The 113148-nt window shown below is 72.9% G+C and carries 112 protein-coding genes, 3 tRNA genes and 1 other RNA gene (2 of these 116 only partly in view); 82 read left to right on the forward strand and 34 right to left on the reverse strand.

Going from position 1 to position 113148, the window contains the following annotated elements; genetic code table 11:
• Window positions 1-98, reverse strand: the beginning of a protein-coding gene (locus FJQ57_RS02770) for a hypothetical protein (RefSeq protein WP_139977700.1). It extends 856 nt beyond the left edge of the window; 98 of the gene's 954 nt are visible here — the first part of the coding sequence; it begins with the start codon at window positions 96-98; its stop codon lies beyond the left edge, outside the window.
• A gap of 150 nt (window positions 99-248) precedes the next feature.
• Between FJQ57_RS02770 and FJQ57_RS02775 the strand changes: the two genes are divergently transcribed.
• The 9 genes from FJQ57_RS02775 to FJQ57_RS02815 all read left to right on the forward strand — a co-directional run bounded on the left by FJQ57_RS02775 (window position 249) and on the right by FJQ57_RS02815 (window position 5024).
• Window positions 249-845: a DNA-3-methyladenine glycosylase I gene (locus FJQ57_RS02775; RefSeq protein ID WP_139977701.1), complete on the forward strand. Its 597-nt coding sequence runs from the start codon at window positions 249-251 to the stop codon at window positions 843-845.
• A complete protein-coding gene (locus FJQ57_RS02780) occupies window positions 842-2269 on the forward strand; it encodes an amidase (protein ID WP_139977702.1) in 1428 nt (475 codons plus the stop codon). Before FJQ57_RS02775 ends, FJQ57_RS02780 begins: the two co-directional genes overlap by 4 nt.
• A gap of 104 nt (window positions 2270-2373) precedes the next feature.
• Window positions 2374-2449, forward strand: a tRNA-Thr gene (locus FJQ57_RS02785).
• 11 nt (window positions 2450-2460) lie between these two features.
• Window positions 2461-2537: transfer RNA gene (locus FJQ57_RS02790), tRNA-Met, on the forward strand.
• 55 nt (window positions 2538-2592) lie between these two features.
• The gene (rpmG, locus tag FJQ57_RS02795; protein WP_139977703.1) at window positions 2593-2763 is read left to right on the forward strand and encodes a 50S ribosomal protein L33; all 171 of its coding nucleotides are present in this window, start codon (window positions 2593-2595) and stop codon (window positions 2761-2763) included.
• A gap of 88 nt (window positions 2764-2851) precedes the next feature.
• Window positions 2852-3250 (forward strand): FAS1-like dehydratase domain-containing protein, encoded by a 399-nt coding sequence (locus tag FJQ57_RS02800; RefSeq protein WP_139977704.1) that lies wholly within the window; start codon window positions 2852-2854, stop codon window positions 3248-3250.
• On the forward strand, window positions 3250-3621 hold the full coding sequence (locus FJQ57_RS02805; protein WP_139977705.1) for a MaoC/PaaZ C-terminal domain-containing protein: 372 nt from the start codon (window positions 3250-3252) through the stop codon (window positions 3619-3621). The genes FJQ57_RS02800 and FJQ57_RS02805 overlap by 1 nt, the downstream gene beginning before the upstream one ends.
• A complete protein-coding gene (locus FJQ57_RS02810) occupies window positions 3614-3955 on the forward strand; it encodes an SMI1/KNR4 family protein (protein WP_139977706.1) in 342 nt (113 codons plus the stop codon). Before FJQ57_RS02805 ends, FJQ57_RS02810 begins: the two co-directional genes overlap by 8 nt.
• Before the next feature lie 10 nt (window positions 3956-3965).
• A complete protein-coding gene (locus tag FJQ57_RS02815) occupies window positions 3966-5024 on the forward strand; it encodes a UDP-N-acetylmuramate dehydrogenase (RefSeq protein ID WP_139977707.1) in 1059 nt (352 codons plus the stop codon).
• Between the two features lies 1 nt (window position 5025).
• Here the strand turns inward: FJQ57_RS02815 and FJQ57_RS02820 are convergent, their stop codons facing one another.
• From FJQ57_RS02820 to FJQ57_RS02830, 3 genes are read right to left on the reverse strand one after another with little or no spacing between them, the layout of a single operon-like run.
• Complete coding sequence (locus tag FJQ57_RS02820) at window positions 5026-5619, reverse strand: DUF4190 domain-containing protein (RefSeq protein WP_139977708.1); 594 nt, start codon at window positions 5617-5619, stop codon at window positions 5026-5028.
• 12 nt (window positions 5620-5631) lie between these two features.
• Window positions 5632-6696 carry an adenosine deaminase gene (locus FJQ57_RS02825; protein WP_281284218.1) on the reverse strand — a complete coding sequence of 355 codons (1065 nt, stop codon included), beginning with the start codon at window positions 6694-6696 and terminating at the stop codon, window positions 5632-5634.
• Window positions 6689-7897: a pyridoxal phosphate-dependent aminotransferase gene (locus FJQ57_RS02830; protein WP_211348727.1), complete on the reverse strand. Its 1209-nt coding sequence runs from the start codon at window positions 7895-7897 to the stop codon at window positions 6689-6691. The genes FJQ57_RS02825 and FJQ57_RS02830 overlap by 8 nt, the downstream gene beginning before the upstream one ends.
• A gap of 122 nt (window positions 7898-8019) precedes the next feature.
• Here FJQ57_RS02830 and FJQ57_RS02835 point away from each other — a divergent pair, with 122 nt between their 5' ends.
• From FJQ57_RS02835 to FJQ57_RS02955, 25 genes are all read left to right on the forward strand, one after another.
• On the forward strand, window positions 8020-9450 hold the full coding sequence (locus tag FJQ57_RS02835; protein ID WP_139977710.1) for an APC family permease: 1431 nt from the start codon (window positions 8020-8022) through the stop codon (window positions 9448-9450).
• A gap of 147 nt (window positions 9451-9597) precedes the next feature.
• Window positions 9598-9670: transfer RNA gene (locus FJQ57_RS02840), tRNA-Trp, on the forward strand.
• Between the two features lie 69 nt (window positions 9671-9739).
• Entirely contained in the window at window positions 9740-9997 is a 258-nt protein-coding gene (gene secE, locus FJQ57_RS02845; protein WP_139977711.1) for a preprotein translocase subunit SecE, read from the forward strand.
• Window positions 9998-10056: 59 nt separating this feature from the next.
• Window positions 10057-11115 (forward strand): transcription termination/antitermination protein NusG, encoded by a 1059-nt coding sequence (gene nusG / locus FJQ57_RS02850; RefSeq protein ID WP_342775357.1) that lies wholly within the window; start codon window positions 10057-10059, stop codon window positions 11113-11115.
• Between the two features lie 121 nt (window positions 11116-11236).
• Window positions 11237-11668: a 50S ribosomal protein L11 gene (rplK, locus tag FJQ57_RS02855; protein ID WP_139977712.1), complete on the forward strand. Its 432-nt coding sequence runs from the start codon at window positions 11237-11239 to the stop codon at window positions 11666-11668.
• An 88-nt stretch (window positions 11669-11756) separates the two neighbouring features.
• Window positions 11757-12479, forward strand: a complete 723-nt coding sequence (rplA, locus tag FJQ57_RS02860; protein WP_139977713.1) for a 50S ribosomal protein L1 — start codon at window positions 11757-11759, stop codon at window positions 12477-12479.
• Window positions 12480-12770: 291 nt separating this feature from the next.
• Window positions 12771-13430, forward strand: coding sequence for a 50S ribosomal protein L10 (gene rplJ / locus FJQ57_RS02865; protein ID WP_139977714.1), 660 nt, complete (start codon window positions 12771-12773; stop codon window positions 13428-13430).
• 74 nt (window positions 13431-13504) lie between these two features.
• Window positions 13505-13897: a 50S ribosomal protein L7/L12 gene (gene rplL / locus FJQ57_RS02870; RefSeq protein WP_139977715.1), complete on the forward strand. Its 393-nt coding sequence runs from the start codon at window positions 13505-13507 to the stop codon at window positions 13895-13897.
• Between the two features lie 306 nt (window positions 13898-14203).
• A complete protein-coding gene (locus tag FJQ57_RS02875; RefSeq protein ID WP_139977716.1) occupies window positions 14204-15160 on the forward strand; it encodes an ABC transporter ATP-binding protein in 957 nt (318 codons plus the stop codon).
• Between the two features lie 7 nt (window positions 15161-15167).
• Complete coding sequence (locus FJQ57_RS02880) at window positions 15168-15953, forward strand: MlaE family ABC transporter permease (RefSeq protein WP_139977717.1); 786 nt, start codon at window positions 15168-15170, stop codon at window positions 15951-15953.
• Between the two features lie 8 nt (window positions 15954-15961).
• Window positions 15962-16789 (forward strand): MlaE family ABC transporter permease, encoded by an 828-nt coding sequence (locus FJQ57_RS02885; protein ID WP_139977718.1) that lies wholly within the window; start codon window positions 15962-15964, stop codon window positions 16787-16789.
• 3 nt (window positions 16790-16792) lie between these two features.
• Window positions 16793-18082, forward strand: coding sequence for an MCE family protein (locus FJQ57_RS02890; RefSeq protein WP_139977719.1), 1290 nt, complete (start codon window positions 16793-16795; stop codon window positions 18080-18082).
• Window positions 18079-19134, forward strand: a complete 1056-nt coding sequence (locus FJQ57_RS02895) for an MCE family protein (RefSeq protein ID WP_139977720.1) — start codon at window positions 18079-18081, stop codon at window positions 19132-19134. The genes FJQ57_RS02890 and FJQ57_RS02895 overlap by 4 nt, the downstream gene beginning before the upstream one ends.
• Window positions 19131-20135 carry an MCE family protein gene (locus FJQ57_RS02900; protein ID WP_139977721.1) on the forward strand — a complete coding sequence of 335 codons (1005 nt, stop codon included), beginning with the start codon at window positions 19131-19133 and terminating at the stop codon, window positions 20133-20135. Before FJQ57_RS02895 ends, FJQ57_RS02900 begins: the two co-directional genes overlap by 4 nt.
• Complete coding sequence (locus tag FJQ57_RS02905; protein WP_139977722.1) at window positions 20135-21295, forward strand: MCE family protein; 1161 nt, start codon at window positions 20135-20137, stop codon at window positions 21293-21295. The genes FJQ57_RS02900 and FJQ57_RS02905 overlap by 1 nt, the downstream gene beginning before the upstream one ends.
• Window positions 21292-22725 carry an MCE family protein gene (locus tag FJQ57_RS02910; protein WP_170219245.1) on the forward strand — a complete coding sequence of 478 codons (1434 nt, stop codon included), beginning with the start codon at window positions 21292-21294 and terminating at the stop codon, window positions 22723-22725. Before FJQ57_RS02905 ends, FJQ57_RS02910 begins: the two co-directional genes overlap by 4 nt.
• Window positions 22722-24035 (forward strand): MCE family protein, encoded by a 1314-nt coding sequence (locus FJQ57_RS02915; protein ID WP_139977724.1) that lies wholly within the window; start codon window positions 22722-22724, stop codon window positions 24033-24035. The genes FJQ57_RS02910 and FJQ57_RS02915 overlap by 4 nt, the downstream gene beginning before the upstream one ends.
• Window positions 24002-25105, forward strand: a complete 1104-nt coding sequence (locus FJQ57_RS02920) for a hypothetical protein (protein ID WP_139977725.1) — start codon at window positions 24002-24004, stop codon at window positions 25103-25105. The genes FJQ57_RS02915 and FJQ57_RS02920 overlap by 34 nt, the downstream gene beginning before the upstream one ends.
• The gene (locus tag FJQ57_RS22210) at window positions 25102-26382 is read left to right on the forward strand and encodes a J domain-containing protein (protein WP_170219246.1); all 1281 of its coding nucleotides are present in this window, start codon (window positions 25102-25104) and stop codon (window positions 26380-26382) included. Before FJQ57_RS02920 ends, FJQ57_RS22210 begins: the two co-directional genes overlap by 4 nt.
• Window positions 26383-26661: 279 nt before the next feature.
• Window positions 26662-30177 carry a DNA-directed RNA polymerase subunit beta gene (gene rpoB / locus FJQ57_RS02930; RefSeq protein WP_139977726.1) on the forward strand — a complete coding sequence of 1172 codons (3516 nt, stop codon included), beginning with the start codon at window positions 26662-26664 and terminating at the stop codon, window positions 30175-30177.
• Between the two features lie 139 nt (window positions 30178-30316).
• Window positions 30317-34201 carry a DNA-directed RNA polymerase subunit beta' gene (locus tag FJQ57_RS02935; RefSeq protein ID WP_139977727.1) on the forward strand — a complete coding sequence of 1295 codons (3885 nt, stop codon included), beginning with the start codon at window positions 30317-30319 and terminating at the stop codon, window positions 34199-34201.
• 167 nt (window positions 34202-34368) lie between these two features.
• Window positions 34369-34899: a DUF4232 domain-containing protein gene (locus FJQ57_RS02940; RefSeq protein ID WP_139977728.1), complete on the forward strand. Its 531-nt coding sequence runs from the start codon at window positions 34369-34371 to the stop codon at window positions 34897-34899.
• A gap of 52 nt (window positions 34900-34951) precedes the next feature.
• A complete protein-coding gene (locus FJQ57_RS02945; RefSeq protein ID WP_139977729.1) occupies window positions 34952-36205 on the forward strand; it encodes a geranylgeranyl reductase family protein in 1254 nt (417 codons plus the stop codon).
• 19 nt (window positions 36206-36224) lie between these two features.
• Window positions 36225-37037 carry a lysophospholipid acyltransferase family protein gene (locus FJQ57_RS02950; RefSeq protein ID WP_139977730.1) on the forward strand — a complete coding sequence of 271 codons (813 nt, stop codon included), beginning with the start codon at window positions 36225-36227 and terminating at the stop codon, window positions 37035-37037.
• Window positions 37037-37921, forward strand: coding sequence for an NUDIX domain-containing protein (locus FJQ57_RS02955; protein WP_139977731.1), 885 nt, complete (start codon window positions 37037-37039; stop codon window positions 37919-37921). The genes FJQ57_RS02950 and FJQ57_RS02955 overlap by 1 nt, the downstream gene beginning before the upstream one ends.
• Before the next feature lie 28 nt (window positions 37922-37949).
• Here the strand turns inward: FJQ57_RS02955 and glpK are convergent, their stop codons facing one another.
• Complete coding sequence (gene glpK / locus FJQ57_RS02960; RefSeq protein ID WP_139977732.1) at window positions 37950-39467, reverse strand: glycerol kinase GlpK; 1518 nt, start codon at window positions 39465-39467, stop codon at window positions 37950-37952.
• Between the two features lie 49 nt (window positions 39468-39516).
• Window positions 39517-40233, reverse strand: a complete 717-nt coding sequence (locus FJQ57_RS02965) for an MIP/aquaporin family protein (RefSeq protein ID WP_139977733.1) — start codon at window positions 40231-40233, stop codon at window positions 39517-39519.
• Between the two features lie 173 nt (window positions 40234-40406).
• Here FJQ57_RS02965 and FJQ57_RS02970 point away from each other — a divergent pair, with 173 nt between their 5' ends.
• The 6 genes from FJQ57_RS02970 to FJQ57_RS02995 all read left to right on the forward strand — a co-directional run bounded on the left by FJQ57_RS02970 (window position 40407) and on the right by FJQ57_RS02995 (window position 47481).
• Window positions 40407-42125 (forward strand): glycerol-3-phosphate dehydrogenase/oxidase, encoded by a 1719-nt coding sequence (locus tag FJQ57_RS02970; protein ID WP_139977734.1) that lies wholly within the window; start codon window positions 40407-40409, stop codon window positions 42123-42125.
• A 37-nt stretch (window positions 42126-42162) separates the two neighbouring features.
• Window positions 42163-43443, forward strand: coding sequence for a hydroxyacid-oxoacid transhydrogenase (locus FJQ57_RS02975; protein WP_139977735.1), 1281 nt, complete (start codon window positions 42163-42165; stop codon window positions 43441-43443).
• 234 nt (window positions 43444-43677) lie between these two features.
• The gene (locus FJQ57_RS02980; protein WP_246081555.1) at window positions 43678-44889 is read left to right on the forward strand and encodes a class I SAM-dependent methyltransferase; all 1212 of its coding nucleotides are present in this window, start codon (window positions 43678-43680) and stop codon (window positions 44887-44889) included.
• Window positions 44886-45911 carry a WD40 repeat domain-containing protein gene (locus FJQ57_RS02985; protein WP_139977737.1) on the forward strand — a complete coding sequence of 342 codons (1026 nt, stop codon included), beginning with the start codon at window positions 44886-44888 and terminating at the stop codon, window positions 45909-45911. Before FJQ57_RS02980 ends, FJQ57_RS02985 begins: the two co-directional genes overlap by 4 nt.
• Before the next feature lie 35 nt (window positions 45912-45946).
• Window positions 45947-46966, forward strand: a complete 1020-nt coding sequence (locus FJQ57_RS02990) for a DNA topoisomerase IB (RefSeq protein WP_139977738.1) — start codon at window positions 45947-45949, stop codon at window positions 46964-46966.
• Complete coding sequence (locus tag FJQ57_RS02995) at window positions 46963-47481, forward strand: O-acetyl-ADP-ribose deacetylase (protein ID WP_139977739.1); 519 nt, start codon at window positions 46963-46965, stop codon at window positions 47479-47481. The genes FJQ57_RS02990 and FJQ57_RS02995 overlap by 4 nt, the downstream gene beginning before the upstream one ends.
• Window positions 47482-47564: 83 nt before the next feature.
• Here the strand turns inward: FJQ57_RS02995 and serC are convergent, their stop codons facing one another.
• Window positions 47565-48677 (reverse strand): phosphoserine transaminase, encoded by a 1113-nt coding sequence (gene serC / locus FJQ57_RS03000; protein WP_139977740.1) that lies wholly within the window; start codon window positions 48675-48677, stop codon window positions 47565-47567.
• A gap of 20 nt (window positions 48678-48697) precedes the next feature.
• Between serC and FJQ57_RS03005 the strand changes: the two genes are divergently transcribed.
• On the forward strand, window positions 48698-49216 hold the full coding sequence (locus FJQ57_RS03005) for a GNAT family N-acetyltransferase (RefSeq protein ID WP_139977741.1): 519 nt from the start codon (window positions 48698-48700) through the stop codon (window positions 49214-49216).
• A gap of 58 nt (window positions 49217-49274) precedes the next feature.
• Here the strand turns inward: FJQ57_RS03005 and FJQ57_RS03010 are convergent, their stop codons facing one another.
• The gene (locus FJQ57_RS03010) at window positions 49275-49481 is read right to left on the reverse strand and encodes a hypothetical protein (protein ID WP_139977742.1); all 207 of its coding nucleotides are present in this window, start codon (window positions 49479-49481) and stop codon (window positions 49275-49277) included.
• Window positions 49482-49679: 198 nt separating this feature from the next.
• Between FJQ57_RS03010 and FJQ57_RS03015 the strand changes: the two genes are divergently transcribed.
• Window positions 49680-50291, forward strand: a complete 612-nt coding sequence (locus tag FJQ57_RS03015; protein ID WP_139977743.1) for a VldE C-terminal domain-containing protein — start codon at window positions 49680-49682, stop codon at window positions 50289-50291.
• On the opposite strand, the gene FJQ57_RS03020 is transcribed toward FJQ57_RS03015, so the two are convergent.
• A complete protein-coding gene (locus FJQ57_RS03020) occupies window positions 50255-50830 on the reverse strand; it encodes a GNAT family N-acetyltransferase (protein WP_246081556.1) in 576 nt (191 codons plus the stop codon). The two genes, FJQ57_RS03015 and FJQ57_RS03020, sit on opposite strands and share 37 nt — an antisense overlap.
• Window positions 50818-51921, reverse strand: coding sequence for a citrate synthase 2 (locus FJQ57_RS03025; protein WP_139977744.1), 1104 nt, complete (start codon window positions 51919-51921; stop codon window positions 50818-50820). Before FJQ57_RS03025 ends, FJQ57_RS03020 begins: the two co-directional genes overlap by 13 nt.
• 82 nt (window positions 51922-52003) lie before the next feature.
• Here FJQ57_RS03025 and pdxH point away from each other — a divergent pair, with 82 nt between their 5' ends.
• The 5 genes from pdxH (at window position 52004) to FJQ57_RS03050 (ending at window position 58300) form a co-directional block, all read left to right on the forward strand.
• The gene (gene pdxH, locus FJQ57_RS03030; RefSeq protein WP_139977745.1) at window positions 52004-52657 is read left to right on the forward strand and encodes a pyridoxamine 5'-phosphate oxidase; all 654 of its coding nucleotides are present in this window, start codon (window positions 52004-52006) and stop codon (window positions 52655-52657) included.
• Window positions 52658-52815: 158 nt separating this feature from the next.
• Window positions 52816-54201 (forward strand): glycoside hydrolase family 6 protein, encoded by a 1386-nt coding sequence (locus tag FJQ57_RS03035; protein ID WP_139977746.1) that lies wholly within the window; start codon window positions 52816-52818, stop codon window positions 54199-54201.
• Window positions 54202-54228: 27 nt separating this feature from the next.
• On the forward strand, window positions 54229-54693 hold the full coding sequence (locus FJQ57_RS03040) for a CAP domain-containing protein (RefSeq protein WP_170219247.1): 465 nt from the start codon (window positions 54229-54231) through the stop codon (window positions 54691-54693).
• A gap of 55 nt (window positions 54694-54748) precedes the next feature.
• Window positions 54749-55867 (forward strand): peptide chain release factor 2, encoded by a 1119-nt coding sequence (gene prfB, locus FJQ57_RS03045; RefSeq protein ID WP_139977748.1) that lies wholly within the window; start codon window positions 54749-54751, stop codon window positions 55865-55867.
• A gap of 771 nt (window positions 55868-56638) precedes the next feature.
• The gene (locus FJQ57_RS03050) at window positions 56639-58300 is read left to right on the forward strand and encodes an alpha-amylase family glycosyl hydrolase (RefSeq protein ID WP_425465416.1); all 1662 of its coding nucleotides are present in this window, start codon (window positions 56639-56641) and stop codon (window positions 58298-58300) included.
• A 226-nt stretch (window positions 58301-58526) separates the two neighbouring features.
• On the opposite strand, the gene FJQ57_RS03055 is transcribed toward FJQ57_RS03050, so the two are convergent.
• On the reverse strand, window positions 58527-59171 hold the full coding sequence (locus FJQ57_RS03055; RefSeq protein WP_139977749.1) for a hypothetical protein: 645 nt from the start codon (window positions 59169-59171) through the stop codon (window positions 58527-58529).
• Window positions 59172-59250: 79 nt separating this feature from the next.
• On the opposite strand from FJQ57_RS03055, the gene ftsE reads away from it, so the two are divergent.
• From ftsE to FJQ57_RS03080, 5 genes are all read left to right on the forward strand, one after another.
• The gene (ftsE, locus tag FJQ57_RS03060; protein ID WP_139977750.1) at window positions 59251-59940 is read left to right on the forward strand and encodes a cell division ATP-binding protein FtsE; all 690 of its coding nucleotides are present in this window, start codon (window positions 59251-59253) and stop codon (window positions 59938-59940) included.
• 99 nt (window positions 59941-60039) lie between these two features.
• The gene (gene ftsX / locus FJQ57_RS03065; protein ID WP_139977751.1) at window positions 60040-60960 is read left to right on the forward strand and encodes a permease-like cell division protein FtsX; all 921 of its coding nucleotides are present in this window, start codon (window positions 60040-60042) and stop codon (window positions 60958-60960) included.
• Window positions 60961-61026: 66 nt separating this feature from the next.
• Window positions 61027-62304: a M23 family metallopeptidase gene (locus FJQ57_RS22215; RefSeq protein ID WP_170219248.1), complete on the forward strand. Its 1278-nt coding sequence runs from the start codon at window positions 61027-61029 to the stop codon at window positions 62302-62304.
• Window positions 62305-62360: 56 nt separating this feature from the next.
• The gene (gene smpB / locus FJQ57_RS03075) at window positions 62361-62840 is read left to right on the forward strand and encodes an SsrA-binding protein SmpB (protein ID WP_139977752.1); all 480 of its coding nucleotides are present in this window, start codon (window positions 62361-62363) and stop codon (window positions 62838-62840) included.
• Between the two features lie 4 nt (window positions 62841-62844).
• Window positions 62845-63741 (forward strand): amidohydrolase family protein, encoded by an 897-nt coding sequence (locus FJQ57_RS03080; RefSeq protein WP_246081557.1) that lies wholly within the window; start codon window positions 62845-62847, stop codon window positions 63739-63741.
• 78 nt (window positions 63742-63819) lie between these two features.
• Here FJQ57_RS03080 and FJQ57_RS03085 read toward each other — a convergent pair whose 3' ends face one another.
• Window positions 63820-64884 (reverse strand): hypothetical protein, encoded by a 1065-nt coding sequence (locus FJQ57_RS03085; protein WP_139977753.1) that lies wholly within the window; start codon window positions 64882-64884, stop codon window positions 63820-63822.
• A gap of 191 nt (window positions 64885-65075) precedes the next feature.
• On the opposite strand from FJQ57_RS03085, the gene FJQ57_RS03090 reads away from it, so the two are divergent.
• The 3 genes from FJQ57_RS03090 to ssrA all read left to right on the forward strand — a co-directional run bounded on the left by FJQ57_RS03090 (window position 65076) and on the right by ssrA (window position 67486).
• A complete protein-coding gene (locus tag FJQ57_RS03090; protein WP_139977754.1) occupies window positions 65076-66206 on the forward strand; it encodes a serine hydrolase domain-containing protein in 1131 nt (376 codons plus the stop codon).
• Window positions 66207-66426: 220 nt separating this feature from the next.
• Window positions 66427-67074, forward strand: coding sequence for a maleylpyruvate isomerase family mycothiol-dependent enzyme (locus FJQ57_RS03095; protein WP_170219249.1), 648 nt, complete (start codon window positions 66427-66429; stop codon window positions 67072-67074).
• Window positions 67075-67114: 40 nt separating this feature from the next.
• Window positions 67115-67486, forward strand: a transfer-messenger RNA (tmRNA) gene (gene ssrA, locus FJQ57_RS03100).
• Between the two features lie 358 nt (window positions 67487-67844).
• On the opposite strand, the gene FJQ57_RS03105 is transcribed toward ssrA, so the two are convergent.
• A complete protein-coding gene (locus FJQ57_RS03105) occupies window positions 67845-68222 on the reverse strand; it encodes a hypothetical protein (protein ID WP_139977756.1) in 378 nt (125 codons plus the stop codon).
• Window positions 68223-68338: 116 nt separating this feature from the next.
• Complete coding sequence (locus tag FJQ57_RS03110) at window positions 68339-69637, reverse strand: AAA family ATPase (protein WP_139977757.1); 1299 nt, start codon at window positions 69635-69637, stop codon at window positions 68339-68341.
• A gap of 376 nt (window positions 69638-70013) precedes the next feature.
• Here FJQ57_RS03110 and FJQ57_RS03115 point away from each other — a divergent pair, with 376 nt between their 5' ends.
• Both FJQ57_RS03115 and FJQ57_RS03120 read left to right on the forward strand, forming a co-directional pair.
• Window positions 70014-71423 carry a M15 family metallopeptidase gene (locus tag FJQ57_RS03115; protein WP_139977758.1) on the forward strand — a complete coding sequence of 470 codons (1410 nt, stop codon included), beginning with the start codon at window positions 70014-70016 and terminating at the stop codon, window positions 71421-71423.
• Between the two features lie 119 nt (window positions 71424-71542).
• The gene (locus tag FJQ57_RS03120; RefSeq protein WP_139977759.1) at window positions 71543-72682 is read left to right on the forward strand and encodes a glycerophosphodiester phosphodiesterase; all 1140 of its coding nucleotides are present in this window, start codon (window positions 71543-71545) and stop codon (window positions 72680-72682) included.
• Between the two features lie 18 nt (window positions 72683-72700).
• Here FJQ57_RS03120 and FJQ57_RS03125 read toward each other — a convergent pair whose 3' ends face one another.
• Window positions 72701-73477: a hypothetical protein gene (locus FJQ57_RS03125; RefSeq protein WP_139977760.1), complete on the reverse strand. Its 777-nt coding sequence runs from the start codon at window positions 73475-73477 to the stop codon at window positions 72701-72703.
• A gap of 46 nt (window positions 73478-73523) precedes the next feature.
• Window positions 73524-73937 (reverse strand): HIT family protein, encoded by a 414-nt coding sequence (locus FJQ57_RS03130; RefSeq protein WP_139977761.1) that lies wholly within the window; start codon window positions 73935-73937, stop codon window positions 73524-73526.
• Between the two features lie 120 nt (window positions 73938-74057).
• Here FJQ57_RS03130 and FJQ57_RS03135 point away from each other — a divergent pair, with 120 nt between their 5' ends.
• The 3 genes from FJQ57_RS03135 to FJQ57_RS03145 all read left to right on the forward strand — a co-directional run bounded on the left by FJQ57_RS03135 (window position 74058) and on the right by FJQ57_RS03145 (window position 76655).
• Window positions 74058-74825, forward strand: a complete 768-nt coding sequence (locus FJQ57_RS03135) for an SDR family NAD(P)-dependent oxidoreductase (protein WP_139977762.1) — start codon at window positions 74058-74060, stop codon at window positions 74823-74825.
• A gap of 142 nt (window positions 74826-74967) precedes the next feature.
• Window positions 74968-76005 (forward strand): DUF3048 domain-containing protein, encoded by a 1038-nt coding sequence (locus FJQ57_RS03140; RefSeq protein ID WP_139977763.1) that lies wholly within the window; start codon window positions 74968-74970, stop codon window positions 76003-76005.
• 14 nt (window positions 76006-76019) lie between these two features.
• On the forward strand, window positions 76020-76655 hold the full coding sequence (locus tag FJQ57_RS03145) for a class I SAM-dependent methyltransferase (RefSeq protein ID WP_139977764.1): 636 nt from the start codon (window positions 76020-76022) through the stop codon (window positions 76653-76655).
• Here the strand turns inward: FJQ57_RS03145 and FJQ57_RS03150 are convergent.
• Window positions 76652-77359, reverse strand: coding sequence for a TetR/AcrR family transcriptional regulator (locus FJQ57_RS03150; protein WP_246081558.1), 708 nt, complete (start codon window positions 77357-77359; stop codon window positions 76652-76654). The two genes, FJQ57_RS03145 and FJQ57_RS03150, sit on opposite strands and share 4 nt — an antisense overlap.
• Before the next feature lie 247 nt (window positions 77360-77606).
• Between FJQ57_RS03150 and FJQ57_RS03155 the strand changes: the two genes are divergently transcribed.
• From FJQ57_RS03155 to FJQ57_RS03170, 4 genes are all read left to right on the forward strand, one after another.
• A complete protein-coding gene (locus FJQ57_RS03155; protein WP_139977766.1) occupies window positions 77607-78137 on the forward strand; it encodes a hypothetical protein in 531 nt (176 codons plus the stop codon).
• Between the two features lie 128 nt (window positions 78138-78265).
• On the forward strand, window positions 78266-78820 hold the full coding sequence (locus tag FJQ57_RS03160; RefSeq protein WP_170219250.1) for a YqgE/AlgH family protein: 555 nt from the start codon (window positions 78266-78268) through the stop codon (window positions 78818-78820).
• 25 nt (window positions 78821-78845) lie between these two features.
• The gene (locus tag FJQ57_RS03165; protein ID WP_139977767.1) at window positions 78846-79121 is read left to right on the forward strand and encodes a DUF3039 domain-containing protein; all 276 of its coding nucleotides are present in this window, start codon (window positions 78846-78848) and stop codon (window positions 79119-79121) included.
• Between the two features lie 113 nt (window positions 79122-79234).
• The gene (locus FJQ57_RS03170) at window positions 79235-80923 is read left to right on the forward strand and encodes a DEAD/DEAH box helicase (RefSeq protein WP_246081671.1); all 1689 of its coding nucleotides are present in this window, start codon (window positions 79235-79237) and stop codon (window positions 80921-80923) included.
• Window positions 80924-80944: 21 nt separating this feature from the next.
• On the opposite strand, the gene FJQ57_RS03175 is transcribed toward FJQ57_RS03170, so the two are convergent.
• Window positions 80945-81427 (reverse strand): winged helix-turn-helix transcriptional regulator, encoded by a 483-nt coding sequence (locus FJQ57_RS03175; RefSeq protein WP_139977769.1) that lies wholly within the window; start codon window positions 81425-81427, stop codon window positions 80945-80947.
• 54 nt (window positions 81428-81481) lie between these two features.
• Here FJQ57_RS03175 and FJQ57_RS03180 point away from each other — a divergent pair, with 54 nt between their 5' ends.
• Complete coding sequence (locus tag FJQ57_RS03180) at window positions 81482-81952, forward strand: PaaI family thioesterase (protein ID WP_139977770.1); 471 nt, start codon at window positions 81482-81484, stop codon at window positions 81950-81952.
• A gap of 55 nt (window positions 81953-82007) precedes the next feature.
• A complete protein-coding gene (locus FJQ57_RS03185; protein ID WP_139977771.1) occupies window positions 82008-82919 on the forward strand; it encodes an NAD-dependent epimerase/dehydratase family protein in 912 nt (303 codons plus the stop codon).
• A gap of 25 nt (window positions 82920-82944) precedes the next feature.
• Here the strand turns inward: FJQ57_RS03185 and FJQ57_RS03190 are convergent, their stop codons facing one another.
• Both FJQ57_RS03190 and FJQ57_RS03195 read right to left on the reverse strand, forming a co-directional pair.
• Window positions 82945-83658 (reverse strand): M50 family metallopeptidase, encoded by a 714-nt coding sequence (locus tag FJQ57_RS03190; protein WP_139977772.1) that lies wholly within the window; start codon window positions 83656-83658, stop codon window positions 82945-82947.
• The gene (locus tag FJQ57_RS03195) at window positions 83655-84113 is read right to left on the reverse strand and encodes an Lrp/AsnC family transcriptional regulator (RefSeq protein WP_139977773.1); all 459 of its coding nucleotides are present in this window, start codon (window positions 84111-84113) and stop codon (window positions 83655-83657) included. The genes FJQ57_RS03190 and FJQ57_RS03195 overlap by 4 nt, the downstream gene beginning before the upstream one ends.
• Before the next feature lie 82 nt (window positions 84114-84195).
• Here FJQ57_RS03195 and hppD point away from each other — a divergent pair, with 82 nt between their 5' ends.
• The gene (gene hppD / locus FJQ57_RS03200) at window positions 84196-85389 is read left to right on the forward strand and encodes a 4-hydroxyphenylpyruvate dioxygenase (protein WP_139977774.1); all 1194 of its coding nucleotides are present in this window, start codon (window positions 84196-84198) and stop codon (window positions 85387-85389) included.
• A gap of 224 nt (window positions 85390-85613) precedes the next feature.
• Window positions 85614-86012, forward strand: coding sequence for a PPOX class F420-dependent oxidoreductase (locus tag FJQ57_RS03205; RefSeq protein ID WP_139977775.1), 399 nt, complete (start codon window positions 85614-85616; stop codon window positions 86010-86012).
• 84 nt (window positions 86013-86096) lie between these two features.
• On the opposite strand, the gene FJQ57_RS03210 is transcribed toward FJQ57_RS03205, so the two are convergent.
• The 3 genes from FJQ57_RS03210 to FJQ57_RS03220 form a co-directional block, all read right to left on the reverse strand.
• Window positions 86097-86747, reverse strand: coding sequence for a slipin family protein (locus FJQ57_RS03210; protein ID WP_139977776.1), 651 nt, complete (start codon window positions 86745-86747; stop codon window positions 86097-86099).
• Window positions 86748-87134: 387 nt separating this feature from the next.
• The gene (locus FJQ57_RS03215) at window positions 87135-88430 is read right to left on the reverse strand and encodes an MFS transporter (protein ID WP_139977777.1); all 1296 of its coding nucleotides are present in this window, start codon (window positions 88428-88430) and stop codon (window positions 87135-87137) included.
• Window positions 88427-88885 carry a MarR family winged helix-turn-helix transcriptional regulator gene (locus tag FJQ57_RS03220; protein WP_139977778.1) on the reverse strand — a complete coding sequence of 153 codons (459 nt, stop codon included), beginning with the start codon at window positions 88883-88885 and terminating at the stop codon, window positions 88427-88429. The genes FJQ57_RS03215 and FJQ57_RS03220 overlap by 4 nt, the downstream gene beginning before the upstream one ends.
• Window positions 88886-88960: 75 nt before the next feature.
• Here FJQ57_RS03220 and FJQ57_RS03225 point away from each other — a divergent pair, with 75 nt between their 5' ends.
• On the forward strand, window positions 88961-89494 hold the full coding sequence (locus FJQ57_RS03225; protein WP_139977779.1) for a DUF1697 domain-containing protein: 534 nt from the start codon (window positions 88961-88963) through the stop codon (window positions 89492-89494).
• Window positions 89495-89546: 52 nt separating this feature from the next.
• On the opposite strand, the gene FJQ57_RS03230 is transcribed toward FJQ57_RS03225, so the two are convergent.
• The 4 genes from FJQ57_RS03230 to FJQ57_RS03245 all read right to left on the reverse strand — a co-directional run bounded on the left by FJQ57_RS03230 (window position 89547) and on the right by FJQ57_RS03245 (window position 96636).
• Window positions 89547-93695: an alpha/beta hydrolase gene (locus tag FJQ57_RS03230; protein ID WP_139977780.1), complete on the reverse strand. Its 4149-nt coding sequence runs from the start codon at window positions 93693-93695 to the stop codon at window positions 89547-89549.
• Between the two features lie 149 nt (window positions 93696-93844).
• Entirely contained in the window at window positions 93845-95098 is a 1254-nt protein-coding gene (locus FJQ57_RS03235) for an MFS transporter (protein ID WP_139977781.1), read from the reverse strand.
• Window positions 95095-95655 carry an ArsR/SmtB family transcription factor gene (locus FJQ57_RS03240; protein WP_139977782.1) on the reverse strand — a complete coding sequence of 187 codons (561 nt, stop codon included), beginning with the start codon at window positions 95653-95655 and terminating at the stop codon, window positions 95095-95097. The genes FJQ57_RS03235 and FJQ57_RS03240 overlap by 4 nt, the downstream gene beginning before the upstream one ends.
• 162 nt (window positions 95656-95817) lie before the next feature.
• Window positions 95818-96636 (reverse strand): enoyl-CoA hydratase-related protein, encoded by an 819-nt coding sequence (locus tag FJQ57_RS03245; RefSeq protein WP_246081559.1) that lies wholly within the window; start codon window positions 96634-96636, stop codon window positions 95818-95820.
• Between the two features lie 26 nt (window positions 96637-96662).
• Here FJQ57_RS03245 and clpS point away from each other — a divergent pair, with 26 nt between their 5' ends.
• A complete protein-coding gene (gene clpS, locus FJQ57_RS03250) occupies window positions 96663-96971 on the forward strand; it encodes an ATP-dependent Clp protease adapter ClpS (RefSeq protein WP_139977783.1) in 309 nt (102 codons plus the stop codon).
• A 7-nt stretch (window positions 96972-96978) separates the two neighbouring features.
• Complete coding sequence (locus FJQ57_RS03255) at window positions 96979-97563, forward strand: DUF2017 domain-containing protein (protein ID WP_139977784.1); 585 nt, start codon at window positions 96979-96981, stop codon at window positions 97561-97563.
• Here FJQ57_RS03255 and FJQ57_RS03260 read toward each other — a convergent pair.
• Genes FJQ57_RS03260 through FJQ57_RS03270 form a run of 3 tightly spaced genes read right to left on the reverse strand, consistent with a single transcriptional unit; the run spans window position 97509 to window position 99797 of the window.
• On the reverse strand, window positions 97509-97727 hold the full coding sequence (locus tag FJQ57_RS03260) for a hypothetical protein (RefSeq protein WP_139977785.1): 219 nt from the start codon (window positions 97725-97727) through the stop codon (window positions 97509-97511). The two genes, FJQ57_RS03255 and FJQ57_RS03260, sit on opposite strands and share 55 nt — an antisense overlap.
• Before the next feature lie 20 nt (window positions 97728-97747).
• Entirely contained in the window at window positions 97748-98827 is a 1080-nt protein-coding gene (locus FJQ57_RS03265; protein ID WP_139977786.1) for a putative manganese transporter, read from the reverse strand.
• A gap of 37 nt (window positions 98828-98864) precedes the next feature.
• Window positions 98865-99797 (reverse strand): manganese catalase, encoded by a 933-nt coding sequence (locus tag FJQ57_RS03270; RefSeq protein ID WP_139977787.1) that lies wholly within the window; start codon window positions 99795-99797, stop codon window positions 98865-98867.
• 272 nt (window positions 99798-100069) lie between these two features.
• On the opposite strand from FJQ57_RS03270, the gene FJQ57_RS03275 reads away from it, so the two are divergent.
• From FJQ57_RS03275 to FJQ57_RS03300, 6 genes are all read left to right on the forward strand, one after another.
• A complete protein-coding gene (locus FJQ57_RS03275) occupies window positions 100070-100801 on the forward strand; it encodes an AfsR/SARP family transcriptional regulator (RefSeq protein WP_139977788.1) in 732 nt (243 codons plus the stop codon).
• 23 nt (window positions 100802-100824) lie between these two features.
• Entirely contained in the window at window positions 100825-101259 is a 435-nt protein-coding gene (locus tag FJQ57_RS03280; protein ID WP_139977789.1) for a M67 family metallopeptidase, read from the forward strand.
• Window positions 101260-101272: 13 nt separating this feature from the next.
• Entirely contained in the window at window positions 101273-101563 is a 291-nt protein-coding gene (locus tag FJQ57_RS03285; RefSeq protein ID WP_139977790.1) for a MoaD/ThiS family protein, read from the forward strand.
• A 47-nt stretch (window positions 101564-101610) separates the two neighbouring features.
• Window positions 101611-102165, forward strand: coding sequence for an NYN domain-containing protein (locus FJQ57_RS03290; RefSeq protein ID WP_139977791.1), 555 nt, complete (start codon window positions 101611-101613; stop codon window positions 102163-102165).
• Window positions 102165-102911 (forward strand): GTPase domain-containing protein, encoded by a 747-nt coding sequence (locus tag FJQ57_RS03295; RefSeq protein ID WP_139977792.1) that lies wholly within the window; start codon window positions 102165-102167, stop codon window positions 102909-102911. The genes FJQ57_RS03290 and FJQ57_RS03295 overlap by 1 nt, the downstream gene beginning before the upstream one ends.
• A gap of 527 nt (window positions 102912-103438) precedes the next feature.
• A complete protein-coding gene (locus FJQ57_RS03300; protein WP_139977793.1) occupies window positions 103439-104386 on the forward strand; it encodes a PLP-dependent cysteine synthase family protein in 948 nt (315 codons plus the stop codon).
• Between the two features lie 6 nt (window positions 104387-104392).
• Here the strand turns inward: FJQ57_RS03300 and FJQ57_RS03305 are convergent, their stop codons facing one another.
• On the reverse strand, window positions 104393-105127 hold the full coding sequence (locus FJQ57_RS03305; RefSeq protein WP_139977794.1) for a DUF6882 domain-containing protein: 735 nt from the start codon (window positions 105125-105127) through the stop codon (window positions 104393-104395).
• 18 nt (window positions 105128-105145) lie between these two features.
• Between FJQ57_RS03305 and FJQ57_RS23535 the strand changes: the two genes are divergently transcribed.
• Window positions 105146-106279, forward strand: a complete 1134-nt coding sequence (locus FJQ57_RS23535) for a DUF3152 domain-containing protein (protein ID WP_139977795.1) — start codon at window positions 105146-105148, stop codon at window positions 106277-106279.
• 270 nt (window positions 106280-106549) lie between these two features.
• On the opposite strand, the gene FJQ57_RS03315 is transcribed toward FJQ57_RS23535, so the two are convergent.
• Window positions 106550-107614 (reverse strand): alkaline phosphatase family protein, encoded by a 1065-nt coding sequence (locus FJQ57_RS03315; protein ID WP_170219251.1) that lies wholly within the window; start codon window positions 107612-107614, stop codon window positions 106550-106552.
• An 89-nt stretch (window positions 107615-107703) separates the two neighbouring features.
• Between FJQ57_RS03315 and murI the strand changes: the two genes are divergently transcribed.
• Genes murI through FJQ57_RS03335 form a run of 4 tightly spaced genes read left to right on the forward strand, consistent with a single transcriptional unit; the run spans window position 107704 to window position 111202 of the window.
• Window positions 107704-108558 carry a glutamate racemase gene (gene murI, locus FJQ57_RS03320; RefSeq protein ID WP_246081560.1) on the forward strand — a complete coding sequence of 285 codons (855 nt, stop codon included), beginning with the start codon at window positions 107704-107706 and terminating at the stop codon, window positions 108556-108558.
• Window positions 108555-109325, forward strand: coding sequence for an MBL fold metallo-hydrolase (locus tag FJQ57_RS03325; RefSeq protein WP_139977797.1), 771 nt, complete (start codon window positions 108555-108557; stop codon window positions 109323-109325). Before murI ends, FJQ57_RS03325 begins: the two co-directional genes overlap by 4 nt.
• A gap of 27 nt (window positions 109326-109352) precedes the next feature.
• Window positions 109353-110348, forward strand: coding sequence for an ABC transporter ATP-binding protein (locus FJQ57_RS03330; RefSeq protein WP_211348729.1), 996 nt, complete (start codon window positions 109353-109355; stop codon window positions 110346-110348).
• Window positions 110345-111202 (forward strand): ABC transporter permease, encoded by an 858-nt coding sequence (locus tag FJQ57_RS03335; protein ID WP_246081561.1) that lies wholly within the window; start codon window positions 110345-110347, stop codon window positions 111200-111202. The genes FJQ57_RS03330 and FJQ57_RS03335 overlap by 4 nt, the downstream gene beginning before the upstream one ends.
• Window positions 111203-111406: 204 nt before the next feature.
• On the opposite strand, the gene FJQ57_RS03340 is transcribed toward FJQ57_RS03335, so the two are convergent.
• Window positions 111407-112108: a response regulator transcription factor gene (locus FJQ57_RS03340; protein WP_211348730.1), complete on the reverse strand. Its 702-nt coding sequence runs from the start codon at window positions 112106-112108 to the stop codon at window positions 111407-111409.
• Window positions 112105-113148, reverse strand: the 3' portion of a protein-coding gene (locus FJQ57_RS03345; RefSeq protein ID WP_246081562.1) for a sensor histidine kinase. The gene runs 114 nt beyond the window's last position; only the last 1044 of its 1158 coding nucleotides appear in the window; its start codon lies beyond the right edge, outside the window — the gene reads right to left on this strand; its stop codon occupies window positions 112105-112107. The genes FJQ57_RS03340 and FJQ57_RS03345 overlap by 4 nt, the downstream gene beginning before the upstream one ends.

Raw genomic sequence — 113148 nt, forward strand, 5'->3', positions numbered from 1 at the left:
CCGGAGCACCCGGTCACCAGCAGCGCCAGCAGCGCCAGCACGGCCGGCAGCACCAGCACGGCCGGCGGGACGGCCGGCACGCGGGAGCGGGGGAGCACGCGCGCAGCATAGACAGCGGGGCCGACCCCCGGCCGTCGACGACCCCGGGCAGGGACCACCGCCCCCCGGGGCTGGGGCTTGGTGACCGCCGGGTGGTGCGCGCGGTCGGCGGGGGAGGGCTGTCGGTGGTCTCGGGCACGATGAGCGGCATGGGACCCCTGGTCGGTGACGACGGCGTGGCCCGCTGCCCCTGGGCGGGCGCGGCCCCGAGCACGATGCGCGACTACCACGACCACGAGTGGGGCCGACGCGTCCACGGCGAGTCGGCCCACCTCGAGCGGCTCACGCTCGAGGCCTTCCAGTCGGGGTTGTCGTGGTCGACGATCCTCGCCAAGCGGCCGGCGTTCCGCGAGGTCTTCTGCGGGTTCGACGCCGACCGCGTGGCCGCCTTCGACGACGACGACCACGCCCGGCTCATGGCCGACGCCCGCATCGTCCGCAACCGCCTCAAGGTGTCCGCGGCCATCACCAACGCCCGCGCCACCGTGGCCCTGCGGGCCGACGGGGGGCTGGAGGCGTTCGTGCACGGCTTCGCCCCCGCCGAGCCGCCCGCCTGGCACGACACCGACGAGATGGCCACGACGTCCGCGGAGTCCACGGCCCTGTCCAAGGGCCTCAAGGCCCGGGGCTTCGTCTTCGTCGGCCCGACCACCATGTACGCCCTCATGGAGGCCATCGCCGTCTTCGACCCCCACCTGGTCGGCTGCCACGCCCGCGGATCCGCGGCGCTAGCGTCCAACGCATGAACCACCCCGACCCGACCCCGCCCCGCCGCACCAGCGCCGTGGCCGACGACGCCCTCGGCACCCACGACACCGTCGGGCTGGTCGAGGCCATCCAGGCGCGCGAGGTCGGCGTGGTCGAGGTCGTCGAGGCCGCGATCACCCGCGTGCAGGCGGTCGCCTCCCGGCTGGGCGCGATGGCCTACACCGCTTACGACCGGGCCCGGGTCGAGGCCCGCGACCCCCGGGGCGGGTTCTTCGCCGGCGTGCCCACCGTGGTCAAGGACAACGTCGACGTGGCCGGCATGCCGACCCGCGACGGCACCGACGCGTGGACGCCGCGCCCGGCCCGCGCCGACGGCGACTTCGCCCGGATGTACCTCGCCACCGGGCTCGTCCCCCTGGGCAAGAGCCAGCTGTCCGAGCACGGCTTCTCCGCCACCGCCGAGCACCCGCGCCTCGGGCCGGTGCGCTCGCCGTGGTCCTTCGACCACGTCGCCGGCGCCTCCTCGGCGGGCGCAGCCGCCCTGGTCGCCAGCGGAGCGCTCCCCATCGCCCACGCCAACGACGGCGGCGGCTCGATCCGCATCCCCGCCGCGGTCAACGGCTTGGTCGGGCTCAAGCCGACCCGCGGCCGGCTGGCCCAGGACAAGCAGCTGCGCGAGATGCCCGTCCGCATCGTCTCCGACGGAGTGCTGACCCGCTCGGTGCGCGACACCGCGGCCTTCCTGCGCGAGGCCGAGATGGTCTACCGGCCGCTGTCGATGCCACCCATCGGCGACGTGACCCGGCCGGGCCCCAAGCGGCTGCGGGTCGCCCTCAACACCAGCGGCGTCGAGCACGGCGCCTCGCCCGAGGTCGCCGAGCTCACCCTGGCCACCGCGGCCCTGCTCGAGTCGCTCGGCCACCAGGTCGAGGAGGTCGACCCGCCGGTGCCGCCGGGCTTCCGCGACGACTTCCTGCAGTACTGGGCCACCCTGGCCTTCTTCCTCGTCCGCACCGGCCGCCGCGCCCACGGGCCGTCCTACGACCCGAGCCGGCTCGACGACCTCACCCACGGCCTCGCCCGGCACGCCGGTCGCCGCCTGCACCGCCTGCCCGGCGTCGTACGCCGCCTGCGCCGGGCAGCGGCGCTCTCGGAGGACTTCCACCGCCGCTACGACGTCACCTTGACCCCCACGCTCGGCGCGGTCACGCCCCGCGTCGGGCACCTCGACCCGACCCAGCCCTACGAGACGGTCATCGACCGGCTCGAGCGGTGGGTCTGCTTCACCCCGCTGCACAACGTCACCGGCGCCCCGGCGGTCTCGTTGCCGCTGGCCACCTCCGCCGAGGGGCTCCCCGTCGGCATGATGCTGGGCGCCGGCGCAGGCCACGAGGCGCTGCTCCTGGGCCTGGCCCTCGAGCTCGAGGAGGCCCGGCCGTTCCCGGTGCTGACGGTGCCGTGACGGTGCCGCCACAGTGCGCTGACCTGCGACGACGCGCGTCACACCGTCCGAGGGGCAACCGATTTCACGGATCGTCGGACCCGTGTGTAGTGTTCTCGCTCGTTGCCCCTTTAGCTCAGTCGGCAGAGCGTCTCCATGGTAAGGAGAAGGTCTACGGTTCGATTCCGTAAAGGGGCTCCACAAACCTTCGCGGCGGGGTAGCTCAGGTGGTTAGAGCACACGGCTCATAATCGTGGTGTCGCGGGTTCGAGTCCCGCCCCCGCTACCACGTACGACCCCGCGCCCTGCGGGCGCTCACCCAGACCGACGACCGAGGAATCACCGTGGCCAGCAAGAGCTCCGACGTTCGCCCCAAGATCACGCTCGCGTGCACCGAGTGCAAGGAGCGCAACTACATCACCAAGAAGAACCGGCGCAACGACCCCGACCGGATCGAGCTCGCCAAGTTCTGCCCGCGCTGCCGCAAGCACACCGCGCACCGCGAGACGCGCTGACCCTGCCGGCTCCCCGGCCCGCCGAGCCCGCCCCCGTCCCCGGGAGGCGGGCTCCGCTGCGTCCGCGGCCTGCGTTAGCGTCGGAGCCGTGGATGACTCCATCGTCGGTCGCACCTACCCGCCCGGCCCGCCCCACGAGGTCACCGAGGCCTCGGTGCGGGCGTTCGTCGAGGCCACCGGGGCGTCGTACGCCGGCGGGCCGGCCCCCGCGACCTACCCGATCGTCCCCGCCTTCGACGCCATGATGACCTTCCTCGACGCCGAGCAGGTCGACCTCTCGCGCATCGTCCACGGCGCCCAGGAGTTCCGCCACGAGCGGCCCGTCGTGCCCGGCGACGTGCTCACCGTCGCCCTCACCGTGGCCAGCCTCCGGGTGATCGGCGGCAACGCGATCGTCGGCACCCGCAGCGAGGTCACCGACGCCGACGGCGCGCTCGTGTGCACCGGCACCGCCACCCTCGTCCACCGCGCGGGGGAGGAGGCCTGATGGCCGAGCAGCTCGCCCCCGCGACCTACCGCGTGACCCGCGAGGCGCTCGTGGCGTACGCCGCCGCGAGCGGCGACCACAACCCGATCCACCAGGACGAGGAGGTCGCCCGCTCGGTCGGCCTGCCCGGCGTGATCGCCCACGGCATGTACACCCTCGCCCTGGCCGCCCGCTACGTCGACGAGGTCGCCGGCGAGCCGGGCCGGATCGCCTCGATCGGGGCCAAGTTCACCAAGCCCGTGGTCGTGCCCGCCGAGGGCGTCGACGTCGAGGTGGCCGGCACCCGCAAGGACGACGGCTCGATCGCCGTCACGGTGACCTGCGACGGCGTCGCGGTCCTCGGCCGCTGTGTGGCGGTGCTCCGTGCCTGAGACGGTGCGCTGGCTGCGCTCCCACGGCGACCTCGTCCTGCTCGGCACACCCTCTGGGGTCGCCGAGGCCGAGGTCCGCGCCCTCGAGGACCACCTCGGCACCCGTCTGCCCGCCGACCACCGCGCCTTCCTGGTGGCGGCCGACGGCTGCCGGCTGTCCTACGCCGTCCGCCTGCCGCCCGACGACCCCGCCGGCGAGCTGGTGTCCTTCGACGACCTCGTCGAGGTGCGCGGGCCCCACGGGCTGGCTGCCCAGTGGGACGCCTACCCGTCGTCCGCCTGGCTCGACCCCGGCCTGCCCGGCTGGCGCGACGAGCCGTGGGCTGCGGTCTGAGGTGCGCGCCGTGCCCGACCTCCGCGACCGGACGACCCTGCGCCTCGGCGGCCCCGCCGTCGGCTGGGTGACCGCGACGACCGAGACCGAGCTCGTCGAGGCCGTCTCCGCCGCCGACGCCGCCGGTGAGCCCGTGCTCGTGCTCGGCGGCGGCAGCAACCTCGTCGTGGCCGACGACGGCTTCGCCGGCACCGTCGTCGAGGTCGCCACCCGCGGGATCGTGGCCGACCACGACGGCGACGACCCCACCTGTGGCGGCGTCCTCGTCACCGTGGCCGCCGGCGAGTCCTGGGACGCCTTCGTCGCCCACGCCGTCGAGCGGGGCTGGACCGGCGTCGAGGCGCTCTCGGGCATCCCCGGCTCGGTCGGGGCCACCCCGGTGCAGAACGTCGGCGCCTACGGCCAGGAGGTCGCCCAGACGGTGGCCCGGGTCCGCGTCTGGGACCGGCGGCTGCGCGGCGTGCGCACCTTCACCGGCGCCGACTGCGGGTTCGGCTACCGCACCTCGCGCTTCAAGGCCGACCGGTACGACGACGCCGGCGGCCGCCACGTCGTCCTCGACGTGACCTTCCAGCTGGCCGTGGGCGGCCCCGACGCCCTCGGCGCACCGGTCGCCTACGCCGAGCTGGCCCGCACCCTCGGCGTCGAGCCGGGCCAGCGCGCCCCGCTGCGGGCCGTCCGCGAGGCCGTGCTCGGCCTGCGCCGCGGCAAGGGCATGGTGCTCGACGACGCCGACCCCGACACCTGGAGCGCCGGGTCGTTCTTCACCAACCCGGTCGTGCCGGCCGACCAGGTGCCCGACGGCGCCCCCGCCTGGCCCGCGGGCGACGGCCTGGTCAAGACCAGCGCGGCCTGGCTCATCGAGCACGCGGGCTTCGGCCGCGGCTGGGCCGTCGAGCCCGCCGCACCGGCCTCGCTGTCGACCAAGCACACCCTGGCCGTCACCAACCGGGGCGCGGCCCGCACCGAGGACCTGCTCGCCCTGGCCCGCGCCGTGCGCGACGGCGTCGAGTCGGCGTACGGCATCCGGCTGGTCAACGAGCCCGTGCTGGTGGGCTGCGAGCTCTAGCTCAGGGGCTGGTGGAGCCGGCGATCCAGAACGCGCCGATGAAGAACACCGCCACGGCCACGCCGGCCAGGCCGAGCACGGTGCCGATGATGCCGGTCACCAGGCCGGTCGTCGCGGCACCCTCGTTGCTGAACGTCCCGGGGCTGGCGGCCATCTCCTTGCGGGCCCGCAGCGCGAGCACGATCGCGAACGGCCCTGCGGCCACCCCGACCACGGCCACGCAGCACAGGAAGGTCGCGAACGCGCAGACCAGGCTGGTGATGCCGAGGCCCATCGCGGTGTTGGCGCCACCGTGCGGCCGCGCGAACGGGTAGCCGGCGTACCCCGGCACCCCGCCGTACGGCGTCGGCCCGGACGCCGCGGACCCGTAGGGCCCGGGCGGCGGCGACCCGTACGGCGCCCAGCCGACCTGCGGGGGTGGTGGGGGACCGGGCTGGCCCTGCTGGCCCCACCCCGGGGCGGGCGGCGCCTGGTCGCCGGACGGCGAGGCGGGCTTGGACAGGTCGGGCCTCCACCGGTCGCTGCTGCCGGGGGCCACCGTCGGGTCGTCGTGGCGGCCGGAGCCGTCGGGGCGGTCCTCGGGGGGCTGGGTCATGCGCGGATCATGTCACCGGGCCCGACCGCTGGACGCGGCGGCGTCGGCGGCCAGCCACGCGTCGACGTCGGCCAGGGCCGCGGTCCGCAGGTCCTCGGGGGCGCGGCTGGCGCGCAGCGACATCCGGGCCAGCTCGGCCAGGGTCGCGTCGTCGAGGTCGTGGGCCGCGCGCATCGTGGCGTACTGCCCGGCGAGCCGGGAGCCGAACAGCAGCGGGTCGTCGGCCCCGAGGGCGACCGTCGCGCCGGCGGCGAGCAGCGTCGGCAGGGGCACCGAGGTCAGGTCGGAGTAGACCCCGAGCGCGACGTTGGAGACCGGGCACACCTCGAGCGCGACGCCCGCGTCGACGACCCGGGCCAGGAGGTCGGGGTCCTCGGCGGTGCGGACGCCGTGGCCGAGGCGGTCGGCGTGCAGGGCGTCGAGGCAGGTGCGCACGTGGTCGGGTCCGCGCAGCTCGCCGCCGTGGGGCACCAGGGCCAGGCCCGCCCGCTCGGCGATGGCGAAGGCGCCGGCGAAGTCGGTGGTGCTGCCCCGGCGCTCGTCGTTGGACAGCCCGAACCCGACCACCCCGCGGCCGACGTACTGCGCGGCCAGGCGGGCCAGCGTGCGGGCGTCGAGCGGGTGCCGGGTGCGGTTGGCGGCCACGACGACGGCGATGCCGAGGCCGGTGCGCTCCGCGGCGTCGCGGACCGCGTCGAGCACCAGGTCGGTGAACGCGGTGATACCGCCGAACCGCGCGGCGTACCCGCTGGGGTCGACCTGGATCTCCAGCCACCGGCCGCCGTCACGCACGTCGTCCTCGGCCGCCTCCCGCACCAGGCGCCGCACGTCGTCCTCGGTGCGCAGCACCGAGCGGGCGACGTCGTAGAGCCGCTGGAAGCGGAACCAGCCCTTCTCGTCGGCCGCGCTCAGCTGCGGTGGCCACTCCGAGACCAGCTGGTCGGGCAGACGGATGCCGTCGCGCTCGGCCAGCTCGAGCAGCGTGGCGTGCCGCATCGAGCCGGTGAAGTGCAGGTGCAGGTGGGCCTTGGGCAGCGCGCGCAGGTCGCGCCCGCCGCCGCCCCCCACCTCAGGCAAAGAGCTTCTGCAGGCGCGTGATGCCCTCGACGATGTCGTCGTCACCCAGCGCGTAGGACAGCCGCAGGTAGCCCGGCGAGCCGAACGCCTCGCCCGGCACCACCGCCACCTCGGCCTTCTCCAGGATGTACTCGGCCAGCTCGGCCGAGGTCTCCACGCGGCGGCCGTCGTGCTCGCGGCCGAGCAGGCCCTTGACCGAGGGGTAGGCGTAGAACGCACCGCCCGGCATCGGGCACACGACGCCGTCGATCTCGTTGAGCATCGACACGATCGTCTGTCGGCGCCGGTCGAAGGAGGTCTTCATCTCGGCCACGGCGGTCAGGTCGCCCTCGAGCGCCGCGATGGCCGCCCGCTGGGCGACGTTGGCGACGTTGGAGGTGGCGTGGCTCTGCAGGTTGGTCGCCGCCTTGACCAGGTCCTTCGGGCCGATCATCCAGCCGACCCGCCAGCCGGTCATCGCATAGGTCTTGGCCACGCCGTTGACGACGACGCAGTTGTCGACGAGGAACGGGCACAGCACCGGCATCGAGCCGGTGTCGGCGCCGTCGTAGACGAGGTGCTCGTAGATCTCGTCGGTGAGCACCCACAGGTCGTGGTCCTCGACCCACTGGCCGATCTCGCGGATCTCCTCGGCGGTGTAGACGGCGCCGGTGGGGTTGGACGGCGAGACGAACAGCAGCACCTTGGTCTTCTCGGTGCGCGCGGCCTCGAGCTGCGCGACGGTGACCTTGTAGTCCTGGGTCTCGTCGGCCAGCACCTCGACCGGCACGCCGCCGGCGAGCTGGATCGCCTCGGGGTACGTCGTCCAGTACGGCGCGGGCACGATGACCTCGTCACCCGGGTCGAGCATCGCAGCGAACGCGGCGTAGATGGCCTGCTTGCCGCCGTTGGTCACCAGCACCTGGGCCGGCTCGACCTCCAGGCCGCTGTCGCGGCGGGTCTTCTCGACGATGGCCTGCTTCAGCTCGGGCAGGCCGCCGGCCGGCGTGTAGCGGTGGTTGCGCGGCTCGCGGCAGGCCTCGACCGCCGCCTCGACGATGTAGTCGGGGGTGGGGAAGTCGGGCTCGCCGGCCCCGAACCCGATGACCGGGCGGCCATCGGCCTTGAGGGCCTTGGCCTTCGCGTCGACCTTCAGCGTGGCCGACTCGGCGATGGCGCCGATGCGCTGGGAGACTCGTCTGTCGCGGGGGCTCGAGGTCATGCCCGACATCGTAGGGGCGCCGCCCGCGCCACCCCCAGGGCGCTTGCCGCGGTGGTCGGTCGCTCGGTCCGATGGGGCACCCGGTCGCGCCGCGCGGCCGGGTCCGACGGAGGGGGCACCCCATGACCGACCTCACCCGGGCCCCGGACGGCGTCGACGACGAGCCCGGCCTCAAGCGCACTATCAGCGGGCGCCTGCTGTTCTTCTACGTCCTGGGCGACGTGCTCGGCTCGGGCATCTACGTGCTCATCGGGGCGGTCGCCGGCGAGGTCGGTGGCGCCTTCTGGCTGGCCTTCGCCATCGGCGTCTCGATCGCCGTGGTCACCGGGGCGGCGTACGCCGAGCTGGTGACGAAGTACCCGCGCGCGGCCGGGGCCGCCCTGTTCGTCGACCGGGCGTTCGGCAACCGCGTGGTCACCTTCGTGGTCACCGTCAGCATGCTGGCCGCCTCGTTCGCCGCCACCGGGTCGCTGGCGACGGGCTTCGCGGGCTACTTCGCCGAGGTGTGGGCGCTCCCGCCGGCCCTGCTCGTCTCCCTCGCCCTGCTCGCCGTGCTGGCCGTCGTGCACCACCTCGGCATCACCGAGTCCGTCGTGGCCAACGCGGTGATGACCGTGGTCGAGGTCGCGGGCCTCCTCGTCATCACCCTGGTCGCCCTCGCGCTGCTCGCGAGCGGCGACGGGTCGCCGGGCCGGCTCACCGACTTCTCCACCTCGGGCAACGAGGCGTTCGCGGTGCTCGCGGGCGTCGCCCTGGCCTTCTTCGCCATGACCGGGTTCGAGAACGCCGCCAACGTCGCCGAGGAGACCGTGGACCCGCAGCGCTGCTTCCCCCGGGCGCTCATCGGGGGCATGGTCGTCGCCGGGATCATCTACGTCGTCGTGGCGGCCGGCACCTCGATGGTCGTCGACACCGCGACGCTCGCCGACTCCGAGGTGCCGCTGACCGAGGTGGTGGTCGCGGGCTCGGAGTCCGGCCTGCTGCCCCTCGGGGTCGGGGTGGTCACCGTGGTCTTCGCGCTCATCGCGATGACCGCCATCACCAACACCACGCTGGTCACCTTCGTGACCCAGCCGCGGATCCTCTACGGCATGGCCCGCGAGGACGTCGTCCCCGGCGCCTTCGCCCGCCTGCACGCCCGCCGTCGTACGCCGTGGGTCGGGTCGCTGTTCTCCGTCGCCGTCGTGGGCGCGCTCCTGCTGGTGGGCTCGGCCGTCTCGAGCTCCGGCTCCGACCTCGACCTGGTCACCACGCTGGCCGACGTGACCGTGCTGCTCCTGCTCGCGGTCTACTCCATGGTCATCGCCGCGACCTTCGCCCTGCGGGGCCGCGACGAGGGCCCGGAGGTCTACCACGCACCGCGTCCGGTCCTCGTGCTCGGCCTCGTCGGCAACCTGGCCGTCGCCGTCTACATGGTGGTCGCCGACTGGACCTCGTTGCTGTGGGTCGGGGGCCTGCTCGCGGTGGGGTTCGTGCTGTTCGCGGCCGAGTGGTTCCTCGGTGGTCGCACGCGCCCCGCCGGCGCCGGACGGGGCGACCCGTCGGCGCGCTGACCGCGCCTGCCGCGCGGGTCGGGGCATCCGTTTGGACGCGCCTCACCCTCGACCCGTAGACTCCACCAGCGGTGGACCTCCCCGATGGTCCGGCCTGCCCACGAAGCCCCGGCGTCGTGGTCGTGCGGACGGCGGGGGAGTCATCGGAGGGCACTAGCTCAACTGGCAGAGCATCGGTCTCCAAAACCGAAGGTTGGGGGTTCAAGTCCCTCGTGCCCTGCACGACAGGTTCCGCACGACAAGTGACGACAGCAAGGCGCCGCCCGGCGCCCAGTGAGAGGTGAGTGGCGTGGCGGACAGCAGCGCGGTGCGCGGGTCCAAGGACGACAAGGCCCGTGAGCCCCGCCGCCGCACCAGCATCCCGACGTTCTACCGCCAGGTCGTCGCCGAGCTCCGCAAGGTGGTCTACCCGACCCAGGAGCAGCTGGTCACCTACTTCTTCGTGGTCATGGTCTTCGTCCTCGTGATGATCGCCCTCGTGACCGCGCTCGACCTCGGCTTCGGCAAGCTGGCGTTCGAGATCTTCACCGGCGGCGACGACCTCTGAGTCGCGCGGGCACGCCGCTGCCCGTCCCGCCGCCCCCGACAGCAACGATGGAGCAGCACGTGTCTGAGCACCCCGACGAGCCCACCGCCGACGAGCTGGAGGCCCTCGAGGCCGACCTCGACCTCGACGGGGACCTCGACGGCGAGACCACGCCCGAGACCGTCGAGCCGGGCGACCAGGTCGACCCGCCCGTCGACACCGACGAGACCGACGAGTCCGAGGCCGTCCAGGCGGCGTCGTTCGACGACGACGTGGCCGAGGCCGCCGAGGGGGCCAGCGAGGGCACCGCGCCCCTCGACATGGACACCGACGACGACGTGGTCGACGACGTCGAGGACCTCCCGGTCGACGGCGCCGCGCCCGTCGAGGAGGTCGTGGCCGCCGAGGAGGAGGTCGTCGACGACGCCGTCGCCGAGTCGGTCGACGAGGCCGTCGACGCCGCCGAGGCCGCCGAGCTCGACGACGCCGAGTCGGCCGAGGTCGTCGACGAGGACCCGCTGGAGGCGTTCCGCCGCGAGCTGTGGGCCAAGCCGGGCGACTGGTTCGTGGTCCACACCTACTCCGGCATGGAGAACCGGGTGAAGTCCAACCTGGAGAACCGCATCGTCTCGCTCAACATGGAGGACTACATCCACGAGATCGTGGTCCCCATGGCCGACATCGTCGAGATCAAGAACGGCCAGCGCCGCACCCGCAAGCGCCCCTCCCACCCCGGTTACGTGCTGGTCCGCATGGACCTCACCGACGAGTCCTGGTCGGCCGTGCGCCACACGCCGTCGGTCACCGGCTTCGTCGGCAACAGCCACCAGCCCGTCCCGCTGCTGATGGACGAGGTCGAGAACATGCTCGCCCCGGCCATCCAGGCCGCGGCCGAGGTCGCCGCCGCGCAGACGAGCGCCGCGGGCGGCGGCAGCGCCACCACGCCGGCCAAGAAGACCATCGAGGTCGCCGACTTCTCCGAGGGCGATTCGGTCATGGTCGTCGACGGCCCGTTCGCCACGCTGCACGCGACGATCACCGAGATCAACGCCGAGGCCCAGCGCGTCAAGGCCCTCGTCGAGATCTTCGGCCGCGAGACCCCGGTGGAGCTGTCCTTCCAGCAGGTCCAGCGCGTCTGATCCTCGCGAGCCCGCGAGCGATTTCGCGCCGGGCGCCGGCGTGACCCACACTTGTCAGTCGCAACACCCGTGGCAGGGGACGACCGCGTCCTCGTCGTGACCACAGAACAGGAAGAGAAGCATGCCTCCGAAGAAGAAGATCGCCGCACTGGTCAAGGTGCAGCTCCAGGCCGGTGCCGCGACGCCGGCCCCGCCGGTCGGTACCGCCCTCGGTCCGCACGGCGTGAACATCATGGACTTCTGCAAGGCCTACAACGCCCAGACCGAGTCCATGCGTGGCAACGTCATCCCCGTCGAGATCACCATCTACGAGGACCGTTCGTTCACCTTCATCACCAAGACCCCGCCGGCCGCCGAGCTGATCAAGAAGGCCGCCGGTCTCGCCAAGGGCTCGGGCACCCCGCACAAGGACAAGGTCGGCAAGCTCACCCAGGACCAGGTGCGCGAGATCGCCAAGACCAAGCTCCCCGACCTCAACGCCAACGACGAGGACGCCGCGATGAAGATCGTCGCCGGCACCGCGCGCTCGATGGGCGTCACGGTCGAGGGCTGACCGGCTCCCGACTCCTTCCTGCACCTCCAGCTCCTGTGGCAGAGCCGCGCTGGCTCGTCGACCACACCTCGTAGAGAGAAGAACCACCATGCAGCGCAGCAAGTCCTACCGCGCGGCGGCCGAGCAGTTCGACAAGGACGAGCTCCACGCCCCGCTCACGGCCATCAAGATCGCCAAGACCGGTTCGAAGAAGAAGTTCGACGAGACCCTCGACGTCGTCATGCGTCTCGGCGTCGACCCCCGCAAGGCCGACCAGATGGTCCGCGGCACGGTCAACCTGCCCCACGGCACAGGCAAGACCGCCCGCGTGCTGGTCTTCGCCAACGGTGACAAGGCCGAGGCCGCCACGGCCGCCGGCGCCGACATCGTCGGCGGCGACGAGCTCATCGAGCGCGTCAGCGGCGGCTGGCTCGACTTCGACGCCGTCGTGGCCACGCCCGACATGATGGGCAAGGTCGGCCGTCTCGGCCGCGTGCTCGGTCCCCGCGGCCTGATGCCCAACCCCAAGACCGGCACTGTCACCCCCGACCCGGCCAAGGCCGTGACGGACATCAAGGGCGGCAAGATCGAGTTCCGCGTCGACCGTCACGCCAACCTGCACTTCATCATCGGCAAGGCCTCCTTCTCCGAGACCCAGCTCGCGGAGAACTACGCCGCCGCCCTCGAGGAGGTGCTGCGGCTCAAGCCGGCCAGCTCCAAGGGCCGCTACCTGAAGAAGGTCACCGTCTCCACCACGATGGGCCCCGGCATCCAGGTCGACCCCAACCGCACCCGCAACGTCGCGAGCGAGGAGGAGCAGGCCCCGGCCTGATCCACCCCGCCCGTACGCCGGCCCGCCCGGCACGCCTCGCGCGTGCCCGGCGGGCCGTCGTGATTTGGTGCCGGCCCGTCCGGCGCCGTACAGTCCTGTCCAGAAACCAGAGACCGCCGGTCGTCGGCCTGTGCATGCAGACCGACCGAAGGTGCCGCGAAGTCGCGGACGACCTGCGCAGGATTCGGAGCAGATCCTCGCCCGCGAGGTCCTACGCCCTGAGCCTGTGCTCAGGGCGTTCGTCGTCTCCGAGGTCCACCGGGGGCGGTCTCCCCGTCCGGAAGGAGACCCATGGCGCGGGCTGAGAGGCAAGCCGCCGTCGAGGAGATCGTTGACCAGTTCAACGACGCCGACGGCGCCGTGCTGACCGAGTACCGCGGTCTCACCGTCAAGGAGCTGCAGACCCTGCGTCGCTCCCTCGGTGAGAACGCCAACTACGCCGTGGTCAAGAACACGCTGGCCAAGATCGCCGCCAACCAGGTGGGGATCACCGGGTTCGACGACCTGCTGACCGGCCCGACCGCGATCGCCTTCATCAACGGCGACGTGGTCGAGGCGGCCAAGGGCCTGCGTGACTTTGCCAAGGCCAACCCCGCCCTTGTCATCAAGGGCGGCGTCCTCGACGGCAACATCCTCGACGCGAAGGAGATCGCCAAGCTGGCCGATCTCGAGTCGCGCGAGGTGCTCCTGGGCAAGCTGGCGGGCGCCCTGCTCGCCTCGCTCTCCCAGGCCGTCTACCTCCTCAACGCGCCGATCGCCCAGGCCGCCCGTCTCGCGGGTGCGCTGGAGGCCAAGGCGCAGGAGGACCCCTCGATCCTCGCAGGTGGTGCTGGTACGCCGGCCGCCGCCGAGGAGGCCCCGGCTGCCGCCGAGGAGACCCCGGAGGAGGCTCCCGCCGAGGAGCCCGCCGCCGAGGCCACCGACGAGGCCGCCGAGACCACCGAGTCCTGAGGGCTCACCACACCACCTGAAACCCGCTCCGGGCCCACCGGTCCGGAGCAACCTGATTGGAAAGGTTCGCAATCATGGCGAAGCTCAGCACCGACGAGCTCCTTGACGCCTTCAAGGAGATGACCCTGATCGAGCTCTCCGAGTTCGTGAAGCAGTTCGAGGAGACCTTCGGCGTCACCGCCGCCGCCCCCGTCGCCGTGGCCGCCGCCCCGGCCGCCGGTGGTGCCGCTGGTGGCGGCGAGGAGGCCGCCGCGCAGGACGAGTTCGACGTCATCCTCGAGGCTGCCGGCGACAAGAAGATCAACGTCATCAAGGAGGTGCGCGCCCTCACCTCGCTCGGTCTGAAGGAGGCCAAGGAGCTGGTCGAGTCCGCGCCCAAGGCGGTCCTGGAGAAGGTCGACAAGGCTGCGGCCGACAAGGCCAAGGAGTCCCTCGAGGGCGCCGGCGCCACCGTCACCCTCAAGTGACCTGACGTCGCCGGCCCCCGGGCCCGCGACGCGTGCACGACCGAGGCGGTCATCCCCCGTGGAGGGGGGTGGCCGCCTCGTCGTCGTTCGTGGCAGGGCGCGGGCCGTGCACCGCGTCGTCGCAGGTGAGAGGCCACGTCACGGGTGCATATCGGCATGTGGGGTTGGCGTGACGGCGCGCACAATTCCGCGTAACCTCGCGGAGTCGCGAGCGTTGTTACTGGCGGGTGGGGTGGTGGCAGCCATCGCGCCCTCGGTGCACGCGTGCCCCGGCCCTGCGCCGACGAGCTCGAGAGAAGGATGTCCATGGGTGTCGAGATCAAGATCGAGAACCTCACGAAGTCGTTCGGCAAGCAGGTGATCTGGGGCGACGTGTCCCTGACGATCCCGGCCGGCGAGATCAGCGTGATGCTCGGCCCCTCGGGCACCGGCAAGTCGGTGCTGCTGAAGACCCTCATCGGGTTGCTGAAGCCCGACCACGGGTCGGTCATCATCGAGGGCACCGACATCGCCTCCTGCCCGGAGAAGGAGCTCTACGAGATCCGCAAGCTCTTCGGCGTGCTGTTCCAGGACGGCGCGATGTTCGGGTCGATGAACCTCTACGACAACGTGGCGTTCCCGCTGCGCGAGCACACCAAGAAGTCCGAGTCCCAGATCCGCGACGTGGTCATGGAGAAGATGGACCTCGTCGGCCTCCTGGGTGCGGAGGACAAGCTGCCGGGCGAGATCTCCGGCGGCATGCGCAAGCGCGCGGGCCTGGCCCGGGCGCTGGTGCTGGACCCGGAGATCGTGCTGTTCGACGAGCCCGACTCGGGTCTGGACCCGGTGCGCACGGCGTTCCTCAACCAGCTGATCATCGACCTCAACGCCCAGATCGACGCGACGTTCCTGATCGTGACCCACGACATCAACACCGCCCGGACGGTCCCGGACAACATCGGCCTGCTCTACCACCGCCACCTGGCGATGTTCGGGCCGCGGGAGATGCTGCTGGCCTCGGAAGAGCCGGTGGTGCGCCAGTTCCTCAACGCCCAGCGGGTGGGTCCGATCGGCATGAGCGAGGAGAAGGACGCCGACGAGCTGGCGGCGGAGTCGGGGCAGGAGCTGCCGCCGCTGCCGCCGATCCCGATGCAGCTGGAGCCGTCCAACGGCATCCCGCGTCGCTCGCAGCGCGAGCCGGGTGCGTGGTGCCGCGAGAACGGCGTGACCCCGCCGCCGGGCAGCTTCGAGTCCTCCAACGCCGGCATGGCCCCGGGGTCCTGAGCGACTGATGGCATCGATCACCTCGGCGCGCGTCCTGCGCCCCGTCGGGGTCGCGGGCGGCCTGTTCGCCTTCGCCCTCGACGTCGTGCGCGGCCTGTTCCGCCGCCCCTTCCAGCTGCGGGAGTTCCTGCAGCAGGCCTGGTTCATCGCCTCGGTGACCATCATCCCGACCGCGCTGGTCGCCATCCCGTTCGGCGCGGTCATCGCGCTGCAGGTCGGCAGCCTCATCAAGCAGTTCGGTGCGCAGTCGTTCACCGGCTCCGCCTCGGTCCTCGCGGTCATCCAGCAGGCGGCCCCGATCGGCACGGCGCTCCTCATCGCCGGCGCCGGCGGCTCGGCGATCGCCGCCGACCTCGGCGCGCGCAAGATCCGCGAGGAGCTCGACGCCATGATGGTGCTGGGCATCGACCCGATCCAGCGCCTCGTGGTGCCGCGGGTGCTGGCCTGCATGCTCGTCTCGGTCTTCCTCAACGGCCTGGTCAGCGTGGTCGGCGTCGCCGGCGGCTACGTCTTCAACGTGATCCTGCAAGACGGCACACCGGGCGCCTACATCGCCAGCTTCACCGCGCTCGCGCAGCTGCCCGACCTCTACGTCGGCTTCATCAAGGCGGCGGTCTTCGGGCTCATCGCCGCGATCGTCGCCTCCTACAAGGGCATGAGCGCCGGCGGCGGGCCCAAGGGTGTGGGCGACGCGGTCAACGAGTCCGTCGTCATCACCTTCCTCCTGCTGTTCGTCGTCAACTTCGTCATCAGCACGATCTACCTCCAGCTCGTGCCCCCGAAGACCGGATAGGGACCGACGTGGCCAACCTCCGCGCCGTCTACCAACGGCCCCTGACCTCGCTCGACGACCTGGGCAACCAGCTCGCGTTCTACATCCGCGCGCTCATCGCGACGCCGCGCTCGGTGACGCGCTACCCCAAGGAGATCGCGCGCATCCTGGCCGAGGTCACCCTCGGCTCGGGCGCCCTCGCCGTCATCGGCGGCACCGTCGGCGTCATCCTCGGCATGACCTTCTTCACCGGCGCCCAGGTCGGCCTGTCCGGCTACGCCGCGCTCGACCAGCTCGGCACCGCGACGTACGCCGGGTTCGTCTCGGCCTACTTCAACACCCGCGAGATCGCCCCGCTCGTCTCGGGCATCGCCCTGGCCGCCACCGTGGGCTGCGGCTTCACCGCCCAGCTCGGCGCCATGCGCATCTCCGAGGAGGTCGACGCCCTCGAGGTGATGGCGATCCCCTCGATGCAGTTCCTGGTCACGACCCGCATCATCGGCGGGCTGATCGCGATCGTCCCGCTCTACGTCGTCGGCCTGCTGTCGTCGTACGTCGCGAGCCGCTTGGTCGTCATCTACTTCTACGGACAGAGCCCAGGTGAGTACGACAAGTACTTCAACCAGTTCCTCCCACCCGGCGACGTGCTGTGGTCCTTCGGCAAGGTGCTCGTCTTCGCGGTGGTGGTCATCCTCATCCACTGCTACTACGGCTACAACGCCTCCGGCGGGCCTGCCGGCGTCGGCGTGGCCGTGGGCCGGGCCGTCCGCACCAGCATCGTGGCCGTCAACGTGATCGACCTGCTGCTCTCGATGGCCATCTGGGGTGCCAACACGACCGTGAGACTGGCGGGCTGAGGCGTGCGGAAGATCCTGTTCAACGCCCGCCTGCTCGGCGTGGTGTTCCTGGCGCTGCTCGTCCTGGGCACCTACCTGACCTACGCGACCTTCACCAAGAAGTTCACCGCCTACGACGAGGTCACGCTCGAGACCTCCTCGATCGGCCTGCAGCTGCCGCTGCGCGCCGACATCAAGGTCCGGGGCGTCATCGTCGGCGAGGTCCTCGACTACTCCGCCACCGCCCAGGGCGCCACGGTGACCCTCGGCATCTTCCCCGACCAGATCGACTCGATCCCGGCCAACGTCACCGGTTCGATCGTGCCCAAGACGCTGTTCGGCGAGAAGTACGTCTCGCTCGTCATCCCCGACGACCCGGACAGCGCGCACCTCGAGCAGGGCGACCGCATCACCAAGACCCAGGTGCCCACCGAGGTCGAGGCCGTGCTCTCCGACCTCTACCCGCTGCTCACCGCGGTGCAGCCGGCCGAGCTGAACAAGACGCTCACCGCGCTCGCCACCGCCCTGGAGGGCCGCGGCAACGAGCTGGGCGAGAACCTCGAGACGCTCGACGCCTACCTCAAGCGCCTCAACCCGCGGATCCCCGAGCTGGTCGAGGACCTGCGGCTGACCTCCGACGTCTCCGACGTGTACGACGAGATCCTCCCCGAGGTCGGCGAGATCCTGGAGAACACCGTGCGCACCACGGGCACGCTGGAGGACCGCGAGCAGAAGCTGAAGGACCTGTTCAACGACGTGGCCGACCTCTCCGACTCGACCCGCACGTTCCTGGCCGACAACGAGACCAACCTGGTGCGGCTGGGCGAGCTGAGCGCGGAGTACCTCCGGGTGCTGGCGCGCTACGCCACGGAGTTCCCCTGCCTGACCGGCGGCATCGTCAACGCCGGCAAGAAGCAGGCCCAGGCCTTCCGCGACTTCAAGCTGCACATCATCCTCGAGACGCTGCCGCGCCAGCCCCGCAGCTACACCCCGGACGACCGTCCGGTCATCGGGGAGCGTCGCGGCCCGGTCTGCCTCAACCTGCCCAACCCGCCGTGGAACCAGGACAACCCGGTGCGCCGACTGCCCAACTTCAACGACGGCGTCGACACCCCGACCGGCAAGGGCACCACGCGCGTCGCCACCGGCTACGTGATGCGTGACGGCAAGAGCTGGCAGAGCACCGCGGGGGAGTACGACCTCTACCGCGACGTCCTCGCCCCGACCATGGGCACCACGCCCGACGAGGTCGGTGACCTCGGCCCGCTCCTCATGAGCACGATGGCCCGCGGGGCGGAGGTGAGCACGCAGTGAAGCTCCTCGACAAGAAGACCTCCGGCGCTGCGGTCAAGCTCGGCATCTTCATGATCGTCACGATCCTGGCGACCAGCCTGCTCGTCATCGTCATCGGCAACCTGAGCTTCCAGCCCACCCGTGAGTACAAGGCGGTCTTCAACGACGTCACCGGCGTCATCAAGGGCGACGACGTCCGCGTCGCCGGCGTCAAGGTCGGCACCGTCAAGGAGATCAAGGTGGTCGACGGCGAGGACGGCGAGGTCTCCGGGCGCGCCGAGCTGACGTTCTCGGTCGACGAGGCGACCACGCTGACCGAGGCGACCAACGTCGCCATCCGCTACCGCAACCTCGTCGGCCAGCGCTACCTCGCGCTGACCCAGGGGGAGGGCGACACCGCGGTCCTCGAGGCCGACGAGACCATCCCCGAGTCGCGCACCGAGGAGGCGCTCGACCTCACCGAGCTGTTCAACGGCTTCAAGCCGCTGTTCGAGGCCCTCTCGCCCGACGACGTCAACAAGCTGTCCTTCGAGGTCATCCAGGTCTTCCAGGGCGAGGGCGGCACCCTCGAGGGCCTGCTGGCCAGCACGGCCTCGGTGACCAGCACCCTCGCCGACCGCGACCAGGTCATCGGTGACCTGCTCGAGAACCTCGACTTCGTCCTCGACCACATCGCCGACCGCGACGACCAGCTCTCGCAGCTGATCATCAACTTCCGCACCCTCGTCGCCGGCCTCAAGGACGACCGTCGCGCGATCCTCGACTCCTTCGACGAGGTCTCGGCGCTCGCCGACGAGACCGCCGAGCTGGTGGAGGGCGTGCGGCCGCCGTTCGTCGAGGACATCAAGCAGCTGCGCCGGCTGACCAAGAACATCAACGACAACAAGCGCGAGCTGGACCGGGCCCTCCAGGTGCTGCCGATCAAGCTCGACAAGATCGGCCGGACCGCCATCTACGGCTCCTGGTTCAACTTCTACCTCTGCGACTTCCGCGGCAGCGTCCGCATCGGCAACCGCCCGGTGGCCGACCTCAACGTGGAGAACATCGGCGGGGAGAGGTGCACGCTGCGATGAAGCCCTTCCGTGAGCGCAACCCCGTCATCATCGGGGCGGTCAGCCTGTCGGTCATCGTGCTGCTCCTGCTCGGTGCCTTCCGGGCCCAGGACCTGCCGTTGATCGGCGGCGGCGACACCTACGAGGCCATGTTCGAGGACACCGCCGGGCTGAAGTCGGGCGACGAGGTCCGCCTGGCCGGCGTCCGCGTCGGCAAGGTCGACGCCGTCGAGCTCGACAACGACCGCGGCCAGGTCAAGGTGACCTTCAAGGTCGAGACCGACGACCAGTTCGGGAAGCAGACCGCAGCGGCGATCAAGGTCAAGACCATCCTGGGGTCGATGTACCTCTCCCTCGAGCCCGCCGGCACCGGCCAGCTGGAGGCCGGCTCGACCATCCCGACCGACCGCACCAGCGAGCCCTACGACGTGGTCGACGCCTTCGAGGGCCTGGCCGAGACGATCGGCGACGGCGAGAGCGACGAGAACAGCATCGACACCGGGCAGCTCACCGACTCCCTGACGGTGCTGGCCGACCTCACCCGCAACACGCCCGAGGAGTTCCGCGGCGCGCTCGACGGCCTCTCGCGGCTGTCCAGCAACCTGGCCGACCGCGACGACCAGATCAACTCGCTGCTGAAGAACCTGCGGCGCGTCTCGACCGTCCTCGACGACCGCGACGAGGACCTCGTGAAGCTGATGGAGGACGCCGACGTGCTCTTCGAGGCTCTGCTCCAGCGTCGCGAGCAGCTCGACCAGCTGCTGGTCTCGACCCAGACGCTCTCCACCGAGCTCACCGCCCTGGTCCGGCAGAGCCGCGCCGACCTCAAGCCGGCCCTCACCCAGCTCGACGAGACCCTCGACATCCTCAACAAGAACGAGGACAACATCGACAACGCGCTGCGCCTGCTGGCGCCCTTCTACCGCGTGTTCGCCAACACCCTCGGCACCGGCCCGTGGTTCGACACCTACATCCAGAACCTGCCGCCCGTGCCCAACCTCGGCACCGTGGGGGTGAACTGATGGACGTCGCGAAGAAGGTCCTGGCCCCCCTGGTGGTGCTCGTCCTCGTCGTCGCCGGCGGGATCCTGCTGTTCCGCGGCGGGTCCGAGGACCGCAAGGTCACCGCCTACTTCCCCCGCACCGTGTCGCTCTACGAGGGCAGCGAGGTGCGGGTGCTCGGCGTCACCGTCGGCCGGGTCGACAAGATCACCCCGCGGGGCACCGACGTCGAGGTCGAGATGACCTACGACAGCGACGTCAAGGTCCCCGACACCGCCCGGGCCGTCATCGTCTCGCCCGCGATCGTCGGCGGCCGCTACGTGCAGCTCTCGCCGGCGTACGAGCGGGGCGACAAGGAGCTGCCCGCCAACGCGGTGCTCGAGGCCGTGGGCCAGGTGCCGCTCGAGCTCGACCAGATCTACGACAACATCGACCGGCTCACCGTCGCCCTCGGTCCCAACGGGGCCAACAAGGAGGGCGCGCTGACCGACCTGCTCGAGGTCACCGCCCGCAACTTCGGCGGCGAGGGCGAGCAGTTCAACCTGACGATCCGCAACTTCGGGCGGCTCAGCGAGACCCTCGACGACAACAAGGACGAGCTGTTCGGCGCCACCGCCGAGCTGCAGCAGTTCATCACCACGCTGGCCGACAACGACACCACGGTGCGCAACTTCAACGGCTCGCTGGCGCGGGTCTCCTCGCTGCTCGCCGACGAGCGCGAGCAGCTGGCCGGCTCGCTCAAGGCGCTCGCCACGGCGCTGACCGAGGTCGGCGGGTTCGTCCGCGAGAACCGCGAGATCCTCACCACCGACATCAAGGGCATCAACCGGTTCGCCAAGGTGCTGGTGCGCCAGCGCGAGGCGCTCTCGGAGACGCTGCGCATCGCGCCGCTCGCGCTGAACAACCTGCAGCTGACCTACAACCCCGACGCGGGCACCCTCGACACCAACGCCAACATCGGCAACCTCGAGAAGGAGATCACCAGCAACCCCAGCGCCGTGCTGTGCGCCCTGGTGAGCGCCAACGACCCGCAGGGCAACCTGTGCGACCTCATCCGCTCGCTCCCGCTGCCGCGCGCCGCGGCGCTCGGCCCGGGCAGCGGCTCGCTCTACCTCTCCGGCTCCGACCCCACCCTGGGCGGCATCGTGCCCTCCTCCACCTCGAAGGGGGCCGCGTCGTGAACCGCCTCGTGCGCGTGGTCGTCGCCATCGTCCTCGGGAGCATCGTGCTGTCGGGCTGCGACTTCGACGTCTACAAGCTCCCCCTGCCCGGCGGCACGTCGACGGGCGAGGATCCGCTGACAGTCACGGTCGAGTTCGACAACGTGCTCGACCTCGTGCCCCAGTCGAGCGTCAAGGTCAACGACGTCTCGGTCGGCAAGGTCACCGACGTCGACCTCGACGGCTACACGGCCGTGGTGACGGTCCAGATCCGCAACGACGTCGACCTGCCGGCCAACACCGAGGCGACGATCCGCCAGACCAGCCTCCTCGGCGAGAAGTTCGTGTCGCTGGCCGCTCCTGCCGACGGCGCGCAGGGCACGCTCGAGAACGGCGCGATGATCCCGCTCGACCGCACCGGGGACACCCCGGAGGTCGAGGAGGTGCTCGGCGCCCTCAGCCTCGTCCTCAACGGCGGCGGCCTCGACAAGGTCAAGACGATCACCACCGAGCTCAACGCCGCCCTCGAGGGCCGCGAGGACTCGGTGCGCTCGCTGCTCGACCAGGTCTCCTCCTTCGTCGGCCAGCTCGACCAGAACAAGCAGGACATCGTCGACGCGATCGAGTCGCTCAACCGGCTCGCGATCCAGCTGCGCCGCCAGCAGCCCAAGATCGACCTGGCGCTGGAGGAGCTGCCCTCGGCGCTGCTGTCCCTGGACCGGCAGCGCGACGACCTGGTCAAGATGCTCGGCGCCCTCGACCGGCTCAGCGACGTCGGGGTCCGGGTGATCCGCAAGTCGAAGGACAACACGATCGTCACGCTGCGCCAGCTGCAGCCGACGCTCACCCAGCTCGCCAACTCCGGCGACGACCTGGTCAACTCCTTCAACGCCCTGCTGACCTACCCCTTCGTCGACGAGGTGGTCGGCCGCGACCCGCAGGTCGCCCGCAACCTGCACATGGGCGACTACGTCAACCTCTCGGTCCAGCTCGACCTCGACCTGGCCAACCTCCAGCTGCCCGGCGTCCCCTGCGAGCCGCTGTCCGCCATCCCGGCCACGGGTCCGCTGCCGGACTTCGAGAAGCTGTGCCAGGGTGCCCAGGACGCGTTGGCCGAGTGCGCGCAGAACTTCGACCGCACCTGCCTCGACGGTCTCCTGGAGACGATCTGCGACCAGGCGCCCACCCGCCCCATCTGCAACCTGCTCGGCGGCGTGCTGCCGGTGCGCGGCGGCAACGGCGGGGGCGGCGGTGGCCTGCCCGGGCTGCCAGACCTGCCCGGCCTGCCCGGTCTGGGGGGCCTCGACGGGCTCACCTCCGGCCTCGGCAACGGGCTGCTCAACCGACCCGGCACCGCCCCGCGCGGCACGGGCCCGACCATGGGTGAGCTGATGGCCACCTACGACCCGGCTCTGGTGAGCCTGCTGACCCCCGGGATGGTGCTGCGATGATCACCCGTCGGACCAAGGTCCAGCTCCTGGTGTTCGTGATCATCACGCTGCTGGGCGTCTCCTACGTCGGCGCGCGCTACGCGCAGCTCGACAAGGTCGTGCGCGACACCTCCTACGAGGTCACCGCCCACTTCGAGGACTCCGGCGGCATCTTCTCCGGGGCCGAGGTCACCTACCGCGGTGTCGGCATCGGCGACGTCGACCGTCTCGAGCTGACCGACGACGGTGTCGACGTCGTGCTCAAGATCGACGACCGGTGGGACGCCATCCCGGCCGACACCCTGGCCGTGGTCGGCAACCGCTCGGCCGTGGGCGAGCAGTACGTCGACCTGCAGCCCAAGACCGAGGACGGACCCGACCTCGAGGACGGCTCCGAGATCGCCATGGCCGACACCCGCACCCCGATCCAGACCGAGACCCTCCTCTCCGACCTCGCCACGACCGTCGGCTCGGTCGACAACGACGCGCTCCGCACGACGGTCAGCGAGCTCGGGGCGGCCTTCGACGGCACCGGTGACGACCTGCAGAAGATCATCGACACCGGCAACTCCTTCATCCAGGAGGCCGACGACAACTTCGACATCACCACCAAGCTCATCGAGGACGCCAACACCGTCCTCACCACCCAGGTCGACACCCAGTCCGACCTGCGCACGTTCGCCGACCAGCTCTCCCTGTTCACCCGCACGCTGGCCTCAGACGAGACCGACGGCGACCTGCGCAAGCTCATCGACAACGGCTCGCCGGCGGTCAACCAGCTGCGTGGGCTGATCGAGGACAACCGGGTCGAGCTCGGCTCGCTCATCAACAACCTGGTCACGACCGGCGAGCTGTTCGTCCAGAACATCCCGGGCCTGCGCCAGGTGCTGGTGCTCTACCCCTACATCGTGGAGGGCGGCGTCACCGTCGTCTCCAAGACGCCCGGCGGCGGGCTCGACGCGCACTTCGGCCTGATCATCACCGACAGCATGCCGTGCACCAACGGCTACCAGAGCACCGTGCGGCGCTCGCCCCAGGAGCGGTTCACCGACCCGGGCATGAACGAGGACGCCCGCTGCACCGACCCGATCAACGTGTCCAACCCGCGTGGCGCCCAGAACCTGCCCAACCGTGCCCCGGCGTCGTACGACGGCACGGCCGACGTCTACTACGACCAGGAGACCGGCAAGGTCACCTTCGCCGACGACCCCGACGCCGCCCAGGTCGCGGCCGAGGTCGACCCCTGGTCCAGCGGGGGTACCGTTGCGCCTCGTTCGCTGGGGAAGGAGTCGTGGAAGTGGCTGTACCTGGAGCCGATGACGGGGCGCTAGGCCCCGACCGCACCCGCTCCTCCCGCACCGCTCCCACCGTCGTCGCCGCCGTCGCGGCCGTGGTGGTCGTGGTCTGCCTGGTCACGCTCGTGACCCGGTTCGCGGGGGGGACGGGCTCCGTGGGCGACCGGGTCGGCCAGATGTACGGCGCCGAGCGCACCGACGGCTCGCTCGCGCAGGCCCGCCTGCGCGACACCCTGATGAGCCAGGCCACGCAGTTCGTGCTGCGCATCAACACCTACGGCCCGAGCGACCTCGACGAGCAGAACCGCATGCCCGGCTACGTGGAGAAGGTCAAGGACGTCATCACGCCCAAGTTCGCCACCGACTTCGAGCAGAACGTCAACCTCGCCGAGCAGAGCGTCGCCCAGGCCGGCGTCCAGCGCTCGGCCCAGGTCTACGCCAGCGGCGTGGAGTCGGTCGAGAGGAGCGCGGCCTCGGTCCTGGTGACCGGCCAGATCGACCAGTCCTACCCCGACCCGACCAAGGACGGCCGGGTCGAGCAGGAGCCGCAGCTGTTCCGCCTGCAGGTCGACCTCGTCGAGACCAGCGGCACCTGGCTCGTCGACGACTTCGCCGCCGCCACCGGCGAGGTGCCGGGAGAGGCGACGCCCACCCCGGGCGCCCCGGCCACGACCGACCCGACGAGCCCCGGCACGACCTCGCCCGTCACCGGCCGGCTCGCCGAGGTCGTGACCAAGCGACGCGGCGCCATCGAGGACGCCGTGGCCGTGCTCGACGGGTGCGGGTTCCCGCGCTCGGCCGGCACCGCCAGCGGCTGCTCGACCGCGCTCGGCGACCTCGCGGGCACGGCCCGCACGCTCGCCGTGAGCCTGCGTGCGGCCACCAACCCCGACAGCCGTGTCTTCATCGGCGAGCCACCGGCCGACCTGTCCACCCTGGTCAGCAGCACCATCGCGGCCGCCGCCGACGTGCAGCGCACCGTCGCCGCCGTCCCCGGGCGGTGCCAGACCGGCGACGGCGCCGGCTGCGCCGACCTGCGGGCCACGGCCGCGGGCGCGGTCGCCTCGCTGTCCCAGCTCGTCGTCCAGTGGGGGAGCGTGGCATGACCCCGAGCTGGTACGACGTCCTCGGCGTCGACGAGGACGCCACGACCGACGAGATCCGCACGGCCTGGCAGGAGGCCATCGCGGGCCTCGACCCGACCGACCGGCGCTTCAAGCAGCGCAACCGGGCCGCGGAGGTGCTGCTCGACGACCGCCGCCGCGCCGCCCACGACGCCGACCTCGCCGCCGCCGAGGCCGGGGGCGAGGACGAGGACGCCGCCGACGACGCCGCTGACGACGCCGCTGACGACGCCGCTGCGGACGCCGCTGCGGACGCCGCCGGCGACCCGCCCGCCGACGACGAGCCCGAGACCTCCACCGGGCGGGCTGCGACCGACGACCGGCCCTCCGCCCGCGGGACCGGCTCGGGCGCGACGGGCACCTCGTCCGGGCGCTCCCTGGCCGGGGCGCTGACGGGCCGGCCCGACGCCGAGACGCGGGCCCGTCCCGGGCGCGGCCGAGGTCCCCGTGCCGAGGGCAAGCCGGGGGACCACGCGACGGCGCGGATCAAGGCCCTGGGTCGGACCGACGCCCCGGCGACCGCCGCCGAGGCCACCCCCGAGGCCGAGGACGGCGACACCCCGGCGACGCCGACGCTCCGCAAGACCGGCCGGTCCGGCCGGGACGGCGCGGCAGCGGCTGCCGAGCCCGCCGCGGACACCGACGACAGCACCGACCACGCGGACACCGCGGACACGGCGGACACCGCGGACACGGGGGAGACGGCGGACGGCGCTCGCGAGCCCGCGGCCGGTGGGCCGGCGGCTGGGCGCTCCCGGGTGGGCTGGCGGACGGCGGTCGCCGCCTCGGTGGTCGCGCTCGCGCTGCTCGCGGCCACGGTGGTCTCCCTGGCCCTCGGCCGGGACGAGGCCGGCAGCGGGCTGCCCGACGACCGGCAGGTGGCCGCGGCCGAGCGCGCCGCCGAGTCGGCCATCGGGCCGATCCTGTCCTACGACTACCGCTCGCTCGACCAGAGCCGGGAGGCGGCGGTGTCGTTCATGACGCCGGCCTACGCCGCGACGTACGAGCAGAACTTCGACGCGATCGTCGCCGAGAACGCCGAGCAGACCAAGACGATCGTCACCGCCGAGGTCGTGACCGCGGGTGTCGTGCGCACCGGTCGTGACCGTGTCGACGTGCTGGTCTTCGTCAACCGCCCCACGCGCAACGCGCAGGGCGACGACGTCTCGCGCGACCAGGTGACGGTCCGGATGCTCGACTCCGGCGGGCGCTGGCTGGTCGACTGCCTGATCACCGAGCCGGGCGGCACCTGCGGCTGAGGCGCGGGGGAGGGGTCCTGGAGCCCCCTCGACCCGCGCCGGCCGGCTCGGCTGCGCGCCCACCCTGCGAACGGGTGGGGAGCGCTGCTTGACCCGGGACGCCCACGGGTGCATCCTCGACGCACGCTCGTCTGCGAGGCGCATGCTGTCATTGTCGCGCGCCCGCGTTTCGTGTATCGTGGCGCTTTGCGCCTGCCCTCAGATGCACATCTGCCTGCCCGGTGGCGATCGTGTGGTGGTCTGGCGCTCTTCACCGCGACTCACGTCGAAGGATCTCTCTTGGCCGCGCGCAGCACCTCTGCTCCTCGTTCCACCAGCACCACCGGCAACCACCGTCGCATCTCCTTCGCGAAGATCGACGAGCCGCTCGAGCTCCCCCGGCTCCTCTCCCTCCAGACCGACAGCTTCGACTGGCTCGTCGGCAACGAGGCCTGGGAGGCGCAGGTCCAGGCCCGCGTCGACGCGGGCGAGGACGTCTCGCCCAAGTCGGGCCTGCAGGAGATCTTCGAGGAGATCTCCCCCATCGAGGACTTCTCCGAGACGATGTCGCTCTCGTTCGAGAACCCGGTCTTCTACGACCCCAAGTACTCCGTCGACGAGTGCAAGGAGAAGGACTTCACCTACTCCGCGCCGCTGTACGTCTCGGCCGAGTTCACCAACAACGACACCGGTGAGATCAAGGGCCAGACGGTCTTCATGGGTGACTTCCCCCTGATGACCCCCAAGGGCACCTTCGTCATCAACGGCACCGAGCGCGTCGTGGTCTCGCAGCTGGTCCGCAGCCCCGGCGTCTACTTCGAGCGCAGCCCCGACAAGACCTCCGACAAGGACGTCTACACCGCCCGCCTGATCCCCTCGCGCGGCGCGTGGCTGGAGTTCGAGATCGACAAGCGCGACCTGGTCGGCGTGCGCCTCGACCGCAAGCGCAAGCAGAACATCACCGTCCTGCTCAAGGCCCTGCAGGCCATCGCCGAGGAGATCGGCGAGGAGTACGACTACGACGCCGTCATGGAGGAGCTGCGGCAGTACGAGTCGATCCAGCTCACCGAGGAGAAGGACCACACCCAGGGTCCCGACGACGCGCTGCTCGACATCTACCGCAAGCTGCGCCCGGGCGAGCCGCCGACGCGCGAGGCCGCGCTGACGCTGCTGAAGAACTACTACTTCAACCCCAAGCGCTACGACCTGGCCAAGGTCGGCCGCTACAAGATCAACAAGAAGCTCGGCCTGGTCGAGGCCTTCGACCAGCAGACGCTGACCATCTCCGACGTCGTCAACGCCATCAAGTACATCGTGGCGCTGCACGACGGCAAGGAGCAGGTCGAGGCCCCGGGCGGCGAGATCGAGGTCGGCCCCGACGACATCGACCACTTCGGCAACCGCCGCATGCGCACCGTGGGCGAGCTGATCCAGAACCAGCTGCGCACCGGGCTGGCGCGCATGGAGCGCGTGGTCCGCGAGCGGATGACGACCCAGGACGTCGAGGCGATCACGCCGCAGTCGCTGATCAACATCCGCCCCGTCGTGGCGGCGCTGAAGGAGTTCTTCGGCACCTCACAGCTCTCGCAGTTCATGGACCAGACCAACCCGATCGCCGGCCTGACGCACAAGCGTCGCCTCTCGGCGCTCGGCCCCGGTGGTCTGTCCCGCGACCGCGCCGGCATGGAGGTCCGTGACGTCCACCCGTCGCACTACGGCCGCATGTGCCCGATCGAGACCCCCGAGGGTCCCAACATCGGCCTGATCGGCTCGCTGGCCTCCTACGGGCGCATCAACCCGTTCGGGTTCGTCGAGACGCCCTACCGCAAGGTCACCGACGGCCAGGTCACCGACCAGATCGACTACCTCACCGCCGACGACGAGGACCGCTACGTCATCGCGCAGGCCAACCAGGTGCTCGACACCGAGGGCAAGTTCGTCGAGGAGCGCGTGCTGGTCCGCCAGCGCGACGGCGAGGTCTCCGAGATCCTCGCGGCCGAGGTCGACTACATGGACGTCTCGCCGCGCCAGATGGTCTCCGTGGCGACCGCGCTCATCCCGTTCCTCGAGCACGACGACGCCAACCGCGCGCTCATGGGCGCCAACATGCAGCGCCAGGCCGTGCCGCTGATCACCAGCGACTCGCCGTACGTCGGCACCGGCATCGAGTACCGCGCCGCGGTCGACGCCGGTGACGTCGTCACCGCCGAGGTCGCCGGTGTCGTCAAGGAGGTCTCCGCCGACCTCGTCGAGACGATGAACGACGACGGCACCTACACGACCTACAAGCTGGCCAAGTTCCGCCGGTCCAACCAGGGCACCTGCATCAACCAGCGCCCGCTGGTCGCCGAGGGCGACCGGGTCGAGGTCGGTTCGCCGATCGCCGACGGTCCGTGCACCGACGACGCCGAGATGGCGCTGGGCACCAACCTGCTCGTGGCGTTCATGCCGTGGCAGGGCCACAACTACGAGGACGCCATCATCCTCAGCCAGCGCCTGGTGCAGGAGGACGTCCTCACCTCGATCCACATCGAGGAGCACGAGGTCGACGCCCGCGACACCAAGCTGGGCCCGGAGGAGATCACCCGCGACATCCCCAACGTCTCCGAGGAGATGCTGGCCGACCTCGACGAGCGCGGCATCATCCGCATCGGCGCCGAGGTCACCACGGGCGACATCCTGGTCGGCAAGGTCACGCCCAAGGGCGAGACCGAGCTGACCCCCGAGGAGCGGCTGCTCCGCGCGATCTTCGGCGAGAAGGCGCGCGAGGTCCGCGACACCTCGATGAAGGTCCCGCACGGCGAGTCCGGCACCGTCATCGGCGTCCGGGTCTTCGACCGCGAGGACGGCGACGAGCTGCCCCCGGGCGTCAACCAGCTGGTCCGCGTGTACGTCGCGCAGAAGCGCAAGATCTCCGTCGGCGACAAGCTCGCCGGCCGCCACGGCAACAAGGGCGTCATCGCGAAGATCCTGCCGATCGAGGACATGCCGTTCATGGAGGACGGCACCCCGGTCGACGTCGTGCTCAACCCGCTCGGCGTGCCGCGACGCATGAACATCGGCCAGATCCTCGAGCTCCACCTGGGCTGGCTGGCCAAGCAGGGCTGGGACCTCGACCTGAGCGACCAGGAGGGCGACGCCGACTGGAAGCAGCGCCTGATCAAGATCCACGCCGACAAGGCCGAGCCGGGCTCCAAGCTCGCGACCCCGGTCTTCGACGGCGCCCGCGAGGACGAGATCACCGGCCTGCTCGGCTCGACGATCCCCAACCGCGACGGCGTCCGGATGATCGACGGCACCGGCAAGGCGCACCTGTTCGACGGTCGCTCCGGTGAGCCGTTCACCGACCCGGTCTCGGTCGGCTACATGTACATCCTCAAGCTCCACCACCTCGTCGACGACAAGATCCACGCTCGCTCGACGGGCCCCTACTCGATGATCACGCAGCAGCCCCTGGGTGGTAAGGCCCAGTTCGGCGGCCAGCGGTTCGGCGAGATGGAGGTCTGGGCGATGGAGGCCTACGGTGCCGCCTACGCCCTGCAGGAGCTGCTGACGATCAAGTCCGACGACGTGCCCGGTCGCGTCAAGGTCTACGAGGCCATCGTCAAGGGCGAGAACATCCCCGACTCCGGCATCCCGGAGTCGTTCAAGGTGCTCGTCAAGGAGATGCAGTCGCTGTGCCTGAACGTCGAGGTGCTCAGCCAGGACGGCACGCAGATCGAGCTGCGTGACGCGGAGGAGGACGTCTTCCGCGCCGCCGAGGAGCTCGGCATCGACCTGTCGCGCCGCGAGCCCAGCTCGGTCGAAGAGGTGTGACGCCACCCCACGAGGTTTTTCTCGCAAGCTCGAAAAACCCCGCGGGGACCCCGGCCGTGTGCTTGCGGCCCACGGCCGGGCCGGCTCACACACAACTCCAAACTCTCTTTCTCAGTAACTACGAAGGGTTGCAGCCACCGTGCTCGACGTGAACTTCTTCGACCAGCTCAAGATCGGCCTGGCCACCGCGGACGACATCCGGACGTGGAGCCACGGCGAGGTCAAGAAGCCGGAGACGATCAACTACCGCACGCTCAAGCCCGAGCGTGACGGTCTCTTCTGCGAGAAGATCTTCGGTCCCACCCGGGACTGGGAGTGCTACTGCGGCAAGTACAAGCGCGTGCGCTTCAAGGGCATCATCTGCGAGCGCTGCGGCGTCGAGGTGACCCGTTCCAAGGTCCGCCGTGAGCGGATGGGGCACATCGAGCTCGCCGCCCCGGTCACCCACATCTGGTACTTCAAGGGTGTCCCCTCGCGCCTGGGCTACCTGCTCGACCTGGCTCCGAAGGACCTCGAGAAGGTCATCTACTTCGCGGCCTACATGATCACCTCGGTCGACGAGGACGCCCGCCACCGCGACCTGACCTCGCTCGAGGCCAAGGTCTCCCAGCAGCGCGAGATGCTCGAGAAGCGCCGCGACACCTCGGTCGAGGACCGCGCCAAGAAGCTCGAGGACGACCTGGCCGCCCTCGAGGCCGAGGGTGCCAAGGCCGACCAGCGCCGCAAGGTGCGCGACGGTGCCGAGCGCGAGATGAAGCAGCTGCGCGACCGTGCCCAGCGCGAGCTGGACCGTCTCGAGGAGGTGTGGAGCACCTTCAAGTCCCTCAAGGTCCAGGACCTCATGGGTGACGAGCTGCTCTACCGCGAGATGAAGAACTGGTTCGGCAAGTACTTCGAGGGCCACATGGGCGCCACGGCGATCCAGAAGCGCCTGGAGAACTTCGACATCGAGGCCGAGGTCGAGTCGCTGCGCGAGACCATCGCCACCGGCAAGGGCCAGAAGAAGGTCCGTGCGCTGAAGCGCCTCAAGGTCGTCGACGCCTTCCGCAAGACCGGCAACCAGCCGCGCGGCATGGTCCTCGACGCCGTCCCGGTCATCCCGCCGGACCTGCGGCCGATGGTCCAGCTCGACGGTGGCCGCTTCGCCACCTCCGACCTGAACGACCTCTACCGCCGGGTCATCAACCGCAACAACCGCCTCAAGCGGCTGCTCGACCTCGGCGCGCCCGAGATCATCGTCAACAACGAGAAGCGGATGCTCCAGGAGGCCGTCGACTCGCTCTTCGACAACGGTCGTCGCGGTCGTCCGGTCACCGGCCCGGGCAACCGGCCGCTGAAGTCGCTGTCCGACATGCTCAAGGGCAAGCAGGGTCGCTTCCGCCAGAACCTGCTCGGCAAGCGCGTCGACTACTCGGGCCGCTCGGTCATCGTCTCCGGCCCGCAGCTCAAGCTGCACCAGTGCGGCCTGCCGAAGAACATGGCGATCGAGCTGTTCAAGCCGTTCGTGATGAAGCGGCTGGTCGACCTGTCCCACGCGCAGAACATCAAGTCCGCCAAGCGGATGGTCGAGCGCGCCGTGCGTCCCGAGGTCTGGGACGTGCTGGAGGAGGTCATCACCGAGCACCCGGTGCTGCTCAACCGGGCGCCCACGCTGCACCGCCTCGGCATCCAGGCCTTCGAGCCGCAGCTGATCGAGGGCAAGGCCATCCAGATCCACCCGCTCGTCTGCACGGCGTTCAACGCCGACTTCGACGGCGACCAGATGGCGGTGCACCTGCCGCTGTCGGCCGAGGCCCAGGCCGAGGCGCGGATCCTGATGCTGTCGACCAACAACATCCTGAAGCCCTCGGACGGCCGGCCGGTCACCATGCCGACCCAGGACATGATCATCGGGCTGTTCTTCATGACCTCCGACCGTGACGACAACCCCGGCGACGGGCGCGTCTTCTCCTCGGTGGCCGAGGCGATCATGGCCTTCGACCGCAACGAGATCACCCTGCAGAGCACGGTGCGGATCCGCCTGGTCGACACCGTGCCGCCGCTGGGCCCCGACCACGTGGACGAGGCGGGCACCTTCCTGCTCGAGACCACGCTGGGCCGGGCGCTGTTCAACGAGACGCTGCCCGCCGACTACCCCTTCGTCAACGAGGAGGTCGGCAAGAAGCGGCTCGGCGCCATCGTCAACGACCTGGCCGAGCGCTACACCAAGGTCGAGGTCGCGGCCTCGCTCGACGCCCTCAAGGAGGCCGGGTTCTACTGGGCCACCCACTCGGGCGTCACGGTCTCGATCGACGACGTCGTCACCCCCGACGACAAGGCCGGCATCCTGGCCGAGTTCGAGGGCAAGGCCGCCAAGATCCAGAAGCAGTACGAGCGCGGCCTGGTCACCGACGAGGAGCGTCGCCAGGAGCTCATCGAGATCTGGACCGAGGCGTCCAACACGGTCGGGTCGGCCATGGAGGCCAACTTCCGCGAGAACAACCGGACCAACCCCATCTACGTGATGGTCAACTCCGGTGCCTCCGGCAACATGAACCAGATCCGGCAGGTGGCCGCCATGCGTGGCCTGGTGGCCAACCCCAAGGGCGAGATCATCCCGCGGCCGATCAAGTCCAACTTCCGGGAGGGCCTGACCGTCCTGGAGTACTTCATCGCGACCCACGGTGCCCGCAAGGGCCTGGCCGACACCGCGCTGCGCACCGCCGACTCGGGCTACCTGACCCGTCGTCTGGTCGACGTCTCGCAGGACGTGATCATCCGCGAGGAGGACTGCGGCACCGAGCGCGGCCTGCCCAAGGACATCGCGGTGGCCGACGAGACCGGGGCGCTCGACAAGCACGAGCACGTCGAGACCTCGGCCTACGCCCGGTCCGCGGCCACCGAGGTCGTCCACCCCGAGTCCGGCGAGGTGCTGGTCGAGGCCGGTGGCGACCTGGGCGACGTCAAGATCGACGAGCTCATCGCGGCCGGCATCACCCGGGTCAAGGTCCGCTCCGTGCTGACCTGCGAGGCCCGCACCGGCACCTGCGCGAAGTGCTACGGCCGCTCGCTGGCCACCGGCAAGCTCGTCGACATCGGTGAGGCGGTCGGCATCATCGCCGCCCAGTCGATCGGTGAGCCCGGCACGCAGCTGACGATGCGCACCTTCCACACCGGCGGTTCGGCCTCGGCCGACGACATCACGCAGGGTCTGCCCCGTGTGGTCGAGGTGTTCGAGGCCCGCTCGCCCAAGGGCCTGGCCCCGATCGCCGAGGCCGCCGGCCGCATCGAGATCGACGAGAACGAGAAGGCGCGCAAGGTCATCCTCACGCCCGACGACGGCTCGGAGGTCAAGGAGTACGCCGTGAGCCGCCGGGTCCGGCTGCTCGTGGCCGACGGCGACCACGTCGAGGTCGGCGCCCAGCTGACCGTCGGCACGCCGGACCCGAAGGAGGTCCTGCGCATCCAGGGCATCCGGACGGCCCAGGAGCACCTGGTCGAGTCGGTGCAGAGCGTCTACCGGTCGCAGGGCGTGTCGATCCACGACAAGCACATCGAGATCATCGTGCGGCAGATGCTGCGCCGGGTCACGGTGCTGGAGTCGGGCGACAGCAACCTGCTGCCGTCCGACCTGGTCGACCGGCCGCGCTTCGAGGAGGAGAACCGCCGCGTGGTCTCCGAGGGCGGCAAGCCGGCCTCGGGCCGTGCCGAGCTCATGGGCATCACCAAGGCCTCGCTCGCCACGGAGTCGTGGCTCTCGGCGGCCTCCTTCCAGGAGACCACCCGGGTGCTCACCGACGCCGCGATCCACGGCCGCTCCGACAGCCTGCGTGGCCTGAAGGAGAACGTGATCATCGGCAAGCTCATCCCGGCCGGCACCGGCCTGGAGCGCTACCGCAACATCCGGGTCGAGCCGACCGAGGAGGCCCGCGCCGCGGCGTACTCCGTGACCGGCTACGACACCTACGACTACGAGTTCGGTGGCACCGGCTCGGGTCAGGCGGTCGCCCTGGACGACTTCGACTTCGGCTCCTACCAGAACTGAGGTCGGTCTCCCGGACCCACCCGAGGGCCCGTCGCGCACCAGCGCGGCGGGCCCTCGGCCGTTCTCAGGTGATTCTTCGGTTGCCGAGCGCAACTTCTCCGTCGACGGGCGTGTCGTAGAGGTGTCGGTCCCGCAGCCAGCGGGACCCCGAGGGAAGGACCCCGACGATGAAGACCACCGTCCTCACCCGCACCGTCGCCGCGCTCGCGCTCGCCGCTTCCGGCGTGCTCGTCGGCGGCGTCACCCAGCCCGCCCACGCCCAGCCGCCCGAGTGCCGGGACCGCGACCTCACGGCGTCGTACCACGCCCGGGGCGACGCGGCCGGGCACCGCTACGGCGTCATCAAGCTCACGAACACCTCCGGCGACCGGGTCTGCTCCGTCCGCGGGTACGGCGGGCTGTCCTACGTCGGTGACGGCAACGGCACCCAGGTCGGCGCCGCGGCGACCCGCACCCCGGGCCGGGTGCGCACCGTGGTCCTCGACCCCGGCCAGAGCGTGGTGAGCCGGGTCGACGAGGTCGTGGCGCAGAACTACCCGCGCTCGACCTGCCGGCCCGAGCACGTCGACGGGTTCCGGGTCTACGCACCCGACGCCACGCGCTCGCAGTACGTCGCGCACCCGACGACCGGGTGCAGCAAGCCGGCGGTGCACCTGCTCGCGCACGGGCCGTTCCACCGGCCCGCGCACCGCGGCTGACGTCGGAGCGCTCGGTTCGGCGCGCGCTGGGACGGTCTGGGAGAATGGAGTCGTGAGCGCGCTGCCGACCGAGACCGACGTCCTCGTGGTGGGGTCCGGCCCCGCGGGGTCCGCCGCCGCGGCCTGGGCCGCGCGGGCCGGCCTCGACACCGTGCTGACCGACATGGCCGTCTTCCCGCGCGACAAGACCTGCGGCGACGGCCTGACCCCGCGCGCGGTCGGCGAGCTGGCCGACCTCGGCCTCGAGGACTGGCTGCGCGCCCACACCGTCAACCAGGGGCTGCGGGCCCACGGCTTCGGCCAGACGCTGCTGCTGCCCTGGCCCGGGGGCAACCTCCCCACGTGGGGCAGCGCCGTGGCCCGCCACGAGCTCGACGACCAGCTGCGCGAGGTCGCCCTCAAGAGCGGGGCGCTCGGCCTCGACGGCGCCAAGGCGGTCGACGTCCGGCGCGACGGGGCGCGGGTGAGCGCCGTGGTGTTCAAGCGCGGCGAGGAGACCTTCGAGATCGCCTGCCGCCGCCTCGTCGTGGCCGACGGCGTCCGCTCGCCCCTCGGCAAGGTCCTGGGGCGGGAGTGGCACCGCGAGACCGTGTACGGCGTCGCCGGCCGCTCCTACGTCGACTCCCGGCAGAGCGAGGACCCCTGGATCTCCTCCCACCTCGAGCTGCGCGGCCAGGACGGGGCGATCCTCTCCGGCTACGGCTGGATCTTCCCGCTCGGCCAGACTGGAGGACGCAACGGCGAGGTGAACCTCGGCGTCGGCACCCTCGCCACCGCCAAGCGGCCGGCCGACATCGCGGTCAAGCCGCTCATGGACTTCTACGCCGAGCAGCGCCGCGAGGAGTTCGAGCTCGAGGGGCCGATCCGGTCCAAGACCTCGGCCCTGCTGCCGATGGGCGGCGCCGTGAGCAACGTGGCCGGGCGCAACTGGGCGCTCATCGGCGATGCCGCCGGCTGTGTCAACCCGCTCAACGGCGAGGGCATCGACTACGGCCTCGAGACGGGCCGGCTGCTGGTCGAGATGATGCAGGAGCGCGACGAGCTCGACCTGGCCTGGCCCGCGCTGCTGCGCGAGCACTACGGCGAGGCCTTCTCCATCGCCCGCCGCCTGGCCGGCCTGGTGACCGTGCCCAGGCTGCTGCCCACCCTCGGCCCGGCCGGCATGCGCTCGGACTGGCTGATGACCCTGGCCCTGCGCTGGATGGGCAACCTGGTCACCGACGAGGACCGCGACCGCGCCGCCCGCGTCTGGCGCTGGGCCGGCCGCCGCTCGCTCGCGGTCGACCACCGCCCGCCGTTCTCCTGACCGGCTCCGAACATCCCGCGTGGGTGAGCTGACCTACCGCGCGACCGTCGCGGCCGGCAAGGCCGTCCTGCGCGCGCTCGACCTGCGGGTCCGCTCCGCGGGTGCCGAGCACCTGCCCGCGACGGGGCCCGCGGTGCTGGCCTGCAACCACGTCTCGTTCCCCGACTTCGTCGTCGTCGGCCAGGCGCTGCTCGGCACCGGGCGCCGGGTGCGGTTCCTGTGCCGCGCCGACATCTGGCACTCGCCCGCCGGGCCCGCCATGCGCGCCATGCGGCACGTCCCCGTCGACCGCGCGGCGCCCGCCCACGCCTACCTGGTCGCCCGCGCCCTGCTCCGCGAGGGCGAGGTGGTCTGCGTCTTCCCCGAGGCCGGCATCTCCGCGGCGTACGCCGTCCGTGCGCTCATGCCCGGAGCGGTCGCCCTGGCCCGGGAGACCGGCGCGCCGCTGGTGCCCGTCACGACCTGGGGCGGGCAGCGGCTGTGGGGACAGCGGCGCGAGGTCGGCGGTCCGTTCCCGCGGCCCACCCTCGACCGGGCCGCTCGCGGCCGCACCGTCGACGTGCGGATCGACGAGCCGTGGGCCGTGCCGCCCGACGCCGACCTGGTCGCGACCACGCGTCGGCTGGGGGCGCACCTGCAGGACCGGCTCGAGACGCTGCAGCGGCTGCCCGAGCACCGGCCGCGGCCGGGGGAGTGGGCGCCGTGGTACCCCGCGCACCTCGGCGGGCACGGGGTCGACCGCGCGGCGTCGTACGTGCTCGACGCGATGCCGCGCTCGGCCATCACCCCGACGTGGGGACCCGGGCTCCGGACCCCCACTAGGTTGGAGTGATGGTCGGCCACCGGGTGCAGCGGGTCGCGGCGTACGCCGTGGTCGTCCGCGACGACCAGGTCTTGCTGAGCCGGCTGGCCCCGCGGGTGTCGCGCCACGAGCTGTGGACGCTGCCCGGCGGCGGGCTCGACCACGGCGAGGACCCGCGCGACGCGGTGGTGCGCGAGGTGCGCGAGGAGACCGGCCTCGACGTCACCATCGGGCCGACCGCGCGCACGTTCAGCCTGCACCTGCCCGACACCTGGCGGCGCGGCCGGCGGGTCGACGCCCACTCCCTGCGCATCGTGTACGACGGCTGGGTGCCGCTCGACAGCCCCGAGCCGCGCGTGGTGGAGGTCGACGGGTCCACCGTCGACGCCGCCTGGCGCCCGATCGAGGGCGTCCGGGACGGGTCGGTGCCGGTGGTGGCGATGGTCAAGGAGGCGCTGGAGCTCTACCGGCCCCACCGGTGGCAGCGGGTCGCGGCGTACGCGCTGGTGCGCCGCCGCGAGCCCGGCGACGCGGTGCTGCTGACCCGGGTCTCGCCGCGCGGCTTCCACACCGGGTCGTGGTCGCTGCCCGGCGGTGGGGTCGACTTCGACGAGGACCCGGCCGCCGCCGTGGTGCGTGAGGTGCGCGAGGAGACCGGGGTGACCTGCACGGTCGGCCCGCTCGTGACGGTGCTCAGCGAGACCGTGCGCGGCACCGCGCCCAACGGGCGCGACGAGGAGGTGCAGACCGTGGGGCTCGTGCACGCCGCGACCGTGCCGCCCGACGCCGCGTTCACCGTCGAGGAGGGCGGCACGACCGACGCCGTGGCCTGGGTGCCGGTGGGCGACGTGTTCTCCGGCGCGGTGCCCACCACCGCCGGCGTCCGCCAGGCCCTGGACGCCGACCCGTCGTAGACCGACGACGGGCCGGCGTCAGGGAAGGTCAGTCGACGTCGTCGTCGACCCAGTCGAGGGTCTTGGTGACCGCCTTCTTCCAGTTGCGGTAGAGGCGCTCGCGCTCGGCGTCGTCCATCTGCGGGGTCCAGCGCTTGTCCTCGCCCCAGTTGGCCTGGATCTCGTCGGTCGAGCTCCAGTAGCCGACGGCCAGGCCGGCGGCGTACGCGGCGCCGAGGGCGGTGGTCTCGGCGACCTTGGGGCGGACGACGTCGACGCCGAGGATGTCGGCCTGGAACTGCATCAGCGTCTCGTTGACGACCATGCCACCGTCGACGCGCAGCTCGGCGAGCGGGACGCCGGAGTCGGCGTTCATGGCGTCGAGCACCTCGCGGGTCTGGAACGCCGTCGACTCGAGCACCGCGCGGGCCAGGTGGCCCTTGTTGACGTAGCGGGTGAGACCGACCAGGGCGCCGCGGGCGTCGGGACGCCAGTGCGGGGCGAACAGGCCGGAGAAGGCGGGCACGAAGTAGGCGCCGCCGTTGTCCTCGACGCTCTTGGCGTGCTCCTCGATCTCGGGGGCCGAGGAGATGAGGCCGAGGTTGTCGCGCACCCACTGCACGAGCGAGCCGGTGACCGCGATTGAGCCCTCGAGGGCGTAGACGGTCTCCTCCTCGCCGAGCTTGTAGCAGGTGGTGGTGAGCAGCCCGTTCTCGCTCGGCACCGGCTCGGTGCCGGTGTTGAGGAGCATGAAGTTGCCGGTGCCGTAGGTGTTCTTGGCCGTGCCCTTCTCCAGGCACGCCTGGCCGAAGGTGGCGGCCTGCTGGTCGCCGAGGATGCCGGCGATGGGGGTGCCGGCGAGCACGCCGGGCTTGCACTCGCCGTACACCTCCGAGCAGGAGCGGATCTCGGGCAGCATCGAGGTCGGGATGCCCATGGCCTCGGCGATCGAGGAGTCCCAGTCGAGCCGGCGCAGGTCCATCAGCATGGTGCGGCTGGCGTTGGTCACGTCGGTGACGTGGACGCCGTCGTTGTCGGCCCCGCCGGTGAGGTTCCACAGCAGCCAGGTGTCGGTGTTGCCGAAGAGCAGCTCGCCGGCCTCGGCCTTCTCGCGCGCGCCCTCGACGTTCTCCAGGATCCACATCACCTTGGGCCCGGAGAAGTACGTCGCCAGCGGGAGGCCGCACACGTCCTTCCAGCGCTCGAGGCCGCCCTCCTCGGCCAGCTTGTCGACGATCTTCTGGGTGCGGGTGTCCTGCCAGACGATGGCGTTGTAGATCGGCTTGCCCGTGGCCTTCTCCCACACCACCGCGGTCTCGCGCTGGTTGGTGATGCCGACGGCCTCGATGCTGCGGCTGTTGAGGTTGGCCTTGCCCAGCGCGCCGCCGATGACCTCGCGGGTGTTGTTCCAGATCTCCAGGGGGTCGTGCTCGACCCAGCCTGCACGCGGGAAGACCTGCTGGTGCTCGAGCTGGTCGACGGCGACCACCGAACCGCTGTGGTCGAAGACCATCGCGCGGGTGCTGGTGGTGCCCTGGTCGATGGCGAGGACGTAGGTGTCGGGCATCGGCTCTCCTGGTCGGACGGGGTGGGGTGCGGGCGGTGGTGGACGGGGCTCAGACGAAGCCGACGGCGTTGGCGGCCAGGCCACCGAGGACACCGCCGACGACGGGTCCGACGATCGGGACCCAGGCGTAGGACCAGCCGTTGTCGCCCTTGCCGGGGATCGGCAGGAGCGCGTGGACCAGGCGGGGGCCGAGGTCGCGGGCGGGGTTGATGGCGTAGCCGGTCGGACCGCCGAGGCTGGCGCCGATCGCCACGACGAGCAGGGCGACGGCCAGTGGCCCGACCTGGGTCGGGGTCTTGCCGAAGCTGAGGATGACGAAGACGAGCACGAAGGTGCCGATCACCTCGGTCACGACGTTCCAGCCGTGGGAGGGGATGCTCGGGGCGGTGCAGAAGACCCCGAGCTTGGTCGCGGCCTCGGCCTCGGGGTCGTCGAAGTGCTTCTTGTACGCCGCCCAGCCGAGGAACGCGCCGAGCATGGCGCCGAGCAGCTGGGCCACGAGGTAGACGGGCACGTCGGCCCACGAGAAGTCGGCGCTGCCCGAGGCCTTGAGGCCCAGCGTGACCGCCGGGTTGAGGTGTGCTCCGGAGTCGACGGCGACGTAGACGCCGGCGTAGACGCCGAGGCCCCAGCCGAAGTTGATCATCAGCGTGCCGCCGCCGAAGCCGCCCGTGCGCGGCAGCAGGACGTTGGCGACGACGCCGACGCCGAGCACGATGAGCACGGCGGTGCCCATCAGCTCCGGCAGGAAGATGTCGGTGAACACTGGTGCCTCCCCTGGCCACGACGCTGTGACCGTCTCCCGAGACGTGACCCGCACCACACGGGCCTCCGGCGAGGCATCGTTGCACAGAACCCCTCCAGCAGGGGATGGGCGCTGTCGGTGGTGGTGCCTAGGGTGGAGGGAGGACGCGACGAGGACGAGGGAAGGGGAGACCCGTGCACGCAGCAGCCAGGCTCGGACCGGAGGAGCGAGCGGCCTCGTGGCGCTCGCTGGCCGACACCCACCTCGACGTGCTGGTCGTCGGCGGCGGGGTGACCGGCGCGGGCGTGGCGCTCGACGCCGCCACCCGCGGCCTGCGCACGGTGCTGGTCGAGCAGCGCGACTGGGCCTCGGGCACGTCCTCGCGCAGCTCCAAGCTCTTCCACGGCGGCCTGCGCTACCTCGAGCAGATGAACTTCGCCCTGGTGCGCGAGGCGCTGCGCGAGCGCGAGCTGATGCTCACCCGCATCGCGCCCCACCTCGTGCGGCCGGTCTCCTTCCTCTACCCGCTGAGCCACCGCGGCTGGGAGCGGCCCTACGTCACCGCCGGCCTCACGCTGTACGACCAGATGGGCGGTGCCCGCTCGCTGCCGCGCCACCAGCAGCTGACCCGCACCGGCGCGCTCAAGCTGGCCCCCGGCCTGCGCAAGGACGCCCTCGTCGGCGCCCTGCGCTACTACGACGCCCAGGCCGACGACGCGCGGCACACGATGATGCTCGGGCGCACCGCGGCGTCCTACGGCGCGACGGTGCTGACCTCGGCCAAGGTGACCGCGCTGCGCCACGCCGGCGAGCGGGTGGTCGGCGCCGAGGTCACCGACGTCGAGACCGGCGAGACCGTCGAGGTCTCGGCCGACGTGGTCATCAACTGCACCGGCGTGTGGACCGACGCCATCCAGACGTTGGCCGGCGGGCGCGGCCGCTTCAACGTGCGCGCGTCCAAGGGCGTGCACATCGTCGTGCCGCGCGACCGCATCAACCTCGAGACCGGGTTGATCCTGCGCACCGAGAAGTCGGTGCTGTTCGTGATCCCGTGGGGCACCCACTGGATCATCGGCACCACCGACACCGACTGGGAGCTCTCCAAGTCCCACCCGGCCGCCAGCCGCGCCGACCTCGACTACATCCTCGAGCACGTCAACGCCGTGCTGGTGACGCCGCTGACCCACGACGACATCGAGGGCGTCTACGCCGGTCTCCGTCCGCTGCTGGCCGGCGAGAGCGAGGCCACGTCCAACCTCTCCCGCGAGCACGCCGTGGCCCGGCCGCAGCCGGGGCTGATCTCCATCGCCGGCGGCAAGTACACGACCTACCGCGTGATGGCCGCCGACGCCGTCGACGCCGCCCGCGAGGACCTGCACGCCGGGGTGCCCGACAGCGTCACCGACCAGGTGCCGCTGGTCGGGGCCGAGGGCTACCAGGCGCTGACCAACCAGGTCGACCGGCTGGCCCGTGACCACGGGCTGCCGTCCTGGCGCATCCGGCACCTGCTCGAGCGCTACGGCTCGCTGCTGCACGAGGTGCTCGACCAGGCCGCCGAGGACCCGACGCTGCTCGAGCCGCTCGACGGCGCCGAGGAGTACCTCCGGGTCGAGATCCTCTACGCCGCCACCCACGAGGGCGCGCTGCACATGGACGACCTGCTGGCCCGGCGCACCCGCATCTCCATCGAGACCAAGGACCGCGGCGTCGCCTGCGCCGAGGAGGCGGCCCGCCTCGTCGCGCCCGTGCTCGGCTGGGACGAGACCCGCATCCGCGACCAGGTCGAGGCCTACCGCGCCCGCGTCGTCGCCGAGCGGGAGTCGCAGGAGGAGGCCGACGACCAGGCCGCCAACGCCGAGCGGGTCGCCGCGCCCGACACCCGGGTGCGGGCCGTCGGCCGGGCCCTGGACTGACGGTCGGCACGCCGGTCCGAGGCCTAGGGTGGCGAGCGTGACCGAGACGATCTTCACCTACGCCGCACCCGCCCTGAAGTTCGGCTCCGGGGCCTCCTCGGAGATCGGGCACGACCTCGCCGCGCTCGGGGCGCGCCGGGTCCTGCTGGTCACCGACCCCGGGGTCGCCGCGACCGGCCACCCGGCCCGCATCGCCGAGGAGATGGGCGCCCGGGGCCTCGAGGTGACGTCGTACGACGAGGCGCGGGTGGAGCCGACCGACACCTCGATGCGTGCGGCGGTCGACTTCGCCCGCGACGCGGGCCCCTTCGACGCGGTCGTCGCGGTCGGCGGCGGGTCGGCGATCGACACGGCCAAGGCGGTCAACCTGCTGGTCACCAACCCCGGCGACCTCATGGACTACATCAACGCGCCCGTCGGCAAGGCGCAGGCGCCCACCCAGCCGCTGCTGCCGCTCGTGGCCGTGCCCACCACCACCGGCACGGGCAGCGAGAGCACCACGGTGTGCGTGCTCGACGTGCTCTCGCTGCACGTCAAGACCGGCATCAGCCACCCGCGGCTGCGCCCGACGATGGCCGTGGTCGACCCGGCGCTGACCGTGACCCAGCCCGCGATGGTCACCGCGGCGGCCGGCATGGACATCCTGTGCCACGCGCTGGAGAGCTGGACGGCGCGGTGGTTCGCCACGATGGACGCCAAGCAGCCCGAGCAGCGGGTGCCCTACTGCGGCGCCAACCCGGTCGCCGACGTGTGGGCCGAGAAGTCGATGACCTTGCTCGCGGGGTCGTTCCGCCGGGCCGTGCGCGACGGTGACGACCTCGAGGCGCGGGAGCAGATGTCGCTGGCCGCGACCTTCGCCGGCATGGGGTTCGGCAACGCCGGTGTCCACGTGCCGCACGCCAACGCCTACCCCATCGCAGGCCGGGTCCGCGACTACCGCCCCGAGGGCTACCCGCCCGACGAGGCCATCGTCCCGCACGGCATGGCCGTCTCGTTGACCGCGCCCGAGGCGTTCCGGTTCACCTTCGACGCCGACCCCGAGCGCCACCTGGCCGCCGCCCGCTTCCTCGACCCGGCCCGGGCCGAGACGCTGACCAGCGAGGGCGAGGCCTCCGACGTGCTGCCGGGCGTCCTGGCCGCGCTGATGCGCGACATCGGCATCCCCAACGGGCTGGGTGAGATCGGGTACGCCGAGGGCGACGTCGACGCGCTCGTCGAGGGGTCGCTGCACCAGCAGCGGCTGCTGGCCACGGCGCCCAAGCCCGTCACGCCCGACGACCTCGCCTCGGTCTTCCAGGGGTCGATGCAGCACTGGTGAGGCGTCGCCTCCGGCTCGCGTGGTCTCGAGACAGGCGCTGGCCCGCCTTCCTCGACCACCATGGGGTCGGGTCCGGACGGTGGTCGAGGAGGGACGGAGTCCCGTCTCGAGACCACGCCCCCGCCGCCCACCCCGGCCCGCCTAGGCTGGAGCGGTGAACCCTCGCCACCGCCGCCTCGTGATCCCGGTGGCGCTGGTGGCGCTCCTGGTCATCGTGGTCGTGGCGGCGGTGCTGTGAGCGACCGCTCGCTCGAGACCGCACTCGCGACCGTCCGCGAGGCGCTGCTCGACGCCGACGGGCTGGTCCGCGCGGTCGCGTCGGGCCGGCGCCGCACCGGGACGCCCACGTGGCGCCGGGTGGAGCTGCGCTACGTCGACCTCAAGGCGGGCCGGCACCTCCAGGCCACGGCGTACGACGCCACGCAGGCGCACACCGCCAACCACGCCGCCGGCCCCGCCGCGACCGAGGCGGTCGAGGCGCTGCTGGCCGAGCCGTTCGGCAACTGGCACGTCGAGACCGCGACGCACACCCACCAGGTGCGCGTGACCAAGAAGGGAGACGCGCTGGTCTCGAGCAAGCGGCGGGCCCAGGAGCTCGAGGTCGAGCGCGACCACGACCGCACCAAGCAGCACCTGCTGGCCGCCGACGACCCGCTGTGGCGGGCGCTCGGGCTGGCCGGGGCCGACGGCCGGGTCAAGCCGAGCCGGGCGGCCAAGGTGCGGCAGGTCGAGGAGTTCCTGCGGCTGCTCGACGCGGCCGTCACCGACGCGCTGGCGGCGGGCCACCTGCGCGCCCCGACCGCCGACGAGCCGCTGCGGGTGGTCGACCTGGGCTGCGGCAACGCCTACCTGACCTTCGCCGCCCAGCGCTACCTCGGCGAGGTGCGCGGCCTGCCGGTCGCCATGACCGGGGTCGACGTCAAGGAGCAGTCGCGCGAGCACAACAGCCGGGTGGCCGTCGACGTCGGGTTGCCGGCGTCGTTCACCGTCGGCACCATCGCCGAGGCCGTCGTCGACCCCGCGCCCGAGGTCGTGCTCGCCCTGCACGCCTGCGACACCGCGACCGACGAGGCCCTGGCCCGCGCGGTGGAGTGGCGCGCCCCGCTGGTCCTGGCTGCGCCCTGCTGCCACCACGACGTCGCCGCCCAGCTGCGCCGCGGGCCGACCCCGCCGGCGTACGCCGAGGTGGTGCGGCACGGCATCCTGCGCGAGCGCCTGGCCGACACCTTGACCGACGCGCTGCGCGCCTCGCTGGTGCGGCTGCAGGGCTACCGCGTCGACGTGGTGCAGTTCGTCGAGAGCCGCCACACGCCGCGCAACACCATGCTGCGCGCGGTGCGCACGGGCGTCGTGCCCGACGGCGCCCGGGCGGAGCTCGACGCGCTGGTCGGCGAGTGGGGGCTGCGACCCCGCCTGGCCGACCTGCTCGCGGACCCGCCGGCATGACGAGGACGACGAGGACGGCGAGGACGGTCGGGCGGGCGCTCGTGCTGGGGGCGGCCCTGCCGTTCGTCGTCGGCGTCGCCGCCGCGCCGGCCGTCCCGCCACGCGGCCAGGTCGAGCTGACCTTCCGCGACCCCGAGATCGTCGAGTCCAGCGGCCTCGTCGCCCGCGACGACCTAGTCCTGACCGTCAACGACTCCGGCGACACCGGTCGGGTCTTCGCCGTCGACCGGGGCACCGGCGAGACCGTCGGCGTCACCAGCTGGGCCGCCGAGCCCGACGACGTCGAGGCGCTCGCCCCGGTGGCCGGGTCGGACGGCGCGGCCGGCGAGGTGTGGGTCGGCGACATCGGTGACAACCCGCAGACCCGCGACACCGTCACCGTCCTGCGCGTCCCGGTCGGCGTCGGCTACCGCGACGTCGAGCCGGCGTCGTACGAGCTGGTCTACCCCGACGGCCCCCGCGACGCCGAGACGCTGATGACCGACCCGGCCACGGGCCGGCTGGTGGTCGTGACCAAGGGGATCTTCGGCGGGGAGGTCTACGTCTCCGCACCGCCCGACCGGCTGAGCCCCGACCGTCCCAACCCGGTGCGCCGGGTCGGCAGCGCGCTCGGCATCGCCACCGACGGGGCGTTCTGGCCCGACGGGCGCCACCTCGTCGTCCGGGGGTACGCCGACGCCGTGGTCTACACCTGGCCCGCGCTGGACGAGGTGGCCACGCTCGGGCTGCCCGACCAGCAGCAGGGCGAGGGCGTCGCGGTCGACCCCGCCGGCGCCGTCCTGCTCAGCAGCGAGGGTGCCCGCTCCGAGGTCCTGCGGCTGCGGCTGCCCCCGCGGGTCGCGGCGGCGGTCGCCCCCGAGCCCGAGCCGACGGCGACCGCGACCGCGGCGCCCGACCCCGCCACGGACCCCTCGCTCCAGCAGCCGCTGCCCGAGCGGTCGGCGTGGCCGTACGTCGTGGGGGCCGGGTTCGGGGTGGTCATGCTCACCCTGCTGGTGCGCTCCCTCCGTCCGCGCGGGTGAATCCGCCCCGGGGTGGGCGCTCCTAGCGTGACCGCGTGGTCCGCCTCCGCCGTACGTCGCCCGAGCAGCCGGGGTGGACCCGACGGCGCGCGGGCAGCGGCTTCACCTACCTCGACCAGCACGGCACCAAGCTGGCCACCGACGACGCCGCGCGGGTCAAGGCCCTGGTCATCCCGCCGGCCTGGCAGGAGGTGTGGATCACCCCGCACCCCAACGGGCACCTGCAGGCCGTCGGCACCGACGCGGCCGGGCGACGCCAGTACCTCTACCACCCCGAGTGGCGGGCCCGGCGGGATGCGGAGAAGTTCGACCGGGTGCTGGAGTTCGGCCGCGGGCTGGTCAAGGCCCGCGAGTCGGTGCTCACCGACCTCGGCCGGGAGGGCATGCCGCTCGAGCGCGCCTGCGCCGCCGCCGTGCGCCTGCTCGACCTGGGCTACTTCCGCATCGGCAACGACGTGTACGCCGACACCCACGGCTCGTTCGGGCTGACGACCCTCGAGCGGCGGCACGTCCGGCGGCGGCAGGACCGGCTGGTCTTCACCTTCGTCGGCAAGTCAGGCGTCGACCACCGCATCGAGATCGACGACGCGACCGTCATCGAGGCGGTGGACATCATGCGTCGACGCCGCTCCCGCGACGACCCGTCGCTGCTGGCCTACCAGCACGGACGCAGCTGGCGCTCGATCATCCCCGACCTGGTCAACGCCTACGTCCGCGACACCACCGGCCTGCAGGCCACGGCCAAGGACTTCCGCACCTGGCACGCCACCGTGCTCGCCGCGGCCGCGCTGGCCGAGACCGCCGAGCACGGCGAGACCCAGGCCTCGCGCAAGCGGGCCGTGTCGGGGGCGATGAAGGAGGTCTCGGCGTTCCTCGGCAACACCCCGACCCTGGCCCGCAGCTCCTACGTCGACCCGCGGGTCGTCGACGCCTACGAGGAGGGCCGCACCATCCACGGCACGACTCGCCGGTCCTACGACACCCCCGACGAGCGCCAGGCCGCGCTCGAGCGGGCCACCCTGAAGCTCATCAAGGCCCAGGAGGCGGCGTCGTGACCGCCGGCCGGACCGAGGTGAGCGTCGTCCGCGGCGACATCACGACCCAGGACGTCGACGCCGTCGTCAACGCGGCCAACCGGCGGATGCGCGGCGGGGGAGGGGTCGACGGGGCGATCCACCGCGCGGGTGGCCCGGCGGTGCTCGAGGACTGCCGCCGCCGCTTCCCCCACGGCCTCGGCACCGGCGAGGCCGGCTGGACCACCGCCGGCGACCTCCCGGCCACCTGGGTCATCCACGTCGTCGGCCCGAACTTCTCCCGCGGCGAGCGCGACCGGTCGCTGCTCGTCTCCTGCTACACCGGCGCCCTCGCAGTCGCCGACGAGCTCGGCGCCCGCACCGTGGCCTTCCCGCTCGTCTCCGCCGGCGCCTACGGCTGGCCCCACGACGACGCCGTCCGCGCCGCCGTCGACACCCTCCGCACCACGCCCACCGCCGTGATCGAGGGCCGCCTCGTCGCCTTCGGCCGCTCGGCGTACGACGACATCGCGGCCGCGCTCGCCACAGGGCGATAGTCCCTGGCAGGAATCACGGGTCAGGTCGGCCCGACCCGTGATCCTTGCCAGGGACTATCCCCTCCTGGGGTCGGAGGAGCGGGTCAGAGGCGCTCGACGACGTGGTCGATGCAGCGGGTGAGGGCCTCGACGTCGGCGGGGTCGACGGCGGGGTACATCGCGATCCGCAGCTGGTTCTGACCGAGCTTGCGGTAGGGCTCGGTGTCGACGACGCCGTGGGCGCGCAGGACCGTCGCCACCGCGGCCGCGTCGACGGACTCGTCGAAGTTGATCGTGCCGATGACCAGCGAGCGGTGGGCGGGCTCGGGCACCCAGGGGTAGGCGTACGACGACGCCTCGGCCCAGCCGTAGAGCGCGTCGGAGGACGCGGTGGTGCGCTCGACCATCGCGCGCAGGCCGCCCTGACCGTTCATCCAGTCGAGCTGCTCGCCCATGAGGAAGAGCGTGGCCACGGCCGGGGTGTTGTAGGTCTGGTTCTTGGCCGAGTTGTCGATCGCGGTCGGCAGGTCGAAGAACGCCGGCACGTGCCGGTCGCTCGCCGCGATCCGGGCGGCGCGCTCGAGCGCGGCCGGCGACATGAGGGCGATCCACAGGCCGCCGTCGGAGGCGAAGGACTTCTGGGGCGCGAAGTAGTAGACGTCGGTCTCGGCCACGTCGACCGGCAACCCGCCTGCGCCCGAGGTGGCGTCGACGAGCACGAGCGCGCCGTCGGTGCCGGCGGGCCGCACGACCGGCGCCATCACCGCGGTCGAGGTCTCGTTGTGGGCCCAGGCGTAGGTGTCGACGCCGTCCTCCGCCACGGGCTCCGGGCGGGAGCCGGGCTCGCTGCTGACGACGCTGGGCTCCTCCAGCCACGGGGCGTCCTGCGCCGCCGTGGCGAACTTCTGGGAGAACTCCCCGAACACCAGGTGCTGCGAGCGCCGCTCGACGAGCCCGTGGGTCGCGACGTCCCAGAAGGCCGTGGCGCCGCCGTTGCCGAGCACGACCTCGTACCCCTCGGGCAGGGAGAAGAGGTCGGCCAGGCCCGCGCGGACGCGGCCGACGAGGTCGCGCACGGGGGCCTGCCGGTGCGAGGTGCCCATGAGCGAGCGGCCGGTGGCGGCGAGGGCGTCGAGGTGGGACGGCTGGATCTTCGACGGCCCGGCCCCGAACCGTCCGTCGCGGGGGAGGAGGTCGGCGGGGATCTCGATCGTCACGGTCCTAGTCTGTCAGCGCCATGACCGAGCCCCGCCCCGCCGTCCACCCCGCCGTGCAGCTGCGTCTCGAGCCCGCGGCGTACGGCGACCCCGACGTGGTCGCGCTGGTCGACCGGGTGCAGGCGGAGTACGTCGAGCGCTACGGCAGCCCCGACGAGTCGCCGGTCGACCCGGCGCTGTTCGTCGCGCCGCACGGCACCTTCGTCGTGGGGTACCTCGACGACGTCCCGGTCGCGACGGGCGCGTGGCGGGCCTCGACGGTCGAGGTGTTCGGCGCCGCCCGCACCGCCGAGGTCAAGCGCATGTACGTCGTCCCGGAAGCCCGCGGCCGGGGCCTGGCGCGGGTGGTGCTGGCCCACCTCGAGGCCAGCGCGGCGGCTGCCGGGATCGAGGCCCTCGTGCTGGAGACCGGGCTGCGCCAGCCGGAGGCGATCGCGCTCTACGAGTCGTCCGGCTACGTGCCGGTGCCTGGGTTCGGGCACTACACCGGGTCGCCGCTCAGCCGCTGCTTCGGCAAGGACCTGCGCCCGGGCGCATGAGGACCGCCCGCCGGTCCCGAGATCCGGCGGGCGGTCGTGCCCGAGAGGTCTGGTGGGGTCAGGCGGGGACGCCGGCCGCGCGCGCGGCGGGGTGGTCCATCATCGCGGCGATGCGCTGCACGGTGGGGGCGTCGGCGGGGTGCAGCCCCTCCACGACCACGAGGCCGGGGACCTCGGTGGTGGCCGCCTGGTGCCCGAGCCCGGCGAGGGCGTCGGCGACCTGGGTCGCGGTGGCGGAGTCGGAGACGATCATCTGGATCTTCACGGGAGCACCTTCCGTCGGGCGCGCACCGGTGCGCGCTCCCTGGTGGTGCCCGCGGCCCCACCGCCCCAACCGACCCAGAGGGGTGGTCGGTCGGGCGGCCCGGGCCGGGATGGCCCGGCCGGACCATCCCGGACGCCGACCGGCCACGCGTCCACGCACCGCCCCACAGCACGGCGGCCCTGCGCCTAGCGTCGACGGGTGCTGTCCGTCCGCGCCCTCGCGCTCGTCCTCGCCGCCGCGCTGCTGCCGCTGCTGCCCGTCCCGGCCGCGCCGTCGTCCGCCGAGGGCGCCGTCGTGCTGCCGGTCGAGGCGCCGGCGTCGTACGAGCCCGCGACGCGGTGCGCGCCCGCGGCCAAGCCGGGCACCCGCGTGCTCGCCCGCTGGCTGGAGCGGCGCCACGGCAGCCACACCTCGATCTCGCGGTCGTGCCGGCCGGGCCAGGTCACCTCCGAGCACCAGGAGGGACGGGCGGTCGACTGGTCCGCCGACGCCCGCACGCCCGCGGGACGGCGCGCGGCCCGACGACTGCTGCGCGAGCTCCTCGCCCCCGACGCGGCGGGCGAGGCGGCGGCGCTGGCCCGGCGGATGGGCGTGATGTACCTGATCTGGGACGACCACCTGTACGCCGCCTGGCGCGGCTTCGAGCCCGAGCCCTACCTGAGCTCGTCGTGCCGCTCGCGCCGCCGGTGCTCGCCGACCCTGCGCCACCGCGACCACGTGCACGTCTCGCTCACCCGGCGCGCGGCCCGGGGCGAGACGTCCTGGTACCTCCGTCAGCCCCCGAGGTACGACGCCCGGTCGACCTCGTAGCGGACCTCGCCCTCCTCCCAGCCCGGCAGCGGGTCGTCCCACTGCCGCACCTCGGTGAGCACGTGGCGCAGGCCGGCCTTGGTCATCACGCCCCGCGACCCGGTGTTGACGGCCATCGTCTCGGCCCAGACCCGGTCGAGCCCGACGGTGCGGAAGGCGTGGTCGAGCAGGGCGCGGGCGCCCTCGGTGGCATACCCGTGGCCCCAGGCGTCGCGCCGCAGCCGGTAGCCGAGCTCGGCGGAGACCGGCCGGCCGTCGTCGGGGGCGTCACCGGGACCGTCGGGGATGAGGCACCACCAGCCGAGGAACGCGCCGTCGGCCCACCCCGCCCAGTAGCCGAGGCGGTGGGCGTCGGCCTCGGGCCGGAGCCGGCGCGGCACCTGCGCGAGGACCTCCTCGCGCGCCAGCGCCCGGCCGCGCAGGAACCGCTGCACGGCCGGGTCGCTGTCGAGCTCGACGAGCAGCTCGGTGTGGTCGGTCGTGAGCGGCTCCAGCCGGAGCCGCTCGGTGACCAGCGTGGGTCGGCTCAGCCGGCCCACTCGGCGTTCCAGCCCTCGACGTCCTCAGCGGGACGGGCGGCGGGGCCGGTGTAGATCGCCGAGGGACGGATCAGGCGTCCGGTGCGCTTCTGCTCCAGGATGTGGGCCGACCAGCCGCCGGTGCGGGCGCAGGTGAACATCGAGGTGAACATGTTGCTCGGCACCTCGGCGAAGTCGAGCACGATCGCGGCCCAGAACTCCACGTTGGTCTCGAGGACGCGGTCGGGGCGGCGCTCGCGCAGCTCGGCCAGCGCGGCCTTCTCCAGGGCCTCAGCCACCTCGTAGCGGGGCGCGTCGAGCTCCTTGGCCGTGCGGCGCAGCACGCGGGCGCGGGGGTCCTCGGCGCGGTAGACGCGGTGGCCGAAGCCCATCAGCCGCTCGCCGCGGTCGAGCAGGCCCTTGACGTAGCCCTCGGCGTCACCAGACTCCTCGACGTCGCTGATCATGCCGAGCACCCGCGAGGGGGCGCCGCCGTGCAGCGGGCCGCTCATCGCGCCGATGGCGCCGGAGAACGCGGCGGCCACGTCGGCGCCGGTGGAGGTGATGACGCGGGCGGTGAACGTGGAGGCGTTCATGCCGTGCTCGGCCGCGGAGCTCCAGTAGGCGTCGATGGCGTGGGCGTGCTTCGGGTCGGCCTCGCCCTTCCAGCGGATGAGGAACTTCTCGGCCAGGGTGCGGCCCTCGTCGACCTCCTTCTGCGGCACGACGGCCTGGTGCAGGCCGCGGGCCGACTGGGCGGCGTAGGAGAGGACCATGACGGCGAGGCGGCCGATGTCGTCGCGCGCCTGCTCGTCGGAGATGTCGTAGGTCTGGCCGAAGCCGAAGGCCGGGGCCAGCATGGCCACCGCGGCCTGCACGTCGACGCGCACGTCGCCGGTGTGGACCGGGAGGTTGAACGGCTCGGCGGGGGACAGGCCCGGGGTGTAGGCGCCGTCGATGAGCAGGCCCCAGACGTTCTCGAAGGGCACGCGGCCGACGATGTCCTCGATGTCGACGCCGCGGTAGCGCAGCGCCGAGCCCTCCTTGTCGGGCTCGGCGATCTCGGTCTCGAACGCGACGACGCCCTCGAGCCCGTGGTGTACCTCGGTCATGCCTGCTCCTTCGATCCGGATGCGTGATCCGGTGGTCAGTCCGGGTGGTCCGCGGCGCATTGTGCCGCACTACGTTCGGGCCATGACCACCCCGGGAGATCTCGCTGCGCTCCGCCACGAGTACGCCGCCGGCGGGCTCGCCGAGAGCGAGCTGACCGCCGACCCGCTCGAGCTGTTCGGCCGGTGGTTCGACCAGGCGCAGTCGGCCGGGCTGCCCGAGCCCAACGCGATGGTGTTGGCCACGGCGTCCGCCGAGGGTCGGCCGTCGGTGCGCACCGTGCTGCTCAAGGGCGTCGGTGCCGACGGGTTCCGGTTCTTCACCAACCACGGCTCGCGCAAGGGCCACGACCTCGCCGCCCAGCCCTGGTGCTCGCTGCTCTTCCCCTGGCACCCGCTGGAGCGGCAGGTGCGGGTCGAGGGCACCGCCACCGCGCTGCCGCGCGCCGACGTCGAGGAGTACTACGCCCAGCGGCCCCGCGGCTCGCGGCTCGGCGCGTGGGCCAGCCACCAGTCGCGGGAGGTGCCCGACCGCGAGGCCCTCGCGGCGTCGTACGCCGAGGTCGAGGCGCGCTTCGCCGGCGTCGACGACGTGCCCCCGCCCGAGGAGTGGGGCGGCTACGTCGTGCGTCCGGAGGTCGTCGAGTTCTGGCAGGGCCGGCCCAGCCGGATGCACGACCGGCTCGTCTACCGCCGCGGCGACGACGACAGCTGGTCGACCAGCCGGCTCGCCCCCTAGGCAGCGGTCCCAGGACGCGCGTCAAGCCACGCGGCACCCCGACCGATCCTCCCGGTGAGGCCCGGCCTGACCCGGACGGGCCAACCTGCCTCCCGAACGGTCAGAACGTGCCCGAGCCCCTGTCGCGCCCTCCGCGGACGACGTCCACTGGACGCACCATGCGCGTCCGTCCCCCCGCCCTCGCCCTCGCCGTCGTGGCCCTCACCGCCGCCGCCGCGACGCTCCTGCCCGCCCCCGCGGTGACCGCCGCCGACGACCCGGGCACGCCCCGCTCGGTCGACGTCGACATCCGCTCCGACGGCACCACCGGGTACGCCGTGCGGTGGGCCGACCCCGCCGGCGGCGCGCCCACGTCGTACGAGGTGCTCGTTGACGGGACCGTGCGGCGCACGGTCGCGGGCACGGTCCGCAGCGCGGTCCTCGGCGCCGGCGACGGGGTCGTGCTCGGCGGCACCCACGACGTCCGGGTGCGGGCGGTCGACGGCGGCGCCCGCGGCGACGCGGTCGGGCAGTCGCTCGTGCTGACCTACGGGCCGCGCACGCCCCGGCTGCCGCAGAACCCGACCAACCCCCTCGCCGGCCTCGAGTGGGGCACCTACCTCGGTCGCGCCGAGGAGGCCTACGAGCCGTGGCGCACCGCCACCGGCGCCACCCGCGCCGCGCTCGGCCAGATCGCGCTGCAGCCGAAGGCGAAGTGGTTCGGCACCTGGATCACCGACGCCGACGCGGAGCGCAAGGTGCGCGAGTACATCCGCGACTCCGCGCACGGCGACCGCGACGTGCTGTCCCAGATGACCCTCTACCGCTTGCGCCCGTGGGGGGAGACGGCCCACCGGCGGCTGCCCACCGCGGCCGAGCGGGCGTCGTACACGTCCTACGTGACGAGCGTGGCCCGGGCGATCGGCGACCGGCCGATGGCCGTCGTGCTGCAGCCCGACGGGGCCTGGATGCAGGGCGCACCCCGCGGCCGGGGCTCGCTGTCCCGGATGCTCGGGTGGACCGTGCGGACCTTGGAGGCGCTGCCGCGCACCGCGGTCTACCTGGAGATCGGCTCGGCCGACTGGCTGCGCAACGACCCGAAGCGGGCGCTGCGGCTGCTGATGGGCTCCGGCATCAAGCACGCCCGCGGCTTCGCGCTCGCCGTCACCCACATGGACACCACGGAGCAGTCGGTGCGCTTCGGTGCCCGCGTCGTCGACGCGCTCGCCGCCCGCGGCGTGCCCGGCAAGCACCTCGTGGTCGACACCGCCGACAACGGCCGGGGGTTCAACGGGGTCGAGTACCGCAAGGTCTACCCCAAGCGGGCCTTCGACACCGCCGACATGTGCCGCACCGCGACGCAGCAGCTGTGCGTGGCCCTCGGCATCCCGCCCACCACCGACGTGGCCGACCCGCGCTGGGGGCTGCCCGCCGACGTGCGGGCCATGGCCGCCGAGGACGTCGACGCCTACCTGTGGATCAACCGGCCGTGGCTGCACCACCAGACCTACCCCTACGTGAAGGCCGACGCGCTCGCCCTGGCGTCGCAGAACCCCTGGGACTGAGCGGTGCCGAGGCGTAGCGTGCGCTCCGTGCCCCGTCGCGTCCTCGTCGTCGTCCTCGCGCTCCTGCTGAGCCCGCTCGTCGTGGCCGTCCCCGGAGCGGGCCCGGCCCTGGCCGCGACGGCGGCCGAGACGTCGTACGCCGCGCGGACCAAGACCGACGTCGACCGCCAGCGCACCCGGCGCGCCCTGCCGGCGCTGCGCGCCGACCGCTGCCTGCGGAAGGTCGCGCTCCGCCAGGCGCAGCGGATGGCCCGCGAGCGGCAGCTCTCGCACACCGATCCGTTCGGCGCGATCCTGCGGCGCTGCCGGCTCTCCGTCGCCGGCGAGAACGTCGCCTACAACGGCGGCGGACCGCGGGCCACGACCGGCCTCTGGATGGCCTCGCCAGGTCACCGCGCCAACATCCTCGACCGCCGCTACCGCCTGACCGGGGTCGCCGCCGTACGCCGGCACGGGGTGTGGTGGGTGGCGCAGGTCTTCGGTCGCCGCTGACCGCCCCCGGCGGCGAAGGGGTCGGAGGCCGACCGGCCCGGTAGGCTCGATCCTCGTGGCAGGACCCGACTTCGACACCGAGATCAAGCAGCTCCAGGCGACGATGAAGACCATCGGCCAGGTGCTCGACCTCGACGCCATGCGCGCCGAGATCGCCGACCTCGGCGAGCAGGTCGCGGCCCCCGACCTGTGGGACGACCAGGACAACGCCACGCGCGTCACCGGCCGCCTCTCCGACATCCAGGGCCAGCTCGACCGCTACACCGAGCTCGCGGGCCGCATCGAGGACGTCGGCGTGCTCGTCGAGCTCGGCCAGGAGGAGGGCGACGCCGACTCCCTCGCCGAGGCCGAGCGCGAGCTGGGCAAGGTCCGCACCGCGGTCGAGAGCCTCGAGGTCCGCACTCTGCTCAACGGCGAGTACGACGCCCGCGAGGCGATCGTCAGCATCCGCTCCGGCGCGGGCGGCGTCGACGCGGCCGACTTCGCCGAGATGCTGATGCGGATGTACACCCGCTGGGCCGAGCGCAACAAGTACCCCGTCGAGGTCTTCGACGTCTCCTACGCCGAGGAGGCCGGCATCAAGTCGGCCGAGTTCGCCATCCACGCGCCCTACGCCTACGGCACCCTCTCGGTCGAGGTCGGCACCCACCGCCTGGTGCGCATCAGCCCCTTCGACAACCAGGGCCGCCGCCAGACGTCGTTCGCCGCGGTCGAGGTCGTCCCGCAGCTGGAGCAGACCGACGAGATCGAGGTCGACGAGAACGACGTCCGCACCGACGTCTTCCGCTCCGGCGGCCCCGGCGGCCAGTCGGTCAACACCACGGACTCCGCCGTGCGCCTGACCCACCTCCCCACCGGCATCGTCGTCTCCTGCCAGAACGAGAAGAGCCAGCTGCAGAACAAGGCGGCGGCGATGATCGTGCTCAAGGCCAAGCTGCTGGCCAAGAAGAAGGCCGAGGAGGCGGCGCTGAAGAAGGACCTCAAGGGCGACGTCGCCGCCAGCTGGGGCGACCAGATGCGCAACTACGTCCTCAACCCGTACCAGATCGTCAAGGACCTGCGCACCGGCTTCGAGACCGGCAACCCGCAGCCGGTCTTCGACGGCGAGATCGACGGGTTCCTCGAGGCCGGCATCCGCTGGCGCCGCGGCCAGGACCGCGCCGCCGAGAACTGACCCGCACCCCGCGGTGGTCGAGGAGGGACGGAGTCCCGTCTCGAGACCACACGACCGCAGCGGTGAGGTGGTCTCGACCCACGGTGGTCGAGGAGGGACGGAGTCCCGTCTCGAGACCGCACGACCCCAGCGGTGAGGTGGTCTCGAGACAGGCGCCAGGGCGCCTTCCTCGACCACCGTGTGGTCGAGTCCGTCGTCACCCCACGGTGGTCGAGGAGGGACGAAGTCCCGTCTCGAGACCACACGACCCCAGCCGGTGAGGTGGTCTCGAGACAGGCGCCAGGGCGCCTTCCTCGACCACCGTGCGGTCGAGTCCGTCGTCACCCCACGGTGGTCGAGGAGGGACGGAGTCCCGTCTCGAGACCGCACGACCCCAGCCGGTGAGGTGGTCTCGAGACAGGGCGCCAGGGCGCCTTCCTCGACCACCGTGCGGTCGAGTCCGTCGTCACCCCACACGGTGGTCGAGGAGGGACGGAGTCCCGTCTCGAGACCTCTAGGGTCGTCACCGTGAGGATCCCCGAGGCGGTCGAGCGGGCGGTCGCGGACGAGGTGGCCGGGCTCGGCAAGCGTCGTCGCGAGACCTTCGCCCTGCGGCTCGAGCGCTGGTGGCCCGACCTGCTCGCCGGCGTCGCGGCGGTCCACGACGACCCCGAGGCGGTGGCGCTGCGGCTGGTCACGGTGGCCGCCCGCGGGTACGCCGACCGGCCGCGCGACCTGCAGCGGCTCGACGAGCGGCGGCTGCTGCGGCCCGACTGGGTGCAGCAGCCCGGGATGGTCGGCTACGCCTGCTACGCCGAGCGGTTCAGCCCCGACGGCACCCTCGCCGGGGTCGCCGAGCGGCTCGACCACCTGCGCGACCTCGGGGTCACCTACCTGCACCTGATGCCGCTGCTGCGCCCGCGCGAGGGCGACAACGACGGCGGGTACGCCGTGGCCGACTACCGCTCGGTGCGCCCCGACCTCGGCACGGTCGACGACCTGCGCGACCTGGCCACCACGCTGCGCGAGCACGGCATCAGCCTGGTCGTCGACCTGGTGCTCAACCACGTGGCCCGCGAGCACGCGTGGGCCGCGGCCGCGCGGGCCGGCGACGCGGCGTACCGCGACTACTTCCACGTCTTCGCCGACCGCACCCTTCCCGACGCCTTCGAGCGCACGCTGCCGGAGGTCTTCCCCGACTTCGCACCGGGCTCCTTCACCCACGACGACGAGCTCGACGGCTGGGTGTGGACGACCTTCAACTCCTGGCAGTGGGACCTGAACTGGGCCAACCCGTCGGTGCTGGTCGAGATGGCCGACGTCGTGTGCTTCCTGGCCAACCTCGGGGTCGAGGTGCTGCGGCTCGACGCCATCGCGTTCCTGTGGAAGCGGCTCGGGACCGACTGCCAGAACCAGCCCGAGGTGCACGCGCTCACCCAGGCCCTGCGGGCGGTGGCCCGGATCGCCGCGCCGGCGGTGCAGTTCAAGGCCGAGGCCATCGTCGGGCCGCGCGACCTCGTGCCCTACCTCGGCACCGGTGCCCACACCGGCCGGGTCAGCGACCTGGCCTACCACAACAGCCTCATGGTGCAGGTGTGGTCGATGCTCGCCACGGGCGAGACCCGCCTCGCCCGGCACGCCCTGGCCGCGCTGCCGCCGACCCCGCCCGCCGGCACCTGGATCACCTACCTCCGCTGCCACGACGACATCGGCTGGGCCATCGACGACGCCGACGCCGCGGCGGTCGGGGTCACCGGGCCGGGCCACCGGCACTTCCTCGCCGAGTGGTACGCCGGGCTGCACCCCGGCTCCTGGGCCGAGGGCCTGGTCTTCCAGCACAACCCCGAGACCGGCGACCGCCGCACCAGCGGCACCGCGGCCTCGCTGGCCGGCCTCGGCGCCTCCCGGCGCGACCCCGAGCACGCCGTCGCCCGCCTCCTCCTGGCCCACGCGATCGTCGCGGGCTGGGGCGGGGTCCCGGTCGTCTGGAGCGGCGACGAGCTCGCCCTGCCCAACGACCCCGACTGGGCCGCCGAGGCCGGCCACGAGGACGACAACCGGTGGACCCACCGCCCCCGCGTCACCGCCACCGACCTCGCCGCGGCCCACGACCCCGGCACCGACGCCGAGCGGGTCCGCTCCGGCCTCGTGCACCTCATGGGCGTCCGGGCGGGGCTGCCGCAGCTGCACGCCGCCGCGGCGACGACGGTCCTGACCGACACCGACGACGGCGTGCTGGCGGTGGTCCGCCGCGACCCCAGCGGTTCCTTCGTCGGCCTCTACAACGTCACCGGCCGCAGCTGCCCGTTCCCGCTCGCCCGGCTGCACGAGCTCGGCCTCGCGCGCCCGTGGGAGGCCCTGGGCGGCCACCGCCTGGTCACCGGCCCCGACGGCGTCCTGCTCCTCCCGCCGTACGCCGCCTGGTGGGTCGTCGACGCCCCGCCCGGCGCGTGAGCGCTCCTACCGCGCTCGCACCACGCCCGCGCCCAGACCTCGCGGGCCAGCGGGTCCGACGTCGCCTCGGCGAAGGAGGGCAGCGTTCCGACGAGGGGGAGGCCCAGCACCCACGCCACCAGCGGCACCCCGCAGGGGGAGGGGAACACGGGGTCAGGACCGGCACCGGGCCGGTCTTCCTCGAGGCCCCCTCGCGCCCCCGTTCGGGGCGTCCGCGAGGGGTGGCTCAGGCGCGGACGGCCCCGAGCACGTCGACGCACCACCGGTCGGCGCGCTGCGCCGCCTCGGTCGGCTCGAGCGGGCCCGCGACCGAGCAGGTCAGCCAGGCGTCGCCGAGCAGGCCCCGGAACGACGCCTGCACCCGGGCCGGGCCGGGCCTGCAGACCAGCGCCGCCGTCGGCGAGCCCAGCGCAGGCGCGCCCGCCACGCGGGTGCAGCCCTCCTCGCGCGCCGCCTGCCGGGCCAGCGCGGTGGCGGTCGTCCGCGTCACCGGCGGGGCGAAGACCCAGGCGCGCGCGATGGTGGTGCCGGCCGTCCAGGTGCAGGAGAACTCGTGGGCGATGTCGCTCACCCGCCCGACGACCGCCGCGCGGTCGCCGTCGGCGTACGACGTCGCCCCGGTCGGCTCGGCCCCGAGCGCGGCGGTCACGGCCTCGGGCGCCACGCGGTCGCAGAACGCGGCCCGCGCGATCGCGGTCGTGGACGTGTCGACGTCGGCCAGGCCCAGGTCGGGTGCCGTCGTGGGGGTCGGGCTCGGCGCCTCCTCGCTCGCTGGCTCGCCGTCGAGGTCCGGCCAGGCCACGGCGGCCGCGACCACGACCACCACCACCGCCACGAGGGCGAGCAGGGCGGTGCGGACGCGGCGGGACACAGCCCTCACCGTACTGACCGGCCCGGCCCGCGACACGCCGAGGCTGGCGCTGGGGGTGGCGGCCGGTACCGTCGTCCCGGTGATCCGCTTCGAGAAGGCCACGGTGTCCTACCCCGGCCCCGGGAAGCCGGCACTGAGCCAGGTGTCGGTCGACGTCGACAAGGGTGAGTTCGTCTTCCTCGTCGGCACCTCCGGGTCCGGCAAGTCGACGGCGCTCAAGCTCGTGCTGCGCGAGCTGCGACCCACCACCGGCCGGGTCTACGTCGCCGGCAAGGAGATCAACCGGCTCGCGACCTGGAAGGTGCCGCGGCTGCGCCGCCAGATCGGCACCGTCTTCCAGGACTTCCGGCTGCTCCAGACCAAGACCGTCACCGAGAACGTCGCCTTCGCGATGCAGGTCACCGGCAGGTCCACCCGCGACATCCGCAAGGCCGTCCCCGAGACCCTCGAGCTGGTCGGCCTGGCCGACAAGGGCGCCCGGCTGCCCGACGAGCTGTCCGGCGGCGAGCAGCAGCGCGTCGCCATCGCCCGGGCCATGGTCAACCAGCCGATGATCCTCATCGCCGACGAGCCCACCGGCAACCTCGACCCCGCCACCTCGGTCGGCATCATGAAGCTTCTCGACCGCATCAACGGCACCGGCACCACCGTGCTCATGGCCACCCACGACCACGGCGTCGTCGACCAGATGCGCAAGCGCGTCGTCGAGCTCGACCACGGCGTCGTGGTCCGCGACGAGGCCACCGGCGTCTACGGCTACCAGCACTAGCGCGTCCTCGCGCCCCACCCGCGGGCCCGCCCCGCGCCGTACGCCGTCGCGCGCCGCCCGCGACGACCGCACCCCCGATCCCAGGAGCACCACGCCCTCATGCAGCTGCGCCACGTGAGCACCAACCTGCGCCAGAGCCTGCGCCGCAACGTCTCGATGCACGCCGCGGTGATCATCACCCTGTTCGTCTCCCTCAGCCTGGCCGGCATCGGCGTGCTGCTGAGCAAGCAGGCCGCGCTGACGACCGACGTCATCGGCAGCGAGCTGCAGATCACCGTGACGCTGTGCGTGCCCGACGAGCCCGACTTCCCGCAGTGCACGAGCGAGGTGACGCCGGAGCAGGAGGCCACCGTCCTGCAGACGATCCGCGACAACCCCGAGGTCGCGGGCACCGAGGTCATCTCCAAGGAGCAGGGCCTGGACAACCTCCGCGAGCGGGGGGTGATCCCCGACGAGCAGTTCGAGGGCTCCGACCCCCTCATCACCGCCGACGTCATCCCCAAGGCGATCCGGGTGACCCTGAAGGACCCGCAGGACTACGACGGCGTCACCAGTGCCGTGCAGGACCTCGACGGCGTCCGCGAGATCACCACCGCCCAGGAGCTGGTCGGGCCGGTCTTCGAGATCATCGACTACACCCGCTACGCCGCGTGGGGCGCGGCCGGGGCCCTCGTGCTGGCCGCGGTCATGCTCGTGGCCAACACCATCCGGCTCACCGCGCTCGCGCGACGCAAGGAGATCGAGATCATGCGCCTCGTCGGCGCCTCCCGGGTCTTCATCGTGCTGCCGTTCCTGCTCGAGGCGGTGTTCACCGCGCTCGTCGGGGTGGCGCTGGCCGCCGGGGCGCTGGCGGCCTTCACGAGGTTCGCGATCATCGACGGCGTCGCGGAGGTCATCACCGGCCTGCCGTTCATCGGGTGGGGCGACTTCCTCTACACGCTCGCGGTCATCGGGATCCTCGGACCGGTCCTCACCGTCCTGCCGACACTCCTGCTGACCCGCAAATACCTCAGATTCTGAGCCCGGGGGCCTACCGTCGACGCGTCCTCTTCCCCGGACGCTTCCCCGAACCGGATTGGCTCCACCGTGCGCTTCTTCCCCAGCGCCGCGCGCCGGCGTGCCTCCTTGGGCTGCCTCGCGGCCGTCTCCATCGCCACCCTCGCGGTCCCCGCCTCGCCGCTGTCCCCGGCCAACGCCGACCAGGACGACGACCTCAAGGCCCGGCAGAAGGCGGTCCAGGGCCAGATCGACCAGGCGGCCGACGACCTGCGCGAGGCCTCCAAGACCGCCACCCGCGCCGCCCGCCGCCTCCAGGCCACCCAGGCCCGCCTGGCCACCGCGCGCGAGACCCTGGCCGACGTCACGACCCGCCTGGCCGCGGCCCGCGAGCGTGACGCCCAGCTCAAGGTCGAGCTCGAGCAGGCCGAGGCCGCGCTGGCCACGGCCACCGCCGCCGCCGAGCAGGGGTCCGCCGACGTCGAGCGCCAGCGCTCCGTCGTACGCCGGACCGCGGTGTCGATCTACACCGACGGCGACCCCACCCTGCGCGCGCTCGGCAACCTCGCCGAGGCCGGGTCGCTCGAGGAGGTCGAGTCGATCCGCCTGGGCGACCAGGTGCTGAGCAACCAGCAGACCTCGGTCTTCGACCGGCTCGCCGCGATCGAGGAGCAGCTGGCCGAGGAGCAGGCCGAGGTCGCGCGCACCACCGCCGCGGTCGAGGCCAAGAAGAAGGAGGCGGCCGACCACCTGGCGGCGATGAACGACCTCTACGCCCAGTCCGTGGCCGCCACCCGCGAGGTGCAGGGCCTGGTCGGCCAGGCCCGCACCGCCCGCGCCCGGGCGGTGGCGGCCAAGGCGCGCGACGAGCGCGAGCTGTTCGCGCTGAAGAAGCGGGAGCGGGGGATCCAGGCCCGGCTGGAGGCCCTGGCCCGCGCCCAGCGCGACCAGGTCGGCTACCGCGGGCAGTCCGACGGCTACCTCGACTACCCGGTCGACGCCCCTGTCACCTCGCCCTACGGCTACCGCACGCACCCGATCTACGGCTACTACTCCCTGCACAACGGCACCGACTTCGGCGTCGCGTGCGGCACCCCGCTGCGGGCCGTGGCCGGCGGCACCGTCATCGACACCTACTACGACTCCGTCTACGGCAACCGGCTGTTCCTCTCGCTCGGCAAGGTCAACGGCGACAGCCTCGTGGTCGTCTACAACCACCTCTCGTCGTCCAGCGTGGGCGAGGGCGCCAAGGTCGCGCGCGGCACGGTCATCGCCCGCTCCGGCACCACGGGCTGGTCGACCGGCTGCCACCTGCACTTCACGGTGATGAAGAACGGCACCGCCGTCGACCCCATGCAGTACCTGTAGCACCGGGCGCCGGACCGTGGCCGAACCCGGTTGCCCTGCTCTGGGATGATGGCCCGATGGCCAGGGAGCAGGGGCAGAAGATGGTGGCGCAGAACAAGAAGGCGCGCCACGACTACGCCATCGACGACGTCTACGAGGCCGGCCTGGTGCTCCAGGGCACCGAGGTGAAGTCGCTGCGGATGGGCCGGGCGTCGCTGGTCGACGGGTTCGTCGACATCGACGGCGGCGAGGCGTGGCTGCACGGGGTGCACATCCCGGAGTACTCCCAGGGCACCTGGACCAACCACTCCGCCCGCCGCAAGCGCAAGCTGCTCCTCAACCGCGTCGAGATCGACAAGATCCAGCGCCGGGTCAGCGAGAAGGGCCTGACCGTGGTGCCGCTGTCGTTGTACTTCAAGGACGGCCGGGCCAAGGTCGAGATCGGCGTCGGCAAGGGCAAGAAGTCCTGGGACAAGCGCCACACCATCGCCGAGCGCACCGCCAAGCGCGAGGTCGAGCAGGCGGTGGGGCGCCGGCTCAAGGGCATGCGCGACTGACCCGGTGACCGACCTGGACGACCCTGAGCCGGTCGAGCGCACCCGCGAGCACTGGCAGCGCCTGGGGCTCCCCGGGCTCATGGATGCCCACGTCCACTTCCTGCCGCCGCCGATCGAGAAGGCGGTGTGGCGCGAGTTCGACGCCGCCGGCCCGCTCATCGGCCGCGACTGGCCCATCCGCTACCGCCAGCCGCAGGACGAGCGGGTCGAGCTGCTCCGCTCCTTCGGGGTCGCCCGCTTCCCGACGCTGCCCTACGCCCACAAGCCCGGCGTCGCGCCGTGGCTCAACGACTGGTCCCGCGCGTTCGCCGACGACGTGCCCGAGGCCATCTGGTCGGCCACGTTCTACCCCGAGCCCGAGGCGGTCGACTACGTCGGCGCGCTCGTCGAGGCCGGCGTCGAGCTGTTCAAGCTGCACCAGCAGGTCGGCGGGTTCCACCTCGACGACCCGCTGCTGCTCCCGGTGTGGGACCTGCTGCAGTCCTCCGGCACCCCGGTGCTGGTGCACGCCGGGTCGGGCCCGGTCGGCACCCCGTTCACCGGCCCGGCGTCGATGGCGCGGCTGCTGGCGTCGTACCCCCGGCTGGTGGTGGTCGTCGCCCACCTCGGCGCCCCCGAGTGCGTCGACTTCGCCCGCCTCGCCGCCCGCCACGACACCGTCTACCTCGACACCTCGATGGCGGTGAGCCCGTTCTTCGGCGAGCACTTCGACCCCGACGTCGTCCCGCTGCTGGCCGACCTGCGCGAGCGAGTGCTCTTCGGCTCCGACTTCCCGACCCTGCCCTTCGCCTACGCCGACCAGCTCGACGCCCTCGTCGCCCTCGACCTCGGCGACGACTGGCTCCGCGACGTGCTCTGGCACAACTCCGCGGCCCTCTTCTCGAGCGCCCACCGGGGGTAGTCCCTGACGAAATGGTCCTCGCGACGGCGATTCCACGACCACTTCGTCAGGGACTACCCCGGCCGGCGGCACACAGGGTCACCGGCGAACGATCTCGCGGTGGCCCAGGAGCCGCCGTCGCTGGTCGGGGGTCAGGGCACGGCGCTGCTCGACAGTCAGGCTCGGGGTCCACCACGTCGGCGGGTCGATGGTCCAGGTGCGGTCGGCGCGCGGTCGATGGGACGCCCGGTGGTAGGCGTCGTGCAGGCGGGCGAGCAGGTGACGGGGGTCTGGTCGATCGCGCTTGGTCGCCGTCACCACCTCGAGGCCGTGGTGGCGCACCAGTCCCTCACGGCGTACGTCGCGGCCACGTTGCTCGGCATCGAGGTGGTGACCGCCGTCGTACTCACCGGCCACCCCGGCGACAGGGTCGAGCAGGTCCGGGGTCGCGACGTGGCGGCCCGACCGGTCGAAGACCGGGACGTTGCAGAGCGGACGAGGCATGCCGGCGAGGGCCTGCCAGACCCAGGAGACCCACAGCTCGTCGGGCGCCCACACGTTCTCCTCGGCCCAGCCGATGGCCTCGCGTGCCTGCGGCACGCCCGTCATGCCGTTCTGCCCAGGAGTGAGCCAGTCGGAGACCTCGTCCACCGAGACGAGGTCGTTGTAGGCCGCCAGCGACAACGCGGTGGCCGCGCCGAGGACGGAGTCGGCGTACCGCATCACGAAGGAGACGGCGTATGCCGCGTCGATGAGCGGCAGGCCGTCGACCCACGTCACCCAGCCTGGGCGAAAGCTCTCACCTCCCGGACGGATGCCCCTCTGCGGACGGATGTCATGGGTGCTGACGACGACGTCGACGGGCAGCATCGTGCCCATGCGGTCGCGGCCGTCGAACCATCGTCCGCCGCGCCACCGGAGGTTGGCCCAGCCGTTGATGGCACACCGGGGCGGCACGACGACGGACGCCTCGACGATGCGCTGGTCGACGTCGTCAGCCGGTGTGTCCACCGGGACGTAGAACCCGTGCGACGTGCTCCGCCACCGCGGACCGCGGGCCTGGCCGCGCGTTGGCGGGTCGGGCCCGCCCGCCCGGACGGGCAGCACGTGCCCGGCTCGCAGCTGCCTGCGCTCTCCCTCGTCGCCGCCCTCGTCCTCGATCATCGGGGCCGAGGCTCCGCGTTGCCGGCCTCGGCCGCGAGGGGCGACCACGGTTGTCCACAGGCACCCGAGCGCCCCCGGGGGTAGTCCCTGACGAAGTGGTCGCGGATCCGCCCGATCGACGACCATGTCGTCAGGGACTACCGCTGGCGCTGCCCTGGCCACCCGACTAGAACGCGTTCTACCCTGACGGCGTGGTGGACGGAACCTGCACCGACGCGTTCGAGCCCCTGCGGGGCCTCCTGGCGGGCAACCTGGCGAGCGGGGCCGACGTCGGCGCCGCGGTCGCGGTGGTGCACGACGGGGAGGTCGTGGCCGACCTGTGGGGCGGCGAGGCGCGGCCGGGGGTGCCGTGGACGCGGGACACGCTCGTGCAGGTCTGGTCGGTGACCAAGACCATGGCGGCGCTGACCGTGCTCACCCTGGTCGAGCGCGGCGAGGTCGACCTGGATGCGCCGGTGGCAACCTGCTGGCCGGCGTTCGCCGCGCACGGCAAGGACGGGGTCACCGTCGGGCAGTTGCTCGGCCACACCAGCGGCCTGCCGGGCTGGACCCGCACGGTGACGGTCGAGGACATCCTCGACGTCGAGACCAGCGCGGGGTGGCTGGCGCAGGAGGAGCCCTGGTACGAGCCGGGCAGCGCGCCGGCGTACCAGATCCTGGACCACGGGCACCTCGTCGACGGCGTGGTGCGCGGCGCGACCGGGCGGTCGCTGGCCGAGGTGTTCCGCGACGACGTGGCCGGCCCGCTCGGGGCCGACGTGCACCTCGGCGTGCCCGAGGACCGGCTCGACGACTGCGCCGACCTGCGCCCGCCGCCCGCCGGCGGGGTCGACCTCGGCGCCCTGCCCGCCGACCACTTCCTGCTGCGCACCATCGCCAACCCGTTCCTGACCATGCCTGTCTGCAACGGCGAGGCCTGGCGCCGAGGTACGACGGCCGCGGCCGGCGGGCACGCCAGCGCGCTCGGCGTCGCCCGGGCCCAGGCCGTCGTCTCCCACGGCGGCGAGCTCGACAGCACCCGGCTGCTCTCGCCGGAGACCATCGAGCGGGCGCTCGCCGTCCAGGCCGACGGCGTCGACCTCGTGCTCTCGGTGCCGCTCACCTTCGGCGCCGGCTGGGCGCTGCCCACGCCGTCGGCGCCCGCGGTGCCCGACGGGCGGGTGCTCTGGTGGACCGGGTACGGCGGCGCGATCGTCGTCAACGACCTCGACCGTCGGACGACGATCGCCTACACGCCCAACCAGCTCGTGACCCACATGGTCAGCTCGCCGCGCACCGACGCCTACGTGCGCACCGCCCTGGCCTGCCTGGAGGCCCGGTGACCGTCTGCACCATCCGCGCCGGGTGCTCCGGCACCACCACCGCCGAGCGCCCCACGATCGTCACCCTGGCCGAGCGGCGACCCACGCTCCTCGCCCGCCTGCTCATCGGCGCCTAGGCCCGCCACACCAGCCAGGACGACGTCGGCCGGCAGGTCGTCGACCTGCTCGCCGAGATCGAGGAAGGGCAGCGGCGGGCGGCCGGGTCGGCCAGACTTCCGGCGTGACGACCGACGCGGACGCCTGGACCACCATCGCCCAGGAACGCGGCGCGCTCGCCGACCTCCTCGACACGCTCACCCCGGGGCAGTGGGCGACCCAGTCGCTGTGCGGCGCCTGGACGGTCAAGGAGGTCGCGGTCCACCTCATGGTCGGGCCGACCGGCTCGCTGCCGTCCTTCGCGACGGCGATGCTCAAGGCCCGGGGACGGTTCGAGGTGGCCAACCAGGTGATGGTCGACCGGCGCTCGGACCGCCCGACGGCTGCCGTGTCGGCCGACCTGCGTGACCACGCGGCGAGCCGCTTCACCCCGCCCGGCTTCGACTGGCCCGCGCCGCTGACCGACCTGCTGGTCCACCGGCTCGACATCACCGTCCCGCTCGGCCTCGACCACGACCGGCCTCTCGGCCCGTGGGCCGACGCCCTGACGTTCCTGCTGACTCCGAAGGCCGCCCGGGCGTTCGTCGGCGCCCGGCCACCCGCCCTGACCCTCGCCGCGACCGACCTCGCCTGGACCGGCGGCAGCGGACCCCGCGTCGAGGGACCGGCCGAGGCCCTGGGCCTCGCGCTCACCCGACGTACGCCGCGGCTGGGCGAGCTGGCCGGGCCGGGCGCCGAGGTGCTGCGGGCCTGGGCGGCCGGGAACACCTGAGTGGCGCCGGGCGCTAGAGTGGGTGCAGCACAACTCAAGAGGGGCTGATCGGTTTCGACTTGGGACGTTAGTTCCAGGGGAAGCGGGTCGAGGAGCCAGCGTCATCTCGTAAACGCTCGCTGGAAACCAACAACTGCCGACGCTAAGCGCAGTTCGTTCGCTCTCGCCGCCTGACGCGGTGATCGGACCGTCTGACCGGGCATCCGTCTCCGTCCCGGACCCAGGCGTCATCTAGGAGACTTGCTGTTCACCTGCCGTCGGGGTGGGTGACCAGGACTCAAGCCCGACTGGGCCTGTCGGCGACGTGTCAGTGCGAGCGCCGGGGCCGAGAAAATCGACACCACTGACTGCACCCGGAGAAGACCTGGATCGACGCTCGAGGACCGGGGTTCGATTCCCCGCAGCTCCACCGCAGCGCAGCCCTCTCGACCGGCGAGGATCGCCGCCACCCCGTGGCGGTGGTCCTCGCCGTTCGGCGTGTCGCCCGTGCAGGTGGGCCGGATCCACAGGTACGCCGGGGAGCAAACGGCATGCTCGCGCGCGCCCTCGCCCTGCTCGGCCTCGTCCTGGCCCTCCTCGTCCCGTCGCGGCGTCCGCGTCGCCGGCCGCGCCCGCCCTCGCCCTCACCGCCCCGCCGGGTACGCCGACGAGCGGTGGGTGGTGTCGACGTCGAGGTCCTTCGCCGCTGAGGGTCTATTGCTCGCAGGCAACCCGGGCCAAGGGAGCACGGGTGCCACTCATACCCCCACCGCAGGTATGAAGCGCCAAAATCACCGTTGTCGCACCTCGTCTACGGCGGCGCGCAAGGCTGCGTCCTGAGTCCAAACGTCCAGGTCGACCACAGTCAGGTCCAGCTTCAGTCGCAATCGCCGGAACTCGGTCAAGATGACAAGATCCCCCATTTCGAGATTCTGGCTAGCGAGCGACTCGCGGATGCTCTGGTGTTCGCTAGTCGGATGCAGAATTTCCTCGACAAAGTCGTGACCCCACTCGAGTTCCGTAAAGGTCCAGGGCGTCTCGCCTGCATGCGTCTGAGAGATCACCGACTCAAATCGCTCGGCGCACTCTCGGCGGTAGTGGCCATTGTCAATTCTCGAGATATGGGCACCAGTCTCGATCAGCGTCCCTGCTGGAACTTGGAATGTCACCCCGCGAGACTGCTTTCGGAGGAAATCCGCCTTTATCTCCTCGACGTGGTCGTGCTCACCAGGGACCCGAAGCAATTCGACTAGGACGGACGTGTCGAGTAGTTCTACTCGACGCCTCATGACGCGAAGATGTCAGCGATCGATCGGACTGGCTTATTGGGTTCGGGGCGCAACTTCCCGCGTGTGAGCGCCTGACCCACCCCGGCCCCGCTCACGAGTTCTACGTAACGAGGATGGTCCACGAGACGTCGCAACTGGCTTCGGCCCGAATTGTCCCGCTCACAAATCACCACGCCCCTATGATCGGCGGGCTCCATCGCGTCGAGGAGAGCCGGGCTGTGGGTAGTCGCGAGCAACGTCACATCGTGGGTGCTGGCTTCATTTCGGAGGAGTTCCAGCACTTGGGCGCCCTGACTCGGAAACAATCCGTTCTCAATTTCTTCGATCACCAGAGTGGTCCGTGCGGGTGGGCCAAGCGGGGTGCTCTGTGGCTGACGAAGGAACAAGAGTGTGGCGACGATCGACAGGTAGCGAAGTGTCCCGTCGCTCATAAGTCGAGCCGGAACCGTGAAGGACTTACCCCCCGCCACTTCATCGAGTGCAAGCATTACGTCGACCAGCCGATCATCTGGCAGCCGGCCTTCGGAGAAGGTCAACTGCTCCACCTGAGTTTCGATCAACCCACTGACAAGCCCGAGGAGACGCTGCCAGGCTTCGTCGTCGTTGCGAAGCTCATAGGCCATCGCCGAGAGGGAGCGACCAGTGCGATCCGGGACAGTGCCGATGCGCACGTAATCCCGCATCAGCGATGGGGCGGGGTCCAGCAGAAAAGCCCCCTTCAGGGCCCCGAGTGCTTCGAGGCAGCACTGGACCACGAGTTTCCGCGCCTGGGTGTCCTGCGGGACCTTGGTTGTCGCCTGTGCGGTTGCTAGTCGAGATGAGAGAAAGTGGTATGTACGTGGGGCTCCTGCGCTGTAGACGCGAGCGTCGGAAATTCCTGAACCTCGGGCCTGTCGCGACGAATCGATCAGCACGGCAGTGCCGCCACTGTTGCGGGTGAGCACGAGTTTCTCGGAGACGATCTCGGAGGTTGTTGGGTCAAGAGTGATCTTGAGATCGAGCTTCTGGCCCGCTTCCGAGCTAGTTGTGCAGCCAACGGAAATCATCCCTTCTCCGAAGGGTGCAGCGCCCGCCAGCCCTCCTCTCAGGCCCGCTACCTCCTGATCCCCGCGTTCGAGGTCGTTCACGTCGCGCTCGTCGGCCAACAGTGCGAGCAGAGAAAGCGCGTCTAACACGTTCGACTTGCCGCTGCCATTGCGCCCGACCAGCAAAGTGACCGGGCGCAGGGAGATCTGCTGACGGTAATGGCTCTTGAACGCTTCGAGCGAGATGCTCCTGAGTTCCGCTGCAGACATGCCCCGAGTCTGTCACTCTCGCCATCATTGGCGCTGGATGCAGTCCGGAAGCAGGCGACTCGGTCGGCCCCGAGGCAGCATGAGATCTCGTGAGGCCCGCCGCGGGTGGGCCTGAGGCCTCGACGCGATCGTTCGGGTGACCAGTATTGGAGAGGCCCCGGGCGGGTGCTGATTCCGGTATCTCGGGAGACGCAACCCCGGAGGCCCGTCGCGGGTACTGGCTTTGACCCGCGCTTCGGCGGATTCGCGAGCATCCCGCCCGCAGCACCTCCTTACCGAAGAGGAACGCCGCCACTCGGTGGCGGTGGTCCTCGCCGTTCGGCGTGTCGCCCGTGCAGGTGGGCCGGATCCACAGGTACGCCGGGGAGCATGCGGCATGCTCGCGCGCGCCCTCGCCGTCCCCGGCCTCCTGCTCGGATTCTCGCTCGGCCTCTTGCTCGCCCTCCTCGTGCCGGTCGCGGCGCCCGCCTCGGCGGCCGCGCCGACCCTCGTCCTCACCGCCCCCGCGGGGTACGCCGACCAGCCGGCGCCCACCAGCCTGCTCCTCACCGGCGCCGACGGGGCTCCGGTCGGGGGTGTGAGCGTGGCGGTCGAGCGGCAGGTGGGCGGGGCGTGGCGTGCGGTGGCGACGGTCGTGACCGACGCGGCCGGGCGGGCCTCGGCGTCGGTGGTGCGCGCGCGGGTCCCGGCCGACAACGTCGTGCGGGCGACGTGGGCGGGCGACCCGGCCACCGGGCAGCCCCCGGTCGTCGCCACCACGACGCTCGGGCTGGTCGCGAAGCGCGGCGTCGTCACGCTCACCGGCCCGCGCAGCGTGCGCGACGAGCGGTCGGTGCGGCTGGTCGTGCGCTCGACCGCGGCCGACGGCACGCCGGTCAGCGGCGTGGTGCGGGTGGAGCGGTGGGCGCGGGGCCAGGGGTGGCGCCGGCACACGGCCGTGCGCACCGACGGGCGGGGGCGCGCCACGCTGTCGGTCCGGCCGCGCGTCGACACCCGGTGGCGGGTCGTCACCACGCCGGCGGCCTGGGTCACCGGCGCCCGCAGCGCCGTGCTCCGCATCGACAACCGGCCGCCCGGCACACCCGTGCGGCTGCCGAAGGGCGCCCCGGCGCCGCGGGTGGAGGTCCCGCCGCAGCCGCGCGCGACCATGAAGGGCGCCGACCCGCGGATCACGACCATCCCCGACGGCGTGTGGGCCGACATGGTCGGCCGCAGCTGGCACGCCGGCTGCCCGGTCGGTCGCGAGGGGCTGCGGCTGCTGCGCATCAACTACTGGGGCTACGACGGCTACCGCTACCGCGGCGAGGTCGTCGGCGCCGCGAGCGCGATCGGGTCGATGTCACGGGCGCTGACGGCGATGTACCAGCGGCGGTTCCCGATCCGGTCGATGTACCGCGTCGACCGGTTCGGCTGGTCGAGCCGGGTCAACGGCGCCGACGACCACCGCTCGATGGCCGCCGGCAACACCTCGGCCTTCAACTGCCGCTGGGTCGTCAACAAGCCCGGCGTGACCTCGCCGCACTCGTGGGGCCGCGCGCTCGACGTCAACACGTGGGAGAACCCCTACCGGTCCGCCACCGGGCTCGTCCCCAACGACTGGTGGCAGCCGCGCACGCACCCGCGGGTCGCCTGGCGCTCCCGCAGCCACCCGGTCGTGCAGCTGTTCCTGCGCGCCGGGTTCCGCTGGACCTACGGCAGCGGCGACAGCCAGCACTTCGACGCCGCCGGCGGGCACGGGCGGGTGCGGGCACCGTCTCCGCGGGTGTGCGGGGGCATCTGCCACTGAACCGGTGGCCGTGGCCGGGGCTTCGAGGCCCGCTGCTCGCACCTCAGCCACCGGTGACGTTCACCCGGACGCCACGGCGGCGCCACCACCCGGCCACCGCGGACCGGTGAGGTCTGAGCATGACCTCTCGGACCCTGCGGGTCGGGCGCCTGGTCGCGCCCGCCGCCGCCCTCGCCTCGTTCGCCCTCCTCGCCCCGACCGCGCCCGCCACGGCCGCTCCGAAGCCCGAGCCGCAGGACACCCGGCCGGTCTCGCAGCTGGCCGAGCCGCTCGTCTTCGGCCACCGCGGGGCGTCGGGCTACCGCCCGGAGCACACGCTGGCGGCGTACGAGCTGGCGATCCGGATGGGCGCCGACTACATCGAGCCCGACCTCGTGCCGACCAAGGACGGCGTGCTCGTCGCCCGCCACGAGAACGAGATCGGGGGCACCACCGACGTCGCCGCCCACCCCGAGTTCGCCTCGCGGCGCACCACCAAGACCATCGACGGCGTCGCCGTCACGGGCTGGTTCACCGAGGACTTCACCCTCGCCGAGCTCAAGACCCTGCGCGCCAAGGAGCGGCTGCCGCTCGTGCGGCCGGGCAACACCCGCTACGACGGCCGCTTCGAGGTGCCGACGTTCGCCGAGGTGCTGCAGCTGGTGAAGACGTGGGAGAAGAAGCTCAGGCGCGACATCGGCGTCGCCCCCGAGACCAAGCACCCGACGTACTTCGACTCCATCGGCCTCTCCCTCGAGGAGCCGCTGCTGCGCACGCTGAAGGCCGCCGGCAAGGACAAGAAGAACAGCGACGTCGTCATCCAGTCCTTCGAGGTCACCAACCTCAAGGAGCTCGACGACGACACCGACGTGCCGCTGGTCCAGCTGACCGGCGCCACCGGCGGCCCGTTCGACCTCAAGGGCGAGGGCACGACCTACGCCCAGATCGTCTCGGCCGAGGGGCTCCAGGCCGTGCGACGGTACGCCGACTGGGTCGGCCCGGAGAAGAGCCAGGTGCTCCCGCGCAACGCCGCCGGGGCCACCTCGACCCCGTCGAGCCTGGTCCGCGACGCCCACCGCACCGGCCTGCGGGTCGTGGTCTACACGGTGCGCGACGAGAACCAGTTCCTGCCGACCGACTACCGCCGCGGGACCGACCCCAACGCCAAGGGCGACGTGCTCGGCGAGGCGACGGCCTACCTCGATGCCGGCGTCGACGGCATCTTCGGCGACTTCCCCGACTCGATCGTCGACGCCCGCGACGCCTGGGTGCAGCGCTAGGACACGGCCAGGGAGCGTCTAGCGGCGCACGGTGCGGCCGTCGGGCCGCGTCTCCAGCTCGTGCCAGCTGCTCACCGGGAGCCAGGCGATGCCGGGGACGTCGGCCGCTGCGACCAGGTCGCGCTTGACGAGCGAGGCGAGCAGGGCGAGCCGGAGGTGGAGGATCCACTCCTCCTCCGGCGAGCCCGGCTCGAACCGCTCACCCAGCCGGGCCCGGGCGCCCGAGCGGAGGAAGACCAGCATGGCCAGCAGGGCCACCCCGTGGGCCACGGCCGTGACGAGGGCGAGGGTGCGGATCGCGTCGTAGCCGACGGAGGGGCCCGAGCCGAGGGCGACGAGGGTCACGCCGGACGCGATCCCGTTGACCACGACGAGGACCAGCGACACCGCGTCCCGGCGCCGCTCGTCCCAGGCGGCCCACAGGGCGGCCGGTGCGGCGATGAGCCCGCAGACCGAGAAGAAGCCGAGCAGCTCGCTGGACCACGCGCTCCACCAGGTGCCGGTGGCGTCGAGCACCACGACGACGGCGACCACGACCGGGCCGAGCACCAGCGAGAGCGGGAGCACGACCAGGGGGAGGAAGGGGACACCGAGCAGGAAGGTCCACCTCGACCGCCGGGGTGTCATCAGCGCCATCTCCTCCGCGCTCGGTCGCGGCTGCAGCATGACCTGCTGCTCCAGCGCGCCCCAGTCGAGCGGGGTGGGGAGGTCGGTGGTGCGGCCCCACCGCTTGAGGACGTCGGTCTGCTCGGCCCAGGACCGGGTCAGGTCCTCGGCGGCGGTGCTCGTGGCCATGACGGCCGTGATCACCGCGACCCGGGTCTGCCAAACGGCGGCCGGGTCAGGCCAGGGCCTCGCGCAGCCGGGCGGCGTACGTCGCGGCCTCGCCGTCGTCGTACCGGGTGCGGGGCCAGAAGAAGCCGCGCAGGCCGTCGCCCTTGGTGCGCGGGACGACGTGCAGGTGCAGGTGGGGCACCGACTGGCTGACGGTGTTGTTCATCGCCACGAACGACCCCTGCGCCCCGAGCGCGTCCTTGACGGCGACCGCGATCCGCTGCGCCGCCGCCAGGAACCCGTCGCGCAGCTCGGCAGGCAGGTCGGGCAGCGTCTCGTGGTGCTCGCGCGGCACGAGCAGCACGTGGCCCTTGAACACCGGGCGCACGTCGAGGAAGGCCAGGAACGGCGGCTCGTCGAGCACCACGTGGGCCTCGGCGTCGCCGGCCACGATCGAGCAGAAGACGCAAGCACGGGCCACGGGCACGACCCTAGGCCGTGCCGGGACGGGCGCCCGACCAGCAGACCCCCGCCGGGCCCTGTCCCCGGCGGCCTCTACCGTGGGCGCGCAGCCAGACCACCCACACACGAGGAGCAGCACATGGGTCGCTACGACGGGCGCGTCGCCGTCATCACCGGGGCAGCGCGGGGCATCGGCTTCGGCATCGCCACCCGCCTGGCCGAGGAGGGCGCCTCGGTCGCCGTCGTCGACCTCGACGAGTCCGCCGCCTCCGAGGCGGCCGGCCGCCTGCCGCTGGCCGACGGTGCGAAGGCCGTCGGCATCGGCGCCGACATCAGCGACGGTGCGGCCGTCGACGCGGCCATCGCCCGGGTCGTCGAGGAGCTCGGCGGCATCCACGTGCTGGTCAACAACGCCGGCATCACCCGCGACAACCTGCTGTTCAAGATGACCGAGGACGACTGGGACCTCGTCATGGGCGTGCACCTCAAGGGGGCCTTCCTCATGACCAAGGCCGCCCAGAAGCACTTCGTGGAGCAGAAGTACGGCAAGATCCTCAACCTCTCCAGCGTCTCCGCGTTGGGCAACCGCGGCCAGGCCAACTACTCCGCGGCCAAGATGGGCGTGCAGGGCTTCACCCGCACCCTCGGCATCGAGCTCGGCCCCTTCGGCGTCAACGCCAACGCCATCGCCCCCGGCTTCATCGCCACCGAGATGACCGACGCCACCGCCGCGCGGCTGAAGATGGACGTCGAGGAGTTCCGCAAGCTCAACGCCGAGGCCAACCCCGTGCGCCGCGTGGGCTTCCCCGAGGACATCGCCGCCGCCGCGGCGTTCCTGTGCAGCGACGAGGCGTCCTACATCACCGGCCAGACGCTGTACGTCGACGGCGGGGCCAAGCTCGGCTGACCCCTACGGGGGCGCACGACGCGGCCGACACACCCCGCGCGCCTGCGGTGCGCGGGGTGTGTCGCGGCGCACACTGGGCACGCGCCATGGTCCACCACTGCGGTAGACATTGATGCCCACCCCGACCGGGAGGTCCAACGCCGTGCCCTCTCCGCACCGCCGCCCCCACGTCCTCGTCCCCGCGCTGGTCCTCGCCTCGGCCGTGGCCGCGCTCGCCCTGGCCGGGTGCTCGTCCGGCTCCGCTGCCTCCGGTGGCGGGGAGCAGGGCGCCGAGGGCGGCGCGGGCGCAGCCCCGGCCACGGCTCCCGTCGACACCTGGCCGCTCACCGGCCTGCCGGTGCGGCGCGGGTCGTCGAGCACCGACCACCCGGTGCTGGTGACCAAGATCGACAACACCGGCGCGAGCGCGCCCCAGCGTGGACTCGGGTCGGCCGACCTCGTCGTCGAGGAGCTGGTCGAGGGCGGCGCCACCCGGCTCGCGGTGTTCTTCTACTCCCAGGTCCCGGGCGAGGTCGGTCCGGTGCGCTCCATGCGAGCCTCCGACATCGGCATCGTCCCGCCCGCCGACGCCACCGTCGTCACCAGCGGCGCCGCCGCGGTGACCGTCGACCGCATCAAGGACGCCGGGATCCCGTGGGTCACCGAGGGCTCGGCCGGGTTCTCCCGCGACGCGGCCCGCAGCGCGCCGTACAACCTCTTCGCCGACCTGCGCGCGGTCGCCCGCGCCGCTCGGCAGCCGGCGCAGCGGCCCGCCGACTACCTGCCGTTCGGCGACGCCGCCGACCTGCCCGGCGGGCGCCCGGCCACCTCGCTGACCGCCCGCTTCTCCGGCGGGCACGCCACGTCCTGGGCCTACCGCGAGGGCCGTTGGTCCGTGGTCGACGGGTACGCCGCCGAGGGCGACGCGTTCGCCGCCGACTCCGTGCTGGTGCTGCGGGTGCCCGTGGGCGACGCGGGCTACCTCGACCCGGCGGGCAACCCCGTGCCCGAGACCCAGCTCGACGGCACCGGCGAGGCCATGCTCCTCCACGAGGGTCGGGTGGTCCGGGGCACGTGGAGCAAGGACTCCCTCGAGGCGCCCCTGCGCCTGGCCACCAGGGCCGGTGACCTGCGGGTGCCCGCGGGCCGCACCTGGGTGGAGCTGGTCCCCGCCGCGGGTGGCGACGTCACGGTGTCCTAGCCGAGGCTGGGGCCATGTCGCACGAGCGCACCCCCGGCCGGACCACGCTCGACTCCGACGAGCAGATCGCGGCCGACCACGCCGCGTCGACCCAGGGCACGCAGGTGGGCCCCACGGCCGAGGGCCTGCGGCGCCTGGTCGACCTCGTCGGCCCCGACCCCAGCGTGCTCGAGCTCGGGTCCGGGCCCGGGCCCGGGTGGGACGCCGACCACCTCGAGGCGCTCGGGGCGCGGGTGCGGCGCACGGACGGTGCGCAGGCCTCCTGCGACCCGCAGGCCGCGCGCGGCCGGCGCGCCGAGCTGCTCGACGCGGTCGTCGACCCGTTCACCGACGACCGGTGGCCGTCGTACGACGCCGTGGTGGCGCTGTGCCTGCTGCTGCACGTGGAGCGCGACCTCACCGCCGGGCTGCTCTCGCGCGCGGCCGACGCGCTGCGGCCGGACGGGGTCTTCCTCGCGTCCCTGCGGGAGGGGGAGGGGGAGGGGGAAACCTGGGAGCACGGCGCGAGCGGCAACGCCTACCACGTGACCTCCTGGCCCCGGCCCGACCTCGACGACGCCCTCCGCACCGCCGGTCTCGAGCCGCGCTGGCACGCGCGCAGCGTGCACGGCGACGAGCGGTGGCTGACGGTCCTCGCGGTGCGCGCCTAGGACGGGTCGGGCTCCTCGCCGGACGTCGTGAAGGCGTTGGGCAGCTCGACGTCCTGCTCGACGAGCGCCTGCAGGCCCGAGAGCATGAACCCGATCGCGGCCTCGACCCGCCGCGCCTCCAGCGCGGGGTCGTCGGCGGTGGTGACGCTCTCGCCGGCGGTGGACAGGGCGCCGAAGAAGATCCGCGCGAAGGTGTGCTTCATCGCCTCGTCGAGCTCCCAGGTGCCGGCGTCGAGCACGGAGTCGACGATCTCCAGCACGTTGGCGAAGGTCGAGCGCTCCTCCTGCTCGCGGAACCGTTCGTAGCCGAGCACCGACGGCCCGTCCTGGATGACGATGCGGCGGTAGCGCGGCTCGCGGACCACCTCGAGGAACGCGCGCAGGCCGTCGAGGCCCTTCTCCCACGGGTCCTTGCGGCCGCGCAGTGCCTGCTGGATGGTCTTGGCCGCGTCGGCCTCGACCCGCTCGAAGACGGCCTCGAAGAGCGCCTGCTTGCCCGAGAAGTGGTGGTAGAGCGCGCCCTTGGTCACCTCGGCACCGGCGACGACGAGGTCGAGCGAGGTGCTGCTGTAGCCGTGCTCGGTGAACAGCTGCTCGGCGACGTCGACCAGCGCGCGCTTGGTCGAGGCGGAGTACGACGCCCGCCGGCCCGCTCCGGGCACGCCCGGGACCTTCGGCACGAGCTTGGAGACGGACTTGGGCACCACGTCAGCCTATGACCCTGCCCACACCCCGCTGCGGGGCCCTGTGGCGGCCGCCACGGCGCCGACGGCGTCGTGGCGCGGGATGGCCGAGAAGCCCGTGGTTGAGCGGGATTCGTGCGTGACGCGGCCCACGCGGGATGAGGCTGGAATCACCACAGGGGTGGTGGGGAATGGGTCCCGGGAGGGGGCATACTCGAAGTACGTACTCGCGGTATGTGAGTACGCCCCACGAACCTAGGAGCTCCCAATGACCTGGAAGACCTTCCACTCTCGGGGTGACATCCTGCGCTCGGTCGTCGCCACCGCGAACACCCGGCGCGACGGCCTGCTGCCCACCGACGTCGACGGCGTCCGCGAGACCTTCGCCGACGACCTCGACCTGCTGGCCACCCTCCAGCTCAAGTGGCACACCCGGCTCGCCGGCCACATCGAGCGCCAGCTCGTGGCCCAGCCGCTCGACCTCCCGCTGGCCGTGGCCACCGCCTGGTGCGAGGCCCGCGAGGAGCTGCCCGGCGTCCGGCTCGTCCTCGACCACTACCGCGCCGAGCCCGTCGACGACGCCATGGCCCGCGCCATGACCATCGCCACCCGCAAGGAGCGGGCCCTGCTCGCCGTCATGGCCGGCCAGGCCAGCGTCGGCCGCGAGGCCGAGGCCGCCGCCGTGGGCGCCCGCATCGAGGAGCGGGCGCGCGCGATGCGCGAGCTCGCCGTCGTGACGGAGGCGCCGGCGCCCGCGCCGAGCTTCCTCGAGCGGCTCCGCTCGGTGCTGGCGGCCTGAGGCTCCCCCGCAGCACCCCCGCAGCACCCCCGCAGCACCCCCACCGACCAGCGGCGGGGCGCCGTCCTCCCACGGCGCCCCGCCGCTCGCACGTACGAGCACCACGTCCGGGAAGGCATGATGGGACCGTGAGCGAGGTCCGACCCGGGATGCTGCTCGTGGCGACGCCCGAGCTGCTCGACCCCAACTTCGCCGAGACGGTGGTGCTCGTCCTCGACACCACCGAGGGCGCCCTGGGGGTCGTGCTCAACCGGCCGACCGGGCTGCCGGTCTCGGAGGTCCTCGGCCCGTGGGCCGAGGTCGTGGCCGAGCCCGATGTGCTCTTCCAGGGCGGCCCGGTCGAGACCAACGGGGCGCTGGCCGTGGCCCTGCGGGGGGACGACGACGAGGACGCCCCGGGCCTGCGCGCCGTCGTCGACCGGTTGGCGCTGGTCGACCTCGACGCGCCCGTCGAGCTCCTCGCGGCCGACCTCCTCGGGCTGCGCATCTTCGCCGGGTACGCCGGCTGGGGCGCCGGCCAGCTCGACCGCGAGATCGAGGAGGGCAGCTGGTACGTCCTGCCCGGAGAGGCCTCCGACGTCTTCCGCGCGGACACCAGCACGCTGTGGCGCGACGTGCTGCGGCGTCAGCCCGGCGACCTCGCCTGGCACGCCACCCGGCCCGCCGACCCCGGGATGAACTAGTCGCTCGGGCGTCTACAGTGGTGGGGTGACTCCTCCCTTCGGCTTCGGCACGTCGACCGACACCGACACCAAGGTCCGCGAGGACGAGCGCACCGTCCCGACCGACGAGGGCGACCACGAGCGGTTCAGCCACTACGTCCCGAAGGACAAGCTGACCGAGGCCATGGTCCTGGGCACCCCGGTGATCGCCCTGTGCGGCAAGGTCTGGGTCCCCAGCCGCGCCCCGGAGAAGTTCCCGGTGTGCCCCGAGTGCAAGGAAGCTTGGGAGAGCCTCCAGGACGACGGCGGCTCCGCCGAGTGAGTGGGGGCACCGACCCCGCCGACCCGCACCTGACCTCCGGACTCGGTCCGGCCTGGCCGGAGCGCGCGGCCTGGGGCACGGCACCGTCGCTGCGCGCCTGGCAGACGGCGGCGATGAAGGACTACCTCGAGCGCCAGCCCCGCGACTTCCTCGCGGTGGCGACGCCGGGGGCCGGCAAGACGACGTTCGCGCTGTCGGTGGCGGCCGAGCTCATCGGGCGCCGGGTCGTCGACCGCATCATCGTCGTCGCGCCCACCGAGCACCTCAAGCTGCAGTGGGCCGAGGCGGCGGCCCGGGCGGGCATCCCCATCGACCCGACGTACTCCGCGGGCAAGGGCAAGATCTCCAGCGACTTCATCGGCGTCGCGGTGACCTACGCCGGGGTCGCGGTCAACCCGCTCGCCCTGCGCATCCGCACCGAGCGGTTCAAGACCCTCGTGATCCTCGACGAGGTCCACCACGCCGGCGACGCGCTGTCGTGGGGCGAGGGGGTGCGCGAGGCCTTCGAACCGGCCGCGCGGCGCCTGGCGCTCACGGGCACGCCGTTCCGCAGCGACGTCAACCCGATCCCGTTCGTCACCTACGCCCCCGGCTCCGACGGCGTCCCGCGCTCGGTGGCCGACTACACCTACGGCTACGGCCACGCGCTGGCCGACCACGTCGTGCGCCCGGTGCTCTTCCTCGCCTACTCCGGGTCGATGTCGTGGCGCACCCGTGCCGGCGACGAGGTGGCGGCCAGCCTCGGCGAGCCGCTGACCAAGGACCTGACCAACCAGGCGCTGCGCACCGCCCTCGACCCGGCGGGCTCCTGGATCCCGACGGTGCTCGCGGCCGCCGACAAGCGCCTCGGTGAGGTACGGCGCCACGTGCCCGACGCGGGCGGGCTCGTCATCGCCACCGACCAGACCTCCGCGCGGGCCTACGCCAAGACGCTGCGCGCGATCACCGGCGAGGCGCCGACCGTGGTGCTCTCGGACGAGAAGGCCTCCTCGAAGAAGATCAGCGCGTTCACCGCCAGCGACGACCGGTGGATGGTCGCGGTCCGGATGGTCTCCGAGGGCGTCGACGTACCGCGCCTGGCCGTCGGCGTCTACGCCACCACGACCTCGACCCCGCTGTTCTTCGCCCAGGCCGTCGGCCGCTTCGTGCGCGCCCGCAACCGCGGCGAGACCGCCTCGATCTTCCTGCCCTCGGTGCCGCTGCTGCTCGGCCACGCCTCGGCCCTGGAGGTCGAGCGCGACCACGTGCTCGGGCGGCGCGTCATCGACGAGTCCGACCCCTTCGCCGCCGAGGACGACCTGCTCGCCCAGGCCCAGGCCGGCGAGGCCGCCTCGGCCGACCTCGAGGCGGTGCCGTTCGAGGCCCTCGGGTCGGAGGCGACGTTCGACCACGCGCTGTACGAGGGCAACCAGTACGGCTCGGAGGAGGAGATGGACTTCCTGGGCATCCCCGGCCTGCTGGAGCCCGCGCAGATGAAGGAGCTGCTCCAGCAGCGCCAGGCCGCCAACGCCCAGGCCCAGAAGACCCGTGCCGACGGGCTCAAGCGGGCGCGGGAGGCCGCGCGGGGGGCCGGGGCCGACAGCGTCGAGCAGGTCTCGACGCACGAGCAGCTCGCCGTGCTCCGCCGCGAGCTCAACGGGCTCGTGGCCGCCTGGCACCACCGCACCGGCCAGCCCCACGGCGTCACCCACGCCGCGCTCCGCAAGGAGTGCGGCGGTCCCGCGGCCGCGGTGGCCAACGCCGACCAGCTCCGCGCCCGCATCGAGGCCGTGCGCGACTGGGCCGTCCGCCGCTCCTCCTGACCGCCGTCCTCTCGACCGGGGTCAGCGCGGGAGGGCGCCCGGCCCCGGACGGGGCACGACGTCGCGCGGGCGCTCGACGCGGTGGCCCGCCTCGCACTCGAGGACCGCGTGCACCTCGGCGCCGCAGCCGCGGTGGGCCAGCTCGACCGGCGGGCCGGCCGGGTCGGCGTACCAGCGGGCGCCCCAGTCGGCGAGGGCCGCGAGGACGGGGTAGAGCTCGAAGCCCTTGTCGGTCAGCCGGTACTCGTGGCGCTCGCGGGCGGCGCCGTCGCGGTAGGGGACGCGGCGCAGCACGTCGTGCTCGACGAGCAGGGCGAGCCGGTTGCTCAGCACCTGGCGCGGCAGGCCCGAGTGGCGCTGCATGTCGGCGAAGCGGCGCACGCCGTTGACGACCTCGCGCAGCACCACGACCGCGTGCCGCTCGCCGAGCACCGCCATTGCGCGAGCGACCTGGCAGTTGTCGGTGGACCAGCCGAGGGCCGGGGATGCATCGGACGTGACCATCGTCCCAGTCTAGGTCTTGTTGACAGACCCAGCCAGGGATCGGATGCTGGGTCCATGACGCAGACCCAGTCCTCGGGCCGCCCCGCGGTCGACCCGACCACCCTGACCGGCCTCGAGCAACTGCAGGCGATCGGCCGCGGCGACCTGCCGCCGGCCCCGATCGCCGCGACGATCGGCCTGGAGGAGTTCGGTGGCCGGGAGGGCGCCTGGCACGTCGAGCTGGTGCCGCAGCGGGCGCACTACAACCCGCTGGGCACCGTGCACGGGGGCGTCATCTCGACCCTGCTCGACACCGCGGCCGGCTGCTCGGTGCACTCCACGCTCGCCGTGGGGGAGGGCTACACCTCGCTCGACCTGACGGTGAAGTTCCTGCGCGCGGTCACCGTCGAGTCGGGCCGGCTGCGGGCCGAGGGGCGGGTCATCCACCGCGGTCGGCGCACGGCGCTGGCCGAGGCCGTGCTCCTCGACGCGTCCGGCCGGCAGGTCGCGCACGCCACGTCGAGCTGCATGGTCTTCCCGGCCTGACCGCCCACCCCGCGGGGCGTGCGGTCCTCCGGTCGGCCCTGGTTGCCTGGAGGGCATGCGCATCTTCTTCACCGGCGGCAGCGGCAAGGCCGGTCACCACGTGGCCCCCTTCCTGGCCGCCCAGGGCCACCAGGTCACCAACGCCGACCTCACCCCGCTCGGCCACCCCGACGTCACCGACCTGCGGGTCGACCTCACCGACGCCGGCCAGACGTACTCGGCGCTCGCCGGGGTGCCGACCCAGGCCGACTTCGACGACCCCGACCTCGACCTGACCCGCGGCTCGGCGTACGACGCGGTCGTGCACTTCGCCGCGGTGCCCGCGCCGATGCTGAGCGCCGACAGCGCGACGTACGCGACCAACGTGCTCAGCACCTACCACGTGCTCGAGGCCGCGACCCGGCTCGGCGTCCGCAAGGTCGTCTTCGCCTCCTCCGAGACGACCTACGGGGTCTGCTTCGGCCAGGGCGAGCGCAAGCCCCTCTACGTGCCCGTCGACGAGGAGCACCCGGTGGTGCCGGAGGACTCCTACGCCATGTCGAAGGTCGCGAGCGAGGTGACCGCGCGGTCCTTCCACGCCCGCACCGGCGCCGACGTCTACGGCCTGCGCATCAACAACGTGATCGAGCCGCACGAGTACGCCGAGAAGTTCCCCGCCTTCCTGGCCGACCCCGCGCTGCGTCGGCGCAACCTGTTCGCCTACATCGACACCCGCGACCTCGGCCAGCTCGTGCTGCGGTGCCTGGAGACCGACGGGTTGGGCTTCGAGGTGTTCAACGTGGCCAACGCCGACATGTCGGTCGCCGCCACCACCGCCGAGGTCATCGACCGCTTCTACGACGGGGTCGAGGTGCGCCGCGAGATGGGCCGCGACGAGACGTTCTACTCGATCGACAAGGCCCGGCGGGTGCTCGGCTACGAGCCCGAGCACTCCTGGCGGGACGTGCTCGACGACCCGGGCCGCTAGGAGACGACGGGCCGACGGCTGCGCCTCAGCCGACCCGCGCCAGCAGGTCGGGTGCGAGCAGGGCCGCGCCGACGGTCAGGCCGGTGAGGTTGGCCGCCAGCATCACCAGGCACCACGCGACCGCGGGCACCCTCGTCAGCCGGGCCAGCTGGTCGGGGTCGGACCCCCGACGCCCGTGCCGGCCGGCGGCCAGCAGCTCCAGCAACGGGCGCGGCGCGGCGAGGAGCAGCAGCCAGGCCACGAGGTACGCCGCCAGCGACTGCACCGCCGGGTCGGCGTACCAGGTGAGCAGGCCGACGGCGGCCCCGAAGGCCAGCAACGTGACGGCGCCGTAGGCGTTGCGGACCCACACCAGCAGCGCGAGCAGGAGGACCACGGCCAGCCAGAGCAGGGCCACGGCCCGGCCCTCGGCGAGGAGCAGGGCCGCGGTGACGCCGACGACGGCGGGGGCGAGGTAGCCGGCGGCGAGCATCGCGACCATGCCGGGCCCGGCCGGGCGCCCCTTCGACACCGTGAGCCCGGAGGTGTCGCGGTGCAGCCGGATGCCCTGGAGCCGCCGTCCGACGAGCACGGCGACGACGGCGTGGCCGGCCTCGTGGACGACGGTGACGCCGAGCCGCACCCAGCGCCAGGTCTCGGGCAGTGCGACGAGGGCCAGGGCGACCAGTCCGGCGACGAGCACCAGGCCGGGGTCGGGGAGGGGTTGGGTGGCGGTGATCCGTTCCCAGACCGTCCTCACGTCGTCGACTCCACCAGCGGGAGCACGCGGTAGGGCACCTGCTCGGCCAGCGCCATCACCGTCGAGGCGCGCTGCACGCCCTGGACCGCCACGACCCGGTCGATCACGCGCTGCAGGTCGGCGTTGGAGCGCGAGACCACCCGGCACCACAGGTCGCCGGCGCCGGTGATGGTGTGCGCCTCGAGCACCTCCGGCACGGACGCGAGGTGAGCCGCGACGGTCTCGTGACCCGAGGACTGGCTGATCTCGAGCGTCAGGAACGCCGTCACCGGGAACCCCAGCGCCGCCGTCGACAGCTCCGGACCCCACCCGGTCACCACGCCCGTGGCGACCAACCGGTCGAGCCGCGCCTGCACGGTGCCCCGGGCCACGCCGAGCCGCCGCGAGGCCTCGAGGACCCCGACGCGCGGCTCGGCGGCGTACAGGGTGATCAGGTTGCGGTCCAGCTCGTCCATCCTGCCCTCCCCGGCTGGACAACCTGTCCAGCGCGTCGCGACACTGTTGCACACCTTGTCGCCTGACCGAGACGCTGTGGCCATGACGTTGACCCCGGACGAGCTCAAGGCAGACCTCACCCTCGACCAGCTCAAGGAACTCGTCGGCCTCGTCGAGTACGACGCCAGCCGCGACCCGTTCCCGGTCACCGCCATGGACGCGGTCTGCTTCGTGGTCGGCAACGCCACCCAGACCGCGGCGTTCTACCAGCTCGCCCTCGGCATGGAGCTCGAGGCCTACCGCGGCCCCGAGAACGGCCACCGCGAGTCGAAGTCCTACGTGCTGCGCTCCGGCAGCGCCCGGTTCGTCTTCACCGGCGGCGTCACCCCCGACAGCCCGCTGCACGAGCACCACCGCAAGCACGGCGACGGCGTCGTCGACCTGGCCCTCGAGGTGCCCGACGTCGACCGCTGCATCGAGCACGCCCGCTCCGTCGGGGCCACGATCCTGGTCAAGCCCCACGACGTCACCGACGAGCACGGCACCGTGCGCACCGCCGCGATCGCGACGTACGGCGAGACCCGGCACACCCTCGTCGACCGCTCGCGCTACTCCGGCCCCTACCTGCCCGGGTACGTCGCCCGCACGACCACCGTCGAGCGCCGCCAGGGCCACCCCAAGCGCCTCTTCCAGGCCGTCGACCACTGCGTCGGCAACGTCGAGCTCGGCCGGATGGACGAGTGGGTCGAGTTCTACAACAAGGTCATGGGCTTCACCAACATGGCCGAGTTCATCGGCGACGACATCGCCACCGACTACTCCGCGCTGATGAGCAAGGTCGTGGCCAGCGGCAACCACCGGGTGAAGTTCCCCCTCAACGAGCCCGCGATCGCGAAGAAGAAGTCGCAGATCGACGAGTACCTCGAGTTCTACGACGGCGCCGGCTGCCAGCACATCGCCCTGGCCACCAACGACATCCTGCGCAGCGTCGACATCCTGCGCGGCAACGGCATCGAGTTCCTCGACACCCCCGACTCCTACTACGACGACCCCGAGCTGCGCGCCCGGATCGGCAAGGTGCGGGTGCCGATCGAGGAGCTGAAGAAGCGCGGCATCCTCGTCGACCGCGACGAGGACGGCTACCTGCTGCAGATCTTCACCAAGCCGATGGGTGACCGGCCGACGGTGTTCTACGAGTTCATCGAGCGGCACGGCTCGCTGGGCTTCGGCAAGGGCAACTTCAAGGCGCTCTTCGAGGCCATCGAGCGGGAGCAGGAGCTGCGCGGGAACCTGTAGCGGCGGCTCCGGCGGTGGCAAAACCTCCGGTCAACCGGAGGAACTGCCACTTCTGAGCGGGATTTCCCCACCAGGAGTGGCAGTTATGGGCCGGGAGTCGGCCACCGGCGGCAGAACCTCCGGTTAAGCGGAGAAACTGCCACTTCTGCGCACTTCCTCCCGCCCATGACCACCAGTGGTGCGGGGGACGGGCCGGCGTGCCACAGAGGTCTAGCGTCGGGGGCATGGACCTCCCCGACGACCTCGCCGCCCTGCTGCGCCGGCCCAGCCCGTGCCTCGTCTCCACGACCATGCCCGACGGGCAGCCGCACCTGACCCAGACCTGGGTCGACACCGACGGCGAGCTCGTCCTAGTCAACACCGTCCGCGGCTACCAGAAGCTGCGCAACGTCGAGCGCGACCCGCGGGTCGGGCTCGCCGTGCTCGACCCCGACGACCCGTTCAGCTACTGGTCGCTCGACGGCGAGGTCGTCTCGGCGACCGAGGAGGGCGGGGCCGAGCACATCGAGGCCCTTTCCCAGCGCTACACCGGCAAGCCCTACCCGTGGTTCGGCGGCCGTGACCAGGTGCGGGTCGTGCTCGGCATCCGGGTCACCAAGGTGCGGATGCGGCCCTGGGGCTGAGGGTCTCGGGGGTGGGGTGACCTGGCGACCGGTCCGCCGTGCGGAACGGTCGCCAGCCCACCGCCACCCGCGCTCGCCCCAGCCTCAGGCCTCGGGCGCGACGATCTCGACCCGCGAACCGGGCGGGAGCGCCTCGACGAGCCGCTGCCGCGCGAGGGCGGGGTGGGCGTCGAGCAGCTTCGCGCCGTTGGCCAGCGACCGCAGCGCGGCGGTCTCGGCCCGCGCCGCCTCGAGCCGCGCCTGGCCCCGGGCCCGGGTGGCGACCAGGTCGGCGTGCGCCGCCCGCAGGTCGGCCGGCAGCACGACGTCCTTGACCTCGACCGCCCGCACGTCGACGCCGACCTGCGCGCCCGCGGTCCGCGCGGCGTCGAGCAGCGGGCCGTCGAGCTCGGCCCGCGCCCGGCGTACGACGGACTCGGCTTCGGTCTCCAGGAGCGAGGCCCGCAGCGCCAGCTGCACGGCGAGGTGGACGACGCCGACGGGGTCGTCGGCGGTCTCGCAGAAGGCCACCGCGTCACCGACCGCCCACCGGAACGCAGCGGTCACCTTGACGCTCACGCCGTCAGCGGTCGGCACCTCCTGGGGCGCGGTGGTGGCGAGCTGCTCGCGCAGCGAGACCGACACGTGGGTCGAGCGGCGAGGGACCCGGTGCCGTCCGGGCGGGAGGACGCGGGTGCGGACCCCGTCGACGTACTCGATCGAGCACGTGGTGGCGGGGACGGTCAGGTGGGACATGGCGGCCTCCTTCCGAGGCGTCGGGGTGCGGCGTGAGGTGGTGCGGGTGGGGCAGGGCGGGAGGCCGGGGCCGGGCACGAGGTCGCCGCGGGACGCCGGCCGTCGTGCTGACCGGCCGGGCCGCTGGCGACGTCCACGTGGTCGCCCGGGCCCGGCCTCCGTGGGAGGGGATCGAACCCTGTGCAGTGAACAGCTGCGCCACCGTGGCGGGGTACGACGCGCAGGACCGTCATCCGGCACACCGGGACGACTGCTGATCCCGCCGTCGCAGACCGTACGCCGGTCGAGCGGCCGTCCGCGACCGGATTTGCGCGCGCACGACGACGGGGTCAATCCGTCCGACCTGGTCGGACGGATCGACCCCGTGGGGCGCGGCGACCGGCGGACTCAGGCCTGGTCGCCCACCAGCACCGCGGCGGCCTCGGTCTCGCTGCCGGCGGCGGAGTGCGGGGTGCGGCCCTCGACGGTGCGCTTGCCCAGCGTCAGCACGACGACGCCGACCGCGACCGCGGCCGCGCCAAACCAGAACGGCGCGTGCGAGGAGACGTCCTCGCCGAGCTTGAGGGCCACGAACGGGCCGGCGGCGCCGCCGGTGAAACGGAGGAAGGAGTAGGCGGCCGAGGCGACCGGGCGCTCGACGGGAGCGGCACCCATCACGGCCTCGGTGACGAGGGTGTTGTTGACGCCGATGAACGCGCCCGAGAGCACGATGCCGCCGGTGACCACCGCGGTGTGGTCGGTGAGGACGGCCATGACCGCCAGGTCGAGGGCGAACAGCGCCAGCACCGTGATGACCGCGGGCACCGTGCCCATCCACCGCTGCACGACCGGCGCGACGACGACGGAGGTGAAGGCCAGGAGCAGGCCCCAGCCGAAGAAGATCCACCCGATCTGCAGGATGCCGGCGTCGGGCAGGGCGAAGGGGCCGGCGGCGAGCACGGTGAAGAAGCCGATGTTGTAGAAGATCGCCGTCACGCCGATGAGCAGCAGCGAGCGGTGCTTCAGCGCCCGGAACGGGTCGGCCAGCGTCGTACGACGACCGGTCGGCGCCGTGCTGGGCAGCAGGAACGAGGTGGCCACCAGCGCGACGACCATCAGGCAGGAGACGCCGAAGAACGGGGCGCGCCACGACTGCTCGCCGAGCAGGCCGCCCACGAGCGGCCCGGAGGCGATGCCGATGCCGAGCGCGGCCTCGAACAGGATGATGGCCTGCGCGGTCGAGCCGACCGAGGCGGTGACGATGGTCGAGAGCGCGGTCGCCACGAACAGCGCGTTGCCCAGGCCCCAGCCGGCCCGGAAGCCGACGATCTGGCCGACGGTGTCGGAGGCGCCGGCCAGGCCGGCGAAGACGATGATGAGCACGAGCCCGGCGAGCAGGGTGCGCTTGGGCCCGATGCGGCTGGACACGACGCCGGTCACGAGCATCGCGACGCCCATGATCGCCATGTAGCTGGTGAACATCAGCGAGACCTGGCTCGGCGTGGCGTCGAGCTGGGCGGCGATGTCCTTGAGGATCGGGTCGACCAGCCCGATGCCCATGAAGGCGATGACGCAGGCGAAGGCGACCGCCCACACCGCGCGGGGCTGGGCGAGGAACGAGCCCTGCGGCTCGGCCTCGGCTTCGGGGTGGTGCGCGGTGTGGCGCGCGGTGTGGTGCGCGCTGTTGTCGGCGGTGGCTGTCACAGGGAGCTCCCTTCGGGGTCGGGGTGGGCGAGCAGGTCGCGGAGCACGGCGACCGCCGTGGCCAGCTCGTCGGGGGTGTGCGGTCCGGCGGCCAGCCGGGCGGCCACGGCCTCGCCGCTGCGCCGGCGGACCCGGCCCAGCTCGGCGCGACCGGCGGGGGACAGGCTCACGACCGAGGCCCGGGCGTCGCCCGGGTCGGCGGCCTTGACGACCCAGCCGTCGGCCACCAGGTCGCGGACCGTGGCCGACATGGTCGGCTGCGAGCAGCGGTCGACCCGCGCCAGCGCGGAGACGCCGAGCGGGCCGTGCTCGTCGAGCAGCGACAGGACGCGGACGCCGGCGGCCAGGTCCTGCTTGCGCCGCACGGCCCGCACCAGGCGGGCGGCGTGGGTCACCAGCTCCCCGCCGAGCGCGACGGCGGGGTCGACGTGGGAGCCGGTGGTCGGGGGTGTCACGTGCCCCCACGTTACATAGGTTTCCTATGCATCTCGACCGCCTGTGACCCACGAGACAGCCGGTAGCCTGCGCGCGTGGCGACCTGGGTGGCGTTCCTGCGGGCGATCAACCTCGGGGCGACCCGGAAGTTCCCCAAGGACGCGATCGTGGCCGCGACCGAGGCGGCCGGCTTCACCGGCGTCGCGACCCACATCAACACCGGCAACGTGCGCCTCGAGACCTCGATGCGCTCCCGCACCCGGATCGAGTCGGCCCTGGAGGCGGCGTACGAGGCCGACCGCGGGTTCGCCGTCCCGACCATCGCCTTCACCGTCGCCGAGCTGCGGGAGGTCGCGGCCACGGCCGACCAGGTCGGCGCCGGCCACGACGGCCGGCACTACGTGTGGCTGCTCAAGCACGAGCCCGACGCGGCGGCGGTCGAGGCGTTCACCGCGCTGGCCGGCGGCGCCGAGACGGTGCACGTCGAGGGTCGGGCGGCCCACCTGCTCCTGCCCACCGACTACCTCGCCTCGCGGGCCTCCGACATCGCGCGGGTCGAGAAGCTCGTCGGCCCCGCGACCAACCGCAACGTCACCGTCGTCCGCGCCGTCACCGCGAAGTGGTGCTGAACGGCCCCGGCGCAGGTCGCGCCGGGGCCGTCCGTGCTGCAGGGAGCCGTCCCTAGCGCTTGCGCACCACCCAGGTCTTGCGCACGCTCGCGGTGCCGTCGGGCGTGGCGAGCGTGACCAGCACGGTGACCTGCACCCGGCCCCGCCGGTCGAGCTGGCGCCGCAGGGCGGGCTTGACCTGCACGATCATCCGGCGGGTGCCGGCGGCGGGCAGGGTGGCGGTCCGGGTGAGGACCTTGCCGCCGCTGAGCCGGACCGTGCCGGCGCGGTTGGCCACCACCGCGACCTTGAGGCGTCCCGACCCCGGCTGGCGCTGCACGATCGAGACCGAGACCGCGGGGGCCGGCAGGGTCGGCGGGGTCGGTGGGGTCGGCGGCGGGGTGACCGGATCCTCGGCGACCTCGACCGTGAGCGGCGCCGAGGTCGTGGTCCGGCCCGCGGAGTCGGTGGCCACGGCGGTCAGCACGACCTCCGTGCCGGCCAGGTCGGCCCCCGGCGTCCACGTCGGCGCGTACGGCGCACGGCGCACCGTGTCGACCGGCCGGCCGTCGACGAGCAGGGTGACCGAGGAGACCGCGAGGTCGTCGCGGGCCCGCACCAGCGGCGTGACGGCCTCACCGGCCGCGACCTGGGTCGCCGGCCCCGCGGGCAGCGGGTCGATGACCGCCACCGTCGGGGGTGCGTCGACCACGGCGCCGTACGTCGTCGGCACGGCGGCCGGGGTCGTGGAGACCCGCGACGGGGTGGTCACCGAGCCCGAGCCAGAGATCGCCTCGGCGCCGGTCGACGGGTCACCCGGACCACCGGCCACCGGGGCGACCGGCCCGAAGTAGCTCGACGAGACGACGAACGGGTTGGTCGTGCGCACCGTCGTGCCGTCGGCCGTGGCGTGGTAGGCCGCCCAGCCGTTGCCGGTCAGCGACAGGCCCGAGGCCGTGAGCCCGGCGCCGGTGTCGGTGCCGGCGTCGCGGAGCAGGAGGCCGTGGGACCGCGTGGGGTCGGGGCGGAAGTAGTTGCCGCTGATGCGGCTCGACCGCACGAACCCGTCGCTGCCGCTGGTGAACGCGATGCCGGTCTGCGGCACCACGCTGCTCGGGCGGCCGGTCACCACGGTGCGGGTGACGTAGCCGTGCTGCTCGACGCCGGTGCGCACCGCGTTGGCCGGCGCCCCGTCGGGGCCCTTCGCGCCGTCGAGGAGGATGCCGCCCGACTGGTAGCCCGTGACCAGGCTGTCGGCCACGGTCAGCTCGGTCTCCACGGTGCCTGGGCCCGCGCCCTGGACCACGCCGGTCTTGACGATGCCCCAGCCGTGCGGGTGCTCGGCCAGCTCGGCGGCGGTGGTCGCGCTGCGCAGCGGCCCGACCTTGCTCTGCGAGACCCGTCCGGCCGCGCCGAAGAAGGCGATGCCGGCCTCGGCCCAGGTGTCGCCCGAGGTGACGGTGACCCCGGAGATGTCGACGAACATCTCGTTGGTGTCGGTCGAGCCCAGCGACTGCCGCGAGACCGTGACGACGTTGCCCCCGCCATCGCGCAGGTAGGGCCGCAGCCCCTCGAGCGATTCCATCGACGGGTCGGGCTTGATCGTGACCCTGTCGGCGCCGGTGCCCTTGATCTTCAGCGGCTTGGTGATGGTCAGGCCGTTGCGCGCGCCGGTGGCGACCGGGTTGCCGGGCCCGGAGACGGGCGTCGAGGACTCCTCGTACACGCCGTCGCAGACCACGATCGTGTCCCACGGGGCGGCGAGGTCGACCGCGGCCTGGATGGAGGTCGTGCTCGCGCCGGGGCACTGGGCCCGGTCGTCGTCGACGACCCAGGTGGCGTTGCTGCGCGCGTCGGCCACGGTGTCGTGGAGCCGCACCGCGCCCGGCGTGGCGTCGTACGCCGTCAGCTCGGCCGCCGGGTCGGGGCCGGAGGCCACCGGGCCGGAGCCCGCGCCCTGGTCGACCGCGGTGCCGTCGGAGAGCACGAGCGGGGTCTCGACGCCCTCCTGGAACCGCACGTCGGCGACCTGGATGGAGCCCGAGGCCGGGGTGCCCTCGACGCCGAAGCGCAGCTCGACGGCGTCGATCGAGGTCAGGTCGACGCCCTGCGCGGCGAACTCGGCCAGCGGCACCCGCACCTGGTCGAGCACGACGTGGGTGTTGGGGGTGTTGGTGCCGGTCGACATGTGCAGCGCGTTGCCCCACCGCTCGTCGCCGGCCTTGACGGTGCCCTCGCGGCCCTCGGTGTCGGTGAGCGCGATGACGAAGTCCTGCGTCGTGCTGGTCGGGTCGTAGGACGTCGGCCCCTCGTTGGGCCAGGAGAAGGCCGGGGACGTGCCGGTGCGCGTGCTGTCCCCGCGCTGGTCGGCGCCGGGGTTGCGCAGGTCCCAGAAGTTGACGTCGGCACCGAGGGCGAGGGCCTTCAGGCCGCTCACGTCGGCCGAGGCCGCCGGCACGTCGGCGGTGAGCGTGGCCGCCTGGCCCTGCTCCCAGGCCAGGGCGAGCTGGCGGCCGTAGGAGTGGTTGACCGGTGCCTGCTCGCGCATGCCGTTGCCCTGGCCGCCGAGCGCGGTGGCCGCGGGCAGCGGGCAGGCCTTGGCCGCGGTGGGCAGCGAGCCCTTGCCGAGCTGGGCCGGCGCGAAGTCGTCGGGCTCGGGGTTGCACCAGTCGAAGCCGCCCGTCGTCGTGGCCGGTCGCGGCGAGACGCCGCCGTCGGCGCGGTAGGGGTTGACGAAGCCGGAGCCGCTGAGGCTGCCGCCCATGGCGTTGAGGCCGAGGGGGTTCTCGATCTCGGGCCGGATCACGTCGACTCGCTCGGTCGCGGCCGGGAAGTAGCTGGTCGAGACGTACTCCTCGCAGTCGATCCGGGTGCCGGACTCGCTGGTCGGGCACGCGCTCGCGGGGATCTGGCGGTGCGACTCGGTGTCGGACAGCTCGCCGGTCATGTAGGGCTCGAACGCGCCCTCACCGCCGACGTACCGACGGAAGAACGCCGACATCGTGGCCAGGCCGATCTTCTCCTGGTCACCCATCCGTGCCGGGTCGCCGGAGATCTTGGTGTTGACCAGCGGGTTGTAGGTGTCGCTGTTGTCGATGACGTAGTTGCCGGCCGGGTCGGTGGAGCTGGCCGCACCGCTGAGCCGGATGTTGCGGGGGTGGACGTTGGTGTCGGCGAACGGGGCGGAGTTGCCGCAGGCCGCGTCGTTGTTGCCCTGGCCGTCGGCCCCGCCGTCGGCGTACCAGACGGTGTTGTACCAGTTGTGGATCGCGCCGAGCTGCGAGGACTGGATGCGCGGGAACGGGTCGTCGCCCTTGACGTACTGGCTGCGCTCGAAGAACCGGGCGCCCTGCAGGTTGGACACGTCGCCGTCGCAGAACGGCAGGATCGTCATGTACGGCGACCCGTACGGCGCCTTGCGCTCGTAGTCGACGGGCGCGAGCGAGATGACGCCGCGCAGGGGGTAGCGCGGGCCGTCGGTGCGGATGCGGTTGTAGTCCATGAAGCTGGTGACCGCGTCGCCGCCGCGGGAGTGGCCCATGAGGCCGATGCGGGTCATGTCGAGGTGCCCGCCGAGCAGCGTGCTGACGCCCGGGGTGACGCCGGGGCCGTCGGCGAGGGTGCCCCTGTTGGCCGCGCCCAGGGCGTCGAGGGCGGCGGCGATGAGCATGCGCCGCTGGTGCATGCCCTTCCCCTTGGGGTTGTCCTGGCGCATCATCAGCTGGTCCTGCGAGAGGGAGAAGACGGTGTAGCCCCAGGTCGCGAGGTTCTCGCCGAGGTAGGCGTAGCCGGCCTCGTTGCGCTTGAACTGCGCGCAGCTCGCGGTCGCGGTGTCCTGGCCGGCGTCGCACGAGCCGTGGTTGCCGTGCACGAGCACGACCAGCGGCGACGGCTCGGTGCGCTGGGAGAAGTCGGGGTGGTAGAGCGCGCCCCGGATCTCCAGCTGCTCGGCGGCCGAGGCCGTGCGCGGCGTCGGCGCCCCGCCGGCGGAGTCGGGCTCGTGCAGCGCGGCCAGGCCCAGCTTCACCTCCTGGACCGTCAGCGGCGTGAGGTCACCGCGGTCCATCGGGTCGGGCAGCACCAGGTCGTCGGTGGCTGCGGTGGTGACCGACGCCGGCGTGGCGGCGGCCGGTACGCCGGCCGGAGCGGTCGCTCCGGCGGCGTCGGCGTACGGCATCGACGTGGTGCCCGGGAGGACGAGGGCCGCGAGCAGCGGCACCATCGCCCATCCACGTCGACTCGAGGGGCGGGGGTGCCTCACGGTGTCTCCTGTCGTCACGACGGCCCGCTGGCCGTCGCGGCGACGCTAGGGAGACCGCTTTACGGAGCCGCGTCCGTCGCGTTACGGGGGGAGGCGTCCTGCGGCCGACGTCAGCCGACGTGTTGCGCGGATGTGTCGGCCGGGGCGACCGCGGCCCGCGGCAGCCGCCGTACGGCGGGGGAGAGCAGCACCAGCAGCGCCAGCACGACATAGACGGTGCCGGCGACCACGAGCACCTCGCCGTAGCCGAAGGCGACCGCGACCGGACCGATGAGCACCTGCCCCACGGGCATGGCCACGAACGAGCCGAGCATGTCGTAGGAGTAGACGCGGGAGAGCATGTCGTCGGGGACGTTCTCCTGCATGGCGAGGTTCCAGCCCATGCCGAACACCTCGGTGCCCGCGCCGGCCACGAGGCCCGCGACCACCAGCAGGGCCAGGGAGGGGTGGGCGCCCAGCACGATGATGGGCAGGCCGAGCGTGGCCACGCCGACCATCCCCCACAACAGCGGCCGCTGCAGCGGCACGCGCAGCATGACCAGGGTCATGAGCAGCAGGCCCACGGCCTCGGCCGAGAGCACCAGGCCCCAGCCCTGCTCGCCGATCGTCTCCTTGGCGCGCAGCGGCCCGAGGGTGAGCCAGGCGCCCGCGTGGATCATGTTGAGCACGCCGAAGGCCAGCACGACCACCCACAACCACGGCGTCGAGCGGACGAACGACCAGCCCTCGCGCAGCTCGGTGAGGGTGCTGGCGCCGGTGTCCTTGCGCTCGCGGGGCGGCACCCGGACGAACCCGAGCAGCAGCGCCGCCACCAGCCAGGTCAGGGCGTCGACGGCCAGCGCCCAGCCGGGGCCGACGCTGACCACGAGCAGGGCGCCGAGGGTCGGGCCGATGACGACAAGCCCGGAGCGCACCAGCGAGACCAGCGCGTTGGCCCGCTGCAGGTCCTCCCGGGGCACGACCGACGGCATGATGCTCGCCATCGCCGGCAGCCCGGCCGCCGAGACGGTGCCGTGCACGGCGCTGAGCGCGACGAGCATCCACAGCTCGGCCGTGCCGGTGACCACCAACGCCGCGATGGCGCCCTGGGTGGCGGCCGAGACGAGGTTGGAGACCTGCAGCACCACCGTGCGCGGGAACCGGTCGGCCAGCACCCCGCCCCACAGCAGCAGCACGACCATCGGCACCGTGTGCGCGGCCAGCACCAGCCCCAGCGCCCCGGGGTCGTCGTCGGTGGCCTCGAGCACCGCGAAGGCCAGCGCGACCGTGGCCATGCCGTTGCCGGCGATGTTGACGGCGCGGGAGGCGAAGTAGAACCGGAAGGGCCGGCTCCGCAGCGGGGAGAGGGACTCGCGCCAGGTCATGACTGCTCCACGGGCGGCTCGTCGCTGCGCATCTCGAAGGCCCAGGTGGTCAGGCTGACGTGCAGCGTGCCGGGCGTGCGCGGCGGACGGTTGGCCTCGTGCAGCAGCATCGAGGCCTCCTCGAGCAGGTCCAGGGCGCGGGTCCAGGTCTCCTCGTCGACCCAGCCCTCGAGGTCGCTGGTGCGCTGCGGCCGCCGCGGGCGGCGCAGCAGCACCCGTCGCTCGAGCTCCTGGGCCGAGGCGCGGGCGTAGGCCACCCGGTCGTCGTCGGTGGTGCTGACCTGCCGGGCCGGGTCGGGGTGGTGGCCCCGCCGCTCGTGCGGGTAGCGGTAGCGCTTGGCCACCCCGCCCCGGATGCGCTCCTCGCCCGCCTCGACGAGCTCGTCGGCCGCCACCAGCGTCCGCAGGTGGTAGGAGGCGTTGGCGTGGGTGAGGCCCAGCTCGCGCGCCACCTCCGCCGCGCTCATCGCCGTGCCCGTCAGCAGCGACAGGATGCGCAGCCGCACCGGGTGCGCCGTCGCCCGCAGCGCGCTGACCCGGCCCTCGTCGTCGGCCACCCCGACCACCCCCCAAGACTCGTTGGACGGTCATGGTGGCCCGCGCGGCGGCGTACTGTCAAACGGTTGTTGGGGGGTGGGCACCCGATAGTGCGTCACCCCATCAACCTCGCCCGGGTTCAGCGAGGTTGACGGGGTGACGCACTATCCCCGGTCGAGCCGCTACTCGCCGCGGAAGACCGGCTTGCGGCGCTCGGAGAAGGCCCGCATGCCCTCGGCGACGTCGTGGGTGCGCATGAGGAGGGTCTGGCCGGAGCGCTCGCGGTCGAGGGCGTCGTCGAGGCGGTGGAGGGTGGCGGCGTTGACCGCGCGCTTGGTCGCGGCGAGCGCGAGCGGCGGGCCGGCGGCGAGGCGGCCGACGAGCGTCGCCACCAGGTCGTCGTACGCCGACGTCGGCTCGGCCGGGGCGAGGTGGGTGACGAGCCCCGCGTCGTAGGCCTCGGTCGCCGAGAGCGGCTCGGCCAGCAGGCCCATCCGCATGGCGCGGGCGCGCCCGATCGCGGCGGCCACGGTGGCCGAGGCGCCGCCGTCGACCATGAACCCGATCCGGGAGAAGGGCAGCAGGAAGGCGGCCGAGTGCCGGGCCACGATGACGTCGCAGGCCAGGGCGAGGGAGGCCGAGACGCCGGCGGCGACGCCGTTGACCGCGGCCACGACGGGCTTGTCGCAGGAGGTGATGGCGCGGACCATCCGGCTCGTCACGTCCATGGCCCGCACGTCGAACCGCTCGTGGGCGTCGGTGCCGCCGATGTCGGCGCCGGTGGAGAACGCCTCGCCCGCGCCGGTGAGCACCACGACCCGCACGTCGTCGTCGGACCCGGCGCGCTCGAGGGTCTCGGCGATGCCGAGCGACATCGCCCCGGACAGCGCGTTGAGCACTTCCGGGCGGTCGAGCGTGACGGTCAGGACGCCTCCGTCGAACGAGGTCCGCAGGCCCTCGGCGGGAGCGGGGGAGGGGGTGGCGGAGGCGTCGTCGGGCACGCTCGGGAGTGTGCCACCATGAAGCAGTGAGCACCGCCAGCCCCGTCGAGGTCGACCCCGGGCTCGCGACCACCCCGGAGCACGACGACCTCACCGTCCTGTCGAGCCCGTGGGTGACGATCGTGTGGAACGACCCGGTCAACCTGATGTCCTACGTGACCTTCGTGTTCCAGAAGCACTTCGGCTACGCCAAGAAGAAGGCGGAGAAGCTGATGATGGAGGTGCACGAGGACGGCCGGTCGGTCGTCTCGAGCGGCACCCGCGAGGAGATGGAGCGCGACGTGCAGGCCATGCACGAGTACGGCCTGTGGGCCACGATGTCGAAGTCGGAGTAGCCGCGACGTGACCACCGGCTTCACCTGGCACCGGCGCAGCCGGCGCGCCATCGCGACGTTCACCGGCTTCGAGGCCGACCTGCTGCGCTCCCTCGCGGGCCAGCTGGTCGAGCTGCTGCGCAACGAGGCGGCCACCGTCGACGAACGCGACCCGTTCGAGGCGCTCATGGACTTCAGCGGGCCCACCGCGCCGCCCGAGGACCCGGTGCTGGCGCGGCTGTTCCCGACGGCCTACCCCGACGACGAGGAGGCCGCGGCGGAGTTCCGCCGCTTCACCGAGGGCTCGTTGCGCGACGGCAAGGCCCGGGCCGCGAGCGAGGTCATCGACGCCCTCGAGGAGGCCGGCCTGCCGCCGCTGCTCGAGGAGGACGGCCTGATGATCGACGTCGAGCTCGACGAGGCGGCGGCCATGACGTGGCTGCGCTGCTTCGCCGACGTCCGTCTCGCCCTGGCCACCCGGCTCGGGGTCGAGGAGGGCGACGAGGAGATGTGGTACTCCCTGCCCGACGACGACCCGCGCTCCCAGGCCCACGACATCTACGAGTGGGTCGCGTACATCCAGGAGACGCTGGTCCGGGCACTGCCCGTCTGAGCCGACCCGGCCTGCCGACGTCGTACGCCGGCACGCGCGGCGGCGACCAGGAGCGCCAGCGCCCCGGCGCCGTACGCCGCGGGCTCGGCCGTCGCGGCGCCGAGGGAGAGCGCCGTGGCGCCGAGGACGAGGTGCTGCTGGGTGGTGGCGAGACGGGTGGACATGCGGACCTCCGGGGTCGGGTTCAGGCGAGCAGGAGCAGGCCGGTGCCGACGACGAGCGCGGGCACGGTGGTGATGACGGTGGCGAGCAGCGCGGAGCGCTTCTCCAGGGCGAGCAGGGGCAGCAGGGCGTCGCCGTCCTGGCTGACGGTGTTGGCGACGAGGGTCGGCAGCGGCACGCCCCCGGCGAGGAAGAGGCCGGCGAAGACGATCTGCACCGCGCAGCCGGGCACGAGCCCGACCAGCGCGCCCGCGACGACGCCGGCGAACCCCAGCACGGGCAGCCCGGTGCCGTCGAAGCCGGTCAGGCCGGAGACGAGCGCCCAGGCCAGGTAGGCCCCGGCGACCCACGCGGTGACGAACGCGACCTCGCGCCCGGCGTCGCGGAGCACCTCGTGGCCCGAGGTGGGAGGGGCGCCGGTGTCGTCGGCGAGCCGGTCGCGGCCGTGCCGGCCGTGGAGCAGCACGAGCACACAGGCCACGGCGCCCAGGCAGCCGAGCAGCAGGTACAGCTCGTCCGGGGCCTGGGCCTGGAAGGTCACCGGCACGGCGACCAGCGCGGCCACGCCCAGCAGCACCCAGAACGCCGTGGGCACCAGGGTGTCCAGGCGGGTCGGCGCGGTGCGGACCACGGTCGTGGCGCCACCCCCACCTCCCGAGACCGCCGGCACCGAGGCGACGGCCTCCCGGTCGACCGCCCGCCGCGGGGCGAGGCCGAGCGCGTCGACGGCGTACCCGGTCACGGCGCCGGTGACGAGCAGCAGCGCCTTGAGCTGGACGGTCAGCCAGGGCTCGGCGGCCAGCAGGACCCACGACGCGTCGCCCATGGTGGCGACCAGCGCCGCGATCGCCGCGCCGAACGACACCGCCCCGCGGGCGTAGAGCGCCATCACGATGATCGCGCCGCCGCAGCCGGGCGGCATCGTCACGGCCGCGGCCAGCAGCGGCGCGAGCCGGGCGTGCCGCACGAGGAGGGTGTCGAGCCGGTCGCCGTGGCGCCACTGCGCCCACCCGAACGGCGCGGCCAGCAGGGCGACGAACACGCCGACCTGCATGAACGCGTCCGCCAGCGGCCGCAGCAGCAGCTCCACCAGAGCCGTCACGACACCCTCCTCGTCCTCCCGACCGACCCGGCCCGGCTCAGTCGTCCTTGCCGGGGGTGAGGGCGTCCTTGGCCTTCGAGGCCAGGTTGGCCGCGCCCTGCGCCAGCCCGCCCTCGGCGGTGCCGGGCTTGCCGGGGCCCTTGCTGCCGTCGTACGTCGCGAAGAGCAGCGGGTCGGGGGCGGGCAGCTCCTGCACGTCGGCGGGGTCGTTGAGCGCCCGGCCGGGCTCGAAGCGGATCTGCTCGTCGCCGACCAGCGTGGAGCCCTGCGCCCAGCGGCCCTCGGCCGCGGTGCTGCCCTCGTGGAAGGAGTAGAAGACCGAGGCGTACTCGCTGGCCTCCTCGTCCTTGCGGGAGTCCTCGAGGCCGTCGGTGTGGCCGTCCTCGATGAGCTGCTCGATCCCGAGCAGCCACTGCTGCTGGTGGAAGGTGTCGCGGGCCAGCGCGAACGACAGCGTCTCCTTCACGCCCGGGTCGTCGGTCATCCCGATCAGCCGGGCCACCTGCAGCCGGCCCTGGGCCTCGGCGGCGACGTTGTGCCGGAAGTCGGCCAGCAGGTTGCCGCTGGCCACGATGTAGCCCGAGTTCCACGGCACGCCCTGGCTGTTGGTCGGCATGGCGAACCCGCCGCTGACGATGGCCTGCTGCGGGTTCTGTCCGCCGAGCACGGCGGCCAGGGCCGGGTTGGCCGCGGCGGCCTCGGCCTGGGTCTCGCTCGGCGCACCCTCCAGCAGCCGGGCCAGCAGCGTCGTCAGCATCTCGACGTGGCCGATCTCCTCGGTGCCGATGTCGAGGATCATGTCCTTGTACTTGCCGGGCGTGCGGCACGCCCAGCCCTGCCACAGGTACTGCATCATCACCGTCATCTCGCCGAACTGGCCGCCGATGACCTCCTGCAGCTTGGCCGCGTAGAGGGCGTCGGGACGCTCGGGCTTGGCGTTGAACTGCAGCTCCTTGGTGTGCCGGTACATCGGGTGCTCCTTCGGTTCGGGGGTGCCGGGGACGGCTCGATCGGTACGACGACGACGCTGCCGGTCGGCCGTGGCCCGACCGTGGGTCGCGGCGTGGTCGCCGGCGTGCGACCAGGCGGGGCCGGCGGCGTACGACGCGGCGGGGCCGGCGGCGTACGACGCGGCGGGGCGGCCGCGTGGGCGGTGGCGTCACCGGTGCGTCACGCCCACGTCACCCCGACGCGTGGACCCCCGCGCCGCATGAGCCCCCGCGCCCCTGGTCACCGGTCGCCATGTCGTCCTCCGCGCCCCTCGGCCGGCTCTCGTTGCTGGGCGGCTTCGGGCTCTCGTTCGCCGAGGAGCCGCTCAGCCCGTCCGCGGCCGGGCAGCGGCTGCTGGCCGCCCTGGCCCTGGGCCACGGTCGGGGCCGGGCGCCGCGGCAGGCGGTGGCCGAGCGGCTGTGGCCCGACCTGCCGGCCGAGCGGGCCGCGGCCCAGCTGCGGTCGGTCATGTGGCGCCTCCCGCGGCCCCGCGGCCGCGCCTTCGTGGTGGCCGACGCCGGCAGCGTGCGGCTCGGCGACGAGGTGGACGTCGACCTGTGGCGGGCTGAGGAGGTCGTCGACCGCACCCTCGCCGGCCCGGTCGAGCCGCCGCCGTCGGCCGACCTGGCCCTGCTCGCCCTCGACCTGCTGCCCACCTGGCACGACCCGTGGCTGGCGGTGGTGCAGGAGAGCCACCGCCAGCGCCGGCTGCACGCCCTCGAGCGGGCCTCGGAGGCGCTCCGCGCCGCGGGCCGCCACAGCGAGGCCCTGACCACCGCGCTGGCCGCCGTGCTGTGTGAACCGCTGCGCGAGAGCGCCCACCGCAGCGTCATCGAGGTGCACCTGGCCGAGGGCAACCACGCCGAGGCGCTCCGGCAGTTCCACTCCTACCGGCGCCTCCTGGCCGCCGAGCTCGGCCTGCCGCCCTCGCCGGCCATCCGTCGGCTGGTGGGCCCGCTGCTCGGCCGCCCGATCGACGCCTGAGACCGGCCCACTAGGCTCGCGCCGTGCTCACCATCGACCAGGCGACGTACGACGCCATCGTGGCGCACGCCAAGCGCGACCACCCCGACGAGGCCTGCGGCATCGTCGCCGGGCCCGAGGGCAGCGACCGCCCCGAGCGCCTGGTGGAGATGGTCAACGCCGCGGGCAGCCCCACGTTCTACGAGTTCGACTCCACCGACCTGCTCGCGCTCTACAAGCAGATGTGGGACAACGACGAGGAGCCCGTCGTGGTCTACCACTCCCACACCGCCACCGAGGCCTACCCGAGCACCACCGACATCGGCCTGGCCAACGAGCCCGGAGCCCACTACGTGCTCGTCAGCACCCGCGAGCACGGGAATAACGACGGCCCGGTGGAGTTCAGGTCCTACAGGATCGTCGACGGCGTCGTGACCGAGGAAGAGGTCTCCGTCGTCCCCGCCCTCCCCGAGATCTAGGAGCAACCCCACCATGGCCATCGAGGTCCGCATCCCGACCATCCTGCGCACCTACACCGACGGCGAGAAGGCCGTCGACGGGTCCGGCGCCACGCTGAGCGCGCTCATCGACGACCTCGAGAGCAACCACCCCGGCATCAAGGACCGTCTGGTCGAGGACAAGGCCGGCACGCCCGAGCTGCGCCGCTTCGTCAACGTCTACATCAACGACGAGGACGTCCGCTTCATCGGCTCCCTCGACGCCGAGCTGAGCGACGGCGACCAGGTCGTCGTGCTGCCCGCGGTCGCGGGCGGGGCGCGCTGACCCGTCACCGACCAGCCGGTGACCTGCCGCGCCGCTAGTCTCCGGGCATGAGCGACCGGCGCACCTTCGTCCTCGTCGACGGCGAGAACATCGATGCCACCCTCGGCTCCTCCGTCCTCGGCCGGCGCCCGCAGCCCGAGGAGCGCCCGCGCTGGGAGCGGGTGACGGCCTTCGTCGAGGAGCAGTGGGGCCAGCCGGTCACCGGCCTGTTCTTCCTCAACGCCAGCCACGGCACCCTCCCGGCCAGCTTCGTCCAGGCCCTGCTGGCCATGGACTACCGGCCGGTGCCGCTGGCCGGCCGCCCCGACGAGAAGGTCGTCGACGAGGGCATCCTGCGCACCCTCGCCGCGCTGCGGGAGCGACCCGAGGCCGACGTGGTGCTGGCCAGCCACGACGCCGACTTCGCCGAGGCCCTGGGCGGGCTGCTGGGCGAGCGCCGGGTCGGCGTCATCGGGTTCCGCGAGTTCACCAGCACCCAGCTCTCGATGGAGGGCGTCCAGCACTTCGACCTCGAGCACGACGTGCACGCCTTCAACGCCGAGCTGCCCCGCGTGCGGATCATCCCGCTCGAGGAGTTCGACCCGACCTGGTTCCTGCGCTGATGGCCCGCACCCGACCCACCCGGGCCGTCTCCGGCGCCCTGGGCCGCGGCCGCGAGCGGGTCACCGGCGTCTTCCAGCGCCGCTACCCGACCGTCGCGGTCACCGGCATGACCGGCGTCGGCAAGACCGAGCTCGTCGACCACCTCGTCGGCCGGGCCCAGCCCGAGGGCACCGCCGAGTCCGGCTCGGCCGTCATGGAGCGTCGGGTCCGCCGCGGTCGCCGGCTCACCGGGTTCCGCTTCCGGGTCGTGCCCGGCGAGAACGCCGCCACCCGCCTCGGCGCCCTCGACGAGGTCTTCCACGACGACCCCGTCGACGGCGTGCTCCACGTCGTCGCCCACGGGCACGCCACCGGTCGTCGTACGGCGGGCACGACCGGACCGGCCGTCGTCGACCGCGAGGACCAGCTGGCCCGCGAGCTCGAGGACTGGACCGTCACCGCCCACCGCATCGCTGCCATGGCCGTGCGCCGACCGCACCCGACCTGGCTCGTCGTCGTGGTGACCAAGGTCGACCTGTACGCCGACGAGGTCGACGAGGTCGTCCGCTCCTACTCACCCGGCAGCGGCACCCCGTTCGGCGACCGGCTCGACGAGCTGCGGGCGCTGGCCGGCGCGGCCAAGCTGTCCATCGACGTGCTGCCCGCATGCAGCCACCTCGACGGCGACGCCGTCTCCGCCCAGCAGCGCGACGCCTACCTCGTCGCGCTCGAGGCACGGATGGCGCAGCTGTCCGGCCACGACTGAGGTCCCTGGTCCCTGGCTGGCTGGTGCCTCCTGGGGGCTCGGGTGGCCGCGCGCGTGGCAGGCCGCGTCTCGGCGTCAAGGACGCCTGCGGCGCCGGCTCCGCCGGCCGCTGCGCGGTCCTTGACCCCGAGCCTCACGCGGCCCGCCGACCTGCGCGCTGCCGGCGCGGCCTCGCAAGCTCGCCGCGCCGCCGCTGGCGCGGCCACCCGCCCCACGAGTCACGCCTTCACCACTCCTGGTGCGGATCTCCCACTCCTGGTCGGTAACTGCCTGCCAGGAGTGACAGTTCCGACCCACAAGTCTCGCCTGTGTGACGGGTGGGGCGGCCGCGCCAGCGGCGGCGCGGGCGGAGCCTGTGCCGTTGAGCGCGCCGCCAGTCGATCGGGCGAGGCTCCGGGTCAAGGACCGCCGCAGGCGGCCGGCGGAGCCGGCGCGAGCGAAGCGAGCGTCCTTGACGCGGAGACCCGATCGACTACGCGCGCGGCCGCCCACACCCGCCCGCCGAGCCCGCCTGCCACACTGGAGCGGTGCGCTTCGACAACCTGCTGGCCTCCGTCGGCAACACCCCGCTCGTCGGCCTGCCGCGGCTCTCGCCGAGCCCCGACGTACGGCTGTGGGCCAAGCTCGAGGACCGCAACCCGACCGGGTCGGTCAAGGACCGCCCGGCGCTGATGATGATCGAGGAGGCGGAGAAGGACGGCACGCTGCGTCCCGGCTGCACGATCCTCGAGCCCACCTCGGGCAACACCGGCATCTCGCTGGCCATGGCGGCCCGGCTCAAGGGCTACCGGATCGTGTGCGTGATGCCGGAGAACACCTCCGAGGAGCGCCGTCAGCTGCTGCGCATGTGGGGTGCGGAGATCATCTCCTCACCGGCCGCGGGAGGATCCAACGAGGCCGTGCGGGTGGCCAAGCAGGTCGCCGAGGAGCACCCCGACTGGGTGATGCTCTACCAGTACGGCAACGCCGCCAACGCCCTCGCCCACGAGCGCGGCACCGGCCCGGAGGTGCTGGCCGACCTGCCGTCAGTCACCCACTTCGTGGCCGGCCTCGGCACCACCGGCACCCTCATGGGCGTCTCGCGCTTCTTCCGCCAGGCCAAGCCCGACGTGCGCATCGTGGCCGCCGAGCCCCGCTACGGCGAGCTGGTCTACGGCCTGCGCAACCTCGACGAGGGCTTCGTGCCCGAGCTGTACGACGCCGACCTCATCGACGCCCGGTTCTCCGTCGGCCCGCGCGACGCCGTGCGTCGGGTGCGCGAGCTGATCGACCTCGAGGGCATCTTCGCCGGCATCTCCACCGGCGCGATCCTGCACGCGGCGCTCGGCCAGGCGGCCAAGGCCGTCAAGGCCGGCGAGCGGGCCGACATCGTGTTCATCGTGTGCGACGGCGGGTGGAAGTACCTCTCGACCGGCGCCTACGAGGGCACCATCGACGAGGCCGAGGACAAGCTCGAGGGCCAGCTCTGGGCCTGAGCCCGGTCAGCCCAGCCGACCCGACAGCCCGCTGAACCGGGCCCGCTCGTCGAAGCGCGCCACCACGGCGTTCCCGGTGACCGGGTCGCGCAGCTCGAGGCTCGACCAGTCCTCGGTCCACGCCAGCTCCCACCCCGCGTGCACCCCGAGGCCGTGCAGCGCTCGGCGGTGGTCGCTGACCGCGCCCGAGGCCAGGTACGCCGGCACCCGGGTCGGCACCGTCTCGTCGATGCGCAGGCCGGGCAGGCCGAGGTCCTCGAGGTCCTTGAGCAGCAGCACGACGCGGGTGCCGCCACCCACCGGCGCGGAGTAGTACGGCGACCGCCCGGTCACCTGCACCGCCACCTGCCCCACCACGTGGCAGACCTCGGCCACCTCGGCGTGCAGGGCCTCGCCCTGCGCCTCGGTGGGGAGCGCCACCTCGGGGCTGGTGAGGGAGACGATCGCGTGCTGCTCGCCATGGGCCCGCAGCTGCTCGACGGCCGCGTCGGCGTGCTGCGGGTGGGCCCAGCCCCAGATCAGCGAGCGCGGTCCGGGTGCGACGGAGGCGACCAGGGCGAAGCCGACGTTGATGCGTCCGGGGCCTTCCTCGGGGACGAAGGAGAGTCGCCGGTCCTCCATGTCGGCGTCCCACCGCCACCGACCGAGCCGCTGGTCGAGGTGCTCGGAGAGCCGGAGCTGGTGGAGGTAGGAGAACAGGGCGGCCTGGTCGCTCAGGTCCTGCAGGTCGGGGAGGCGCACGTGACCTACCGTGTCCGCATGCCGCGCCCCGAAACCGCCCGCGTCCTCGCCGCCGGGCTCGCCGTGCTGCTGGCCCTGGGGCTGCTCGTGGGCGCGCCGTCGCCCGCCCGGGCTGCGGCCGCGCCGGTGACCAGCACCAGCCCGCCGGTCGTGTCCGGTGCGGCCACCTGGGGCGAGCCCCTCACCGCCACCGCGGGCACCTGGGACCCGCCCGGCGTCACCGCCGCCTACCGGTGGCTGCGCTCGGGCCGGCCCGTCCCGGGGGCGACGGCTGCGGTCTACCGGCTCGGCACGGCCGACCTCGGCCACCGGGTGCAGGTCGAGGTCGTCGTCACCTCCACCGACGGCAGCGGGGCGACCGGCCGCGCCGTCTCCGCCCCCACCGCTCCGGTCGCGCGCGCCGACCAGCGTCTCCGCCGCGCCCCGCGCGTCGTCGGCGACGCCCGCTTCGGCCGCACCGTCCGCGCCACCGCCGGGCGCTGGACGACGACGCCCGACTGGGTCCGCTACCGCTGGCTGCGCGCCGGCCGCCCGGTCCCCGGGGCCCGCGGGCCGCGCTACACCCTGCGTCCCGACGACGTCGGCCGTCGGCTGCGCGTCGAGGTGACCGCACGCGCCGAGGGACACCGCACCGTGACGGTCCGCTCGGCCCCGGTGCGGGTCGAGCACCGCGTCGGCGTGCGCCGCACGGTGACCTACAGCGTCACGACGCGGGGCCGGGTCTCCGCCGACCTCGGCGCCTTCCGACGCCTGGCCCAGCAGACCTACGACGACCCGCGCGGCTGGCGGGGGATGGGCGTGCGGTTCCGCCCCGTGCGCTCGGGCGGGTCGTTCACGCTCGTGCTGGCCGAGGCGAGCACGCTGCCGTCGTACTCCAGGGCCTGCAGCACGCAGTGGAGCTGCCGCGTCGGGCGCTACGTCGTCATCAACCAGACCCGCTGGCAGCACGCCTCGCCGGCGTGGAACGGCGCCCGCCGGTCGCTGCGCGACTACCGCCACATGGTGGTCAACCACGAGACCGGCCACTGGCTGGGCCGGGGCCACGCCTCCTGCCCGCGCCCGGGCGCGCTGGCGCCGGTGATGCAGCAGCAGTCGAAGGGCACGCAGGGCTGCCGGCTCAACCCCTGGCCGACCCTGGGCGAGCTGCGCTGAGGTGCGCTGTGGCCGGTGACCTGGTGGCCGGCCGGGCTGGGTGGTCGTCGGCGTACTTCTGGCACGGAACTCCTACTCCTGGTGGGGAGTTCCTGCGCAGGAGTGGCAGTTTCTCCGGTTAACCGGAGGTTCTGCCGACCGCGGGTGACTCCTGGCACGGAACTCCCACTCCTGGTGGGGAGTTCCCGCGCAGGAGTGGCAGTTTCTCCGGTTGACCGGAGGTTTTGCCGCCGCCCGACCCAACCCGACCCCGCGAGCCCGGACGCGCCCTCAGGCCGCGTTGGCGACCTCCAACGGCCGCTTCTTGCCGTACAGGCTGCCCGGGACGGGCGGGAGCCCGAGGAGGCGCAGCGAGGCGTTGGCGACGTCGCCGTTGCGCACGGGCTGCCGGCCGGCCAGGTCGGGCTGGCGGCGACCCGGGCGGACGTAGCCGGGGTTGATGGCGTACACGTCGGCGGGGGCGACGCCGGCGCCCCAGGCCACGAACGGCACGCGGTAGTCGGCCCGGCGCCGCCGGTCGGCGTGGTCCCGGGTGCCGGGGACGCCGCCGTGGTCGGCGGTCAGCAGCACGGTGAGGTCGGCGAGCGCCGGCTCACGCCGGGCGTCGGCCAGCACCTGGCCGACCAGGTGGTCGAGACGGCGCACCGCGGCGTCGTACGCCGGCGACATCCAGCCCGAGGCGTGGCCCACCTGGTCGGCGGCGCCGAGGTGCAGGAAGGTGAAGTCGCGGTCGGCGGCGACGAGGTCGGCGCGGGCAGCGGCGACCACCGCGGCGTCGTCCTCCTCCCGGATGACCGTGCGGTCGACCGCACCGGGCCACGACCGCGGGAAGAGGGAGAACTTCGTCTTCGTCGAGTACAGCGCCGTCGAGCCGCCCCGCCGGGCCACCACCGAGAAGACCGAGGAGACGGGGTGGCCGGCGGCCCGCTGCACCGTGCGCGGGCGACGACGGTCGTCGTTCCAGGTGACTCCGTGGCCGCCGCGACGGCGGTCGACGCGCCGGCCGGTGACCATGCTGGTGTGGTTGGGCAGGGTGAGGGTCAGCTCGACCTGGCTGCGTGCCTCGAGAGTCCAGGCGCCCTCGTCGAGCATCCGCCAGAGGTGGGGCAGGCCGGCGCGACCGAGACGGGTGAGCACGCTGGGGTTGAGCCCGTCGAGGCTGATCGCCAGCACCTGGGGGTCGTCGGCGCGGGCGCGGCGGGCCAGGTCGGCGCGGTCCGCGTCGGCCGCGGCGACGGGGAGCGTCGCGGCGGCGACGAGCGCGGCGACGCACAGCAGGACGGCGCCGGCGCGGCGCCAGGGTCGGGGCGGGAGCAGGGCTGCAGGCAGGGCCACGGACCCAGCCTGCGGCCTTCCGCCGGTCGTCGTCCAGATCACGCGCGCGTCCGCTGCGCGGCACGGGTGCCACGCCGTACGGTGGGGACGTGCCCGTGTCGACGTCGCCCCGGTGGCCCCTGCCGACCGGCGCCGTCCCGGCCCTGCGTGACGCCCCGATCGGCATCTTCGACTCCGGCTTCGGCGGCCTGACCGTCGCCCGCTCGGTCATCGACCAGCTGCCCCACGAGTCCGTCCTGTACGTCGGCGACACGGCCCGCCAGCCCTACGGCCAGAAGCCGATCGGCGAGGTCCGCGAGTACGCCCTCGAGTGCCTCGACCACCTCGTCGAGCAGGGCGTCAAGGCGCTCGTCATCGCCTGCAACTCCGCCAGCGCGGCCGTGCTCCGCGACGCCCGCGAGCGCTACGACGTCCCGGTGGTCGAGGTGATCATCCCGGCCACCCGCCGCGCGGTCGCGGCCACCCGCAACGGCCGCATCGGCGTCATCTGCACCCGCGCCACGGCCTCGTCCCGGGCCTACGACGACGCGTTCGCCGCGGCGCCCCACCTGGCGCTGCACACCCGCGCCTGCCCGGCGTTCGTCGACTTCGTCGAGGCCGGCGTGACCGGCGGCGAGGAGCTGCTGGCCGCGGCGCACGACTACCTCGACCCGCTCGTCGCGGCCGACGTCGACACCATCGTCCTGGGGTGCACGCACTACCCGCTGCTGACCGGCGTCATCTCCTACGTCGTGGGGCGTGACGTCACGCTGGTGAGCAGTGCCGAGGAGTGCGCCACCGACGTCTACCGGATGCTGGCCGACACCGGCCTGATGCGCGAGGGCGGCGAGCCCTCCTACCGCTTCGTGACCACGGGCTCGCCCGTCGAGTTCGAGACCATCGGCCGCCGTTTCCTCGGTCCCGAGATGGTCGCCGCCAGTCAGTTCGCCGGGGGGATGGCATGAGGCTCACGGTCGTCGGGTGCTCGGGCTCCTACCCAGGGCCCGACTCGCCCGCCAGCTGCTACCTGCTCGAGGCCGAGGGGCCCGACGGTGACCACGGCACCCGCACCTGGCGGGTGCTGCTCGACATCGGCAACGGCGCGCTCGGGTCGCTGCAGAACTTCGTCGACCCGCTGACGATCGACGCGGTCCTCCTCAGCCACCTCCACCCCGACCACTGCTGCGACCTGTGCGGCTTCTACGTCCTGCGCAAGTACCACCCCACCGGCGCCCAGCCGCCCATCCCGGTCTGGGGTCCCTCGGGCGTCGAGGGGCGGATGTCCGACGCCTACGGCCTGCCCGACGGGCTCGGCATGTCCGACGTCTTCGACTTCCGCGAGTACGCCGGCCCGTTCACCGTCGGCCCGCTGACGGTCGAGCCGGTGCCGGTCGAGCACCCCGTCGAGGCCTACGGCCTGCGGGTCACCCTCGGTGGGACCACGCTCGGCTACAGCGGTGACACGGCGCCCTGCGACGGGGTCGAGCAGGTCGCCGCCGGCACCGCCCTGTTCCTGGCCGAGGCGTCCTTCCGCGAGCAGGACGACAACCCGCCGGGCATCCACCTCACCGGGGCCGACGCCGGCGCCACCGCCGCCCGCGCCGGCACCGGACGCCTGGTGCTCACCCACGTGCCGCCGTGGTTCGACCGCGACGACATGCTGGCCGAGGCCCGCGCCACCTTCGACGGCCCGACCGACCTGGCCGCGCTCGGCGCGACGTACGACGTCTGAGCCTGCTCGTCGGGCAGAGTGGCGCCCATGATCACGGTCGAGGGGCTCACCCGCACCTACGGCGACTTCACCGCCGTCGACGACGTCTCGTTCGCGTGCCGCCCGGGCCGGGTGACGGGGTTCCTCGGTCCCAACGGCGCCGGCAAGACCACGACGATGCGGATCCTCGTCGGGCTGACCCCCGCCACCCGCGGTCGGGCGCTCATCGGCGGCCACACCTACCACCAGCTCCGCAACCCCGCCCGCCACGTCGGCGTCCTGCTCGACGCCGGCGCCCAGCACGGCGGCCGGACCGGCCGCGAGATCCTCACCCTCGGCGCCACCGCGATGGGCCTGCCCCGCAGCCGCGTCGACGAGATGCTGCAGCTGGTCTCGCTCACCGAGACCGAGGCCAGGCGCCGGCTGCGGCACTACTCGCTCGGCATGAAGCAGCGCCTCGGCATCGCCCACGCCCTGCTCGGCGAGCCGCAGGTGCTCGTCCTCGACGAGCCCGCCAACGGCCTCGACCCCGCGGGCATCCGCTGGATGCGCGGCCTGCTCAAGGACTACGCCGACCGCGGCGGCACCGTGCTCCTCTCCAGCCACCTGCTGCACGAGGTCGAGCAGATCGCCGACGAGATGATCCTCATCGGCCACGGCCGGGTCGTCGCCCAGGGTGACAAGAAGACCCTGATGGACAGCCACCGCGGCACCCGCGCCGAGACCACCCACGTCATCTGCCTCGACAACGATCGCCTCGCCGAGGTGCTGCGCGAGCGCGGTGTCACCGTCCGCCCCCACGGGCCGGGGCTGGCCGCCGAGTGTGCCTCGGTCGACGTCGGCCGGGCCGCCGCGGAGCACCAGCTGGTGCTCACCGACCTGCGCGCCGCTGACGAGGGCGGCCTGGAGGACCTCTTCCTCGAGCTCACCTCCGCCACCCAGCGCGAGCAGCCCTCGGCGGGTGGCTGGGCCGGCCCGCCGGCCGGTCCGCCCCCGGGGTTCCCGCCGCCCCCCGCCCCGCCGACGTACGGAGGTCCCCGATGAGCCACCCCGCGCCGCCCCCGCCGTACCAGCCGCCGGCCTCGACCGCCTCCCCGGCCGCGACGCCCGGCGGCCCCGGCATCGACCTGCGGGGCACGGCCTCGATCCCGCTCGCGCGGCTGGTGCAGGTCGAGCTGCGCAAGGCGCTCGACACGCTGGCCAGCTTCTGGTTCGTGGTCGGCCTGGCCATCATCGTCGTCGGCACCGAGGTGCTGCTCACGATCGCGATCATCGTGCAGGAGGAGCCGTCGACCCCCGGCGACTACGCGTCGGTGGCCTCGTTCATCACCGGCATCGGCCTGCCGGTGCTGGCGATCATGCTGGTGACCACCGAGTGGAGCCAGCGCACCGCGATGGTCACCTTCACCATCGAGCCCCGCCGCGAGCGCGTGCTGCTCGCCAAGTACGCCGTGTGCCTGGTGCTCACGATCGCCACGGTCCTGCTCGCGCTGGTGCTCGGGTTCGTCTGCGCCGGGGTGTGCGAGCTGGCCCTGCCCGACCTCACCACGTGGGAGGTCGACTGGTCGGTGATCGCCGGCTTCTTCATCACCCAGGTCCTGGCCATGACCCTCGGCTTCGCGCTGGCCTGCCTGCTGCTCAACACCCCGGCCGCCATCGTGGGCTTCTTCGTGTACCGGCTGCTGCCGCTGCTGGTGTTCAGCGCCATCGGCGGGTTCTTCGAGTGGTTCCAGGACGTGCAGCCCTACATCGACTTCGAGGTCGCCAAGGGGCCGCTGTACGACCTGTCGCTCGACTCGGCCGAGGAGCTGCTGCAGCTGCTCACATCGGGGCTGCTGTGGCTCGGCCTGCCGCTCGGCTTCGGCCTGTGGCGGATCCTGCGTGCCGAGGTGAAGTAACCCGGCTGGGTGTCGGAACTCCCTGGCAAGCGCGGGAATCCCCGGTCAGCCGGGTGTTCCTCGACCTGGTGCTCGCCAGGCTCTTCTTGCGCTTGCCAGGCGTTGCACTGCCCGACAAGCGAAAGTTTTCCCTGGCCAGCTGCAGGAACACCCGGTCGACCGGGTGTTCCTCGCCCCCGGCGTCCCGCCGACCCGGTACGCCGGTCAGTCGAGCCCGGCGTCGTGCACGCAGATCGCGACCTGGACCCGGTTGGTGACGCCGAGCTTGTCGAAGACCCGGGAGACGTGGGTCTTCACCGTCGGCACTGACAGGTAGAGCTCGCCGGCGACCTCGGCGTTGGACAGGCCGCGGCCGACGGCGAGGGCGACGTCCATCTCGCGCTCGGTGAGGGTGGACAGGCGGGCGGCGGCCTCGCGGGCGGCGGCCGCAGCCCGCGCCGCCGCGTCGTCGCCGGCTCCGTCGCCGGCACCGTCGCCGCTCCCGTCCCGCAGCCGGCTGATGAGGGTGCGGGTCACCGACGGCGAGAGCATCGGGTCGCCGTCGACGACCTTGCGCACCGCGGCGACGATCTCGGCGGGCGGGGTGTCCTTGAGCAGGAACCCGTCGGCGCCGGCGGCGAGCGCCTCGACGACGTACTCGTCGGCGTCGAAGGTCGTCAGCACCACGACCCGCGGCGCCGTGCCGCCACCGCGGGCCAGCAGGGCGCGGGTGGCCTCCAGGCCGTCCATGCGCGGCATCCGGATGTCCATCAGCACCACGTCGGGGGAGAGCTCGGCGGCCCGGTCGAGCGCGTCCTGGCCGTCGACGGCCTCGCCGACGACCTCGATCTCCTGCTGGCCGCCGAGCATCAGCCGCAGCGCCGAGCGGACCAGCGGGTCGTCGTCGACGAGGAGGACCCGGATCACGCCGCCCACGGTATCCACCCCCGCAGGACCCAGGTGCCGTCGGTGACGCCGTGCTCGATGCGTCCGCCGCGCAGCACGGCCCGCTCGGCCAGGCCCACGAGACCGAGGCCCGACCCCGGCGCGGCCGAGGGCCCGAACCCCACCGGGTTGGCCAGCACCACGTCGATGCCGTCGTCGGGCGAGCCGCTGACCTCGACCACGAGCTCGGCGCCCGGCGCGTGCTTGCGGGCGTTGGTGATGCCCTCCTGCACGATCCGGTACAACGTGCGACCGACCACGTCGGGCACCGGCGCGTCGGCCAGCGCGGCGTCGTAGGCCACCCGCATGCCCGTACGCCGGGCCTCCTCGACGAGCGTCTCCACGTCGGCCCACGTCGGCTGCGGGGCGTGGGTGAGCTCGCCGTCGCCGTCGCGCAGCACGCCGAGCACGCCGCGCAGGTCGGTCAGCGCCTCGTTGGCGGCGTCGCGGATGATGCCGACCTCGGTGCGCAGGTCGTCGGCGGCGAGGTCCTCGCGGTAGGCCAGCGCGCCGGCCCGCATCGAGATCTGGGAGATCCGGTGGGCCAGCACGTCGTGCATCTCGCGGGCGATGCGGCTGCGCTCGGCCAGCCGTGACTGTGAGGCCCGCAGCTCCTGCTCGGCCTCGGCCCGCTCGGCCCGGGCCCGCAGCGTCCAGAGCAGCTCGCGGCGCGAGCCGATGTACATGCCCCACGCCATCACGCCCGCGGTGAAGGTCAGGTTGGTGCCGAGGGTGACCCACCACGGCAGCGGGTCGGCCGGCGGGTAGAGCTCGGAGTACAGCGTGGCGCTGGCCAGCGAGAGCACCGCCACGACCACGACCCGGCGCCACTCCCGGCGCGTCGCCAGGGACACCGACGCCAGCACGGCCGGGCCCGCGGCGACCGAGGAGATCGCGCCCACCACCGAGGTCACCACGGCGACCGTCATGGGGTAGCGACGACGGAAGCAGACCAGCACCAGGGTCGGCAGCCCGACCAGCAGGTCGGCAGTGCGGGGGAGCACGCTCTGGCCCTCGGCCAC

Source organism: Nocardioides litoris (genome assembly GCF_006346315.1).
Lineage (GTDB): Bacteria > Actinomycetota > Actinomycetes > Propionibacteriales > Nocardioidaceae > Nocardioides > Nocardioides litoris.

Coding starts and splice junctions, on each gene's coding strand:
- FJQ57_RS02915 (WP_139977724.1), top strand. CDS start 22,722: ATGATCACCCGTCGGACCAAGGTCCAGCTCCTGGTGTTCGTGATCATC.
- FJQ57_RS03110 (WP_139977757.1), bottom strand. CDS start 69,637: ATGTCTGCAGCGGAACTCAGGAGCATCTCGCTCGAAGCGTTCAAGAGC.
- FJQ57_RS03145 (WP_139977764.1), top strand. CDS start 76,020: ATGTCGCACGAGCGCACCCCCGGCCGGACCACGCTCGACTCCGACGAG.
- FJQ57_RS03085 (WP_139977753.1), bottom strand. CDS start 64,884: ATGATCGAGGACGAGGGCGGCGACGAGGGAGAGCGCAGGCAGCTGCGA.
- FJQ57_RS03275 (WP_139977788.1), top strand. CDS start 100,070: ATGTCGTCCTCCGCGCCCCTCGGCCGGCTCTCGTTGCTGGGCGGCTTC.
- hppD (WP_139977774.1), top strand. CDS start 84,196: ATGACGTTGACCCCGGACGAGCTCAAGGCAGACCTCACCCTCGACCAG.
- rplL (WP_139977715.1), top strand. CDS start 13,505: ATGGCGAAGCTCAGCACCGACGAGCTCCTTGACGCCTTCAAGGAGATG.
- smpB (WP_139977752.1), top strand. CDS start 62,361: ATGGCCAGGGAGCAGGGGCAGAAGATGGTGGCGCAGAACAAGAAGGCG.
- FJQ57_RS03270 (WP_139977787.1), bottom strand. CDS start 99,797: ATGTACCGGCACACCAAGGAGCTGCAGTTCAACGCCAAGCCCGAGCGT.
- FJQ57_RS22210 (WP_170219246.1), top strand. CDS start 25,102: ATGACCCCGAGCTGGTACGACGTCCTCGGCGTCGACGAGGACGCCACG.
- FJQ57_RS03175 (WP_139977769.1), bottom strand. CDS start 81,427: ATGGTCACGTCCGATGCATCCCCGGCCCTCGGCTGGTCCACCGACAAC.
- FJQ57_RS03195 (WP_139977773.1), bottom strand. CDS start 84,113: ATGGACGAGCTGGACCGCAACCTGATCACCCTGTACGCCGCCGAGCCG.
- FJQ57_RS03325 (WP_139977797.1), top strand. CDS start 108,555: ATGAGGCTCACGGTCGTCGGGTGCTCGGGCTCCTACCCAGGGCCCGAC.
- FJQ57_RS03050 (WP_425465416.1), top strand. CDS start 56,639: ATGGTCGGCTACGCCTGCTACGCCGAGCGGTTCAGCCCCGACGGCACC.
- FJQ57_RS03235 (WP_139977781.1), bottom strand. CDS start 95,098: ATGACCTGGCGCGAGTCCCTCTCCCCGCTGCGGAGCCGGCCCTTCCGG.
- rplJ (WP_139977714.1), top strand. CDS start 12,771: ATGGCGCGGGCTGAGAGGCAAGCCGCCGTCGAGGAGATCGTTGACCAG.
- FJQ57_RS03155 (WP_139977766.1), top strand. CDS start 77,607: ATGACCTGGAAGACCTTCCACTCTCGGGGTGACATCCTGCGCTCGGTC.
- FJQ57_RS03005 (WP_139977741.1), top strand. CDS start 48,698: ATGACCGAGCCCCGCCCCGCCGTCCACCCCGCCGTGCAGCTGCGTCTC.
- FJQ57_RS02900 (WP_139977721.1), top strand. CDS start 19,131: ATGAAGCCCTTCCGTGAGCGCAACCCCGTCATCATCGGGGCGGTCAGC.
- glpK (WP_139977732.1), bottom strand. CDS start 39,467: ATGCCCGACACCTACGTCCTCGCCATCGACCAGGGCACCACCAGCACC.
- ftsX (WP_139977751.1), top strand. CDS start 60,040: ATGCAGCTGCGCCACGTGAGCACCAACCTGCGCCAGAGCCTGCGCCGC.
- FJQ57_RS02780 (WP_139977702.1), top strand. CDS start 842: ATGAACCACCCCGACCCGACCCCGCCCCGCCGCACCAGCGCCGTGGCC.
- FJQ57_RS03330 (WP_211348729.1), top strand. CDS start 109,353: ATGATCACGGTCGAGGGGCTCACCCGCACCTACGGCGACTTCACCGCC.
- FJQ57_RS03185 (WP_139977771.1), top strand. CDS start 82,008: ATGCGCATCTTCTTCACCGGCGGCAGCGGCAAGGCCGGTCACCACGTG.
- FJQ57_RS03135 (WP_139977762.1), top strand. CDS start 74,058: ATGGGTCGCTACGACGGGCGCGTCGCCGTCATCACCGGGGCAGCGCGG.
- FJQ57_RS03025 (WP_139977744.1), bottom strand. CDS start 51,921: ATGACCGAGGTACACCACGGGCTCGAGGGCGTCGTCGCGTTCGAGACC.
- FJQ57_RS03115 (WP_139977758.1), top strand. CDS start 70,014: ATGCTCGCGCGCGCCCTCGCCGTCCCCGGCCTCCTGCTCGGATTCTCG.
- FJQ57_RS02775 (WP_139977701.1), top strand. CDS start 249: ATGGGACCCCTGGTCGGTGACGACGGCGTGGCCCGCTGCCCCTGGGCG.
- FJQ57_RS02805 (WP_139977705.1), top strand. CDS start 3,250: ATGGCCGAGCAGCTCGCCCCCGCGACCTACCGCGTGACCCGCGAGGCG.
- FJQ57_RS03035 (WP_139977746.1), top strand. CDS start 52,816: ATGCGCGTCCGTCCCCCCGCCCTCGCCCTCGCCGTCGTGGCCCTCACC.
- FJQ57_RS03180 (WP_139977770.1), top strand. CDS start 81,482: ATGACGCAGACCCAGTCCTCGGGCCGCCCCGCGGTCGACCCGACCACC.
- FJQ57_RS03295 (WP_139977792.1), top strand. CDS start 102,165: ATGGCCCGCACCCGACCCACCCGGGCCGTCTCCGGCGCCCTGGGCCGC.
- FJQ57_RS02835 (WP_139977710.1), top strand. CDS start 8,020: ATGACCGACCTCACCCGGGCCCCGGACGGCGTCGACGACGAGCCCGGC.
- FJQ57_RS02830 (WP_211348727.1), bottom strand. CDS start 7,897: ATGACCTCGAGCCCCCGCGACAGACGAGTCTCCCAGCGCATCGGCGCC.
- FJQ57_RS03285 (WP_139977790.1), top strand. CDS start 101,273: ATGGCCATCGAGGTCCGCATCCCGACCATCCTGCGCACCTACACCGAC.
- FJQ57_RS03210 (WP_139977776.1), bottom strand. CDS start 86,747: ATGTCCCACCTGACCGTCCCCGCCACCACGTGCTCGATCGAGTACGTC.
- FJQ57_RS23535 (WP_139977795.1), top strand. CDS start 105,146: ATGCCGCGCCCCGAAACCGCCCGCGTCCTCGCCGCCGGGCTCGCCGTG.
- FJQ57_RS02905 (WP_139977722.1), top strand. CDS start 20,135: ATGGACGTCGCGAAGAAGGTCCTGGCCCCCCTGGTGGTGCTCGTCCTC.
- FJQ57_RS02940 (WP_139977728.1), top strand. CDS start 34,369: ATGAAGACCACCGTCCTCACCCGCACCGTCGCCGCGCTCGCGCTCGCC.
- FJQ57_RS02875 (WP_139977716.1), top strand. CDS start 14,204: ATGGGTGTCGAGATCAAGATCGAGAACCTCACGAAGTCGTTCGGCAAG.
- pdxH (WP_139977745.1), top strand. CDS start 52,004: ATGACCACCCCGGGAGATCTCGCTGCGCTCCGCCACGAGTACGCCGCC.
- FJQ57_RS03125 (WP_139977760.1), bottom strand. CDS start 73,477: ATGGCCACGAGCACCGCCGCCGAGGACCTGACCCGGTCCTGGGCCGAG.
- FJQ57_RS02955 (WP_139977731.1), top strand. CDS start 37,037: ATGGTCGGCCACCGGGTGCAGCGGGTCGCGGCGTACGCCGTGGTCGTC.
- FJQ57_RS02985 (WP_139977737.1), top strand. CDS start 44,886: ATGACGAGGACGACGAGGACGGCGAGGACGGTCGGGCGGGCGCTCGTG.
- FJQ57_RS03120 (WP_139977759.1), top strand. CDS start 71,543: ATGACCTCTCGGACCCTGCGGGTCGGGCGCCTGGTCGCGCCCGCCGCC.
- FJQ57_RS03335 (WP_246081561.1), top strand. CDS start 110,345: ATGAGCCACCCCGCGCCGCCCCCGCCGTACCAGCCGCCGGCCTCGACC.
- rplA (WP_139977713.1), top strand. CDS start 11,757: ATGCAGCGCAGCAAGTCCTACCGCGCGGCGGCCGAGCAGTTCGACAAG.
- FJQ57_RS03230 (WP_139977780.1), bottom strand. CDS start 93,695: ATGGTGCCGCTGCTCGCGGCCCTCGTCCTCCCGGGCACCACGTCGATG.
- FJQ57_RS03170 (WP_246081671.1), top strand. CDS start 79,235: ATGAAGGACTACCTCGAGCGCCAGCCCCGCGACTTCCTCGCGGTGGCG.
- FJQ57_RS02880 (WP_139977717.1), top strand. CDS start 15,168: ATGGCATCGATCACCTCGGCGCGCGTCCTGCGCCCCGTCGGGGTCGCG.
- FJQ57_RS03260 (WP_139977785.1), bottom strand. CDS start 97,727: ATGTCCACCCGTCTCGCCACCACCCAGCAGCACCTCGTCCTCGGCGCC.
- FJQ57_RS02820 (WP_139977708.1), bottom strand. CDS start 5,619: ATGACCCAGCCCCCCGAGGACCGCCCCGACGGCTCCGGCCGCCACGAC.
- FJQ57_RS03290 (WP_139977791.1), top strand. CDS start 101,611: ATGAGCGACCGGCGCACCTTCGTCCTCGTCGACGGCGAGAACATCGAT.
- rplK (WP_139977712.1), top strand. CDS start 11,237: ATGCCTCCGAAGAAGAAGATCGCCGCACTGGTCAAGGTGCAGCTCCAG.
- FJQ57_RS03205 (WP_139977775.1), top strand. CDS start 85,614: ATGGACCTCCCCGACGACCTCGCCGCCCTGCTGCGCCGGCCCAGCCCG.